The organism is Streptomyces tauricus, from assembly GCF_014650955.1.
Classification (GTDB): Bacteria; Actinomycetota; Actinomycetes; order Streptomycetales; family Streptomycetaceae; genus Streptomyces; species Streptomyces tauricus.
Window position 1 is genome coordinate 173015 of sequence record NZ_BMVY01000002.1, and the last position, 115343, is coordinate 288357.

General features: G+C 70.5%; 102 protein-coding genes (2 of these 102 running past the window's edge). 37 read left to right on the forward strand and 65 right to left on the reverse strand.

Annotated elements, in window-relative coordinates; translation table 11 throughout:
• Positions 1–190, forward strand: partial view of an ABC transporter permease gene (locus tag IE278_RS05415; protein WP_189769824.1) — the 3' end only. It extends 2111 nt beyond the left edge of the window; only the last 190 of its 2301 coding nucleotides appear in the window; the start codon falls outside the window, past its left edge; the stop codon is at positions 188–190.
• 197 nt (positions 191–387) lie between these two features.
• Here the strand turns inward: IE278_RS05415 and IE278_RS05420 are convergent, their stop codons facing one another.
• A complete protein-coding gene (locus tag IE278_RS05420; RefSeq protein WP_189769336.1) occupies positions 388–1323 on the reverse strand; it encodes a hydrogen peroxide-inducible genes activator in 936 nt (311 codons plus the stop codon).
• 168 nt (positions 1324–1491) lie between these two features.
• Between IE278_RS05420 and IE278_RS05425 the strand changes: the two genes are divergently transcribed.
• Together IE278_RS05425 and IE278_RS05430 are read left to right on the forward strand one after the other, a co-directional pair.
• Positions 1492–2046, forward strand: coding sequence for a peroxiredoxin (locus tag IE278_RS05425; protein WP_189769338.1), 555 nt, complete (start codon positions 1492–1494; stop codon positions 2044–2046).
• A gap of 3 nt (positions 2047–2049) precedes the next feature.
• Positions 2050–2583 carry an alkyl hydroperoxide reductase gene (locus tag IE278_RS05430; RefSeq protein WP_189769340.1) on the forward strand — a complete coding sequence of 178 codons (534 nt, stop codon included), beginning with the start codon at positions 2050–2052 and terminating at the stop codon, positions 2581–2583.
• 313 nt (positions 2584–2896) lie between these two features.
• Here IE278_RS05430 and IE278_RS05435 read toward each other — a convergent pair whose 3' ends face one another.
• The 4 genes from IE278_RS05435 to IE278_RS05450 all read right to left on the reverse strand — a co-directional run bounded on the left by IE278_RS05435 (position 2897) and on the right by IE278_RS05450 (position 7965).
• Positions 2897–4249, reverse strand: coding sequence for an AI-2E family transporter (locus IE278_RS05435; RefSeq protein ID WP_189769342.1), 1353 nt, complete (start codon positions 4247–4249; stop codon positions 2897–2899).
• A gap of 134 nt (positions 4250–4383) precedes the next feature.
• Entirely contained in the window at positions 4384–5091 is a 708-nt protein-coding gene (locus tag IE278_RS05440) for an aggregation-promoting factor C-terminal-like domain-containing protein (RefSeq protein ID WP_451873380.1), read from the reverse strand.
• 435 nt (positions 5092–5526) lie between these two features.
• On the reverse strand, positions 5527–6852 hold the full coding sequence (phoH2, locus tag IE278_RS05445) for an RNA 5'-3' helicase PhoH2 (protein ID WP_107020261.1): 1326 nt from the start codon (positions 6850–6852) through the stop codon (positions 5527–5529).
• 339 nt (positions 6853–7191) lie between these two features.
• Positions 7192–7965, reverse strand: coding sequence for an isoprenyl transferase (locus tag IE278_RS05450; RefSeq protein ID WP_189769346.1), 774 nt, complete (start codon positions 7963–7965; stop codon positions 7192–7194).
• 976 nt (positions 7966–8941) lie between these two features.
• On the opposite strand from IE278_RS05450, the gene IE278_RS05455 reads away from it, so the two are divergent.
• On the forward strand, positions 8942–10117 hold the full coding sequence (locus tag IE278_RS05455; protein WP_189769348.1) for a winged helix DNA-binding domain-containing protein: 1176 nt from the start codon (positions 8942–8944) through the stop codon (positions 10115–10117).
• A 166-nt stretch (positions 10118–10283) separates the two neighbouring features.
• On the opposite strand, the gene IE278_RS05460 is transcribed toward IE278_RS05455, so the two are convergent.
• Entirely contained in the window at positions 10284–12239 is a 1956-nt protein-coding gene (locus IE278_RS05460) for a heavy metal translocating P-type ATPase (protein ID WP_373311906.1), read from the reverse strand.
• A 56-nt stretch (positions 12240–12295) separates the two neighbouring features.
• On the opposite strand from IE278_RS05460, the gene IE278_RS05465 reads away from it, so the two are divergent.
• Positions 12296–12646: an ArsR/SmtB family transcription factor gene (locus tag IE278_RS05465; RefSeq protein ID WP_189769352.1), complete on the forward strand. Its 351-nt coding sequence runs from the start codon at positions 12296–12298 to the stop codon at positions 12644–12646.
• 72 nt (positions 12647–12718) lie between these two features.
• Here the strand turns inward: IE278_RS05465 and IE278_RS05470 are convergent, their stop codons facing one another.
• The 16 genes from IE278_RS05470 to IE278_RS05545 all read right to left on the reverse strand — a co-directional run bounded on the left by IE278_RS05470 (position 12719) and on the right by IE278_RS05545 (position 26572).
• Positions 12719–13522: a class I SAM-dependent methyltransferase gene (locus tag IE278_RS05470; RefSeq protein WP_189769355.1), complete on the reverse strand. Its 804-nt coding sequence runs from the start codon at positions 13520–13522 to the stop codon at positions 12719–12721.
• A gap of 52 nt (positions 13523–13574) precedes the next feature.
• Positions 13575–14084, reverse strand: coding sequence for a GNAT family N-acetyltransferase (locus IE278_RS05475; RefSeq protein ID WP_189769357.1), 510 nt, complete (start codon positions 14082–14084; stop codon positions 13575–13577).
• A gap of 59 nt (positions 14085–14143) precedes the next feature.
• Entirely contained in the window at positions 14144–15019 is an 876-nt protein-coding gene (locus IE278_RS05480) for an LLM class flavin-dependent oxidoreductase (RefSeq protein WP_189769359.1), read from the reverse strand.
• A gap of 64 nt (positions 15020–15083) precedes the next feature.
• Positions 15084–15707: an OmpA family protein gene (locus IE278_RS05485; RefSeq protein ID WP_189769361.1), complete on the reverse strand. Its 624-nt coding sequence runs from the start codon at positions 15705–15707 to the stop codon at positions 15084–15086.
• A 2-nt stretch (positions 15708–15709) separates the two neighbouring features.
• Positions 15710–16303 carry a hypothetical protein gene (locus tag IE278_RS05490; RefSeq protein WP_189769364.1) on the reverse strand — a complete coding sequence of 198 codons (594 nt, stop codon included), beginning with the start codon at positions 16301–16303 and terminating at the stop codon, positions 15710–15712.
• 15 nt (positions 16304–16318) lie between these two features.
• Positions 16319–16924, reverse strand: a complete 606-nt coding sequence (locus IE278_RS05495) for a pilus assembly protein TadG-related protein (RefSeq protein ID WP_189769826.1) — start codon at positions 16922–16924, stop codon at positions 16319–16321.
• Complete coding sequence (locus IE278_RS05500) at positions 16921–17154, reverse strand: hypothetical protein (protein WP_189769908.1); 234 nt, start codon at positions 17152–17154, stop codon at positions 16921–16923. The genes IE278_RS05495 and IE278_RS05500 overlap by 4 nt, the downstream gene beginning before the upstream one ends.
• 105 nt (positions 17155–17259) lie before the next feature.
• Positions 17260–18012 (reverse strand): response regulator, encoded by a 753-nt coding sequence (locus IE278_RS05505; RefSeq protein ID WP_189769366.1) that lies wholly within the window; start codon positions 18010–18012, stop codon positions 17260–17262.
• Positions 18005–19432, reverse strand: a complete 1428-nt coding sequence (locus IE278_RS05510) for a sensor histidine kinase (protein WP_189769368.1) — start codon at positions 19430–19432, stop codon at positions 18005–18007. Before IE278_RS05510 ends, IE278_RS05505 begins: the two co-directional genes overlap by 8 nt.
• Position 19433: 1 nt before the next feature.
• Positions 19434–20324 carry a DUF5936 domain-containing protein gene (locus IE278_RS05515; protein WP_189769370.1) on the reverse strand — a complete coding sequence of 297 codons (891 nt, stop codon included), beginning with the start codon at positions 20322–20324 and terminating at the stop codon, positions 19434–19436.
• 13 nt (positions 20325–20337) lie between these two features.
• Complete coding sequence (locus IE278_RS05520; protein WP_189769828.1) at positions 20338–21243, reverse strand: type II secretion system F family protein; 906 nt, start codon at positions 21241–21243, stop codon at positions 20338–20340.
• 118 nt (positions 21244–21361) lie between these two features.
• Complete coding sequence (locus IE278_RS05525; RefSeq protein WP_189769373.1) at positions 21362–22702, reverse strand: TadA family conjugal transfer-associated ATPase; 1341 nt, start codon at positions 22700–22702, stop codon at positions 21362–21364.
• A 114-nt stretch (positions 22703–22816) separates the two neighbouring features.
• Entirely contained in the window at positions 22817–23185 is a 369-nt protein-coding gene (locus IE278_RS05530) for a TadE/TadG family type IV pilus assembly protein (protein WP_246569970.1), read from the reverse strand.
• Positions 23185–24798, reverse strand: coding sequence for a CpaE/TadZ family protein (locus IE278_RS05535; RefSeq protein ID WP_189769374.1), 1614 nt, complete (start codon positions 24796–24798; stop codon positions 23185–23187). Before IE278_RS05535 ends, IE278_RS05530 begins: the two co-directional genes overlap by 1 nt.
• A gap of 68 nt (positions 24799–24866) precedes the next feature.
• A complete protein-coding gene (gene cpaB / locus IE278_RS05540) occupies positions 24867–25580 on the reverse strand; it encodes a Flp pilus assembly protein CpaB (RefSeq protein WP_189769376.1) in 714 nt (237 codons plus the stop codon).
• A gap of 110 nt (positions 25581–25690) precedes the next feature.
• Positions 25691–26572 (reverse strand): hypothetical protein, encoded by an 882-nt coding sequence (locus IE278_RS05545; RefSeq protein ID WP_246569972.1) that lies wholly within the window; start codon positions 26570–26572, stop codon positions 25691–25693.
• A 416-nt stretch (positions 26573–26988) separates the two neighbouring features.
• Between IE278_RS05545 and IE278_RS05550 the strand changes: the two genes are divergently transcribed.
• From IE278_RS05550 to IE278_RS05560, 3 genes are all read left to right on the forward strand, one after another.
• A complete protein-coding gene (locus tag IE278_RS05550; RefSeq protein WP_189769378.1) occupies positions 26989–28680 on the forward strand; it encodes a chitinase in 1692 nt (563 codons plus the stop codon).
• Positions 28681–28880: 200 nt separating this feature from the next.
• Complete coding sequence (locus IE278_RS05555; protein WP_189769380.1) at positions 28881–29408, forward strand: SigE family RNA polymerase sigma factor; 528 nt, start codon at positions 28881–28883, stop codon at positions 29406–29408.
• Positions 29409–29537: 129 nt separating this feature from the next.
• Positions 29538–30869 (forward strand): hypothetical protein, encoded by a 1332-nt coding sequence (locus tag IE278_RS05560; RefSeq protein WP_189769382.1) that lies wholly within the window; start codon positions 29538–29540, stop codon positions 30867–30869.
• Between the two features lie 3 nt (positions 30870–30872).
• Here the strand turns inward: IE278_RS05560 and IE278_RS05565 are convergent, their stop codons facing one another.
• Complete coding sequence (locus tag IE278_RS05565; protein WP_189769383.1) at positions 30873–32345, reverse strand: Nramp family divalent metal transporter; 1473 nt, start codon at positions 32343–32345, stop codon at positions 30873–30875.
• Between the two features lie 268 nt (positions 32346–32613).
• Between IE278_RS05565 and IE278_RS05570 the strand changes: the two genes are divergently transcribed.
• Positions 32614–33951 carry a M14 family metallopeptidase gene (locus IE278_RS05570; protein ID WP_189769385.1) on the forward strand — a complete coding sequence of 446 codons (1338 nt, stop codon included), beginning with the start codon at positions 32614–32616 and terminating at the stop codon, positions 33949–33951.
• Positions 33952–34083: 132 nt separating this feature from the next.
• Here the strand turns inward: IE278_RS05570 and IE278_RS05575 are convergent, their stop codons facing one another.
• The 5 genes from IE278_RS05575 to IE278_RS05595 all read right to left on the reverse strand — a co-directional run bounded on the left by IE278_RS05575 (position 34084) and on the right by IE278_RS05595 (position 38971).
• Entirely contained in the window at positions 34084–34665 is a 582-nt protein-coding gene (locus IE278_RS05575) for a prolipoprotein diacylglyceryl transferase (protein ID WP_189769387.1), read from the reverse strand.
• A 66-nt stretch (positions 34666–34731) separates the two neighbouring features.
• Complete coding sequence (locus tag IE278_RS05580; protein ID WP_189769389.1) at positions 34732–36291, reverse strand: GntP family permease; 1560 nt, start codon at positions 36289–36291, stop codon at positions 34732–34734.
• A 174-nt stretch (positions 36292–36465) separates the two neighbouring features.
• Positions 36466–36876, reverse strand: a complete 411-nt coding sequence (locus IE278_RS05585; protein WP_189769391.1) for a RidA family protein — start codon at positions 36874–36876, stop codon at positions 36466–36468.
• A complete protein-coding gene (locus IE278_RS05590) occupies positions 36873–37637 on the reverse strand; it encodes an IclR family transcriptional regulator (RefSeq protein ID WP_189769393.1) in 765 nt (254 codons plus the stop codon). The genes IE278_RS05585 and IE278_RS05590 overlap by 4 nt, the downstream gene beginning before the upstream one ends.
• Positions 37634–38971, reverse strand: coding sequence for a sugar kinase (locus IE278_RS05595; RefSeq protein WP_373311908.1), 1338 nt, complete (start codon positions 38969–38971; stop codon positions 37634–37636). Before IE278_RS05595 ends, IE278_RS05590 begins: the two co-directional genes overlap by 4 nt.
• Before the next feature lie 137 nt (positions 38972–39108).
• Between IE278_RS05595 and IE278_RS05600 the strand changes: the two genes are divergently transcribed.
• Both IE278_RS05600 and IE278_RS05605 read left to right on the forward strand, forming a co-directional pair.
• The gene (locus IE278_RS05600; RefSeq protein ID WP_189769395.1) at positions 39109–40407 is read left to right on the forward strand and encodes an amino acid deaminase; all 1299 of its coding nucleotides are present in this window, start codon (positions 39109–39111) and stop codon (positions 40405–40407) included.
• Between the two features lie 9 nt (positions 40408–40416).
• A complete protein-coding gene (locus tag IE278_RS05605) occupies positions 40417–42042 on the forward strand; it encodes an N-acyl-D-amino-acid deacylase family protein (protein WP_189769397.1) in 1626 nt (541 codons plus the stop codon).
• A 23-nt stretch (positions 42043–42065) separates the two neighbouring features.
• On the opposite strand, the gene IE278_RS05610 is transcribed toward IE278_RS05605, so the two are convergent.
• A complete protein-coding gene (locus IE278_RS05610) occupies positions 42066–42917 on the reverse strand; it encodes a S1 family peptidase (protein WP_189769398.1) in 852 nt (283 codons plus the stop codon).
• A gap of 745 nt (positions 42918–43662) precedes the next feature.
• Between IE278_RS05610 and IE278_RS05615 the strand changes: the two genes are divergently transcribed.
• From IE278_RS05615 to IE278_RS05640, 6 genes are all read left to right on the forward strand, one after another.
• Positions 43663–44874, forward strand: coding sequence for a pyridoxal phosphate-dependent aminotransferase (locus IE278_RS05615; RefSeq protein WP_189769399.1), 1212 nt, complete (start codon positions 43663–43665; stop codon positions 44872–44874).
• Between the two features lie 109 nt (positions 44875–44983).
• Positions 44984–45421 (forward strand): SCO4983 family protein, encoded by a 438-nt coding sequence (locus IE278_RS05620; protein WP_189769400.1) that lies wholly within the window; start codon positions 44984–44986, stop codon positions 45419–45421.
• 352 nt (positions 45422–45773) lie between these two features.
• On the forward strand, positions 45774–46862 hold the full coding sequence (locus tag IE278_RS05625) for a hypothetical protein (RefSeq protein WP_189769401.1): 1089 nt from the start codon (positions 45774–45776) through the stop codon (positions 46860–46862).
• A gap of 24 nt (positions 46863–46886) precedes the next feature.
• On the forward strand, positions 46887–48074 hold the full coding sequence (locus IE278_RS05630) for a toxic anion resistance protein (RefSeq protein WP_189769404.1): 1188 nt from the start codon (positions 46887–46889) through the stop codon (positions 48072–48074).
• A gap of 107 nt (positions 48075–48181) precedes the next feature.
• Positions 48182–49696, forward strand: coding sequence for a vWA domain-containing protein (locus IE278_RS05635; protein ID WP_189769836.1), 1515 nt, complete (start codon positions 48182–48184; stop codon positions 49694–49696).
• Complete coding sequence (locus tag IE278_RS05640) at positions 49683–50291, forward strand: hypothetical protein (protein WP_189769406.1); 609 nt, start codon at positions 49683–49685, stop codon at positions 50289–50291. The genes IE278_RS05635 and IE278_RS05640 overlap by 14 nt, the downstream gene beginning before the upstream one ends.
• 30 nt (positions 50292–50321) lie before the next feature.
• Here IE278_RS05640 and IE278_RS05645 read toward each other — a convergent pair whose 3' ends face one another.
• The 3 genes from IE278_RS05645 to trhA form a co-directional block, all read right to left on the reverse strand.
• Entirely contained in the window at positions 50322–51050 is a 729-nt protein-coding gene (locus IE278_RS05645) for a Mut7-C RNAse domain-containing protein (RefSeq protein ID WP_189769408.1), read from the reverse strand.
• A 35-nt stretch (positions 51051–51085) separates the two neighbouring features.
• Positions 51086–51715, reverse strand: coding sequence for a TetR/AcrR family transcriptional regulator (locus tag IE278_RS05650; protein ID WP_444546103.1), 630 nt, complete (start codon positions 51713–51715; stop codon positions 51086–51088).
• A gap of 159 nt (positions 51716–51874) precedes the next feature.
• Positions 51875–52588, reverse strand: a complete 714-nt coding sequence (gene trhA, locus IE278_RS05655) for a PAQR family membrane homeostasis protein TrhA (RefSeq protein ID WP_189769413.1) — start codon at positions 52586–52588, stop codon at positions 51875–51877.
• A 387-nt stretch (positions 52589–52975) separates the two neighbouring features.
• Here trhA and IE278_RS05660 point away from each other — a divergent pair, with 387 nt between their 5' ends.
• Positions 52976–54814: a phosphoenolpyruvate carboxykinase (GTP) gene (locus IE278_RS05660; RefSeq protein WP_189769415.1), complete on the forward strand. Its 1839-nt coding sequence runs from the start codon at positions 52976–52978 to the stop codon at positions 54812–54814.
• Positions 54815–54936: 122 nt separating this feature from the next.
• On the opposite strand, the gene IE278_RS05665 is transcribed toward IE278_RS05660, so the two are convergent.
• From IE278_RS05665 to IE278_RS05690, 6 genes are all read right to left on the reverse strand, one after another.
• Positions 54937–57393: a galactose oxidase early set domain-containing protein gene (locus tag IE278_RS05665; RefSeq protein WP_189769417.1), complete on the reverse strand. Its 2457-nt coding sequence runs from the start codon at positions 57391–57393 to the stop codon at positions 54937–54939.
• Positions 57393–58628 (reverse strand): glycosyltransferase, encoded by a 1236-nt coding sequence (locus tag IE278_RS05670; RefSeq protein ID WP_189769418.1) that lies wholly within the window; start codon positions 58626–58628, stop codon positions 57393–57395. The genes IE278_RS05665 and IE278_RS05670 overlap by 1 nt, the downstream gene beginning before the upstream one ends.
• Positions 58625–60340 (reverse strand): ArnT family glycosyltransferase, encoded by a 1716-nt coding sequence (locus tag IE278_RS05675; protein ID WP_189769419.1) that lies wholly within the window; start codon positions 60338–60340, stop codon positions 58625–58627. Before IE278_RS05675 ends, IE278_RS05670 begins: the two co-directional genes overlap by 4 nt.
• Positions 60337–61713, reverse strand: coding sequence for a glycosyltransferase (locus tag IE278_RS05680; protein WP_246569976.1), 1377 nt, complete (start codon positions 61711–61713; stop codon positions 60337–60339). Before IE278_RS05680 ends, IE278_RS05675 begins: the two co-directional genes overlap by 4 nt.
• A gap of 200 nt (positions 61714–61913) precedes the next feature.
• Complete coding sequence (locus IE278_RS05685) at positions 61914–63944, reverse strand: thioredoxin domain-containing protein (protein WP_189769421.1); 2031 nt, start codon at positions 63942–63944, stop codon at positions 61914–61916.
• A gap of 621 nt (positions 63945–64565) precedes the next feature.
• Positions 64566–65261, reverse strand: a complete 696-nt coding sequence (locus tag IE278_RS05690) for a recombinase family protein (RefSeq protein ID WP_189769422.1) — start codon at positions 65259–65261, stop codon at positions 64566–64568.
• Positions 65262–65417: 156 nt separating this feature from the next.
• Between IE278_RS05690 and IE278_RS05695 the strand changes: the two genes are divergently transcribed.
• On the forward strand, positions 65418–68639 hold the full coding sequence (locus IE278_RS05695; protein ID WP_189769423.1) for a tetratricopeptide repeat protein: 3222 nt from the start codon (positions 65418–65420) through the stop codon (positions 68637–68639).
• 162 nt (positions 68640–68801) lie between these two features.
• Here the strand turns inward: IE278_RS05695 and IE278_RS05700 are convergent, their stop codons facing one another.
• Both IE278_RS05700 and mca read right to left on the reverse strand, forming a co-directional pair.
• Positions 68802–69083 carry a peptidase associated/transthyretin-like domain-containing protein gene (locus IE278_RS05700; protein WP_373311909.1) on the reverse strand — a complete coding sequence of 94 codons (282 nt, stop codon included), beginning with the start codon at positions 69081–69083 and terminating at the stop codon, positions 68802–68804.
• A gap of 1 nt (position 69084) precedes the next feature.
• Positions 69085–69945, reverse strand: a complete 861-nt coding sequence (gene mca, locus IE278_RS05705; protein WP_189769838.1) for a mycothiol conjugate amidase Mca — start codon at positions 69943–69945, stop codon at positions 69085–69087.
• A gap of 196 nt (positions 69946–70141) precedes the next feature.
• Here mca and IE278_RS05710 point away from each other — a divergent pair, with 196 nt between their 5' ends.
• Complete coding sequence (locus IE278_RS05710) at positions 70142–70540, forward strand: DUF4307 domain-containing protein (RefSeq protein WP_189769426.1); 399 nt, start codon at positions 70142–70144, stop codon at positions 70538–70540.
• 269 nt (positions 70541–70809) lie between these two features.
• Positions 70810–71307 carry a transcription elongation factor GreA gene (greA, locus tag IE278_RS05715; RefSeq protein ID WP_189769428.1) on the forward strand — a complete coding sequence of 166 codons (498 nt, stop codon included), beginning with the start codon at positions 70810–70812 and terminating at the stop codon, positions 71305–71307.
• A 131-nt stretch (positions 71308–71438) separates the two neighbouring features.
• Here the strand turns inward: greA and IE278_RS05720 are convergent, their stop codons facing one another.
• The 3 genes from IE278_RS05720 to ilvA form a co-directional block, all read right to left on the reverse strand.
• Complete coding sequence (locus IE278_RS05720; protein WP_189769430.1) at positions 71439–72296, reverse strand: ABC transporter permease; 858 nt, start codon at positions 72294–72296, stop codon at positions 71439–71441.
• Entirely contained in the window at positions 72293–73330 is a 1038-nt protein-coding gene (locus IE278_RS05725; RefSeq protein ID WP_189769432.1) for an ATP-binding cassette domain-containing protein, read from the reverse strand. The genes IE278_RS05720 and IE278_RS05725 overlap by 4 nt, the downstream gene beginning before the upstream one ends.
• Before the next feature lie 202 nt (positions 73331–73532).
• Positions 73533–74762 (reverse strand): threonine ammonia-lyase, encoded by a 1230-nt coding sequence (gene ilvA / locus IE278_RS05730; protein ID WP_189769434.1) that lies wholly within the window; start codon positions 74760–74762, stop codon positions 73533–73535.
• A gap of 163 nt (positions 74763–74925) precedes the next feature.
• Here ilvA and IE278_RS05735 point away from each other — a divergent pair, with 163 nt between their 5' ends.
• The 3 genes from IE278_RS05735 (at position 74926) to IE278_RS42135 (ending at position 76392) form a co-directional block, all read left to right on the forward strand.
• Positions 74926–75423 (forward strand): MarR family winged helix-turn-helix transcriptional regulator, encoded by a 498-nt coding sequence (locus IE278_RS05735; protein WP_189769840.1) that lies wholly within the window; start codon positions 74926–74928, stop codon positions 75421–75423.
• A gap of 217 nt (positions 75424–75640) precedes the next feature.
• The gene (locus IE278_RS42130; protein WP_246569978.1) at positions 75641–76144 is read left to right on the forward strand and encodes a sigma factor-like helix-turn-helix DNA-binding protein; all 504 of its coding nucleotides are present in this window, start codon (positions 75641–75643) and stop codon (positions 76142–76144) included.
• Positions 76141–76392 carry a hypothetical protein gene (locus IE278_RS42135; RefSeq protein ID WP_246569981.1) on the forward strand — a complete coding sequence of 84 codons (252 nt, stop codon included), beginning with the start codon at positions 76141–76143 and terminating at the stop codon, positions 76390–76392. Before IE278_RS42130 ends, IE278_RS42135 begins: the two co-directional genes overlap by 4 nt.
• A gap of 10 nt (positions 76393–76402) precedes the next feature.
• Here IE278_RS42135 and IE278_RS05745 read toward each other — a convergent pair whose 3' ends face one another.
• Complete coding sequence (locus IE278_RS05745; protein ID WP_189769436.1) at positions 76403–77557, reverse strand: cystathionine gamma-synthase; 1155 nt, start codon at positions 77555–77557, stop codon at positions 76403–76405.
• 175 nt (positions 77558–77732) lie between these two features.
• On the opposite strand from IE278_RS05745, the gene IE278_RS05750 reads away from it, so the two are divergent.
• The 3 genes from IE278_RS05750 (at position 77733) to IE278_RS05760 (ending at position 80799) form a co-directional block, all read left to right on the forward strand.
• The gene (locus IE278_RS05750) at positions 77733–78854 is read left to right on the forward strand and encodes a hypothetical protein (RefSeq protein ID WP_189769438.1); all 1122 of its coding nucleotides are present in this window, start codon (positions 77733–77735) and stop codon (positions 78852–78854) included.
• 214 nt (positions 78855–79068) lie between these two features.
• Complete coding sequence (locus tag IE278_RS05755; protein WP_189769440.1) at positions 79069–79668, forward strand: DUF4291 domain-containing protein; 600 nt, start codon at positions 79069–79071, stop codon at positions 79666–79668.
• Between the two features lie 132 nt (positions 79669–79800).
• On the forward strand, positions 79801–80799 hold the full coding sequence (locus tag IE278_RS05760; RefSeq protein WP_246569985.1) for a hypothetical protein: 999 nt from the start codon (positions 79801–79803) through the stop codon (positions 80797–80799).
• Positions 80800–80827: 28 nt separating this feature from the next.
• Here IE278_RS05760 and msrA read toward each other — a convergent pair whose 3' ends face one another.
• The 3 genes from msrA to IE278_RS05775 form a co-directional block, all read right to left on the reverse strand.
• On the reverse strand, positions 80828–81340 hold the full coding sequence (gene msrA, locus IE278_RS05765; protein ID WP_189769442.1) for a peptide-methionine (S)-S-oxide reductase MsrA: 513 nt from the start codon (positions 81338–81340) through the stop codon (positions 80828–80830).
• A gap of 300 nt (positions 81341–81640) precedes the next feature.
• Positions 81641–82195: a DUF3455 domain-containing protein gene (locus IE278_RS05770; protein ID WP_189769444.1), complete on the reverse strand. Its 555-nt coding sequence runs from the start codon at positions 82193–82195 to the stop codon at positions 81641–81643.
• Positions 82196–82497: 302 nt separating this feature from the next.
• Positions 82498–83133, reverse strand: coding sequence for an NADPH-dependent F420 reductase (locus IE278_RS05775; protein WP_189769445.1), 636 nt, complete (start codon positions 83131–83133; stop codon positions 82498–82500).
• 108 nt (positions 83134–83241) lie between these two features.
• Here IE278_RS05775 and IE278_RS05780 point away from each other — a divergent pair, with 108 nt between their 5' ends.
• Positions 83242–83652 carry a winged helix-turn-helix transcriptional regulator gene (locus IE278_RS05780; protein WP_189769446.1) on the forward strand — a complete coding sequence of 137 codons (411 nt, stop codon included), beginning with the start codon at positions 83242–83244 and terminating at the stop codon, positions 83650–83652.
• Positions 83653–83659: 7 nt separating this feature from the next.
• Here the strand turns inward: IE278_RS05780 and IE278_RS05785 are convergent, their stop codons facing one another.
• The 3 genes from IE278_RS05785 to IE278_RS05795 form a co-directional block, all read right to left on the reverse strand.
• A complete protein-coding gene (locus IE278_RS05785) occupies positions 83660–85798 on the reverse strand; it encodes a restriction endonuclease (protein ID WP_189769447.1) in 2139 nt (712 codons plus the stop codon).
• Between the two features lie 67 nt (positions 85799–85865).
• A complete protein-coding gene (locus IE278_RS05790; RefSeq protein WP_189769448.1) occupies positions 85866–86255 on the reverse strand; it encodes a VOC family protein in 390 nt (129 codons plus the stop codon).
• Between the two features lie 143 nt (positions 86256–86398).
• Complete coding sequence (locus tag IE278_RS05795; RefSeq protein ID WP_189769449.1) at positions 86399–87439, reverse strand: NAD(P)-dependent alcohol dehydrogenase; 1041 nt, start codon at positions 87437–87439, stop codon at positions 86399–86401.
• Positions 87440–87622: 183 nt separating this feature from the next.
• Here IE278_RS05795 and IE278_RS05800 point away from each other — a divergent pair, with 183 nt between their 5' ends.
• A complete protein-coding gene (locus IE278_RS05800) occupies positions 87623–88552 on the forward strand; it encodes a helix-turn-helix transcriptional regulator (protein WP_189769451.1) in 930 nt (309 codons plus the stop codon).
• A 307-nt stretch (positions 88553–88859) separates the two neighbouring features.
• Here the strand turns inward: IE278_RS05800 and IE278_RS05805 are convergent, their stop codons facing one another.
• The 6 genes from IE278_RS05805 to IE278_RS05830 all read right to left on the reverse strand — a co-directional run bounded on the left by IE278_RS05805 (position 88860) and on the right by IE278_RS05830 (position 97547).
• A complete protein-coding gene (locus tag IE278_RS05805; RefSeq protein WP_189769453.1) occupies positions 88860–89678 on the reverse strand; it encodes a globin domain-containing protein in 819 nt (272 codons plus the stop codon).
• 97 nt (positions 89679–89775) lie between these two features.
• Positions 89776–93099, reverse strand: coding sequence for a S8 family peptidase (locus tag IE278_RS05810; protein ID WP_189769455.1), 3324 nt, complete (start codon positions 93097–93099; stop codon positions 89776–89778).
• Between the two features lie 150 nt (positions 93100–93249).
• Positions 93250–93933, reverse strand: a complete 684-nt coding sequence (locus IE278_RS05815; protein ID WP_189769457.1) for an ABC transporter ATP-binding protein — start codon at positions 93931–93933, stop codon at positions 93250–93252.
• A 121-nt stretch (positions 93934–94054) separates the two neighbouring features.
• Entirely contained in the window at positions 94055–95539 is a 1485-nt protein-coding gene (locus IE278_RS05820) for an ABC transporter permease (RefSeq protein ID WP_189769459.1), read from the reverse strand.
• A 184-nt stretch (positions 95540–95723) separates the two neighbouring features.
• Positions 95724–96995, reverse strand: a complete 1272-nt coding sequence (locus tag IE278_RS05825; protein ID WP_189769461.1) for a L,D-transpeptidase — start codon at positions 96993–96995, stop codon at positions 95724–95726.
• Between the two features lie 210 nt (positions 96996–97205).
• Positions 97206–97547 carry a hypothetical protein gene (locus IE278_RS05830; RefSeq protein ID WP_189769463.1) on the reverse strand — a complete coding sequence of 114 codons (342 nt, stop codon included), beginning with the start codon at positions 97545–97547 and terminating at the stop codon, positions 97206–97208.
• A 110-nt stretch (positions 97548–97657) separates the two neighbouring features.
• On the opposite strand from IE278_RS05830, the gene IE278_RS05835 reads away from it, so the two are divergent.
• Complete coding sequence (locus tag IE278_RS05835; RefSeq protein ID WP_246569988.1) at positions 97658–98002, forward strand: LAETG motif-containing sortase-dependent surface protein; 345 nt, start codon at positions 97658–97660, stop codon at positions 98000–98002.
• 107 nt (positions 98003–98109) lie between these two features.
• Here the strand turns inward: IE278_RS05835 and IE278_RS05840 are convergent, their stop codons facing one another.
• The 4 genes from IE278_RS05840 to IE278_RS05855 form a co-directional block, all read right to left on the reverse strand.
• Complete coding sequence (locus IE278_RS05840; protein WP_189769465.1) at positions 98110–99711, reverse strand: DEAD/DEAH box helicase; 1602 nt, start codon at positions 99709–99711, stop codon at positions 98110–98112.
• Positions 99712–99851: 140 nt separating this feature from the next.
• Positions 99852–100055: a cold-shock protein gene (locus tag IE278_RS05845; RefSeq protein WP_003969786.1), complete on the reverse strand. Its 204-nt coding sequence runs from the start codon at positions 100053–100055 to the stop codon at positions 99852–99854.
• A gap of 190 nt (positions 100056–100245) precedes the next feature.
• Positions 100246–101784 (reverse strand): histidine ammonia-lyase, encoded by a 1539-nt coding sequence (gene hutH / locus IE278_RS05850; protein ID WP_189769847.1) that lies wholly within the window; start codon positions 101782–101784, stop codon positions 100246–100248.
• A gap of 109 nt (positions 101785–101893) precedes the next feature.
• Positions 101894–103033 (reverse strand): GGDEF domain-containing protein, encoded by a 1140-nt coding sequence (locus IE278_RS05855; RefSeq protein ID WP_189769467.1) that lies wholly within the window; start codon positions 103031–103033, stop codon positions 101894–101896.
• Between the two features lie 124 nt (positions 103034–103157).
• On the opposite strand from IE278_RS05855, the gene IE278_RS05860 reads away from it, so the two are divergent.
• On the forward strand, positions 103158–104006 hold the full coding sequence (locus IE278_RS05860) for an enoyl-CoA hydratase/isomerase family protein (RefSeq protein ID WP_189769469.1): 849 nt from the start codon (positions 103158–103160) through the stop codon (positions 104004–104006).
• Positions 104007–104901: 895 nt separating this feature from the next.
• Here the strand turns inward: IE278_RS05860 and IE278_RS05865 are convergent.
• Complete coding sequence (locus IE278_RS05865) at positions 104902–106050, reverse strand: adenylate/guanylate cyclase domain-containing protein (RefSeq protein WP_373311926.1); 1149 nt, start codon at positions 106048–106050, stop codon at positions 104902–104904.
• A 443-nt stretch (positions 106051–106493) separates the two neighbouring features.
• Positions 106494–107411 (reverse strand): biotin--[acetyl-CoA-carboxylase] ligase, encoded by a 918-nt coding sequence (locus IE278_RS05870; protein ID WP_189769473.1) that lies wholly within the window; start codon positions 107409–107411, stop codon positions 106494–106496.
• A 153-nt stretch (positions 107412–107564) separates the two neighbouring features.
• On the opposite strand from IE278_RS05870, the gene IE278_RS05875 reads away from it, so the two are divergent.
• Both IE278_RS05875 and IE278_RS05880 read left to right on the forward strand, forming a co-directional pair.
• A complete protein-coding gene (locus IE278_RS05875; RefSeq protein ID WP_189769475.1) occupies positions 107565–109163 on the forward strand; it encodes an acyl-CoA carboxylase subunit beta in 1599 nt (532 codons plus the stop codon).
• Positions 109164–109189: 26 nt separating this feature from the next.
• Positions 109190–109399 (forward strand): acyl-CoA carboxylase epsilon subunit, encoded by a 210-nt coding sequence (locus IE278_RS05880; RefSeq protein WP_189769477.1) that lies wholly within the window; start codon positions 109190–109192, stop codon positions 109397–109399.
• Between the two features lie 77 nt (positions 109400–109476).
• Here the strand turns inward: IE278_RS05880 and IE278_RS05885 are convergent, their stop codons facing one another.
• The gene (locus IE278_RS05885) at positions 109477–110604 is read right to left on the reverse strand and encodes an SGNH/GDSL hydrolase family protein (RefSeq protein ID WP_189769479.1); all 1128 of its coding nucleotides are present in this window, start codon (positions 110602–110604) and stop codon (positions 109477–109479) included.
• Positions 110605–110770: 166 nt separating this feature from the next.
• On the opposite strand from IE278_RS05885, the gene mmpB reads away from it, so the two are divergent.
• On the forward strand, positions 110771–110899 hold the full coding sequence (gene mmpB / locus IE278_RS42890) for a morphogenic membrane protein MmpB (RefSeq protein ID WP_149511803.1): 129 nt from the start codon (positions 110771–110773) through the stop codon (positions 110897–110899).
• Positions 110900–110963: 64 nt separating this feature from the next.
• Positions 110964–111584: a nucleoside triphosphate pyrophosphatase gene (locus IE278_RS05890; protein WP_189769481.1), complete on the forward strand. Its 621-nt coding sequence runs from the start codon at positions 110964–110966 to the stop codon at positions 111582–111584.
• A 15-nt stretch (positions 111585–111599) separates the two neighbouring features.
• Here IE278_RS05890 and IE278_RS05895 read toward each other — a convergent pair whose 3' ends face one another.
• Positions 111600–112136 carry a hypothetical protein gene (locus IE278_RS05895; protein WP_246569990.1) on the reverse strand — a complete coding sequence of 179 codons (537 nt, stop codon included), beginning with the start codon at positions 112134–112136 and terminating at the stop codon, positions 111600–111602.
• A gap of 371 nt (positions 112137–112507) precedes the next feature.
• Here IE278_RS05895 and IE278_RS05900 point away from each other — a divergent pair, with 371 nt between their 5' ends.
• Complete coding sequence (locus tag IE278_RS05900) at positions 112508–114280, forward strand: acetyl/propionyl/methylcrotonyl-CoA carboxylase subunit alpha (protein ID WP_189769483.1); 1773 nt, start codon at positions 112508–112510, stop codon at positions 114278–114280.
• Between the two features lie 362 nt (positions 114281–114642).
• A complete protein-coding gene (locus IE278_RS05905; protein ID WP_246569992.1) occupies positions 114643–115209 on the forward strand; it encodes a TetR/AcrR family transcriptional regulator in 567 nt (188 codons plus the stop codon).
• 116 nt (positions 115210–115325) lie between these two features.
• On the opposite strand, the gene IE278_RS05910 is transcribed toward IE278_RS05905, so the two are convergent.
• Positions 115326–115343, reverse strand: partial view of a DeoR/GlpR family DNA-binding transcription regulator gene (locus IE278_RS05910; RefSeq protein WP_107020346.1) — the end only. The gene runs 945 nt beyond the window's last position; only the last 18 of its 963 coding nucleotides appear in the window; its start codon lies off the right edge, out of view; it ends in the stop codon at positions 115326–115328.

The window sequence follows — 115343 nt, forward strand, 5'->3', positions numbered from 1 at the left end:
CCTCGCCTCGGTGGTGGGCCTCACCCTGGGCGCGGTCCTCCTGAAGATGACGGACACGGCGGTGACGGTGGACTGGCTGAGCGTTCTGGCCATGACGGGGATCGGCGCGGGGGTGGTGCTGCTGGTGACGGCGCTCAGTGTCCCGCCGCTGCTGCGTCTGATGCGGCCGGACGGGCTCCGCACGGAGTAGTTCCCGGAGGGGGGCGGGGGGCCGGGGGGCCGGGGGCAGTGTGGCTGGTCGCCGCCTTCCCCGTGGCTCCCCAAGGCAAAAAGATTGCGCCGTTCCCCGCGCCCCTGAAAGCGAAAGGCCGAAGACTGCGCCGTTCCCCGCGCGCCCCTGAAAGCAACTCCGTGCCCCTGTGGGGGTTGCCGCTGTCGGTGGTGGTGTTACAGCACTCTTACCGGCAGCGGCTTCAGTGCGTCCCGCAGTGCCGTGGCCAGTTCCTCGTACTCGTCCCCGCGCGCGGCCCCCGCCCGCATGGCGAGCGCGATGCGCCGCGTCGGGGCCGGCTCCGCGAAACAGCCGGTGAGCAGTTGGCTGCTGCGCGCCGTCTCGACCTTCACGGCCGTACGCGGCAGCAGCGTCACCCCCAGACCGCCCGCGACCAGTTGCACCAGGGTGGAGAGTCCCGCCGCGGTCGTGGTGACCGGCGCGTCCGCCCGCCCGGCCTCCCGGCAGATGTCGAGCGCCTGGTCCCGCAGACAGTGCCCCTCGTCCAGCAGCAGCAGATTCAGTTCGCGCAGCGCCTCGCGCGGGATGCCCTCCATGCCGCCCAGCCAGTGGTCAAGCGGTGTGACCAGTACGAAGTCCTCGTCGAACAGCGGCAGTTCGACGACCCCGGGCACCCCGAGGGGCACCGCGAGCAGCAGCAGGTCGAGCCGGCCCGTGAGGAGCCCGTCCAGGAGGTTCGATGTGGGCTCCTCGTGGACCTGGAGGTCGAGCGCCGGATAGCGGTCGTGGACGAGTCTCAGGACGGTCGGCAGCAGATACGGCGCCACCGTCGGGATCACGCCGAGCCGCAGCACCCCGGTGAACGGCGCCCGTACCGCCTCGGCCTCCTCCATCAGCGCGCCCACCTCGGCGAGTACCGCCTTGGCCCGTACAGCCAGCCGCTCGCCCGCCGGTGACAGGAGCACCTTGCGGGTCGTGCGCTCCACCAGCGTCACGCCGAGGGTCTCCTCCAGCGCGGAGACCGCGCCGGACAGCGCGGGCTGGCTCATGCCGAGGGCGGCGGCCGCGTCCCTGAAGTGCAGATGCTCGGCGACCGCGGCGAAGGCGCGCAGTTGCGAGAGGCTGGGCTGCCTCTTCCTGACGGGGGGCACGGGCGGTCCTCTCGCTCGTCGTCACACACGGGCACTGATAGCCGGTTCCGATCAACACGACCGAGTGTAGCTATTTCCCTAATCAATGCACTCTGTGCCACGATCGTGGACGTCCAACCCATGAGGAAACCCCTGAAAAGGGGTTTTCTTCGTTTGCTAGGAGAGCGCGTGCTCACTGTCGGTGACAAGTTCCCCGAGTTCGATCTGACTGCCTGTGTCTCGCTGGAGAAGGGCGAGGAGTTCGAGCAGATCAACCACAAGACGTACGAGGGTCAGTGGAAGATCGTCTTCGCGTGGCCCAAGGACTTCACCTTCGTGTGCCCGACCGAGATCGCCGCGTTCGGCAAGCTGAACGACGAGTTCGCCGACCGTGACGCCCAGGTCCTCGGCTTCTCCGGCGACTCCGAGTTCGTGCACCACGCCTGGCGCAAGGACCACCCGGACCTCACCGACCTGCCCTTCCCGATGATGGCCGACTCGCGGCACGAGCTCATGCGTGACCTCGGCATCGAGGGCGAGGACGGCTTCGCCAAGCGCGCCGTCTTCATCGTGGACCAGAACAACGAGATCCAGTTCTCCATGGTGACCGCCGGCTCCGTCGGCCGTAACCCCAAGGAGGTCCTGCGGGTCCTGGACGCGCTGCAGACCGACGAGCTGTGCCCCTGCAACTGGACCAAGGGCGAGACCACGCTCGACCCGGTCAAGCTGCTGGCCGGTGAGTGACCCATGTCCCTCGACGCGCTGAAGTCCGCGATTCCGGACTACGCCAAGGACCTTCGGCTGAACCTCGGTTCGGTCATCGGCAACTCCGACCTTCCGCAGCAGCAGCTGTGGGGCACGGTGCTCGCCTGCGCGATCGCCTCGCGGTCGCCGCGGGTGCTGCGTGAGCTGGAGGAGGAGGCGAACGCGAAGCTCTCGCCCGAGGCCTACACGGCGGCGAAGTCCGCGGCGGCGGTCATGGCGATGAACAACGTCTTCTACCGCACGCGGCATCTGCTCTCCGACCCGGAGTACGGGACGCTGCGGGCCGGGCTCCGGATGAACGTCATCGGGAATCCCGGTGTGGAGAAGGTCGACTTCGAGCTGTGGTCGCTTGCCGTCTCGGCGATCAATGGGTGCGGGCAGTGTCTTGACTCGCACGAGCAGGTGCTTCGTAAGGCCGGGGTCGACCGGGAGACCATCCAGGAGGCGTTCAAGATCGCGGCGGTCGTGCAGGCCGTGGGAGTCACGCTGGAAGCGGAAGCGACCCTCACGCAGTAGCCTGCGGCCCGCTCCGCCGGTAAGCCCCGCTCACCTGACAGATGGGCGGGGCTTCGCGGTTCTCGCCCCCGCCGCCCCTACCCGTTCCCGTCCACGTCTCGGGGGCTCCGCCCCCGAACCCCCGGTCCTCAAACGCCGGACGGGCTGAGATGTCGCCGGACGGGCGTATGTCTTTCAGCCCGTCCGGCGTTTGAGGACAACGGGGGCCGAGGGGGCGCAGCCCCCATGCGGGGACAATGGGGGTCCCCCCGCTCGAGCGAAGCCGAGAGTGGGGGGAGGGTAGGGGCGGCGGGGGCGAGGAAAAGGCTGTTCGCTACGTCGGTGGTGTCGGTGGTACCGAGTCCTTCGGAACCGTCGCCGTCGCCGGCGGCAGCTCCGTCGCCGCCGTCGACCCGTGCGGCCCCGGCGACTGCCGCAACGCCGCCTCACGCGAGTGGGACCGCAAGTACCCCACCACCGTGTTGGTGACCGCGACGAGCGGCACGGCGACCACCGCGCCGCCGATCCCCGCGACCATCCCCCCCGCCGCCACGGACAGCACGACGGCCAGCGGATGCACCCGCACGGCCCGTCCGAGGATGAACGGCTGCAGGATGTGGCCCTCGATCTGCTGGACGGCCAGGACCACCGCGAGGGTCATGACGGCGGTGAAGACGCCCTGGGTGACGAGCGCGACGACCACCGCCAGCGCCCCGGAGATGACGGCACCGACCAGCGGGATGAACGCGCCGAGGAAGATGAAGACGGCGAGCGGCACGGCCATCGGGACGTCGAGGAAGAAGATGCCGAGTCCGATGAAGATGGCGTCGATCAGGGCGACTATCACCGTCCCGCGGACGTACGCGGTGAGGGTGCGCCAGGCCCGCGGCCCCGCTCCCGCCACTCCGGGACGCGCCGCGGCCGGGACCAGCTTGAGCGTCCACTCCCAGATGCGCTTGCCGTCGTAGAGCAGGAAGAGCGTGGAGAACATCGTGAGGAGGATGCCGGTGAGCGCCTCCACGATGACGGTGACGCCTTCGAGCCCCGCGGACGTGATCTCCTCGGTGTTCGCCCCGACCGCCTCGCGCAGGCTCTTGGCGATGTCCTTGATCTGGTCCTCGGTGACATGGAACGGGCTGTTCAGCAGCCAGCGCTGCAGCTCGTCGATGCCGTCCTGGATCTGGTCGGCGAGGTTGTTGATGTTCTCCATGACCTGCCAGACCACGAACCATCCGACCAGCCCCATGATGACGAAGCCGAGGATCGCGGTGAGCGCGGTGGCGAGGCCGCGCGGGAACCCGTGCCGGCGCAGGCGGGCGACCGTGGGCTGGAGCAGGGCGGTGATGAGCAGCGCGGAGACGAAGGCCAGGACGACCAGTTGTACGGCGCTGATGACCCGCATCAGTACCCAGACGGTGCCCGCGAGGACGAGCAGACGCCAGCCCGCCTCGGCGGCGACCCGCATCCCCCACGGGACCGCGGTGGCGGGATCCGGACGGACGTGGGCGACCGTGCCCGCGGGGGACGGCCCCGACAGCGACGAGGACGAGGAATCCGTACCGGCCCCTTCGCCCTTGTCGATCTCGTCGTCGTCCTTCTCGGCGGCCGCGCGGCGCGCGTCCAGCCGTTCTCCCACTTCGGTGAGTCCGGCACCGATCCGGCCGAACCAACCTGGCACTCGCGACATGACCCGTCCTCTTCCCCCGTTGCTCCCCACCACTCCTCCCTGGAGTCCCTGGAGTCGTCGGCATCGACCGTACATGGCAGAAGCCCCTCACCGTAGGACGGTGAAGGGCTCCGCGGGGTTGAGCCGCCGGCGGCTCAGTAGTAGTTGTTGGCCTGCCAGAAGTTCCAGGCCGCACACGGGCTGCCGTAGCGGCCGTCCATGTAGCTGAGGCCCCACTTGATCTGCGTCGCCGGGTTGGTCGCCCAGTCGGCACCGGCCGAGGACATCTTCGAACCCGGCAGGGCCTGCATGAGGCCGAACGCGTCGGAGGTGGGGTTGTCCGCCTGGTAGTTCCAGCTGGACTCGTGGTCGACGATCCGGCTGAAGCACGCGAACTGGTCCGCCGGGACGAGCTGGCGGGCCATCGCCTGGACCTCGGCGACGGTGTACGAGGACTGGACGGCGAAGCTGGAGGCGTCACGCGTGGCGGAGCGGCTGGCGACCTTCTCCTCTTCCTCGCGTTCCTTGGCCTCCTTGGCTGCCTTCTCCGCCTTCTCGGCGGCCTTCTGCTTGGCGACCGCGTCCTTGGCCGCCTGCTTGCGCGCGGCTGCCTCGGCGTCCTTCTTGGCTGTCGCGTCCGCCGCGATGGCCTGGGAGTCGGCCTGCTGAGTCAGAGAGGCGGTCTGCACCTGCGCTTGCGCGCCCGCGGGTATGTCCGCGAGGAGCGTGGCGCCGCTCGCCGTTGCCTCGGCGTCATCGCTCGCCGGTGCGGTGTTACCCGAGGCAACACCCGTAACAGCGCCGACAGCGGTGACTGCGGTGGCCGAGGCCACTGCGAGCCCACGGACCGAAATCCGGCTCACACGGTTTCCTTCCAGCATCGACCGCTACAGGTGACCCTCGCGGACGCAATCTTGCCCCTGGCACTGGCCTCCCAACTGCGGGGTCACGGGAGGCACGGGCCCGGTGGGCAACTCCCTTGCGGGGAGCGCCGCGTGGTGCGCGGGCGGCATACGACGGCCATATGGAGTTCTGGGGTTCGTGCTGTGCTGCGCCGCTGGGGGTACAGCTGTGTCGTATGCGGGGCCTGACAGGAGTGAGACTCTGCCGTACCCCGGCGCCGGGAGGCAATTCTGTGCTGGGTGTGAAAGCTCACACCTCGTTTGCCTCAGAAGTTTTTCGGAAACGAGCGCGCACGACGACGCCGCCCGGCTAGGCTCTTCGCCTTTGCCGGACGGCGCCAACTGCCGTGCAGCCACCACCCGTCGCACAGAGCGGGACGGGTGGGGCAGCCGGGATCAGATCTGTCCGTCCTCCAGCATTTCGGTCACAAGGGCGGCAATCTGGGACCGCTCGGACCTGGTGAGTGTGACGTGCGCAAAGAGCGGATGCCCCTTCAGTTTCTCGACGACGGCCACCACTCCGTCGTACCGCCCGACCCTGAGGTTGTCCCGCTGGGCCACGTCATGGGTCAGGATGACCCGTGAATTCGAGCCGATTCGGGACAGAACGGTCAACAGGACGTTCCGTTCCAGGGATTGCGCCTCGTCCACGATCACGAACGCGTCGTGGAGGGAACGGCCGCGGATGTGCGTGAGCGGCAGGACCTCCAGCATGCCGCGCGCGGTGATCTCCTCGATGACCTCGCGGCTGGTGACCGCGGACAGCGTGTCGAAGACCGCCTGCGCCCAGGGGCCCATCTTCTCGGACTCGGAACCGGGCAGATAGCCCAGTTCCTGCCCGCCGACCGCGTACAGCGGCCGGAAGACCATCACCTTCTGGTGCTGGCGCCGTTCGAGCACGGCCTCCAGGCCCGCGCACAGGGCGAGCGCCGACTTCCCGGTGCCGGCCCGGCCGCCCATGGACACGATCCCGATGTCCGGGTCCAGCAGCAGATCCAGCGCGATGCGCTGCTCCGCGCTGCGGCCCTTGATACCGAAGGCCTCCCTGTCCCCGCGTACGAGCCGGACGTTGCCCTCGGCCGTCACACGTCCCAGCGCCTTGCCGCGCTCGGACTGGATCATCAGACCCGTGTGGACGGGGAAGTCGGACGCCTCGGGGACGTACAGGCTCTCCTGGTCGAAGAGGAGGTCCACCTGCTCGCCGGAGAGCGTCAGTTCGGACATTCCGGTCCAGCCGGAGGAGCCCGTGATGGCGAGTTCCGCCCGGTACTCCTCCGCGAGGAGCCCGACCGAGGAGGCCTTGATCCGCAGCGGCAGGTCCTTCGACACGACCGTGACGTCGAAGCCCTCCGCCTGCAGATTGCGGGCGACCGCGAGGATGCGGGAGTCGTTGTCCCCCAGGCGGTAGCCGCTCGGCAGCACGCTGGGGTCCGAGTGATTGAGCTCGACACGGACCGTCCCGCCCAACTCCCCCGTGGGGATGGGAGCGTCGAGACGGCCGTACTTCACCCGGAACTCGTCCAGCAGACGCAGGGCCTGCCGGGCGAAGTAGCCGAGTTCGGGATGGTGCCGCTTGGCCTCCAATTCCGTGACCACGACGATCGGCAGCACTACTTCGTGCTCGTCGAAGCGGTTCATGGCGTGCGGGTCGGCCAGCAGGACGCTGGTGTCGAGAACATAGGTGCGCCGGTCTGGCATACGGCGCTTTGTGCTGGTCACCACGGAAGGACGTACCCCCTCGGATGAGGTCGGGGAGCGACGGAGGAGAGGTGGACCGGTTTCCGGCACCGATGCACGGGCCGTGAACCGGCCCTCCGCCTCGTCCGTACTGACCGCACGGTCGCGCTGGTGCAAAGGGCCTCCCGGGCGGACGGCCCCGTGCCGTCCGCTGAGATCCGACACCCGTGGTTCGGGTGTCGACCTGGAGGCTTTATGCCCTCGAACGAGCCATGCCATGCCAGCACACATGACGGCGCCCTGGTGAACTCCTCATTACTTCCACCCCAAAGGACCAATCCCCGGTCCCACGGCAGCCCCGCACGGCGGGGCCGCCTCAGTCCCTCATCCGCCGTAGCGCCGGTGGCGGGCCGCGTAGTCGCGCAGGGCACGCAGGAAGTCGACCTTGCGGAAGGCCGGCCAGAAGACCTCGCAGAAGTAGTACTCGGAGTGGGCCGTCTGCCAGAGCATGAATCCGGACAGCCGCTGCTCACCGCTCGTACGGATCACGAGGTCGGGGTCGGGCTGGTCGCTGGTGTAGAGGTGCTTGCCGATCATGTCGACGCTGACGTCCTCGGCGAGCTTCTCCAGCGAGGCGCCCTTGTCGGCGTGGTCGAGGATCATTGACCGCACGGCGTCGGCGATCTCCTGCCGGCCGCCGTAGCCGATGGCGACGTTGACGAGTATTCCGTCGACGTGCGCGGTGGACTCCTCGGCCTCCTTCAGGACGGTCTGCATCCGCGCGGGCAGGATGTCCGGCGTGCCCACGTGGTGCACGCGCCAGCGGCCGTCGGCGGCGAGGGAGCTCACGACGTTCTCGATGATGCCGAGCAGCGGTACGAGTTCTTCCTGGGGCCGGTCGAAGTTGTCCGTGGACAACAGCCAGAGGGTGACGACCTCGACGTCGGTCTCGGAGCACCAGCCGAGGAATTCCTCGATCTTGTCCGCTCCGGCCCGGTGCCCCTGGGCGGCCGTGCTGCCGGCGGCCTTCGCCCAGCGCCGGTTGCCGTCCATGATGACCCCGATGTGCTTGGGCACCTGGTCGTGGTCAAGGTGGCCTTCCACCCTGCGTGCATAGAACCTGACCAGCAAGCGGCGCAGGTTGTCGCGCAGGTTCACGTCTTCGTCAGCCCCTCCGTGCAGATGGCAGTCCCCGAGGGCGACACCCTACCCCCGCCGGAGCGCCCCTCCCCCTTGGGGTACAAGGGCTCACGGCCGATGGGCGCACCGGGTACGGGCCGGGTGCGGCACGAGTACGGGTCGGGTGCGAGCCGGTGCGGACCGCGAGCGGACCCGGAAGGCGGACCGGGTCGGCGGGCCGGGGAGCGAGGGCGTGCGGGGCGGCACGACGGCGGCTCCGGGGCGTACGCCCGGCGCGGAGGAGCGCACAAAAAACGGGCCGGTCCGTGGGGGGGAGACGGACCGGCCCGAGGGGGGGTTTCCACCATAACCCTTCGTAAGGGATGTCGCGCGCATCGGCGTGCCACAACTACTCTCCGGAGTCGTCCGACAACGCCTGAGTGGGAGTGGAAGCGTTCATTCAGTGGCAGATCATGGCCGATTCCCAGCGAATTCGAAGGAGATCGGGGAGAATTCGAAGAGAACCAGGGGGTTCGCACGCGGATATGAGGCGTTGAGCCATCCGCCTCGGACGTACGCCCCAAGAGTGACGCGGCCGGGTGACGACCGCCTCCGCCCCGGGAATCACCCGGGAATCAAGGGATGTGGCGGGCACCGCGCAGCCCCCTCCGCAGCGCGGTGCCGTCCCGCGCAGCTTTGCTGACGCGAATTGCCTTGGTCCGAACTTACGGGACCCCGGAGAGCGGAATGAGCCAATCGGCATAACGATGTGGAAACTCTGTGAGCGTTTCAGGGATTTTTGTAGCCGCCCTCACACGGGCCGGCAGGCAATAGGCAATCTTTGCAACCTCTTAAGTGTTTACAGCAGGTAATTTCCCTCATTGACACACATAGGTTGATTGCTCACCATTTGGCCGTACGTGGGGTCGGGGTCGCGCGGCCGACAGCGACCGGGGACTGGCACCTGACACACAGCGGCCAGGATCTGACCTACTTCCCCCCTAGCGTCGCCGTCATGACATCGAGGATGACGAGGGTCACGAAGGTCGCGAAGGTCACCTGGGGCGAGGCGAGCGCGCGGCGCTACGGACGTCAGCTGCTGCACCTGCCCGCGCGGTCCGGGACCTCCGTCGCCGCGGTCGCGTCCACGCTGCTCGCCGTGCACGCGCAGGTCCTGTCCGCGGCCGAGCTCTCCCTGGCCCTGCGGCTCGGCGGCGCGACCCGCCAGGACGTGCGGTCGGCGCTGTGGGACGACCGGAGCCTGGTGAAGACGTACGGGCCGCGCGGCACGATCCATCTCCTCGCCGCCGACGAGCTCCCCTTCTGGAGCGCGGCGCTGACCGCCGTGCCGGGCACCACCACCCTGCCCCCCGCGGTGCGCATGACCGCCGACCAGGAGGAGCAGGTCGTCGCGGCGGTCGGCGACGCCCTCGACGGCCGGCAGCTGACCATCGACGAGCTGTCCGAGGAGGTCGTGGCCGGCACCGGACCGTGGGCCGGGGATCTGGTGATGGAGGCGTTCCAGGGCAAGTGGCCGCGCTGGCGCCAGGTGATGCACCGCGCGGGCCAGTCCGGCGCCCTGTGCTTCGCCCCCAACCGGGGCCGCAAGGCGACGTACACCCGCCCCCCGCGCTTCGACCCGCTCCCCTCCGACGAGGCTCTCGCCACCCTCGTACGCCACTATCTGCACGCGTACGGTCCGGCGACGCCCCAGCACTTCGCCAAGTGGGCCGCCGCGCCCCGGGGTTGGGCCGCCGGTCTCTTCTCGTCGCTGGCCGCGTCCGGCGGGATCGAGGAGGTCGACTTCGAGGGGACGCCGGCCTGGGTGGTGGCGGGCGACAAGGACTTCCCGACCGAGGCCGTACGGGGTGTGCGACTCCTCCCCTATTTCGACGCGTACGCCGTCGCCGCCCAGCCGCGTGAGCGGATGTTTCCCGGCGCCGCCTACGAACGGGCCCTGGCCGGCGGGCAGGCGGGGAACTTTCCCGTGCTGCTCGTCGACGGAGTGGTCGCGGGTGTCTGGCACCAGCGGCGGCAGGGGAAGCGGACGACGGTGACGGTGGAACCGCTGGGACGGCTGACCGGCGCGCAGGAGAGGGAGCTGGGCGAACAGGTCGAGCGCGTCGGGGAGATCCTGGAGGCGGTACCGGAACTGGTGGTGGGGAAGGTGACGGCGGGGCCGCACGCCTGAGCCCCTGGCCTTCGGGGCCGGTGACCGGTCGCGGGTCACGGGTCGCGGGTCACGGTCCTGAGGTGGCGCCGGCCTCGGGTTGGCTCCAGGCCTGACGTGGCTCCATGCCTGACGTGGCTCCATGCCTGGGGGCGCGTCCGGGCCTGACCCGGTCGGCCGTCGGGGTCTAGTCGCGCCAGGCGCTCTCCCGGAGCAGGCGCAGGCCGTTGAGCCCGACCAGGATCGTGGAGCCCTCGTGGCCCGCGACGCCGAGAGGCAGCGGCAGGTGGCCGACCAGGTCCCAGACGACCAGGACGCCGATGAACGCCCCCGCCAGGCACAGGTTCTGCACGACCAGACGCCGGGCGCGGCGGGACAGGGCGACCGCCTTGGGGAGGGCCGTGAGGTCGTCGTGGACGAGTACGGCGTCCGCGGTCTCCAGGGCCAGGTCCGAGCCCGCCCGGCCCATCGCGACACCGGTATGGGCGGCGGCCAGGGCGGGCGCGTCGTTCACACCGTCGCCGACGAAGAGCACCCTGCCGCCCAGGTCCCGTACCGCCTCGGCCTTCTCGTGCGGGAGCAGGCCGGCGCGTACCCCCTCGGAGGCGAGGCCGGTCCGCCCGGCCATCGCGTGGGCGGCCCGGGGGTTGTCGCCGGTGAGGAGGGCGGGCGGGGCGGTGGTGAGTCGGTTCAGCGCGGAGACGGCCGCGGGGGCGCCGGGGCGGATCCGGTCGGCGAGGAGCAGCCAGCCCGCGCGTACGCCGTCCACGCGCACCACGACCGCCGTGCCGTCGGTGTCCGGGACCGCCGCTCCCTCGCCGAGACGCTCGGGCGAACCGACCGCCACCTCGCGTCCCGCCACGGTCGCGGTGACTCCGCACCCGGGCGCGGACCGGAAGTCGTACGCCTCCTGGAGCGGGTTCGCGAGGGGCTTTCCACAGGCGTCCTCGCGCGGGAGGTCCTGGGCGGCGGCCACGATCGCGCGGGCCAGCGGGTGCTCGCTGCGGTGCTCGGCGGAGGCCGCGAGGAGCAGCAGCTCGTTCTCCGAGAAGCCGGGTTCCGGGAGGATCTTGGTGAGGTGGGGGGTGCCCTCGGTGAGCGTGCCGGTCTTGTCGTAGGCGATCCGGTCGGTCTGCCCGAGGCGTTCCATGACGACGGCGGACTTGATGAGCACGCCGTGGCGGCCCGCGTTGGCGATGGCCGACAGGAGCGGCGGCATCGTCGCCAGGACCACCGCGCAGGGTGACGCGACGATCATGAAGGTCATGGCGCGCAGCAGCGCCCCGGTGAGGTCGGCGCCGAACGCGAGCGGGACCGCGAAGACGAGGACGGTCGCGGCCACCATGCCGAGCGCGTAGCGGTGTTCGATCCGCTCGACGAAGAGCTGGGTCGGGGCCTTCGTGCGGGACGCCTCCTCGACGAGGGCGACGACCCGCGCGATGACCGTGTCGGAGGGGTCGCGCTCGACGCGGACGCGCAGGGCGCCGGTCCCGTTCAGGGTCCCGGCGAAGACCTCGTCGCCCACGGCCTTCGGTACGGGCAGGGGTTCGCCGGTGATGGTCGCCTGGTCGATGTCGCTCGCGCCGTCCAGGACGCGGCCGTCGGCCCCGACGCGCTCACCGGGCCGGACGAGGATCACGTCCCCGATGGCGAGGGAGTCGGCCGCGACGGTTTCCTCCCGCTCCTCCGCACCCTGCGCGCCATCTGCGCCCTCCGCGCCGCTCACGGGGTGGAGTCGGGTGGCGGTGGGGGGTGCCAGACCGAGGAGGCCGCGGACGCTGTCCTCGGTGCGCGCGGTGGCCAGGGCCTCCATCGCGCCCGAGGTGGCGAAGATGACGATGAGCAGCGCGCCGTCCATGACCTGGCCGATCGAGGCGGCGCCGAGCGCCGCGACGATCATCAGCAGGTCGACGTCGAGGGTTTTCGCACGCAGTGCCCTGAGCCCTTCGAGCGCGGGCTCCCAGCCGCCGGCCAGATAGGCCGCGGCGTACAGCAGGCCCCACAGCCAGGCGGTCGCGCCGAGCAGTTGGAGCGGGAGCGCGAGCAGGAAGGCCGCCGTGGAGACGGCGGCCCAACGGGCTTCGGGCAGGGCGAGGAGACGGGTGTCGGCTGGCTGCACGAGCGCCACCATACAGGAACACATGAATAGGTCTTCATTCATTCCGGTAGCTGGCGCGGACGCCTCGCTACGATGACGGCATGGGTCATGGAGTCGATGCGAAGAGCAGCATCCGCGACCGTCTGGACGCCGTGGGCGCCGCGGACGTCGCGGCGACGCTCCAGGCCCTCGCCACGCCCTCCCGGCTGCGCATCCTGGCGCGCCTGCGGGAGGGACCGTGCGCGGTCGGCGAACTCGCCGAGGCGGCGGACCTCGAACAGTCGGCGTGCTCCCACCAGCTGCGGCTGCTGCGCAACCTGGGGCTCGTCACGGGAGAGCGGCGCGGACGGTCGATCGTGTACGCGCTGTACGACCACCATGTGGCGGAGCTGCTGGAGCAGGCGCTGCATCACGTGGAGCATCTGCGGCTGGGGCTGCGGGACGAGGCGTGACGTTCATGGCGTGCACGTTCATGGCATGACGGTCGGCGGCCATCGACAGCGGCTGGCGGCCGACGGCCGTGGTCAGGCTTCGGGCTTCACGTTTTGGGCTTCGGGCTTCACGTTTTGGGCTTCGGGCTTGCGGGCCTCGATGAGGTGGCGGGTGCTGTGGGCCACGAACGGGCCCTCGGCCACGATCCGTTCGTGCAGGCTCAGCAGCCGGGTGCGGTACCGGTCGACGGTGAAGTCGGGGACCATCCACACCACCTTCCGCAGGAAGTGCACGACGGCCCCGATGTCGTGGAACTCCATCCGCAGCCGCGCCGCCCGCAGGTCGACGATCCGCAGACCGGCCGCCTCGGCGCCGGCGCGCTCGCGGTCGGGGTGGCGGTCGTTGCGCCCTGCTTCCGGCTGCGGGCCGAGGAAGTACTCGACGATCTCGAAGACGCTGCCGGGGCCCACGTGCTGGGCGAAGTACGTACCGCCCGGCTTGAGGACGCGGGCGATCTCCGTCCAGCGCGGACGCACCGGGTGCCGGCTCACGACGAGGTCGAAGGCCTGGTCGCCGAACGGCAGCGGGGCGTCCTCCGGGGCGGCGACGACGACCGCGCCGAGCGGATGGAGCAGGGCGGTGGCCTTGGCGACGTTCGAGGGCCAGCCCTCGGTGGCGACGGTGAGCCTCGGCAACTTCCGGGCGGAGGCCAGTACTTCGCCGCCACCGGTCTGGATGTCGAGAGCGGCGTCCGCGTGGGCCAGCCGCTCCGCCATGGCCCGCGCGTACCCCCAGGAGGGGCGTTCCTCGGTGGCACGCCCCTCGAACCACGAGAAGTCCCATCCGTCGGTGGGGGCGGCCTCGGCTTCGGCGACGAGTTCGTGGAAGGGCTTCATCGGGCGATGGTGACAGGGGGTGCGTGCGGGGCGCGACAGGTTTCCTACCCGGCTACTCCTGTACCGGGGCGTCGTCGAGTACGAGGAGGGTGTGGATGTCGGCGCCATGCTGGACCGTGCCGGCGCGGCGGAAGCCGTGGCGTTCGAGGAGGCGCACCGAGGCGGTGTTCCCGGGGAACGGGTCGGCGTGGAGAGGGCGGACGCTCTCCACGCGGAGGAAGAGGGCGAGGGCCTCGGTGCCGATGCCTCTGCCCCAGTAGGGACGGCCGAGCCAGTACCCGATGAACCGCCGCCGCGTCCCCGCGCTTTCGTCCCCTCCCCCCTCCGCTTCCTCCCACCAGGCGACGATGTGGCCGGCCGGGGCGCCGTCCACGTCGACCGTCCGTACAAGGACGGTGTCGTCGCCGAGGATGCGGGTGGCCCAGTGGGTCATGAAGCGCCCGCGCGGCCGGGCGGTGAACCTCGACCGGCGGGTCGCCTCGGTGTCCTGCTCCTGCGCGAAGAACGCCTCAAGGTCGGCTTCTTCCACGGGCCTCAGCCGTACGTGCGCGTCGTGGGTCATACCGAGCGAGTCTGGCAGGGGCCACTGACAGTGGCAGGACCACTGCTGCCCGCTGCCGCTCAGGGCACGAGGGGGCGCACCTCTTCGGCGGCGAAGCGGATGAAGCCCTCGGGGTCCGGTTCGTCGGCGGTGGGCTGGAGGACGACCGTGTCGGCGCCCGCGTCCGTGAGGCGCTGCACGGCCTTGGCGACGGCGCCGGCGTCCCCGGCGACGCCCAGGTCCGGGACCGACGCCACGCCTTCGGCCTCCAGTTCGGCGTGGAGACGGGCGGCGGCGCCGGGGCCGGTGGCGGTGAGGAGGTAGACGACGACGCTGTGCGGGGCGTCGGTGCGGGAGGCCGACGCCCGCCCCTCGTCGATGAGCTGACGGGCCTTGCGTACGCCGTCGGGGGGCGTGTTCGCGGTGAGGATGGTGCCGTCCGCGGCCTCTCCGGTGAGCTTGAGGGAGCGGGGGCCGGTGGCTCCGGCGAGGATCGGCACGGGGGCGGGCGGGGGCCAGTCGAGGGCGACACCGTCGAGCTTCACGTACCGGCCGTCGGTGGTGACGCGCTCACCGGCGAGCAGGGCGCGCAGGGCGGCGAGGTACTCGCGCAGGAGCGTCACGGGCGACTCGGCCCGCGCGCCGACCTGCCCCATCCAGTCCTGCACGCCGTGGCCGACGCCCAGGACGGGCCGGCCCGGGAAGAGCCGGTGCAGGGTGGCGGCCTCCATGGCGGTGACGGCGACGTTGCGGAGCGGCACGGGGAGGAGGCCGACTCCGACGCGCAGCCGGTCGGTCCAGGCGAGGGCGGCCGCCGCGGCGGAGATGCCCCCTTCGAGGAAGCAGTCCTCCCACAGCCAGAGCTCTTCGAGCCCGGCGTCGTCCGCGGCACGGGCGACGGCCCGCAGACGTTCTGGTGGCAGCTGAGGCCGAAAGACAGCACCGAGTGAGGTCATGGCCTGTTCCTACCCGGGGGACGGGCGGGGCTCAAACTCTTCAATCACCTGTGCGCTCGGCCGTTCACGCCTCCTTCGGGAACGTGACCTCCACTCGGCGGTTCTTGCGGCGGCCCTGTTCCGAGGTGTTGTCGGCGATCGGGTAGTCCTCGCTGTAGCCGCGGACCACGAAGGTGACGCTCATGTCGCCGAGGTTCGAGGCCAGTTCCTCGTGCACGACCTCCGCGCGCCGCTTGGAGAGGGTGAGGCCGTGGGCGTACGAGCCGAGGTTGTCCGTGAAGCCGAAGACGCGGACGTTCGTGGCCTTCTGGGCCTTGATCTCCTCCGCGATCGTCGCGATGCGGGCGTTCGCCTCCGGGTTGAGCTTCGAGCTGTCCTTCGGGAAGAGGACCTCCGCCTGGAGCGCGAACGTCACGTTCTCGTTCGTGTCCTCGCGCCGCTCCTCCCCGCCGAGGTCCTCGACGACCGACTTGATGTCGAGGACCCGCGCGGCGGCGAGGGTCGCGCCGTCGGCGAGCTTCAGCCCCGGGCTGTTCGCGTCCACCTCCGGCGGCGGGGAGGTGGTGACGCTGCCCGGCGGGGCGCTCGGGTCCTCGTCGTCCGCATGGGCCGAGGTCAGGGGCGTCATGAAGACGAGGGTCGTGAGGGCGGTGAGGGTGATCGACACGGTGCGGGGGGTGAGGGGCATGGTCACTCGCCCTCGGAGATCTCTACGGAGGCCGGGGGCATGGACCCGACCTGGAAGGAGACCTTGGCGGTGTCTTCGGGTGGGGCGGGGAACTGGGCGAACCACTCCGTGGTCTCGCCCGACTGGACGCCCCCGGTGAACCGGGTGCAGAGGCAGCGCCCCTCGGTGTCACGCAGCACGAGGTACTTCTTCTTGCCGGTCTGGTCGACCAGGCTGGCCCCCGCGATGGACCCGCCGTTGCCGGCCAGCTCCCGCTCGTCGCCCCGCCAGTCCGCGGCCACCCACGACTTTCCGCTGTTGTTCGTCACCGTCCCCTCGACGGTGACGAAGCCGCCCTCGTCCCTGTTCGCCGAGGTGACGGCCAGCGTCAGGCCGCCGCTCTTCACTTCGGCCAGGATCTGCTGCGCGGAGGGCGACTCGGAGCTCTGCCTGTCGTCGCCCTCACCGTTCTTGGCCGGTGAGGAGGACGACGTCTTCTTGTCCGAACCCTCGTCGTCGCCACCCCCGCCGCAGCCGGCCACCGTGAGGACCAGCCCAGTCGTGATCGCCACGGCGGTCAGTACCGTGCGGCCCTTCGTGGTGCGCCGAATGTTCATCGGTACGGCTTCCTTTCACTCGGCCAGTTGCACAGAGAACAGCACGGACGCGTCGGGAAGGTCGTCCAAATCGAAATCTTCGGGGTCGATGTCCAAAAGTTCGCCGTCACAATCCAGTTCGACGACGTCTTTCGGATCCTCGGGTACGTCGAAGTCGCAGCGGGGCTTGATGACGGCCGCGGCATCGGCGTTCGCCCGCATGCCCTCCGTGCCCGGAATGATCGAGTCCCCGACCGTGTAGTTGGTCTGGATCTCCACCTGGTAGCCGGGGAACCCGGCCGCGGTGTAGGGCGCGAATCCCGTTACGCTCGCGTCGTTCTCGGCGGCCAGCTCCCCTGCCGCGGCCGCGGCTCCGGCGCCGTCGAACCCGTCGCCGTCGAGCCAGTCCAGCCAGTCGTCGTCCACGCCGATGGCGCCTTCCAGGCCCTCCATCAGCTCGTCCCTGGCGTCCTGAGCCGCGGCCAACGCAGCGGCGTCCGCCGCGGACTGTGCTCCGTTCCGGGCGGACGCCGCTTGGGCGAATGCGAAGAAGGCGAACGCGGCGAAGAGCAGGATCCCCGTCAGCCAGATGGAGATGGGGAGTGTCGACCCCCGGTCACCGCGCGGAACTGCGGCGGTCAGCCGCCGATGACCTGGTTGACCGCGTCCAGGATCGCGCCGGAGATCAGTCCGTCCAGTCCGAGGCCGTCGATCAGCGTGAAGATCCCGGCGATCAGGATCATCAGGCCCGCGTACTCCACGAAGCCCGCCCCCGCGTCCCGGTCCCGACCGCGCATCCGGGAGGCCACGGTCCGGACCCGTCCGCGAAGCGCTGTCCCCGTGGACGTCTCCGGCTCCAGGTTCTTGGTCACTGTGATCCCTTCCCTCCCACCCAAAACCACTACCGTCCCGCGCACCGTACGTGAGAATCCGCCTACTGCGGGTGGGTCCAGGGGCCCAACTTCTCCTTGGCGGAGTCATTCGTTCCACCCCCCGTGGGCCGTGCCCAGCCAGCAGGCGATCGCTTCGCTGCGGGAAGAGCTGTGCAGCTTCGCGAAGATGCGGTTGATGTGATTCTTCACCGTCTTCTCGCTGATGAAGCACGTGGCGGCGATCTGCTGGTTGCTCATGCCGGCCGCGATGAGATCCATGACCTCCACCTCCCGTGAACTCAGGTCGTGATCCAGGCGGTTGTGGCCGCGACGGTGGAGTCCCGTCGCGTAGGCGGGGCGAGCCTTCCACGACTGTGCCACAACCGATTGCAGCTGCGAAGAGTTTTGGTTCGGTTCGTACGAAACACCGAGCGAATCCGAGACATCCACGGCGGACGACGTGAAGGTGGCCGTACCGTCCCGCAGACTCCGTACCGCCGTGATCAGTTCGTCAGCCGTGAACTCCCCGTGCACGAGGTAGCCGACCGCGCCCCGGCGCAACGCCTCGGCCACCACCTCGGGTTCACGGCTGTACGTCAGCATCATCACCGGCGCGAGCCGCGCCAGCCGGGGAAGCGCGGTCAGGCCGTCGGTGTCGGGCATGCGCACGTCCAGGAGGATCACGTCGGGAGCGTGACAGGTCGCGGAGGCGATCGCCTCCGCGCCGTTCGACGCCTGGGCCGCGACATGGATGTCGGGGTGGGCCGTCAGGAGGGCCGCGAGGCCGGCCCGTACGACCGGGTTGTCGTCGGCCACCAGCACTCGTAGGGGCGGGCCGGGAAGTGCCTGGTCAGGCATGTGCGGCCTCCTCTTGAGGGGAGTGTGAGGGGTATTGAGGGGAGGGGGTGGGACAGGGGAGGGTCAGCTCGATCTCCGTGCCTCTGTCCGCGCGGCTGTGCAGGTGGAGGTCCGCGCCCACCGATGCCGCGCGTTCCAGCATGCCCAGCAGGCCGAAGTGGCCGGTATTCGCCAGGACCTGTACGTCGTCCAGGGAGACGGCCGTGCCTACGCCGTCGTCCCGGACGGTCAGGCGCAGGACGCCGTACGCGGCTTCGAGGGTCACCTCCACGTGGGTCGCGTTCGCGTGGCGGTGGGCGTTCTCCAGCGCCTCCGAGGCGATCGCCAGGAGTTGGCGGGGCGCCCCCGGGGGGAGGGCGAGGGCCTGGCACGGATCGGGGGTGGGGGTGGGGGTGGTGATGGTCGCCTTGATGTTCGTACGGGACTCGAAGTCCTGGACCCTGGCCGCCAGTTCCGTCGCCATGTCCATCGGCGGGTGGGACAGGGCCGTGTGGGCCCGTAGGTCCGTGAGCAGTTCTCTGGACTCCGTCGCCGCCCGGCGTGCCGCTCCCGCCACCGCGGTCGCCTGGGACTTGAGGGTGTGGGGGTCCGTGCGGTGGTCCGCGGCCAGCGCCAGGGCCTCCGCCGACAGGGCGAGACCGTGCAGGGTCTTCGCCACGGAGTCGTGCATCTCACGGGCCAGGCGGGCGCGCTCCGACTCGACCGCCTCAGCCACCGCCAGGCGGGAGTTCGCCTCCGCGAGCGCCTGGCTGGCCGTGCCGAAGCGGAACATCAGGTTTCGCAGGGTGACGCCGATGACGCCCGCCGCGACGCAGAAGCCCGCGATCAGGAGGGTGCTCGCGCCGGCGCCCGGGCGGTGGTCCCACGCCCTGAACACCGTGAGCAGGACAACCAGTTGCAGTCCCGTGAAGACCCCGGAGCCGCGCCAGCCATACAGCAGGCCCGAGAGGAGGGGCGTGCAGACCGCCGCGTACGCGAGGGGGGACGCGGGGGACGCCGTGAGCAGGAGTATCGCGCCGAAGACCAGGTCCACCGCCATGAGGGTGGGGTGGGCCAGCAGCTGGGGCGCGCATCTGTCCCAGTCTCTGAGCATGGCGTACGAGCCCATCACGCCCAGGACCGCGGCGGTGAGGACGGCGTGGCGGGGGAAGCCGTCGGCGGCGTTCGCCGTCGCGAAGGGGGCGCCTATCGCGATCAGGGTGAGGCGGATCGCGAAGGCCTGACGGCAGAGGGCCTGGAGGGCGTTGAGCTGGAGGCGGATGCCGGGCGGGGCAGCGGCGTCCTCCGCGAAGTAGCCGGTGCCTGTGGTGGGGAGCGGGGTTCGCCGTCTGCGGGTGCGCGGTCGTGGCGGCTGGGCGCGCAGGTCCCCGGGCCCCCGACCCGGTCGGGGCCACCGGTGCTTCCAGCCGCTGCCCGTCATCTCAGCGCCCCAGGATCGAGCCGAAGTTCGTACCGGAGCCCAGGAACATGCCCGTGGCGATGAGGATCATCGTGGCCGGGAGCATGAAGACCAGCGTGACCATGGTCGCCTTGGGGATCGTCTTCGCCGCCCGGCGGCGGGAGTTCTGGGCGTCGGTGCGGCGCATGTCCGTGGCGAGCTGGATGAGGGTGTCGGCGATCGGGGAACCCAGTTCCTCGCCCTGCTGGAGGGCCGAGACGAACTGGGCCACCTGCTCCGAGGAGTTGCGCCGACGCAGTTCGTCGAAGGCCTGGCGGCGGCTCACGCCCATGTCCATCTGGCGGAGCGTGATGCGCAGCTCGTCCGCCCACGGGCCCTCGTAGTGTTCGGCCACGCGCTCCAGGGCCTGGCGGAAGCCGAGGCCCGCCGACACCACGACCGCCAGGACGTCCAGGAAGTCGGGGAGGGTGCGGTCGATGACCTCCTTGCGCTCGCGGATCGCCTGCCAGATCAGGGCGTCGGCGGCCAGCAGGCCGAACGCCAGGGCCATCAGGGCGAAGAGGGTCCGGCCGTTGGAGAGGAAGATCAGGAAGAGCAGGACGCCGAAGACGCCGTACACCGCGCGGCGGGCCGCGTAACGGTTCAGGGTCAGGCCGCCGGGGTTGCCCGCCATGTCGATCCGGCGGCGTTTGGCGTCCACGCGCCGGGGGCCCATCAGGCGCAGCACGAGCGGGGCGAAGCGCATGCCGAGGCGGTCGACGGCCGAGTCCGCCTTGGAGACGCGGGTGCCGCCGACCTCCAGCGCGAGGGCCATGTCGCCGGGGAGCTTGGCCTCCGCGCGGTACATGCGGATGCCGAGGAGGAAGCCCGCGACGGCGAGGCCGGTCAGCGCGGCGAGCAGCAGAGCGAACACGGTGATCCCCTCCTCATACTTCGATCTTGCCGAGGCGGCGGATGACGAAGAAGCCGATCGTGTAGAGGCCCATGGCGATCAGTACCAGGGTCTGGCCCAGCGGGGAGCCGGTCACCTTGGCCAGGGCGCCCTCGTTCGAGGAGTTGATGAGGAGGAGGGAGCCGAGGCCGAGGAGGGGCACGGTGAAGGCCGTCGCGTTGACCTCGGAGAGCATCGTGCGGACCTCGCGGCGGGTCTCCTTGCGGTCCTCCAGGGTCTTGGTGAGATTCCGCAGGGAGTTGACGACCGTGCCGCCCGCCTTGTTGGACAGGACCAGGGTGGTGACGAGGACGACGAGTTCGCGGGACGGGAGGCGTTCGGCCAGTTCGCCCAGCGCGTCGTCGACCGAGCGGCCCAGGGTCAGCTGGTCCGCGACCCGGGCCAGCTCCTCCCCCGCCGGCGCCTCCAGTTCCTCCGCCGCCATCGCGAGCGCCGTGCGCAGGGCGAGGCCGGCCGCCGCCGCGTTGGCCAGCAGGCGGGCCACGTCCGGGAGCTGGTTGATGAAGGCCTCGATACGCTTCTGGCGCTGCCAGTTGAGGAAGATCGCGGCGCTCCAGACACCGACCAGGCCCGCGATGGGGCCGAAGAACGGGGCCAGGGCCGCCGCCGCGATCAGCCACAGCGCGACGACCACGGCGGCGACGTACGTGAAGAACTCGCCCGCCGTCAGGTCGAGTCCCGTGGCCGACAGGCGCAGCTGGATCGTGCGGCCCAGCCGGGTGCGGCGCAGCCGGCGGTCGACGGCGGCGAAGCGGCGGGCCCGGCCGGCGGCGGTGCGCAGGGGGCCGCCGCCGGAGAGCCGGTCGACGAGGGCCTGGCGCTGGGCGCGGCCGGACACGTACGTGTGCACGCCCGCGACGGCCAGCGTGCCGCACAGCATGGTGGCGCCGAGGGCGAGGGGGACCGCGTTGTTCACGGCTCGCTCCTCTCGACGATCGGGACCGCGATGCCTCCGGCGGCTCCGGTGGCTCGGGGGGCTGCCATCGTTGTGGTGTGTGTCATCCGATCGCCTGTCGGGTGTTGAGGACGTCTATCGCCTCCGCCACCCCGAAGGCGGGCGGCAGCGGCTCGTTGGCGACGTACAGCTTCTCCGCGACCGACCGTGGCAGCGGGAGGTGTTCGAAGTGGCCGTGGACGACCCGGTCGGGGCCGGTGGGGCGCGGGACGAAGCGGGTGACGGGCACGATCCGGAACTGCTCGCGGCCGTGCGAGACCAGCAGCGCGATCTCGGTGACCTTGCGGGAGCCGTCGGCGTGCCGGGTGAGCTGGACGACGACGTCGACCGCGGAGTTGATCTGGTCCTTGAGCGCCTCGAAGGGGATCTGCACCTCGGACATCGAGCCGAGGGTCTGGAGGCGCATCAGGGCGTCCTCCGCCGAATTCGAGTGGACGGTCGCCAGGGAGCCGTCGTGGCCCGTCGACATGGCCTGGAGCATGTCGAGGGTCTCGCCGCCGCGGACCTCACCGACGATGATGCGGTCGGGGCGCATACGCAGCGAGTTGCGGACCAGGTCGCGGATGGTGATCTGGCCCTTGCCCTCCACGTTCGGGGGGCGGGATTCGAGGCGGATCACGTGCTCCTGCTGGAGCTGGAGTTCCGCGGAGTCCTCGATGGTGATGATGCGCTCGTGGGACGGGACCAGGCCGGAGAGGGCGTTCAGGAGCGTGGTCTTGCCGGAGCCCGTACCGCCGCTGACGATGACGTTGAAGCGGGCGCGGACGAACGCGGCGAGCAGCATCAGCATCTGCTCGTCCAGCGAGCCCAGGCCGATGAGTTCGGGGAGCGTGTACGCGCGGGGGAAGCGGCGGATCGTGAGGGTGGGCCCGGTGAGGGCGAGCGGCGGGATGATGACGTTGACGCGCTCCCCGGTGGGGAGGCGGGCGTCGACCATCGGGTTCGACTCGTCCACGCGGCGGTTGACCGTGGAGACGATGCGCTCGATGGTCTGCATCAGCTGTTCGTTCGAGGCGAAGCGGAGCGGGAGCTGCTCCACGCGTCCGGCGCGCTCCACGAAGATGGAGTCCGGGCCGTTGACCATGATCTCGGTGATCGACGCGTCGGCGAGGAGGGGTTCCAGGACGCCGAGGCCCAGGGCCTCGTCGACGACCCTGCGGATCAGCTGGGAGCGCTCGGTGGTCGACAGGACCGGGCCCTCGCGGCTGATGATGTGCCCGAGGACGCGCTCCAGGCGTACGCGCCGTTCGGCGGCCGCGAGGCTCGACATCTCCGCGAGGTCGATCTCCTCCAGCAGCTTGGCACGGTAGACGGCGACGAGGTGCCCGTCCTCGCGACCGGCTCCGCCCTCTTCGGGGGCGGCGATACGCGCTCGCAGGCTCATGTCTTCAACTCCTCTCGGTCGTGAGGTGGTTCGGTCCGGCGGTCATGCGGTCGGTCGGTGTCACGGTTCTGCGGTCAGTCGGTGTCACGGTCGGTCGGTTGCGCGGGCATGCGGTCAGTCGTCGGTGGGCATCGTGGCGTGGCGTTCGACGGTCACGCTCGGCAGGAGGGGGATGACGGCGGGGACCTGGAGCGTGACCGTCGCGGTGGTGAGGTCGTCGCCCTCGGCCGCCGACACGCTCGGGTCGAGCCAGCCGCTCACCGCCGCGGTGCCCGCCGCTCCCCCGTCGTCGCCCTGCGAGGCGGCCCGCGCCGCGGCCCGCGCCGCCGAACCGGCCTGGTTGATGCCGTAGCCGATCAGGCCGAGCTGGATGGCCGCCATCCCGACGAGCAGGAGGATCGGCAGGAACCCGGCGAACTCCAGCATGGAGACACCCCGGTCGTCCCGCGCACGTTTCCGTAAGCGTGCCAAGGTTCGCTTCATCAGTCCTCCCCCTCCAGTGCGGCCCCCGCCTCGCCCTCGACCGTCCAGCCGGCGTCGAAGCCCGGGAAGAACAGGGGCACCTGAGCGGTGACCGTGGCCTTCATGACCGGTCCCTCGACGCCGCAGTCGATCCCGGCGCCGTCCCAGGCGCCGGGCAGGTGCTCCCCGCCCGCGGCGCTGCAGGCACCGCCGACGTCCCCGTCGACCGCGTACGCCGCGGTCGCGGCCCGCGCAGCCTCGTCCGCCGCGTTCCCGGCGAGGGAGTACGTGTAGCCGTACAGCGCGCACTGCCACAGGATCGTCATCACGACCAGCAGGATCGGGAACATGCCGGCGAATTCGAGGGTGACCGCGCCCCGGTCGCCCATCTTGCGGCGCAGGGAGAGGGAGCCCTTGTCCGAGGATGCCTTGCGGCGACGGCCGCCACCGCCGGCGGGCTGCTCGGCCATCAGTCCCAGCTCGCCCGCCAGCGCCCACAGTGCCTGTTTGACCGTCGAGCGGGCGTCCAGGTCCTGCATACGGCCCGCGTCCACGACGGACTGGAGTTCCTTGAAGGCGGCGGGGACCGTGGTGCGGACGACCTTGGTGCCGGTGACGCGTTCGACCAGGGACGGCTGGATCTCCGTACCGCGGGCGAAGCGGTTGACGACCGTGCGGGTCTCCTCGGCCTTGCGGATCTGGAGGCGGTCCCACATGCGGACCATGCGTTTGGCGGCGCGGACGGCGACGACGTCGGGGGTGACCAGGAGCAGGGCCTGGTCGGCGAGTTCGACGGCGGCGGCGTTCGCGGCGTTCAGCTGGGCGCCGCAGTCGACGACCACGAGGTCGTAGCGGGAGCGCAGGGCGCCCAGGACCTGCCGGGCGACCCGGTCGGTGATCTCCTCGCCGCGTTCGCCCTCGGCGGGGGCGAGGAGCAGGCCGAGCCCGGTGTCGTGGGTGTAGACGGCGTCCTGGAGGACGCGCGGGTTGATGTCGCTGATCGCGGCGAGGTCGGCGATGGAGCGGCGGAACTGCACGTCCAGGTAGGAGGCCACGTCGCCGGACTGGAGGTCCAGGTCGAGCAGGGCGACCGAGCGGCCCGAGGCCTGGGCGGCCAGGGCGAGCTGGACGGCCGTGACCGTCGCGCCGACGCCGCCCTTCGCGCCGGTCACCGTGACGATCGAGCCGCCCGGGCCCGCGTACAGCTCGGGGGTGGCGCTGCCCAGGTGGCGGCGCATGCCGGTGGACCAGGCGGCGGCGGCCTGGACGCGTTCGGCGAGGGCGTCGTAGCCGAGCGGCAGGCCGACGATGCCGCGCGCCCCGCAGTCCATCGCGGCGGTCAGTACGCCGGTGCTGGTGTCGGCGGTGATGAGGACGACGCCGACGGCCGGGAAGCGCATGACCAGGTCGCGGATGACGTCGAGCGCGGGGACCGGGCCGATCCGCTCGTGGACCAGGACGACTTCGGGCAGTTCGTCGAGGGACTCGGCGGCCAGCCGGGCCAGGGTGTCCAGCAGGGCCGTGGTGTCGGGGACCGGCGGGGCCGGTTCGGCGTCGGCGAGCTGGCTCAGGAGGGTGCTGAGGGCGCGGGCCGAGTCGATGTCGCCGACGGCGGGCAGGATGCGGATGGTCATCGGCCCGACCTCGCGCGGCGTGGCCTCGGGGGGACGGGGAGCACAGGCTCTGCGCGCATCGTGGCCTCCTACTTGTCCTCGTCGAGGGTGTACGAGCGGTCGCCGGGGGCGACGGTGGCGTCGGCGCCGCCCGCGATCAGGGCGAGGCGGACGTGTTCGGCGAACGACTCGGCGTACGCGACGCGCTGGGCGTCGGCGGTGTCGAGGGCGAACGTGATGGGGACGGCCTCGTTGGCGGTGCGGCGGCGGTCGTTGCTGGACTGGCCGGGGTCGAGGGCGGTCAGTTTGCCGACGTCGATGACGCGGGCGTTCTGCACGATGACCTTCGACTGGTCCTTGCCGTTGTCGCTCTCGTCCTTGAACGTGGCGTAGATGTTGACCCGCGAGCCCGGGTTGATCTTGCCCGCCACGCCGGTCGCCGCGTCGATCAGGATGGCGATCTCCTGCTGGCCCGCCTGGAGTGCGGGCCGGTCGACGATCATGTCCGTCTGGAGCAGCGAGCCCTTCTTGAGCTGCGTGACGGCGATCTTGCCGCGGACCTGGGAGAGGCTGGTGACCGCGGTGGCCGACAGCCACCGCTCGGGCATCGAGACCTTCTCGAACTGGTCGGCCGACAGCGCCTTGTAGGGCGCGATGTCGTCCTTCAGGCGGTATGCCGCGACCTCGGGGCCGACCTTCGAGTTCACGTCGCGGATCACCGAGAGGACTCCGGCGAAGGCGCCCACGGCGCACAGGACCGAGAGGACCAGCAGGATGATGCCGCGGCGCTGGCGCGAGTTCACTACATCTCACCTCGTGGGGGCGGTGCCGAGTTCAAGGGGTGTTCATCGGTAACAGGGGGTGCTGCAAGGTATTCACCGTTATTCAGGTGTACGTGCCTGACGTGCGGGGCTCACGTAGCCCCTCGGGGCAGGGCGCGTACCGAAGAGACTGCCCGCGCCGCGGCCTTCGGAAGCTCGTTCGACGAGGGTGGCGACAGCGGCGCCGCGCAGAAACCGCAGCGGTCACCGATGAGTTCGAGACCGCACCAGTGGCACTCCTCGCGCCGCACCGACGAGACCAGTTGGTACAGCACGGACACGTCGTAGAGGCCCGCGGCGAACTCGGCGACCTTGCCCGTGCTCCACCAGCGGGCCGACTCGGCGGGCAGCGGCACGGTCGTGACGCCCTGTACGTGCCAGGCGGGGGCGAGCGTCCCGGTGAGCCAGTCGACGGGCAGCTGCCCGGCCGCGACGAGCATCCGCGTCCCGAACTCGGGCCCGGTCAGCTCCTCCTGCCCGACGCGCACCAGCTGGGGCCGCGGAGTGGCCAGTACGGCGAACTGGGCGCCCGGCACCCAGGACTTGGCGTGCGAGGTGAGCGAGACCGGGATCCGGTCCAGTTTGGCGACCGAGTTCAAAAGGGCGCCCGAGTAGATGTAGTGGGCGAGCAGCCGGGCGGCGGAGGCCAGCACTCCGGGGCTGAAGTCGCAGACGGAGAGCTGGCGCAGCTGCTGGGCGAGCAGGGCGAGACCGAGCGGTGGCAGGTCGAGCGAGAGCAGCGCGACGCGGTCGCTCTCCAGGACGGAGCGCACCGCGTGCAGCCGCCGGATCACACCGGCGGGCGCGGAGGACGGGTAGAGCGCGATCACATAGCCGTGCTGCTCGATGAGCGCGTGCATGGCCGTGATGGAGGCTTCGAGGCTTTCGAGGGGCTGGACGGCGGCGGGCGGGGTCTGCCGGTCGTGCGGCGGGAGCACCAGATCGGAACTGGTGACGGCTATCGCGGTCGGCACGCTGCACACCACCCCGTTCACTGGGACGGGGTGGTCAACCGCGTCCCAGATCGCCCCTGTATCGCCTGAATGTTGTCGTGAAAGTCGCCATCAATCGCTCACGGACGGACACAACTTGCCACTGTGGCGTCCTTCCGCAACTGCACCTTATCCACGGCATGCGCCGCTCAACACCGGATCCTTTAGATCAACTCACACAAGGTGCGTACGTGATCCACACAGAGTGATCCGCATGCGCCTCAACTCCGCGGCCCGGCTGGTGCGTTGGCCTCGCCAAAGGTCTTGACAACCTGATTGGTCTGGACCAGTTTGGAGAGGCGACGGTGGCCACCGTGCCAGGACCTGTCCCACAGGCCCTGGACCCCTCCCTCACCCCCACTCCCCCACCGGAGGCCCCAGTGGACCGCGTATCAGGCATGCCCAGACGCAGACGGACATGGGCCGGCGCCCTCGCCGCCGTACTCGCCGCGTCCGCTCTCTCCCTCGCCGGTGCCGGCCAGGCCTCGGCCGCGGACGTCAACAACACGAAGAACGCCGGCTACGAGTCGGGGCTCTCCAACTGGACCTGTTCGGCGGGCAGCGGCGCCACCGTCTCCTCGCCCGTGCACGGGGGCGCGGCGGCCCTGAAGGCCACCCCGGCCGGGCAGGACAACGCCCGCTGCAGCCAGACCGTCGCGGTGAAGGCCAACTCCACGTACACGCTGAGCGCCTGGGTGCAGGGCGGGTACGCCTACCTCGGCGCGAGCGGCACGGGCACGACGGACGTGTCGACCTGGACCCCGGACTCCTCCTCCTGGAAGCAGCTGAAGACGTCCTTCACGACGGGCGCGAACACCACGTCCGTGACGGTCTACACCCACGGCTGGTACGGGCAGGCGGCCTACTTCGCCGACGACGTGTCCGTGTTCGGGCCCGACGGGGGCGGCGGCACGGGTGACCCCGACCCGGTGGTCCCCGCGACCCCCGCCGGCCTGAACGTGGCCTCCACGACCTCGTCCTCCGTCTCCCTCGCCTGGAACCCGGTGTCGGGCGCGAGCGGCTACAACATCTACCGCAGCGGTACGAAGGTCGCGGCCGTGACCGGCACCTCGGCCACCGTCACCGGACTCGCCGCCTCCACCTCGTACTCCTTCCAGGTCACCGCGACCAACACCGCCGGTGAGTCGGCGAGGTCGACCGCGGTCACCGGGACCACCAAGGCGTCCTCGGGCGGCGGGGGCAACCTGCCCAAGCACGCGGTGACCGGCTACTGGCAGAACTTCAACAACGGCGCGGCCGTCCAGAAGATCTCCGACGTGCCGTCCCAGTACGACATCATCGCGGTGTCCTTCGCGGACGCCACGGCGACGCCGGGCGCCGTCACCTTCACCCTCGACTCGGCCGGTCTGAACGGCTACACCGTCGACCAGTTCAAGGCCGACGTCCAGGCCAAGAAGGCCGCGGGCAAGAAGGTGATCATCTCGATCGGCGGCGAGCGCGGCACGGTCTCGGTGAACGACTCCGCCTCGGCGACGAACTTCGCGAACTCCGTGTACTCCCTCATGCAGACGTACGGCTTCGACGGCGTCGACATCGACCTGGAGAACGGCCTCAACTCCACGTACATGACGCAGGCACTGCGGTCGCTGTCCGCGAAGGCGGGCTCCTCGCTGATCATCACGATGGCACCGCAGACCATCGACATGCAGTCCACGTCGAACACGTACTTCCAGACGGCCCTGAACATCAAGGACATCCTCACGGTCGTCAACATGCAGTACTACAACAGCGGTTCGATGCTCGGCTGCGACGGCAAGGTGTACTCGCAGGGCTCGGTGGACTTCCTGACCGCCCTCGCCTGCATCCAGCTGGAGGGCGGCCTCGCCCCGTCCCAGGTCGGCCTCGGCGTCCCGGCGTCGACGCGCGGCGCGGGCAGCGGCTACGTCTCCCCGACCATCGTGAACAACGCCCTGGACTGCCTCGCCAAGGGCACGAACTGCGGCTCCTTCAAGCCCGCCAGGACCTACCCGGACCTGCGCGGCGCGATGACCTGGTCCACGAACTGGGACGCCACGGCGGGCAACGCGTGGTCGAACGCGGTGGGACCGCACGTGCACGCGCTGCCGTAGCGCGGGATCGCGCGCTGCCGTAGCGGCGGGCCCGCGGGTTCATAGGTGAGTGGCTCGGCGCCGCACCGGTGTGTACGCACCGGTGCGGCGCCGCGTCGCGTTCGGGGCCCGGTGCCGCCGGGGTGAAACATTTCCGGGGGCCCACCGCGTCAGTGAAGTGAGGGCGGCGGGGCGGGCACGGACGAGCACAGGGGGAGTGCATGAGACAGGTCGGCGCGGCGGAACACGCGGGCGAGTACCAGGAGTTCGCGTCGGCGCGCGTGGGACACCTCTACCGTTCCGCCTGTCTGCTCACCGGGGGCGACACCCATCTCGCCGAGGACCTGGTGCAGGAGACGCTCGGCCGGCTGTACGTCCACTGGGGCCGGGTCTCCCGGGTCGGCAACCCCGCCGGGTACGCGCAGACCGTCCTCACCCGCACCTTCCTCACCCACCAGCGGCGGCGCAGCAGCAAGGAGCGCGCCACCGACGTGTTCCCCGACGTCCTGGACACCCGGGCCGCCGACGCCGACACGCCTCTGCGGCTGACCCTGATCGAGGCGCTCGGCCGGCTCCCGGCCAAGGACCGGGCCGTGGTCGTCCTGCGCTACTGGGAGGACCGCAGCATCGAGGAGACCGCCGACGCCATGAACGCCAGCTCGGCCGCCGTACGCACCCGCTGTGTGCGCGCCCTCGCCAGACTGCGCGTCCTGCTCGGCGAGAGCCTGGGCGAGTACGTGGCGCCCTGAGCCCGTCCCCTCATCTGTCCTCTGAGAACCCTCACAGCCTCTGGTCACGCGGCGCGTGGCTCGCGGCCCTTCCGAAACGGCTGAACGGCTTGACGGCTGAACGGCCAAACGGCGAAACGGTGATGTGTCATGCCTGTTGAACACGACGAGATCCCCTTCGACGACCGGCTGGGCACGGCCCTGCGGCAGGCCGGCGACTCCTTCGAGACCGACGGGGCGGCCCTGGTCGCCGCCGGCCGGACCCGCGGCCGGCGGCTGAGGCTGCGGCGGCGAGCGGCCGTCGTGGGCGGCGTGACCGGGATCGCCCTCGCGGGGGTCGGCGGGGCGCTGCTCGTGCCCTGGGACGGCGGCCAGGGCACGGAGCGGTCCGTGGCCTCGGGCGGGACCCCCGGCCCGGGCGGCAGCGTCACGCCCGACCGCGCCGCCGTGACCGGCCCCGACCTGCTCCGGACCCTGGAATCGCTGCTCCCCGAGGGGACGTTCAGCGTGAAGGAGGCGCGCTCCACCGATCACCGCCAGGGCCCGTACGCCCGCCTCGTGTTCGACGACGGCCACGGGCAGGCGGCGGTCGAGGTCGGCCTCGGCCGCATCGACGCGGACAGCGAACAGGCCGAGGAGGCGACCACCTGCCCGGACAAGGCCTTCGCGCAGTACGACGCCTGCGAGCGCAGCGAACTCCCCGACGGCTCAGCCCTCATGATCGTCCAGGGTTACGAGTACCCGGACCGCCGTGTGGACACGAAGTACTGGTACGCGCAGCTCGTCACCCCGCAGGGCCAGCAGGTCAGCGTGATGGAGTGGAACGCGTCCGCCGAGAAGGACGCCCCCGTCACCAGGCCCGATCCGCCGCTCTCCCCCGCGCAGCTGAAGTCCGTCGTGACGGCGGCGGAGTGGCGCGCCGCCGTCGACTCCATCCCGCGGAAGCCGGCGGGCAAGGGGACGGGCGGCACGGAGTCCGCTCCCCCGGCGTCCGGGGACCCGGGGGCCGGGACATCGGAGGCCGGGACACCGGAGGCCGGGACATCCGGGGCCGACGGCCGGTCGGTCAGGCCCACGTTCCTGTCGCTGCTTCCCCAGGGGGTGGAGGTGGTCACGAAGGGGGACCAGGGCTCCGAGTTCACCTATGTGGTCGTCGACGACGGCAAGGGCAGGAGCCTCGTCCAGATCAACGTGCAGCCCGGTATGTCGGACACCGAGGACCAGCTCTTCGGCCCCGACGCCGAGACGCTGCCCGACGGCACGAAGGTCACCGCCCGGCAGGGCCCCGGCGAGAAGGGCGGCTCCGGAGTCGTCATGTGGACCGTCGACACCCTCAGGGCCGACGGACTGCGGGTGGTGGTCAGCGCCTTCAACAGCGGTGCGCAGAACACCCCCGCGACCCGTGACGAGCCCGCGCTGACCATGGAGCAGCTCAGGAAGATCGCCACCAGCGGGAAGTGGCGGGATTTCGCGGACCGGTAGGTCCTAGAAGAACTCCGCCCACGGCTGGTCCCAGATCTGCTTCACGCACAGGACGACGAAGAGCAGTCCCGCGATCGTCAGCATGGCGTTGCTCAGGAGGCCGTTGCGCCACTCGGGGGGCGTGCGTGAGGAGTTGAGGAGCCAGACCAGGGTGAGGGCCAGGAAGGGGAGGAAGGCCGCGCCCAGGACTCCGTACAGGATGATCAGGCGGAAGGGCTGGCCCTCGAAGAGCAGGATCATGGGCGGGAAGGTCAGCCAGAGGAGGTAGGCGCGGAACGGCCAGGACTTCTCGTGGGCGCCCGATGCCACCTCCTCGCCGGAGGCCGGGGTGGGGGCGGGGGCGGGGGTGCGTGCCGGGGTCGAGGCCGGAGTGGGGTCCGGGGTCGGGGTCGCGTGTGCGGTCTTTGAAGCCGACCTGTCCTTGCGGAAGCGTTCCACGAAGTCCGCGAACATCAGGCTCACGCCGTGCCAGACGCCGATGAGCGAGGTGAAGGACGTGGCGAAGAAGCCGATGAGGAAGAACTTGGCGGTCGCCGTGCCGTACTCGTCCTCCAGGATGTCCCCGAGCTGGATCAGGCCCTTGTCGCCGCTCGCGATGGCGACGTTCGAGGAGTGCAGGATCTCCGCGCCCACGAAGAGCATGGCGATGACGAAGATGCCGGTGGTGATGTAGGCGACCCGGTTGTCGAGCCGCATCACCTTCATCCAGCCGGTGTTCGTCCAGCCCTTCGCGTTGACCCAGTAGCCGTACGCGGCGAGCGTGATCGTGCCGCCGACGCCGCCGATCAGGCCGAGCGTGTTGAGGATCGAGTCCTTCTCGTCGGGCAGCACCGGCAGCAGGCCCGCGAACGCCTCGCCCAGGTTCGGCGTGACGCGGATCGCCAGATAGACCGTGACGACGAACATGACGCCCACCAGGACCGTCATGACCTTCTCGAACACCGCGTACTTGTTGAACCAGACGAAGACCAGACCCACCAGGCCGGTCAGGATCGCCCACCACTTGAGGTCCATCACGTCCGGGAACAGGGCTTGCAGGGGCAGGCCCGACGACGACATGGCCGCCGCCCCGTAGACGAAGCCCCAGATCACGACGTACGCCACGAAGAACCACGACGTCCAGCGGCCCAGGCTCGCCCAGCCGTCGAAGAGCGTCCGGCCCGTCGACAGGTGCCAGCGGCCCGCCGCCTCGGCGAGGGAGATCTTGACGAGGCAGCCGATCACGGCGGCCCACAGGAGGGTGTAGCCGAAGTTCGAGCCCGCGATCAGAGTGGCGACGAGGTCGCCCGCGCCCACGCCGGTCGCGGCGACCACGATGCCGGGGCCGATGTACTTCCAACTGGATTTACGCGGGGCGCCGGTGTTTTTTCCCGACGGCCCCGATGGCCCCGATGGACCTGATGCCGTTGTTCCTGCTGGGGGCCCCGCTGTGCTGCCCGAGCCCGTGGTGTCCGCGTGTCCCGAGGTGTCCGCCATGCCGATCAAGAAAGCGTAAAGAGATGCGGGGCACAAGAGGGCGTGCGCCGATCCCCACCTGATGTGCACAGCGTGAACTGCCTGTTCGAGCCGGGGGCGAAGGGCGGCGGCCGTGCGATTTCGGCCTGTTTCCGGTTCCGGCTCACGGGTCGGCCTTGACCCGAACATGCCATAGCTCCACGATGAGCGCCACACCGCACAGCCATCCCCCGCTCCAATCCCCACATTTCCGGTGACCCCGGATCTCATGGAGAAAACAGGAGGATCCATGCGTTTTCGTAGTAGACGTGGGCGGCGCAGCGCTGCTCTCGCCACACTCCTCGCGCTGGCTCTCGCGGCGCCCGTCGCCGCCATGACCGACGCGGGAGCCGCCCCCGGCAAGGCTCCCGCCGCCGACACGGACGAGATCCGCCAGTACGAGATCCATGTGCACGGCAGCACCTCCGCCGTCCGTACGGCGATCGCGCGGACCGGTGTGTCGATCGACGAGGCCGACGAGGAGACGGTCGTCGTCTCCGGTCGCGCCTCCCAGGCGAAGGAACTGCGGCGGCTGGGGTACGAGGTCACGTCCCTCGGCTCCGCCCCGGACCGGTCCAGCGCCGCCGACGTCGGCGTCCTCGACTTCCCCTCCGCCGACTCGCGGTACCACAACTACGCCGAGATGAACACGGAGATCAACCAGCGGCTCTCCGCCTACCCGGGCATCATGAGCAAGCGCGTGATCGGGAAGTCCTACCAGGGCCGGGACATCATCGCCATCAAGATCAGCGACAACGTCGCCACCGACGAGTCCGAGCCCGAGGTGCTGTTCACCCACCACCAGCACGCACGCGAGCACCTCACCGTGGAGATGGCGCTCTATCTGCTGCGGGAGCTGGGCGCGGGATACGGGTCGGATTCCCGCGTCACGAACATGGTGAACAACCGGGAGATCTGGATCGTGCCTGATCTCAATCCGGACGGCGGCGAGTACGACATCGCCACCGGGGCGTATCGGTCGTGGCGGAAGAACCGGCAGCCCAACAGCGGCAGTTCGGCCGTCGGGACCGATCTGAACCGGAACTGGAACTACCGGTGGGGGTGCTGTGGCGGGTCCTCCGGATCCACCTCGTCCGAGACCTACCGGGGTTCGGCGCCCGAGTCCGCGCCCGAGGTGAAGGTCGTCGCCGACTTCGTCCGCAGCCGGGTCGTCGGCGGCACCCAGCAGATCAAGGCGGGCGTGGACTTCCACACGTACAGCGAGCTGGTGCTGTGGCCCTTCGGGTACACCACCGCGGACACCACGACCGGGATGACGGCGGACGACCGCAACGCGTTCGCCGCGGTCGGGCAGAAGATGGCCGCCAGCAACGGGTACACGCCGGAGCAGTCGAGCGACCTGTACATCACCGACGGGTCGATCGACGACTATCTGTGGGGCAGCCAGAAGATCTTCGGCTACACCTTCGAGATGTATCCGTCGTCCAGCGGCGGGGGCGGGTTCTATCCGCCCGACGAGGTCATCGAGCGCGAGACCTCGCGGAACCGGGACGCGGTGCTGCAGTTGCTGGAGAACGCCGACTGCATGTATCGGTCCATCGGGAAGGAAGCTCAGTATTGCGCTTGAGCGTGTGACCTGATGTGTGAGGGGGGCTGCGGGCCGGTGTGGTTGGCTCGCAGTCCCCCTGCGTTTGTGGCTGTACTTTTTGCCTGCGCTTGCGCCTGCACTTGTGCCTGCGCCTGCGCCTGTACGTGTGGCTTACGGGGCGCTTGGCTCCTCAGCGTCCTCGAAGTAGGTGTCCAGGACCTCGTCGAGGCTGGTCTCCCACTCCTGGAAACTGGCTCGTGACTTCGCCTCTATCTCCAGGGGATACCAGCGGCGGTCCGGCGTGTGCACCGTGATGGTGAAACGCTTCCCGAAACGCGGCGACTCCGTCTCCACCGCGCCGATCTCGTCCCAGCGGAACTCGGCCTCCTGGTCGTCCAGGGTCAGCCGTACGCCGCGGTGGTCGGCGACGATCTTCGCGCGGCGGTCGGAGGCCTCGAAGACCGGGCCGTCGTCCGGGGCCGGGGTCTCCTCGGGGTCGCCCGGTGTGTCCGACGTGTCGGCCGACTTCTCGCCTGACTGCTCTTCGTTCGGCGTCTCTGCGTCGGAGGGTTCCTGGGCCTCCTTTGTCGCCTCGTCGTCGGACGCCGTCTCCTTCGAGACGGCGTCCTCGGGCTCCGCCGGCTTCGCGGCGCCGGGCTCGGCGGGGCGCGGGCCCGTGATGCCGGGCACGGCCGCCGGGTCGACCGCGGCACCTTGCAGGGGCTGGATGTTGGGTCCTATGCGCTGCTCCACAGCGGGCAGTATGGTCGACGATCCTGTGCCAGGAACAGTCGGGCACCGGTTCGTCCCGCTACATCGTTATATGAAGACGCTCAGTGCCGCCGCCATCACGAAGCCCGCCACCGACAGCACCGTCTCCAGGACCGTCCACGACTTGAGGGTGTCCCGCTCGGAGATGCCGAAGTACTTGGCGACGATCCAGAAGCCGCCGTCGTTGACGTGCGAGGCGAAGATCGAACCGGCCGAGATCGCCATGATGATCAGCGCCAGGTGTGCCTGGGAGAGGTCCTGGCCCTCGACCAGCGGGACCACGATGCCGGCCGTGGTCACGATGGCCACCGTCGCCGAGCCCTGGGCGACCCGCAGGACCACCGAGATCAAGTAGGCCAGCACGATGACCGGCAGGCCCACGTCGTTGAAGGTGTCCGCCAGCGCGTCCGCGATGCCCGAGCCCTTGAGTACGGCGCCGAACACTCCGCCCGCGCCCACCACCAGGAGGATGTTGCCCACCGGCTTGAGGGAGGACGTCGACACCGTCTCCAGGGACTTGCGGGACCAGCCCCGCCTGATGCCCAGCAGGTAGTACGCCATCAGCAGCGCGATCGTCAGCGCGACGAAGGGGTGCCCGAAGAACTCGATGACCGAGCGGAAGGTCGAGGGGTCCAGCGCGATGGAGGAGAACGTCGCGGCCAGGATCAGGAGCAGGGGGGTTCCGATGATCAGGAAGACCGTGGGGAGGGGGACCGGCTGTTCCGCGTAGTCCTCGGGCGTCGTTGCTGCGTCAACTGCGGCATTCTTGTGGGTGCCTGTGGTGTTGAGCGCTCCTGTTGAGCGCGTTGCCGCTCGGCGGGCCGCCCGCTCTTCGGCCACCGCCGCCTTCGCCTCGTCCGCCGCCTCCAGCATGTCCTGCGGTACGGGGACGAAGAGCCGCTTGCCGATCCAGGCCGCGTACGCCCAGGCCGCGAGTACCGCCGGGATGCCTACGACGATGCCCATCAGGATGACCCAGCCGAGGTCCACCTTGAACAGGCCCGCGGCCGCCACCGGGCCGGGGTGCGGCGGCAGGAACGCGTGCGTCATCGACAGGCCCGCGAGCAGCGGCATGCAGTAGAGAAGGATCGACTTGCCCGAGCGCTTGGCCGCGGCGTAGACGATCGGCGCCAGGACGAAGATGCCCACGTCGAAGAAGACCGGGATGCCGAAGATCAGGCCGGTGAGGCCCATCGCCAGCGGGGCGCGCTTCTCGCCGAAGAGGTTCAGCAGGCGGGTGGAGAGTGCCTCGGCTCCGCCCGACACCTCCAGGATCGCGCCCAGCATCGTGCCCAGGCCGATGATGATCGCGACGTGGCCGAGGATGCCGCCCATGCCCGACTCGATCATCGAGACCGAGGTCGATCTCTGGACCGTGCCGAAGAGTTCCGTCACGGACAGGCCCGCCGAGAGGCCCACGGCTATGGAGACCGCCAGCAGTGCGACGAACGGCTGGAGTCTGACCTTGATGATCAGGACCAGCAAAAAAACGATGCCCAGGGCCGCGACGGTCAGGAGTCCTGCCGTGCCGTCCAGGAGGAGGAGCAGGCCTCCTGTGTGAGGTGGGGTTTCTGCGGCTGCTGGGGCTGCTGCGAGGAGTGATGGCATGGGGAGGGCCTCTTCTTGGGGGCAGGGTGCGGAGCATGTTTTTGGGCAGGGGGTATCGCCGTGTGTGGTGCCGGGGTTTGTGGGGGGGTGCGGGGGTTTGTGGGGGGGGTGCGGGGGTCGTGCGGGGTGGGGGTGGGGTGGGGCTTGTTGCCGGGTGGCAGCAAGCCCCTTTGCTCAGCTCAGTACTGCCAGTGCGTCGATCTCCACGAGGAGGCCGGCGGGCAGGCCCACGTAGACCGTGGTGCGCGCGGCGGGCGGGGCCGTGAGGTTCTGCTCCTCGAAGTACGCGTTGTAGATCGCGTTCATCTCGGCGAAGTGGTCGACGTCGGTGAGGTAGACGCGGATCATCATCGCGTCGTCCCAGGAGGCGCCGCCCTCTTCGAGGATGGCCTTGACGTTGGCCAGCGTCTGGAGCGTCTGCTCGCGCAGGGTGGGGCCCGCGGGGGTCGGCGGCTGGCCCTCGACCGCCGGCAGGAAGCCGACCTGGCCCGCGACCTGGAGGATGTTCCCCTTCCTGACGCCGTGCGAGAACTTGGCGGGCGGGGTGGTGTGCGTCTTGGGGGTGAGGGCGGTCTTGTCGGTCATGAGCTGGTTTCCTTCGTCGGGGTCTTGCCTGAGTACTCGGCGCTGATGGCTTCCGCTGTGCGGCGGACCAGGGGGAGCAGGGTGAGGAGTTCGGTCTCTGTGACGACTACGTTCGGGGCCGAGACGGACATGGCCGCTACTACCCGTCCGTCCGTGCCTCGGATGGGTGCCGCCACGCAGTTGATGGACTCCTCATGGCCGCCGAGGTCGGTGGCCCAGCCCTGTTCTCTGACCTTGTCCAGTTCCCGCAGGAAGGCGGGGGCGCTGGGGGTCGAACGGGACGTGTACATGGGGTAGTCGAGCTTCTCCGCGAAGGTGCGGCGCTCGGGGTCCGGCAGGTCTGCCAGGAGCAGCTTGGCGACTGCGGCGACCGTGATGGCGACGGGCTTTCCGATGCGGGAGTACATGCGGACCGGGTAGCGGCTGTCGACCTTGTCGATGTACAGGACTTCGCCGTCCTCGTGCACGGCGAGGTGGACTGTGTGGCCGCAGTTCTCGTTGAGGCGTACGAGGTGGGGGTGGGCGATCTCGCGGACGTCGAGGTTCTCCACGGCTTCCTGGGCGAGCGCGAAGAGGCGGGCGCCGAGGCGGTAGCGCTGGTCGGACTGGCGGTAGACCAGGCCGTGTTCGTGGAGTGTGCGCAGGAGCCGCAGGGCGGTTGACTTGTGGACGTCCAGGCGGTCGGCGACCTGTCCTAGGTCGGCGGGGCCCTCGGCGAGCAGCGGCAGGATGCTCAGCGCTCGGTCGACTGTCTGACTCATGGGGTCGGTACCTCCTCCTGGGCCCGGTCTGCGGCGTTCGTCCAGCCGGGGCCGAGTCGAAGTCTCCCCCACGCGTGGTCGTCCAGGGCGGCGAGGCGGTCGGCGTGGGTGCGGGAGGGGGGTGTGCCGAGGTCTCCGGGGACGGTGAGGGCCGCGGCGGCCATGAGGTGGCCGTGGCGGAGGCGGTGTTTTGCGGGGAGGCCGCGGAGGGTTGCCGAGAGGAAGCCTGCCGCGAAGGCGTCGCCTGCGCCCACGGGGGCTACTACGTCCACGCTGAGGGCGGGGGCGGTTGTCACGGTGTCGCCCTCGCGTACGGGGTGGGGCGGGGGCGTACCGGGGGGTGTCCGTCCTCGGTCCGGTGCGGAACAGGGGGCTTTGGAGGGGAGGGCGGTTGACGCACCGGCGCCTGCGGGCGAACACCCCCCGGTACGCCCCCTCGCTTCCGTCGGCGGGTGCGGGTGCGGGGGCCTCGACGACTCGAAGACCGTGGCGCCCCGGCTGCCGCTCTTGATCACCAGGGTGTGGGGTTCCGGGAGGGCTTCGCGGATGGCCTCCGGGCCGCCTGTGATGCCCCATGCCTCCTCTGCCTCGTCCTCGCCCACGAAGACCAGGTCCGCGTTTCGGGCCAGCGCCAGGAGGGTGGTGCCCGCCGTGGTGGCGTCCGGCCAGAGCCCCTCCCGGTAATTGACGTCGAAGGACAGCAAGGGGCGTGTGGGGTGGGGGGCCTGGGTTGGGTGGGGTGCGTGGGTGGGGTGGGGGGCCTGGGTGGGGTGGGGGGCCTGGGTGGGGTGGGGGGGTTGGGTGGGGTGGGGGGGTTGAGGGGTTGTGAGGGTCTGTAGGAGGGATCTGCAGGTTTCGGAGAGGGCTGCTGTGATGCCCGAGAGGTGGAGGATCTGCGTCGCTTGGAGGGCGTTCAGGTCGACTGTCGTGGGGGACATCGCTGAGGCCGCGGAGCCTGTGCGGTAGTACGCCACCTCGTGGGCGTCGGTGGATCTGTCGCCGGCCGTGCGGAAGTAGATGCCTGTGGGGCGGGAGGGGTCGCGTTGTACGGCGGAGGTGTCCACGCCGTATGACGCGATCTTCTGCACGAGGTGGTCGCCGAAGCCGTCCGCGCCGACCCTGCTGACCCATCTCGTGGTGTGGCCGGCCGCTGCCAGGACGCACGCCACGTTGGACTCCGCGCCGCCGATCGCGCGCTCGAACGACGGTACGTCGGCGAGGCTGCCCGGGCAGGAGGGGAGGAACGTGACCATGGACTCGCCGAGGGTGACGACCTCCGCCGCGGCCGGAGGGCGCTGGGTGTCGTCGCGTTCGGGGGGTCCGGTGCGGGTCACGGTGGGTGGGGCTCCTGTCGCTGCCGTGGGTCTGGGCGGCTCCGTTGACCCGGCGTTGGCCGAGATGTTAGACAGCAGTAAGCGTGATACGCAATGGCCGTTGCGGAGGATGCAATGGCCTCTATGAGGGAGGCTTTATGGCCGCCGACTCCGCCTCTGCCAGCGGCAGGGAACGTCTTGCCGCGCTCGCCGACGAGCCCGTCGACCATCGGTTCAAGGGCCTGCCGCCCGATGCCGAGGGGCTGACCGTCGGCGAGCTGGCCGCCGAGCGCCGCAATCTGTTCAGCGGTGGGTTCACCACGCCGTTGCTCGCCCTCTCCGCCGAGCGGCTCGAACACAATCTGCGGCTCATGGAGACGTACGCCGAGCGCCATGGTCTGGTGTTCGCACCCCACGGCAAGACCTCCATGGCCCCTCAGCTCTTCTGGCGGCAGATCGAGCACGGGGCCTGGGGCATCACGCTCGCCGTGCCCCATCAGGTACGGGTGGCCCGCGCCTTCGGTGTCCAGCGGGTCTTCCTGGCCAATGAGCTGGTCGATCCCGCTGCCCTCGCCTGGGTCGCCGCGCAGCTCTCCGCCGACCCCGCGTTCCGGTTCGTGTGTTACGTCGACTCCGTGCGGGGTGTCGAGCTGATGGACGCCGCTCTGCGGGGGCTCTCCTCGCGTCCGGTGGACGTCGTCGTCGAGCTCGCGGCGGGTGAGGGTGCCCGGACCGGGGTGCGGACCGAGGCCGAGTGCGGGGCGGTCGCCGACGCCGTCGCCGGTGTGGACACCCTTCGGTTGGTGGGGGTCGCCGGGTACGAGGGCGAGGTGCCGGACGCCGATCCCGAGCGGGTGCGGGCCTGGTTGCGGCGGCTCACCGCCCTTGTCGTGGACTTCGACAAGGCGGGGCGTTTTGCCGGGGCGGAGTTGGAGGAGATCGTGGTGAGTGCGGGGGGCAGCGCCTGGTTCGACGCCGTTGCCGATGTCTTCGCCGAGCTGCCCGCGCTGTCTCTGCCCGCGCTGAAGTTGTTGCGCTCGGGCGCCTATGTCTCCCATGACGACGGGCACTACCGGGAAGTGACACCCTTCGTCCGGGTTCCGGAGGAGGGTGCTCTGCAGCCCGCCTTCCGGCTCTGGGCGCAGGTCGTCTCACGGCCCTCGGACGAGCAGGCCTTCGCCAACGCCGGCAAGCGCGATGCCGCGTACGACCTGGATCTGCCCGTGGTGCAGGTCGTACGGGGAGAGGGTGGTGAGCGGCCGGCGGACGGCATCAGCGTCACCTCCCTGTCCGACCAGCACGCCTGGATCCGTACGGCCGAGGGGACCGGACTGCGGGTCGGCGACTGGCTGGGCATGGGGCTCTCGCATCCCTGCACCTCGTTCGACAAGTGGCAGCTGATCCCCGTGGTGGAGCAGGACGGCACTGTCGTCGACTACGTCCGCACCTACTTCTAGGAGCTCGCCATGCTGGATCTCGTCATCCGTGACGTGGACGTCGTCGACGGCAGCGGAGGTCCCTCCTATCGGGCCGACGTGGGTGTCGCGGGCGGCCGGATCACCACCGTGGTGCAGGAGGCGGCCGCCGCGGGGTGTCTGCGGCCCGTGGCCCGGCGGGTGGTGGACGCCGAGGGGCTGGTGCTGGCTCCCGGGTTCATCGACATGCACGCCCACAGCGACCTCGCCCTGCTGCGCGACCCCGATCACAGCGCGAAGGTGGCGCAGGGGGTCACGCTGGAGGTCATCGGGCAGGACGGGCTGTCGTACGCCCCCGTGGACGACCGCACGCTCGCCGAGGTGCGCCGTGCGATCACCGGCTGGAACGGCAGCGGGGACGACATCGACTTCAGCTGGCGGTCCGTGGGTGAGTACCTGGACCGTCTGGACCATGGGTTCGGTGGTGAGGGGATCGCCGTCAACGCCGCCTATCTGATTCCGCAGGGCGCTGTGCGGATGCTCGCCGTCGGCTGGGACGACCGGGAGGCGACGCCCGAGGAGCTGGACCGGATGCGGCAGCTGGTCGCCGACGGGATGCGTGAGGGCGCGGTCGGCATGTCGTCGGGGCTCACGTACACGCCCGGCATGTACGCCAAGGACGCCGAGCTGACCGAACTGTGCCGGGTGGTGGCCGAGTACGACGGCTACTACTGCCCGCACCACCGGTCGTACGGCGCCGGCGCCCTGGAGGCGTACCGGGAGATGGTGGAACTGACGCGCGAGGCCGGGTGCTCCCTCCATCTCGCGCACGCCACCATGAACTTCGGCGTCAACAAGGGGAAGGGCCCTGACCTGCTGGCGCTGCTCGACGAGGCGCTGGCCGGTGGGGCGGACATCTCTCTCGACACGTATCCGTACACGCCCGGGTGTACGACCCTTGTGGCGATGCTGCCCAGTTGGGCGAGCGAGGGCGGGCCGGAGGCCACCCTGGCCCGGCTGCGGGACGAGGAGACCGCCGGGCGGATCCGCCACCACCTGGAGGTGGTGGGCTCGGACGGGTGCCATGGCGTGCCCATCGAATGGGACACCATCGAGATCTCCGGCGTCGCCGATCCGGCGCTCGCGTCCTATGTGGGGCGGACGGTCCAGGAGTCGGCGGACGCGCGTGGCGAGGCGCCGTGGGTGACCGCGCGCCGGCTGCTGCTCGACGACGGTCTCGGGTCGACGATCCTCCAGCACGTGGGGCACGAGGAGAACGTCCGGACGATCATGCGGCACCGGGTTCACACCGGTGGGTCGGACGGCATCCTGCGGGGCGACAAGCCGCATCCGCGGGCGTACGGCACGTTCCCGCAGTACCTCGGGCGGTACGTACGGGAGCTGGGGGTGCTGAGTCTGGAGGAGTGCGTCGCACATCTGACGTCGCGTCCGGCGGCGCGGCTGCGGCTGGCCGACCGCGGGCTGGTGCGGGAGGGGTACCGGGCGGACCTGGTCCTCTTCGACCCGGAGACGGTCGCGGCGGGGTCCACCTTCGACGCGCCGCGTACGCTGCCGACCGGTATCCCGCATGTCCTGATCGACGGGCGGTTCGTCGTCGAGGACGGGCGGCGGACGGATGTGCTGGCGGGGCGGGCGGTCCGCCGCACCACCGGCTGACCGCCCGCCGACCGGGTGGCTGGTTACGGCTTGGGCAGGGTGCAGCCGCTCGCGTTCAGGTCGAGCTTGCTGTCCAGGCCGAAGCAGGCGGGTATCTGGTAGGTCTCCTGGCCGTAGTTGATGCCCGCGCGGACGGTGACGGTGCCGTTCTGGTCCACCTCGCACGGGTTGTTGTCGGTGCAGCGTCCGCCGTCCTCGTTGCCGGTGTTGTTGACGGCGACGACGTTGCCGGTGGCGTTGTCGATCACGGGCGAGCCCGAGGTACCGCCGATGGTCTGGCAGGCGGAGGTGTAGCGGACCGAGTCCTTCCAGGTCCACGCGCCTTCCTTGAGGCGGTAGGCGAAGCCGTCGATGTTGCAGGCGTACGTGCGCTTCCAGTAGCCGGAGACGACCGTGATGGCGGTGCCGGCGACCGGGTGCGTGTCGTTGAGGGTGAGCGGGCTGATGTTGTACGAGCTCTTGATCTGCCCGTAGGTGGTGGTGAGCTGGTAGAGCGAGACGTCCGTGTCGGTCATCGTGGCGTACGTGATCTTGCTGGCGCGCAGGGTGGCCACGCGGGTGCCGGCGGAGTTCAGGAGGCCGAAGGTGCGGGTGGAGGCCCGGTCGACGATGACCTCGCCGGCGGCGGGGAAACCGGTCTCCAGGCAGTGGCCGTTCGACATCACCAGCGCCGGGTCGTCGTCCTCGGAGTCGGGGAAGCGCACGACGGAGCCGGAGCAGTTGCTGAGCGAGACGGTGCCGGCGAAGGTGACGGCCTGGACGGCCGCGGGGGCCTTCGTACCGGTCGAGGTCTCCGTGGCGGCGACCGCCGGGGCTGCCAGGCCCGTCCCCGTGATCATCAGGGCGCCGAGCGCGGCAAGGAGAGGCTTTTTCATGTGGGGGGTCCCCTCTTGTGACGTGAGCGGCCGAAGATCTTCCGACCACTTCCCGTTTTTGTCATGCGCATTCTGAAGTCCCACCCGGCAGCCGACAAGAACGCGTTTCCAGCCGGGCCTGGACCGGGGGGGCCGACCCGCACACGAACAGGTGCGGGCGGGTGGGGGTTGCCCGCGCAGTTCCCCGCGCCCCTTACGGGGCCCGGCCGCACACGAACAGCTGCGGCCCGGCGGGGGTCGGGTGCGCAGTTCCCCGCGCCCCTATCGGGGCCCGGCTGTGGGCCCCCGAGGACCTGCGCCCCCGAAGGGGCGCGGGGAACTGCGCGGCCAGCACCCACTGGGCCGCCGAGTCATAACGACAGACGGTCAAGGCGCGGCGGAGGCCCGGGGCCCACCCGAAAGCACGCCACGCCACAAGCCCCCCGAAGGGGCGCGGGGAACTGCGCAGCCAGCACCCACCGGGCCGCACAGTCATAACGACGGACAGCCAAGGCGCGGCGGAGGCCCGGGGCCCACCTCGAAACCACGCCACGCCACAAGCCCCCAAGGGGCGCGGGGAACTGCGCGGCCAGCACCCACCGGGTCGCACCCGCATCGCAACCGCCACCGGCAGCCCCGCAGGGGGCGCGGGGAACGGCGCAGGCCGCCCCCGTCGGCCCGCAGACACACACCCCCGCCCCAGACGGACGTCTCACGTGGCGGAAACACGGCGCGACAACCCCTACCCGCCCGTAAGCTCACGAACATGCAGGTGATCCAGTCGACGAAGCTCGCCAACGTCTGTTACGAGATCCGGGGTCCGGTCCTAGAGGAGGCGATGCGCCTGGAAGCCGCAGGCCACCGCATCCTCAAGCTGAACACCGGAAACCCCGCGGCGTTCGGCTTCGAGTGCCCACCGGAGATCCTGGAGGACATCCTCCGCAACGTGTCGTCGGCGCACGGCTACGGAGACGCGAAGGGCCTGCTCGCGGCCCGCCGCGCCGTGGTCATGCACAACCAGACCCTCGGCATAGAGACGGACGTCGAGCACGTCTTCATCGGCAACGGCGTGTCCGAGCTGATCGTGATGGCGATGCAGGGCCTGCTGGACGACGGCGACGAGGTCCTCGTACCCGCGCCGGACTACCCCCTGTGGACCGCCGCCGTCTCCCTCTCCGGCGGCACCGCCGTGCACTACCGCTGCGACGAGCAGTCCGACTGGATGCCCGATCTCGCCGACGTGGAGCGGAAGGTCACCGACCGCACCAAAGCGATCGTGATCATCAACCCGAACAACCCGACGGGCGCCGTCTACGACGAGGCGATGCTGCGCGGGCTCACGGACATCGCCCGCCGCCACAACCTGCTGGTCTGCTCGGACGAGATCTACGACAAGATCCTGTACGACGAGGCCGTGCACACCCCCACCGCCAAGGTCGCCCCCGACCTGCTCACCCTCACCTTCAACGGCATGTCGAAGGCGTACCGAGTCGCCGGGTACCGGGTGGGCTGGATGGCGATCTCCGGGCCGCGGGCGCACGCCGACTCGTACATCGAGGGGCTGACGATCCTCGCCAACATGCGACTGTGCGCGAACATGCCCGGTCAGCACGGTGTCGTCGCCGCCCTCAGCGGCCGGCAGACCATCAACGACCTCGTACTGCCGGGTGGGCGGCTGCGCGAACAGCGGGACGTGGCGCACAAGCTGCTGACCCAGATCCCGGGCGTGACCTGCGTGAAGCCGAAGGGCGCGCTCTATCTCTTCCCGCGCCTCGATCCGAAGGTCTACAAGATCAAGGACGACCGGCGGATGGTCCTGGACCTGCTGCGCTCCGAGAAGATCATGGTCGTGCAGGGAACGGGCTTCAACTGGCCGGAACCCGACCACTTCCGGGTCGTCACCCTGCCGACCGCGCGGGATCTGACGGACGCGGTGACCCGGATCGGCAACTTCCTGGACGGGTACGGACAGAACTGACGCCCGGTCACCCTGTGTGGCCGACCGGCTCCGCTTTCGGAGTCTGCTCAACTTTAGACGAAATCTAAGCTAGGATGGCTTCCTGTCAGAGCACAGGAGGCCATCTCCCATGTACGAACCGATCCGCACCAAGTCGGTCCACACGATGGCCGGCACCGCCGACTTTCCCCATCGGTCGCGCGAGGAGGAGCTGGACATCCAGCTCGCCGGTCACCTGGCGGCACTGCTCGCGGTCACGGACGAACTCCGCGCACTCGAACCGTCCGCCTCCGCCGAGCTGGACGTCGCCGCCGAACGGCTGGCCGAGCAGGTGACCCGCCTGCGCGGCGGGCGTCCGCCGGTCCGCGCGGCGGTCGCCTCCACCGCCGGTGGAGATCGCGTGCCGCTGAACGTCGGACTGCACCAGCGGGCGCACGCCCTTGCGGGGCGTGCCCTCGTTGTCGCCGCGTCGCGCGCGGACACGGCGGGAGCGATTCTCGCCGCCGAGCGCATGGATGTGCACGCGGCGGCCGTCGCCGTCGCGGAGCCGGCGCTCACCGCCCACTGAGGCGGGGCTCCCCCCGGAGCCTCGCCACTCCCCCGATCGGCCCCGGTCCGCGCGCACCCGCAGCGACGTGCGGACCGGGCGCCATGCAGGTACGGAAGGGCCGCACCCTTGTGGGATGTGGCCCTTTTTGCGGCCCTTTTGTCGTTGGGGGCGTCCGGTGTTCTCACCGTGCGGGCCGGTGGGGCTTGTCGCGCAGCTCCCCGCGCCCCTGTAGAGCCGCTGCCGAGCCCCTGCCGGGGCATTCTCCCCCTAATGGGATGCCGGCCCTCCGGTTGCGTACTGGGATGGGGTGGTCACCCCTTGTTCATCCGGACAAGCGTGGAACGTTGGATTCCGGGAGCACTCTCCGGGTGTGAGACGAATCATCGCCATCGTCCTGGCGGTATTCCTGATCGGCGGAGTGGCAGCAGCCGTCGTAGCGGGCCGCGAAGACCAGGACAGCAGCACGGCAACGAAGACCGTGCGGGGAGTGATCGGGTCGGAGAAGGCGGAGTTCTTCGCCGACCCGGACGTGGTGAAGGCCCTTGCTGCCAAGGGCTACACCGTGGAGACGGAGACCTCCGGGTCCTGGGCCATGGAGGGACTCGACCTCAAGGGGTACGACTTCGCGTTCCCCTCCAGCCAGGCGCCCGCCGGGGAACTGGCCTCGAAGTACCACGTACGGCAGCCCCTGCCGCGTCCCTTCTACTCGCCCCTCGTGGTCGTCGCGCACCGCAGCGCCGCCGAGGTGCTGGCGGGCAACGGCCTCGCGACCCTCGCGGGCAAGGGCGGCGACAAGGGCAACGGCACCCTCGACATGAAGGCCTACCTCAAGGCCGCCGAGGGCGACCGGACCTGGCAGCAGCTCAAGGGGGCGGACAAGCACGGCGAGTTGAGCGGCACGCTGTTCATCTCCAGCACCGATCCCACCAGTTCGAACTCCGGCGCCCTGTACCTCGCCGCCGCCTCCTACGTCGCCGACGGCGGCCGGGTCGCCGACGGTGCCGCCGCCGTCGACCGCACAGCGCCCCTGATGCGCAAGCTGATCAGCGTCCAGGGCTCCCAGCAGACCAGCACGGACGCGGCCTTCCGGGACTTCGTCAGCGGTGTCGGAAACCCGCTGGTCCTCGTGTACGAGTCCCAGGTCGCCGCCCTCCTCGCCGGCGGCCAGGGCGCCGACGACCTGGTCGTCCTCTACCCGGACACCACCGCCAACAGCGACCACACGGTCGTCCCCCTCACGGCGGAGGGCCGCGCCCTCGGTGAACTGCTGGGGACCGACAAGGAGTTGCGCGGGCTCGCGGTGCGGCACGGGTTCCGGCCCCAGGGCGCGGCGGCCGAGTTCACGGCGGCCACCGACGCCCACACCACCTACCTCAACCAGACGCTGACCGGTGTCCGGCAGGTGCCCGTGCCCGCCTCCAAGGTGCTGCACGAGATGGCACGCCGGGCCCGGGACTAGGGGGAACAGCCAGTGAGCAACCCGATGAGCAATCCAGTGGGCGACAGCGACAGCGGCTTCACCCTCACTCCTCCCGAGCCCGTCACGGCCGTGCCGAAGGAGAAGGCCGGCGGGCTCGTACCGGTCGACGAGTCCGTACGGACGGACATGGCGCGCAAGGCCGCCGAGTACGTCGACGGGCTCGCCGCGCTCGACGCCCGCTCCCCCGCGTTCGCCGGGAAGATCGGTGAGATCGTGGCCCTCGGCTCCGGTGAGATGCGCGGCGCCGCCGCCCAGTCGAACCGCATGCTGGAGCGCACGATCCGCGCCCTGCCCGCGAACGGCGAGGACGCCCAGTCCCGTGTCTCGTCCTCACTCGTCGAACTCCGGCGCACCGTCGAGGACCTGGACCCGCGCGACCTGCCCGGCGGCAAGGCCCGCAAGCTGCTGTCCCGGCTGCCGGGCGGCAACAAGCTCCGCGACCATGTGGCCAAGTACGCCTCCGCACAGGGCACGTTGAACAAGATCGTGGGCTCGTTGCGCGGCGGCCAGGACGAACTGCGGCGCGACAACGCCGCCCTGCAGACCGAACGCGTCCGCCTCTGGGACTCGATGGGCAAGCTCCAGGAGTACGTCGTCCTGACCGAGGCCCTGGACTCGGCGGTCGAGGAGCACATCAGTGGGGTGGAGGCGCTGGATCCCGCCCAGGCGGACACCCTGCGCGCCGACGTCCTCTTCCCCGTACGGCAGAAGCACCAGGACCTGCTCACCCAGCTCGCGGTGTGCGCCCAGGGCTATCTGGCGATGGACGTGGTCCGGCGCAACAACGAGGAGCTGATCAAGGGCGTCGACCGCGCGGCCACCACCACGGTCTCCGCGCTGCGCATCTCGGTCATGCTCGCCTCCGCCCTCGACAACCAGCGCAAGGTCGTCGAGCAGGTCAACGCGTTGCGCGGCACGACGGAGGACCTCATCCGCGGCAACGCGGAGATGCTCGCCACCCAGAGCGGCGAGATCCAGCGCATCGCCGCCGACCCCGCCGTCGGCGCGGAGACGCTGCGCTCGGCCTTCCAGCAGATCTACCAGACCCTCGACACCATCGACACGTACAAGGCCCAGGCCACAGAGACGATGGCGGCCACGGTGGACTCCCTGACCTCGGAACTCCAGCACGCCACGGCCTACTTGGAGCGCAGCCGCTCCCACAACGCCCTGGAAGGAGGCCTCACGTGAACCTGTCTGTGGGCAGGCGTTCCGCAGGGCGATGGGGGTCCCCCCGCGCGAGCGGAGCCGAGCGTGGGGGAGGGTGGGCACAGACCACCCACCGGGCCGCAGCCGCCATCGCTCTGGCAGCGTTGACGGCCGGATGCACCTCAGCCGTGGAGGGGCCGGACCCCGCCGAGAAGCCGGCCGCCGGAACCCTCCGCATACTCGCCTCCAGCGAGCTCGTCGACATGAAGCCCGTCCTGGACCAGGTCCACAAGGACACCGGCATCACGGTCCGCCCCACCTACATCGGCACGCTCGACGCCGTCGACCTCCTCGCGAAGGGCAGGGCGAAGGACGCGTACGACGCCGTCTGGCTCTCCTCCAACGACTACCTGCGCCTCGACCCCGCCGCCGCGAAGCAGGTCGTGTCCCAGACCCCGGTGATGTCCAGCCCGCTGGCCATCGGGGTGAAGGACGCCACCGTACGGAAGCTGGGGTGGAAGCCCGAGGACGTCACCTGGGCCGACATCGAGAAGGCGGTGCGCGACGGCGGTCTGACCTACGGCATGACCGACCCGTCCCGCTCCAACTCCGGTTTCTCCACCCTCGTATCCGTCGCTTCGGGTCTCTCCGACGCCCAGTCGGCGCTCACGGACGCGGATGTGAAGGAGGCGACGCCCCGGCTGACGGACTTCTTCAAGGGGCAGAAGCTGACGTCCGGGTCGTCGGGCTGGCTGGCCGAGGCGTACGACCGCCGGGGTGACGTCGACGCGCTGCTCAACTACGAGTCGGTGCTGAAGTCGAGGAAGGACCTGACCGTGATCCGGCCGCGGGACGGCGTGGTCACCGCCGACTACCCGCTCTCCTCGCTCGCGTCCACGAGTCAGCAGGTCCGTGAGGACGTCCGGCGGCTCACCGAGGCCCTGCGTGCCCCCGGAACCCAGCGGCTGATCACCGACCGGACGCTGCGCCGGCCCGTCGTACCCTCCGTGCCGCCCGCCGCGGGGCTCGACACCACCCGGCGGCGCGAACTGCCGTTCCCGGGCAGCCGTTCCGTCGCCGACGGGCTCCTGGACGCGTACGAGAACAAGCTGCGCCGCCCCTCCCGGACGGTGTACGTGCTCGACACCTCGGGCTCGATGGGCGAGGACGGGCGGCTCGGCCGGCTGAAGAAGGCGCTCACCGCTCTCACCGGCGACTTCCGCGAACGCGAGGAGGTGACGCTGATGCCGTTCGGCTCGGCCGTCAAGAGCGTACGCACGCATGTGGTGCGGCCCGAGGACCCGCGTTCGGGGCTCGACGCGATCCGCCGTGACACGCGGGCGCTCAGCGCGGAGGGCGACACCGCCATCTACACGTCGCTGCAGAAGGCGTACGAGCATCTGGGGGCCGACGACGACACGTTCACGTCGATCGTGCTGATGACGGACGGCGAGAACACCGAGGGTGCGAGCCCGGCGGAGTTCGACGGGTTCTACGGGCGGCTGTCCGCGGACGAGCGGCGGATCCCCGTCTTCCCCATCCTGTTCGGCGACTCCGACCGCGGCGAGCTGGAACACATCGCCGAGCTGACCGGCGGCCGTCTCTTCGACGCCCAGAAGGGCTCCCTGGACGGCGCCTTCAAGGAGATCCGTGGCTACCAATAGGACCAACAAGTTCCTCGGCTACCTGGAGTCCCGGAAGAACCTCACCGGCAGCGCCTGCGGGATCGCCGGCCTCGGGCTGACCTTCGCGGGCGTCGCGGGGGCGTACTGGCCGCTCGTCGTCGTGGGTCTGTACGGCGCGGGCGCGCTGATCGCCCCGCCGGAGCGGCCGTCACTGCCGGACTTCCCCGATCCGTCCGCGCAGTTGGACGAACTGCGCGGGGACTTCGGGAAGCTGCGGGCCTACCTCGCCGACGTCGAGCTGCCGCCCGCCGCCGCCGGGCGGCTCACCGAGCTGACCGAGCTGCTGGCGGCGCTGCTCGACCCCGGGTGGGTCGCGGAGGTCCTCGCGCAGGACCCGGAGGGCGTGCACACGCTGTCCCGGGCCGTGCGGACGGATGTCCCGGAGGCCGTCGACACGTTCGTACGGACGCGGTGGTGGGTGCGGCTGGCGCCCGGTACGGAGGCGCCCGAGCGGCATCTCGAACGGCAGCTGGGGTTGTTGCACCAGGAGGCGGAGGCGCTGGCCGCCGGGCTGCGCGAGACGGAGGCCCGGCGTCAGGAGTCCCACACCCGCTATCTGGAGGACCGGGCGTAACGGACCGGTCGCAGCCCCCGGGGGCGGTACTTACTTCGAGCCGAACTCCGCCACCGCCCGGCCCACGATCGCCTCCAGCTGCTGGTGGTGTGCGCCCCGCCAGTAAGCCCGCCCGCACTCCGCGCACCGCGCGAACACGTCGTACGACCGTCGCGTACCCCCTTCGAGCTGCTCGGCGACCTCGTCCTTCGAGGCCTCCTCCAGCAGGCCGTTGCACGCGGTGCACCGGCTCCAGGGCCGCAGCGCGGGGGCGAACCGGCCCAGTACATCCCGTAGTTGCTCGTCCGGGCGGGTGCTGTACACGAAGGCCCCGGCCCACAGTTCCCTGCGCCGCAGCAGGCCACGGTCCCGGCTGAGCATCACCCGCTGTTCGGCCGCCGACCTCGCCGCGAGCGCGGGATCGCCGATGTCCAGCGACTCGTAGGCGGCGTCCACACCGAGCAGTCTCATGCGGCGCGCCAGCGTGCCCAGGTGGACGTCGAGCAGGAAGCGCAGCGGGGCGCCCGGGACCGGCTGGGGGCGCTCGACCGCGCGTACCTCGACGGAGTCGGCCGCCGCCGGCAGGTGCGAGGTGGCCACCGTGCGGCCGTTCACCACGAGTGCGCCGACCTCGGTCAGCGGAACGCCGAGCGACTCGACGACGTGGCCCAGCGTGGAGGAGCCGTCGGTGGCGACGGGCGTGGGCCCCGACCGGCGTCCGTGCGGGACGAACACCCTTAGTCCGGGGGCGAATTCGACGTGGATCTCCGGTCCGTTCACCGGGTCAGGATGACATGCGGGGCGGGCCCGTGGCCTCAGGGTTTCCCCGGGGGGAGCCCGTGCCGCATGACGTCCAGGGCCCGTTCGACGAGGGCGCCGAGGTCGTCCACGTGCCGGTGCTCGGCCCAGTACAGGGTCACCTCCATCAGACAGCCCACGACGGACATCGCGAAGACGCGCACCTCGAAGCTGTCGGGGGCCCGACCGGTGCGTTCGCCGATGACCTGGCGGAGCAGATCACCGGTGACGGACATGCTCTCCATCATCCGGGAGCGCACGGAGGGCACCTCGACCATCAGCCGGGTCCGCAGCCGGGTCACCGCGGGTTCCTCCGAGGTGCCGAAGTCGACGGCCTTCCTGAACACGTGCCGGAGGGAGTCGAGCCACGGTTCGTCCGCCGGGCGGGCGCGCAGCTCCGCCGCCATGAACGGGGCGAACTCGTCCGTGAGGACGATGTCCTCCTTGGTCGGGAAGTAGCGGAAGACCGTGGACGGCGACACCTCGGCCAGCTCGGCGATCTGCTCGATCGTCGTCGCGTCGAACCCCTGCTCCTCGATCAGCCGGTACGTCGCGTCCCGGATGGCCGTACGCGTCTTGATCTTCTTACGCTCACGAAGTCCCAGCTGGGGACGGGTGGCGGGGAGCGGAGTACGTGCGGCCGTCATGGGGGTCATTGTCGGCCATCGGCCGGGGCGGGTGCCATGTCCGGGCCGGTCACGTCCGGGCCGGCGACGTCCGGGCGGGTCGTCGTCGGGGCATGCGAAAGGGCCCCGCCGCGGGATGCGGTGGGGCCCTTTCGTCAGGTCGAAGACGTACTGCCGTGGCTATCCGTACTGGTACGCCACCATCGAGATGCCGATGTAGTGCGCGATGAACGCCGCGAGGGTGAGCGAGTGGAAGACCTCGTGGAAGCCGAACCAGCGCGGTGACGGGTTCGGGCGCTTGAGTGCGTAGATCACTCCGCCGGCGCTGTAGAGGAGCCCGCCCACGATCACCAGGACCAGGACGGCGATACCGCCGGCCCGCATGAAGTCGGGGAGGAAGAAGACCGCGGCCCAGCCCATCGCGATGTAACAGGGGGTGTAGAGCCAGCGCGGGGCGCCGATCCAGAAGACCCGGAAGGCGATGCCCGCAAGCGCCGCGATCCAGATGCCCCACAGCAGCCACTTCCCCTTGCTCTCCGGGAGCAGCAGCATCGTCAGCGGTGTGTACGAGCCCGCGATGATCAGGAAGATGTTCGCGTGGTCGAGCCTGCGCAGTACGCCGTCCATGCGCGGACTCCACGTGCCGCGGTGGTAGATCGCGCTGACCCCGAACAGCAGGCAAGCCGTCAGGACGAAGATCGCGCAGGCCGCACGGGCGCGGGTCGATCCGGCGAGGGCCGTCAGGGCCAGGCCGGAGACGAGGACCGCCGGGAACATTCCGGCATGCAGCCAGCCGCGCAGTCTCGGTTTGACGGGGTGCGGCAGGGAGAGCGCTTCGGCGACACGGTCGACGATCGGCGATTCCGCTGAGGCGTCGGGGGTGGGCGCAGTCATGCGATCCATCGTACCTACGGAACCGTAAGTTACGTATCAGCCGACCGTCGGAAGTGCGCCAAGTGTCCAGCCTCTCATGCGGACACCGGGCCGAAGTGCCGGGTGGGCAGGGAAAGGGCTTCTTACGCCTATGGCAACGAGTGGTGATGCTCACGCTGCTCAGGTGTGAGGCCCTCTGGACATATGCGCGCACCCGTCGGATGATCAAATGAGTGCGGTCGGCACCGGATGAGCGCCAGGAAGATCGATATCCACCGAAAAGATCGATAAGGGTCGTTGAAGTTCTGTGACGATCGGTGACGATTGGTGAGTACCGATTACGTGAAGCATCCGGGTCGCAGCCCCCACGGGGCACAAAAAACAAAAACCCCTCATCTAGGAGCGATCGTGGCGCGCGACATCGCGGCTCCCTCTTCCGACACCGTCCCCACCAACCATCAGGAACTGATCTCGTGGGTCAACGAGATCGCCGAACTGACGCAGCCGGACAGTGTGGTCTGGTGTGACGGCTCAGAGGCCGAATACGAGCGACTGAGCGAGGAGCTCGTCCGCAAGGGCACCTTCAAGAAGCTCGACCCGATCAAGCGCCCGAACTCCTACTACGCCGCCTCCGACCCGACCGATGTCGCCCGGGTCGAGGACCGGACGTTCATCTGCTCCGAGGACGAGGCGGACGCCGGCCCGACCAACCACTGGAAGGACCCCGCCGAGATGCGGGAGGTCTTCCAGGGCAAGGAGGGCAACGGAGGGATCTTCCGCGGCTCGATGCGCGGCCGGACGATGTACGTCGTCCCGTTCTGCATGGGCCCGCTCGGCTCCGACCTGTCCGCCATCGGCGTCGAGATCACCGACTCCGCGTACGTCGCCGTGTCCATGCGCACCATGACCCGGATGGGTCAGCCGGTCCTGGACGAACTCGGCTCCGACGGTTTCTTCGTGCGTGCCGTGCACACGCTCGGGGCGCCGCTGCAGGAGGGCGAGGCGGATGTGCCGTGGCCGTGCAACTCCACGAAGTACATCTCCCACTTCCCCGAGACCCGTGAGATCTGGTCGTACGGCTCCGGGTACGGCGGCAACGCGCTGCTCGGCAAGAAGTGCTACGCGCTGCGCATCGCCTCCGTCATGGCCCGTGACGAGGGCTGGCTCGCCGAGCACATGCTCATCCTGAAACTCACGCCTCCGCAGGGAGAGTCGAAGTACGTGGCCGCCGCGTTCCCGAGCGCCTGCGGCAAGACGAACCTCGCGATGCTGGAGCCGACGGTCCGCGGCTGGACCGTCGAGACCATCGGCGACGACATCGCCTGGATGCGCTTCGGCGAGGACGGCCGGCTGTACGCCATCAACCCCGAGGCCGGTTTCTTCGGTGTCGCGCCCGGCACCGGTGAGCACACGAACGCCAACGCGATGAAGACGCTCTGGGGCAACTCCGTCTTCACCAATGTCGCCCTCACCGACGACAACGACGTGTGGTGGGAGGGCATGACCGAGGAGACGCCCGCCCATCTGACGGACTGGAAGGGCAACGACTGGACGCCCGAGTCGGGTGTCCCCGCCGCGCACCCGAACGCCCGCTTCACCACGCCCGCCGCGCAGTGCCCGATCATCGCGCCCGAGTGGGAGGACCCCAAGGGCGTGCCGATCTCGGCGATCCTCTTCGGTGGCCGCCGCGCCACGGCCGTGCCGCTGGTGACCGAGTCGTTCGACTGGAACCACGGGGTCTTCCTCGGGGCGAACGTCGCCTCCGAGAAGACCGCCGCCGCCGAGGGCAAGGTCGGCGAGCTGCGCCGCGACCCGTTCGCCATGCTGCCGTTCTGCGGCTACAACATGGGCGACTACATGGGTCACTGGGTCGATGTCGCCAAGGGCAAGGACCAGGCGAAGCTCCCGAAGATCTACTACGTCAACTGGTTCCGCAAGAACGACGAGGGCAAGTTCGTCTGGCCAGGCTTCGGCGAGAACAGCCGGGTCCTGAAGTGGATCGTGGACCGGCTCGACGGGCGGGCCGAGGGTGTGGAGACGCCGATCGGGGTGCTGCCGGCGAAGGGCGCGCTCGACACGGAGGGTCTCGACCTCTCCGAGGCCGACCTCGACTTCCTGCTCACCGTCGACAAGGAGGTCTGGCGGGAGGAGGCGGCGCTGGTGCCGGAGCACTTGAACACGTTCGGGGAGCACACGCCGGTTGAACTGTGGGACGAGTACCGGGCGCTGGTGAAGCGCCTGGGCTGACCAGCCTTGTTTGTCCTCAAGCGCCGGACGGGCTGAGAGATCAGCCCGTCCGCGCTTGAGGTATGTGGCCGGGTGCGGGTGCGCCGTGGCGGGGGTGCGCAGTTCCCCGCGCCCCCAAAAGATCAGGGCTTGGCGTCTCCCTTTCCGCAGGCCGTGCCGTCCCCGTTGCGGTCGAGGCGCAGGGGGTCGTCCCTGCCGTTGATCCGCAGAGGGCCGTAGTCGTTCGACTTCAGCCATGTGCAGCGGGACGCCGTCGTGTTCTTCACCTTGTCCGGGAAGACCGTCGGGACGCAGACGTTCGCGGTGCCGTAGTGGCGGTCGCAGCCCGCGACGGTCGGGCTGACCTTCGCCGAGGTCCGCTTCTTGCCGGGCGCGGCCACCTTCCCTTCGAGGGAGTCCGCGAAGGAGTGGACGTGGCCCGAGGCGGCCTCCCCGGAGGCGGCGGCCAGCGCGGTCGGGCCCTGGAGGTGCACCCACTTCGCCACCGACGGCACCCCGTTCGCGTCGACCGCGAAGAGCATGTACCAGCCGGGCGGCGCGAGGTTCGGGTTGCTCGTCACGTTCAGGTCGACGTTGTTTCCGTCGACGGAGAGCGGCAGGTCCACGAAGCGCTGGTTCGGGTCGGAGGAGTGGGTCACCGCGGCCGGGCGGATCAGTTCGGCCCGGGCGATGGGCCGGTCGACCGTGATGCGTTGCGTGTCGCCGTACGTCCACTCGTTGTCGATGAGTGAAGTGATCGCCGGGCGCGGGCCCTTGAGCAGGTACGGCGGGGTGTAGACCGACACGTTGTGGTTCCAGGTGCCGTTGCCGGGGTTGTCGCCGGTGGCCATCACCCGGCCGTCGGGCAGCAGGAACGCGGACGAGTGATAGCCACGCGCCTGCGGGTCGGCGGCCACCGGGTCGAAGGTGTTCGTCGCCGGGTCGTAGAGCGACGACTCGTACACCGGGTTCGCGCGGTTGTGCAGGGCGCCGCCGGTCTCCAGGACCTTCCCGTCGGGCAGCAGCACGGCGGAGACGTACATCTTGCCCTGGGCGCCGGTCTGCGGGATCTTGCCGTTGCCGAGGTCGACGGTGCCCTGCGGGAGCGGCGGCCCGGCCACGTACGCCGGGTCGGCCGCCTTGAGGTCGATGACGTCGGTCAGCCGGTTCGCGTCGGGGTTCGAGTCGATGTTGCCGCCGCCGATGGTGAGGACCTTCTGGTCCTGGGCCGGGGGCAGCAGCACGCTGGCCGACTGGTCGCGTTCGTCCTTGCGCTGCAGGCCGGGGACCTGGGTGGTGGTGTTGGCGTCGTAGTCGTAGATCGCCGAGCCCGTGCCGGGGATGTTGTTGCCGAAGGTGTGGCTGCCCGTGTAGAAGAGGCGGCCGTCCTGCATCAGGACCATGGTCGGGTACAGGCCCCAGTACGACCAGGTCTGGTTGACCTGCCACAGCGGCAGCCACTTGTTCTCGGCGTCCGACCAGCGCTCGGCCGTCACGGAACCGGTCGAGTCCTCCTTCAGCCCGCCGAAGGAGATCACGTCACCGTTGCCGAGGATCGTCGCCGACGGGTACCAGTGCCCGTCGTTCATGTCATTCGTCTTGCTGTACGTCTCGGTGACCGGGTCGAACGTGTACGAGTCCTTGTAGCCCTGGTAGCCGACCGTGCCGTCGGCGGACGGGTAGCCCTTGTTGCCGCTCATGATCAGGACGCGGCCGTCGTCGAGCTGCACATGGCCCGCGCAGAACATGTCCTTGGGCGTGGGGATCTGCTTGTACGTGCCGGTCACCGGGTTGTAGACCGCGCTGGTGAACGTGCCCGCCTCGAACATCTCCTCGCTGTTGCCCGAACCGGCGATCAGCAGCACCTTGCCGTTGTGGAGGACGACGGAGTGCATGGAGCGGACCGGGTTCCGCGTGGGCAGCACGTCCCAGCGGCCGTCGGCGCACTGCTCGGCCGTGCCGGTGCACACCGGGTCGGGTACCGGGTCGGCGACCTGGTCCATCGTGTAGTCGTCGGTGGTCGCGGAGCCGGTGCCGTAGACGGAGACACCCCAGCTGATGCGGTCGGTGCCCGCGGGGACCTCGGGGGTACGGACCGTCGCCTCGGACCAGTTCGCGCTGATCGGCAGGGTCTTGAGGTCGGTCCAGTACTGCCAGCCGGCGGTCGTGTCGTGCCGGAAGAGCGTGAGGGAGGTGTCCGGGGTCGTCGACTTGTACCAGAGCCCTAGGTCGTACTGCTTGCCGGCGCTCACGACCGGCGCGCACTCGGCGGACTCGGTGATCAGCGCCTTGCGGTCGCCCTCGGTACGCCGGGTCAGCTCGACCTTCATCGCCTTGGAACCGGTGTGTGCGCCGCCGACGGTGGAGAAGGTGAAGTCGTTGTCGCCCCAGCCGGACTTCTCCCAGCAGTACGGCATACCGTCGCCGCCCGTGCCCGCGGTCTCGAAGCCGGGGTTCTTCACGAGGTTGGCGGCGGAGGCGGACTGAGGCACGGAGAGGAGCAGCCCCGAGGTGAGGGCGCCCACGGCGAGCAGGGTGGTGGTACGGCGTCGGGGGCGGGCGGGGCGTCGTCGAGGTGTCGGACCGGGTCTGCGGAACATCAGCTGGATCTCCTCGCTGTGCGGCTCCTTGCACGGCGGCCCTGACCGGTCGCCGCTCCTCCTCCTGTGCGTCCTCCCTTGCGTGGCAGATAGACCAGCGCCTCCGTCCCCGCGAACCGCAGGACGAAGGTGGTCACCAGGGCGAGTGCCGTGGCGGTGAGCGCGCTCATGCCGAACCGGCCCACGAGCAGCGCGATCAGCGGGATGCGCAGCACCAGGTCGGCGTTGGCGAGCAGCGCGAACCGGCCCGCCCTGTCCCACCAGTGCCGGTGCTGCCGTCGGTCCCGGAAGCACAGGTGCTCGATGAGCAGGAAGTTCCAGGCGACCCCGAACTGGTTGGCGACGATCTCGGCGGGCAGGTAGTGCATCCCTGCCGCCGTCAGGGCCCACAGGCCGAAGAGGTTCGGCAGGAAGCCGGTCGCGCCGATCAGCCCGAAGACCACCATCCGGGCCACCGGCGAGGCCGTGCGCAGTCCGGCGAGGTGCCGCAGGAACCGGAAGCCCTCCTGCGCGCTCGACTTGGACTCCCCCGCGAACCGCTCCTGGAAGACGAACGGCACCTCGGTGACCTGCCGGGGCCGGGCCCGTACGGCCATTTCGAGCAGGATCTTGTAGCCGAGGGGCTTCAGGACGTCCGCGGTGACCGCGCTGCGGCGGATCGCGAAGAAGCCGCTCATCGGGTCGCTGATACCGCGCAGCCGGTGCGGGAACAGCGTCTTCGTCAGCCAGGTGGCCGCGCGCGAGACGGCGACACGGTAGCCGCCCGCGAGTCCCTCGCGGCTGCCGCCCTTGATGTAGCGGGAGGCGACGACGAGCCCGGCGGGAGCGCGTTCGCCCGCGGCCACCAACTCCGGGACCAGGGCGGGCGGATGTTGCAGGTCGCCGTCCATGACGACGATCCAGTCGGACGTCGCCGCCCGGATGCCCTCGACGACGGCCCCGCCGAGCCCGCCGACGGGTGCCTCGCGGTGCAGCACGGTCACCGGGTACGGGCAGCCGCGGGCCGCGTCGCGGATCACCTCGGGGGTGTCGTCCGTGGAGTCGTCCACGAACACCACCTCGCAGGGCAGCCGCGCGGGCACCGACGCGGTGATCTGCCGCAGCAACTCGCGGATGTTCGCGGACTCGTTGAAGGTCGGCACGACGATGGTGACCGCGCCCGGCTCGGGAAGCGGCGAGGCCCCGCGCAGGGCCGGGTCGCTCAACTCCCCCGGGACTGTGGACTCGTACGTCATCGGTCGCCGCCTTCCGTGGCCGTCGCGCCCTTGGTGCTCGCGCTGGTGGCGGTGCTCGCCCTGCTGGCCCCGCTCTCCGTGCCGCCGCCCTCGATCCGGCGGATCTCGATGCGGTCCGGGCCCTCGCCGAAGGTGGCGACCGGGGTCGAGTGCTTCATCGCCTGTTTGACGTTGGGCAGGTCGACGGCGTCGCGGCGCACGGTCGGGGAGGCGACGACGTAGTCGAGGTCGCGCCAGCCGCGCGGCATCGTCTTCGTCACCGCGGGGTCGAGGTCGGCCTTGTAGAACCAGATGACGCCGAGGCCGGGCCGGTAGCCGGCGTGCACCAGGTCGAGCCAGAGGGCGTCGTCGACCAGGACCCGGGTGTCCTCGGGGTGCTCGACCTCGGTCGCCAGCCACCGGGACGCGGCCCGGTAGGGGGCGTTGGCGTCGGTGGTGACGGCGGTGCGGGCTCCGTCGTACCAGCGCGGGACGACGTACACGGCCGAGACGGCGACGAGCAGCGCCGCGACGGCGTACCGGCCGCGGGTGACGTACGTGCTCTCGTCGGCGGTACGCCGTCTGCGCAGCACCCCGTGCGCGACGCTCGCCGTGCCTCCGGCGAGGACCAGCGCGAGGAACGGCAGGGCCTGGATGACGTACATCGCGGGCAGGTAGCCGTTCGGGCGCAGGGCGACCAGGGCGAGGACGGCGACGGTCAGGGCGGGGCCCGCGAGTGCCCGCGCGGTGACCGACCAGCGCCAGGTGACCAGGAGCAGCAGCGCTCCGGCCAGGCCGCCCAGCGGCAGGATGCGGTCGTAGTAGAGCCAGGACCGCAGGACCCCGTACGAGCCGGAGCCCTCGTCGAGGATGAAGCCCGAACCGGGCCTGGTCAGCTGGTATTCGAGGCCGTCCCACAGCGAGACGTGTCCGGCGCCGGGGAACAGTTCGCCCTTGAGGAGGGCGAAGAGCGGGTAGGACATGCCGACCAGGACGCAGGCCGTGACGGCCCCGGTGATGGCGAACTTGCGGGTGTCCCGGTGGCTGTGGCGCCACATCGTGATGAGCACGGCGGGCAGGACGAAGATCATCGTTTCTTTGGTGAGGACCGCGGCCGCCGCGGCGAGTCCCGCCCCGAAGTGGTGCCAGAGATGGCGGCTCGGGGAGGCGGCGAGGCAGAACGCGAGCAGCGTCCACATCACCGCGATGTTGTCGAGGAAGATCTCACGCTGGAGGACGACCGACAGCGGCGAGAGCCCGAAGAGCAGCAGCGCTAGCGCGGCGGCCCAGCGCGGCAGGGACAGACGGCGGGCCAGTACGTAGACGAGGACCGCGCTCACCGCGCTGACCAGGAGCATCACGATCCGCATCGAGCCGACCGTCATCGACTCGGGGCTGATCAGGGACGGGATCCAGGTCAGTACGGCTATCTGTATCCAGCCGAGGGGCGGGTGGTCGTACCAGTACGTGTAGTGGGCGAGGCCGTCGCCCTGCTGGACCGACCAGGCCTGGGCGAGGTAGGTGCCCTCGTCGTCGCTGAGGGTCGGGTAGTCGGCGATGTTCCAGCCCTGCACGGTCATGACGGCCGCGAGGAGTACGCCGCACAGGATCAGGTCGGCCTTCGGCGTACGGAGCCGGGACGGTGCCGTTCGAGGGGTCGAACCGGTTTCGGGGACAGGAGTGCGCTGCGCGGGGACCTTCGGAGTGGTCACCGCGGGGAGGGTGGAGGTCACGCAGGGACGTCCTCTCGGGACCCGCGGGCCACGGCCGCGGCTTCGGTGGCGGCATCGGCGTCGGCGCCGGATGCGGTTGCGGTGGCGGTTGCGGGGTCGATGTCGGCGCCCTTGCCGAGGTCGTTGCCGAGGTCGTCGCCGGTGAGATGCGCGCCGACGTGACTGGTCAGCTCCCAGTCGTTGCGGCCCCGCTGCTCGCGCCAGACGGCGCGGACGGCCGCTCCGGCTAGGAGCACCTGGTAGAAGGGGCCGCCCACGACGAGCTTGAGGTAGTGGACGAGGCGGACGCGGAGCCCGTACTGCTTGCCGAAGTCGTGCAGCCCGACCAGTTCGAAGACGAAGGTGACGAACGCGGTGACGGCCGGCAGGAAGGTGATGAAGGCGATGCCGACGGGGACGTCCAGGAAGAGCGCGACGGCCACGTTGAGCGGGATGATCACGCCGGAGATCGCCTGGAGGTACGGCGTCATCAGGGTGTAGCGGGCGAGCAGCCGCTGGCCGAAGCCGGGCAGCTGCTTCCAGTCCTTCTTCCGGTAGACCTGGAGGAAGCCCTGGTTCCACCGGGTGCGCTGCTTGAGCAGCGACATCAGGCTGCCGGGCGTCTCCTCCTTGGTGACCATGTCGGAGTCGTACGCGACGACGACCTTCTTGCCGACGCTGGAGAGCCGTACGCCCAGGTCGCAGTCCTCGGCGAGGCAGTCGGGGTCCCAGCCGTCGGCCTCCCGCAGGACGTCCGTGCGGACGAAGACGGTGTTGCCGCCCAGCGGGATGAAACCTTTCTGCGCATGGAGGTGGAGCCGCGAGCGGAACCAGAAGAAGTACTCCAGGCAGTTGCGCAGGCTGTACCAGCTGGAGTGGAAGTTGATGAGCTGCACGCCACCCTGCACGACGTCCGCGCCGGTGGTGCGGAACGCGTGGTCGACGTGTGCGAGCAGTTCGGGGTGGACCTGGTCCTCGGCGTCGAAGACTCCGACGACATCGCCGCGGCAGTGCGGCAGCGCCGTGTTCATGGCCTTCGGCTTGTTCTTCTTCTCGTGCGTGTCGACGACCACGCGGACGCGCGGGTCACGGGCCTCGGCGTGCCGGGCCACCGCGGTGGTGTCCGGGTCGTCGTGGCCGACGATCACGATGATCTCGAAGTCGGTGTGGCTGGATTCCAGCAGGCGCTGGATGGTGTGGTCGAGGACGGCCTGTTCGTGTCTCGCGGGCAGCAGCAGCGAGAAGGACACGTGCTCGCCCCCGTCCGGACTGCTGAACCGGGTGGAGGCGAGCACCTCGGGCGTGCGCCACGCGTGCATCTGCCACCACAGGGTGAAAGCAGCCATCCAGAAAAGGGCGAGCGAAACGACGGCGATGAAAACGGACGCCAGCAAAAGATCCCCCCAGGATCCCCAGAACCCCCTGTCACGACAGCGAGTCACTCCTGTCGTGTCCGGGACAGAGACTATGGGGATTCTGTGAAGTCCAGGAGGTGTTCTGATAAATAGCGTGTTTCGGAATGCTCGGTCGACTACTGGGACGTATCCGAACACCTGCGCACATCAAGCCTCGGCGTGCCGGGTGTTTCCCCTGCTCAGCGCCCCAGTGCCGCCCGGAGGCGGTCGACGTCGGTCGTCGGGGCGTCACAGGTGAAGTTACGGCAGACATACGCCGTCGGTTCATTGTCGACAAGAGATCGATGTGCGAGCAGAGGGAGTTCGTCACTGTCCGCAGTGCCCACGGCGACGACCGCGCCGGGTGCGGTGGCGAGCAGGGCGGCGCGGTGGAGTTCCCTGGTGGCCGGATTGTCACCCGGTCCGACGACGGCGACCTCGCGCGGCCCGTCCAACTGGGCCTCGGCGGTGGCCAGTCCCCAGCCGATGAACCGCGGGGCGCGCGGCCCGAGCGCCTTGACCACGCCCAACGCCCGCTCGGCGGCGGTCCGGTGGGGCTCCGAACCGGTCTGGGCCGCGTAGCTCAGCAGGGCTCCGGCCGCCGCGCTCCAGCCGGAGGGTGTGGCGTTGTCGGTCGGGTCCTGCGGGCGCCGGATGAGCTTCTCGGCGTCGGCCGCCGTGTCGTACAGGGCCCCCGACTCCTCGTCGGTGAACTGCACGAGGACGTGGTCGAGCAGGAAGCCGGCGAATTCCAGCCAGACGCCCTCGCCGGTGACCGAGGCCAGCGCGAGGAAGCCCTCCGCGACGTCCGCGTAGTCCTCCAGCACACCCGCGTGCGCGCCGACCCGGCCGTCCTTGCTGGTACGGGCGAGCCGAGCGTGCTCGTCCAGATGAAGCCGTACGAGGAGGTCGGCCGCCGCGAGTGCCGCGTCGACGAGGTCGGGCCGGTCGAAGTACGCGCCGGTCTCGGCGAGCGCGGCGATCGCGAGCCCGTTCCAGGCGGCGACGACCTTGTCGTCGCGGCCGGGGGCGGGACGGTTGTCGCGCGCCTCCTTCAGCCGGGCCCTGACGGACTCGACCCGCTCGGCGTCGAACACGCCCTCGTTCTGCGGCAGTTGCAGCACGGAAGCGCCTTCCTCGAAGGTGCCCTCCGCCGTCACGCCGAAGTGGTCGGCGGCGAGTTGGGCGTCCTCGTCGCCCAGCACCTCACGCAGTTGCTGCGGCGTCCACGCGTAGTACGCGCCCTCGACGTGCTTGCCCGTGCCGTCGTCGCTGTCGGCGTCCAGCGCCGAGGCGAACCCGCCCTCGTTCGTGCGCAGTTCGCGGACCATGAAGTCGGCGGTCTCCAGGGCGACCCGGCGGGCGAGGTCCGAGCCGGTGGTCCGCCACAGGTGCGCGTACACACGGCACAGCAGCGCGTTGTCGTACAGCATCTTCTCGAAGTGGGGCACGACCCACTCGCGGTCGACGGAGTACCGGGCGAAGCCGCCGCCGAGCTGGTCGTAGATACCGCCGCGGGCCATGTGCTCGCAGGTGTCGGCGGCCATCTGGAGCGCGCCCTCGGACCCGGTGCGGGCGTGGTGGCGCAGCAGGAACTCGACGGCCATGGACGGCGGGAACTTGGGCGCGCCGCCGAAGCCTCCGTGGGTGGCGTCGTAGTCGCGGGTGAGGCCGAGCAGCGCCTGCGCGAGTTCGCCCTCGCCGGGCACCTGCGCGTCGCCGAAGCCGATCTCGCGGCCGGAGAGGTCGCGCACGATCTTCTGCGCGACCTCGTCGACCTCGTCCCGCCGGTCGGTCCACGCGCTGCTGACGCCTTCGAGGACCTGCCGGAACGAGGGGCTGCCGTGCCGGGGCTCGGGCGGGAAGTACGTACCGAAGTAGAACGGCTCGGCGTCGGGCGTCAGGAAGACGGTCATGGGCCAGCCGCCCTGCCCGGTCGCCGCCTGCACGGCCTCCATGTACACGGCGTCGACGTCGGGCCGCTCCTCCCGGTCGACCTTGACGTTCACGAAGTGCGTGTTCATGTAGGCGGCGACCGCTTCGTCCTCGAAGCTTTCCCGAGACAGGACATGGCACCAATGGCAGCTCGAATAGCCCACGCTCAGGTGTACGGGTAGATTTCGCTGCCGTGCCTCTGCGAGGGCCCCTTCCGACCAGGGCCACCAGTCGACGGGGTTGTCGGCGTGCTGCAAGAGGTAGGGGGACGTCTCGTGGGCCAGTCGATTCGGCATGTAGCCATCCTGCCTGAGAGGTCCGCCGGACTGGGGGACGGAGTGGCTGTCAACGCCACACGGGCTCCACCCGCGAATAGTCCCAGGTGTGGTTCCCCTTCATGCCTGGCCGGACGACGCACCGCGTGATGACGGACGCGATGATCTTTCGCCTCTCATCGAGTGGCAACTCACCGGCACGCCAGCGCTGGTGCACGTTCTCCGATGGCCGCGCCTGCCCCGCAGCTTCGGAGAACACGAGCCTCTCGAGCACGTCGTCGGCCAACGGCCCGCTGATGCTGCACCGCCCGCAGTCACGGCAGGCATAGGTGTAGGGGCTCTTCCTGCTTTTTGCCTTCTGGCCGCACAACGGGCCGTGGCACACCGTGCCATCGTGGCGTTTGGCTCCGCACCGAAGGATGCCACCGGCAAGGTAGCGGGGAGCGGCTCTCTTCCCTTGGAGCCTCGGTGCCCCACTGCCTCTGTGCATATACAGGCTGCCTGCGGAAAACGTAGAACACACCGCCTGCCACCGGTCCGGCGTGACGATGGGTTCCCACTGACCGAGCACCGGCTTCCCTGTCTCCGGAACCAGCAGCAGTTCCCCCCTGTTGGCTCGGTAACCGCAGACCCTCGGCGCCGTCATGATCTGCGTGACTGTCGCAGCGTTCCGGTCACACCGAGGTCGCGCCATTCGTGTGCGATGGCACGGACGGCTTTCCCGCCCACCCGGTCACCGACGGCCTTCTCGATCAGTGTCGCCTCAACGGGATGCACGGTGATCCGGTCCTCCTGCCACCCGAACGGCCGCGGCCCGCTGTGCGGCACACCTTCCACAGCACGAGCCCAGTGCCAGTCCGACAGGCGTCGGCTCCTGACCCGCGTTTCCGCGACCGCCGCGTCCAGTGATCGCACCGCCTCCAGTAATCCCTCCTGCGAGTACGGATCTCGGACACCCCGCGGGTCGACGTAGATCTGCCCCGGCCGACTGGTCAACGCGGTGAAGAAGCGGGCGAGGTCCTCCGCGCGGCGGTACAACCGGTCGTCGGCGACACAGACGACCCCTGCGATCCGCTGTCCGTCATCCGTGCACCCGCGTGCGAGGTCCGCGAGCAGGCGGTCGAATTCAGGTCTTGCCGTTCCCGCCTTCGACGCGCTACGGCCGTTGTCGCCGTACACGGCAACCACCGCGCAGCCGTTCTCATGCGCAACCCGTTCATTGATCCGCAACTGGTAGCGCACACCGTGGCCATCACGCTGCCGAAAGTCCTCCGACGTACGTGCGTAGGACGCAACCGGGATCAATCCGGTCGGCTCATCCACCTCAAGGTTGCTCACGCTGCCTCCGTTCGACAATCCGCCCGACAGTCATAAAAACGATCGAGTGATTCAAAGGTCACCGAACCGATGCCGTTGATCGCCGCCCTCTCGCGCTCAGCCCCCTCACGAAGGACACTTGACAGCCAAGGAGTTGCTGCTGGAGGGGGACGCGATATGCGGGACAGCCATCGGGCGGAGGCCGAACGGCTGTTGGTCCGGGCCGTGGAGGAGGAGGTCCGGCGGTCGGGCGGCCGGGTCGACGGGAACGTACTGCTGTCGCGGGCGCGGGCCTCGCTGGACACCATGGCGCAGACGGCCGCGGAGGAGTACGAGGCCTACACGAACGCGACGGACGAGGCCGAGGCGGGCCGGCTGACCTTCGGGCAGCGCTACGCGCGCGAGGGCGCCGGAACTCCCCTGCTGGTGGCGGCCGTCGCCGCCCTCGCGGCCGTGGTGGCCGACCTGGCACTCGGCACCGGCGGGGGCACGGCCGTGGGCGCAGGCGTGATCGTCGGCGCCACGGGCGCCGCGGCCACCGTGGCGAAGGTGACGGCGTCCCATCTGCCGGCCGCGAGCCGCCGGGCGGGAGCCCTCGGCCAGCCCGGCGGGCCCGAACAGCTGCGCCTGACCTGGCTGACCGCCCTGGAGGTCCGCGGGATCCGCCCCTTCTTCGACCAGCAGCGCGTGTTCAACGCCGCCACCGGAGCGAAGAAGGGCGCACCCCAGCTGCGGCGTACGGACAAGAGCGCGGCAGCCCGCCGCCGCAGTGTCCTGGAGCAGTCGTTCGGGCAACTCCCCGAGCCGGTAGGGCCGTTCGCGGGCCGCCGCCAGGAGCTGCTGCGGATCGCGCAGTGGGTGCACGCGGCCCGCGCGAGCACCGAGACCAAACCGACGGTGGTCGTCCTGCACGGCGCGCCGGGCTCCGGCCGCAGCACCCTCGCCGTCCGCGCCGCGCACGAGCTGAAGGACCAGTTCCGCGGCGCGTGCGTGGTGGACCTGCGGGGCGACAGCGCGGAGGAACCGCCGCTCACCACCCGCGACGCGCTGCTGCACCTGCTGAACCGGCTGGGCGCGCCCCGCGAACAACTCCTGTTCCGTGAGCGTTCCTCGCAGGACCAGCAGGTCAGACGGCTCGCCGAGCTGTACCACCAGCATCTGACGGGCCTGCCCGTGACGATCGTGCTGGACGACGCGAGCGACCTGGAGCAGGTACGCACGCTGGTCCCGGAGCGCTCCGACAGCCTGGTCGTCGTCACCACCCGCAAACCCCTGGACCTGCCCGCCGACCTGCCCGCCTGGGTGCACCAGCTCGCGGTGGAACCGCTGGCCGCGCCGGGCGCCGAGGAGCTGCTGAAGGAGTCCGCCCAGGACGCCTCGGCCCCGTACGACGCCGAAGCCACGGATGAGATCAGGGAGTTGTGCGGCGGGCTGCCCCTGGCGCTGCGCGTCGCGGGTTCGTCCCTCGGTCCGCGCACGCCCCGCCGGCTCGCCACCGACCTGGCGGCGTACGGCCCGGTCGAGCCGGTCGAACGGGTGCTGTGGCTGCGCTACACGGACCAGCCGGACCCGGCGAGGCGGTTGCTGCGGCGGCTCGCCCTGGCGGGCCGCGCCTCGCTGGGCGCCGCCGCGGCGGCCGCGCTGCTGGCGACGGACGAGCCGGAGGCGACCCGCCATCTGGAGGCCCTGTCCCGCGCCGGTCTGATCGACCACGTCCGCGGCAGCCGCTACCGCCTGCACGATCTCGTACGGGCCTTCGCGCAGGCCCGCCTCCTCGACGAGGAGGACCCGGCGGAGCGCACGGCGGCGCAGGAACGTCTCATCGTGAACTACGGGGAGCTGGCCGACTCGGTGATCCGCCTGGTCGACGGCAAGACGTCCACCCGTGCGGATACCTCTTTCCAATCGAGCACGGTCGGGCCGCACGGGTTCACCTCGCTGGACGCGGCCCTGCGCTGGCTGGACGACGAGTCGAGCTTCATCACGGCGGCGCTGCGGCACGCGGAGGGCGTCGACCAGGCGGCGGTGCTCAACCTCCTGGGCGCCCTGTGCGACTACTGCCTGCTGCGCGGCGACCTCTACCGGCTGGGCGAGATCAGCGAGCTGACGCAGGCCGTCGACCAGGGCCTGCTGGTGCGCTCGGTCCAGTGGCGCACGGGCATCGCGGCCCGTCAGCTCGGTGAACTCGACAAGGCCCGTACGACGCTGACGTCGGTGGTCGACCTCTACTTCGAGGCCCATCACGACGCGGGCGCGGCACGGGCACTGTGCTCGCTCGGCATCACCCTGCACCACCAGGGCAACCTCACCGAGGCGGCGGTCAAGCTCCAGGAGGCCCTGGACCTCCAGGCCTCCCCCACCCTCGCGGCGGACCGCGCCTGGACGATGCACGCGCTGGCAGCCGTGGAACGGGACCGGGCGAGGCTGCGCGAGGCGCTCGACCTCCTGACCCGGGCCCTGGACCTGCACCGCGAGGGCGAGTCCGTGCACGGCGAGGCCTGGGCCCACTACCAGCTCGGCCAGTTGGGCCTGCGCATGGGCGACGTACCGCGCGCCGAGTCCGAACTCCGCGACGCCCTCGACCTGTACGGGCGCACCCGCGACGCCCGCGGCGAGGCCTGGGCGCTGACCCAGCTGGCCCGGGCCCGGCTGGTCGACGGCGACCCGTCCGCCGCCGTGGACGGTCTGCGCCAGGCGGCCTCCCGCCACCGCGAGAACGAGGACGCCCGGGGCGAGGCCTGGACGGTGTACTACCTGGGCCAGTCGCTGGAGGAGACGGGCAACCTCGACCAGGCGGTCCGCGAACTGGAACGCTCCCGCACGATGTTCTCCCGCATCCGCGACGTCTACGGCCTGGCCTGCGCCCGCCACCACTCGGCGCGGGTGACCCGCGACCAGCGCGCCGCGCAGACCGGCTCGCTGCGCAACTCCGGCTTCGCCCGGCAGCTCCTGGTCGACGCACGGGCCGACTTCCACCGCATCGGTGTCGCCCACGGGGAGGCGTGGACCTGCCTGGAACTGGCGGTGGTGGACGCGGGCAACGCCCGTACGCAGCCGGCGCTGGCCCTGTGCGACGAGGCGACCGCGCTCTTCGCCTCCTACGGCGACCGCCGCGGCGAGGACTGGGCCCGCTTCCTGCGCTGCACGCTCCTGCCGTACGCCTCCCCCGGCGGCGTCGAGGTGGGCACGGCCGTCGCCCAGGAGGAGCTGTCCCAGCTCTCCCGCACCGGCCACCCGTCCCGCGACGGAAAGCTGGACGACTACATCGAGGCGTACCAGCTCCTCCTGGAACGAGGAGCCGACCTGGAGGCCGGCTGGCAGGCCTGGCGCCTGGGAATGGTCCCGAACCGCCACGCACGGGAGGTCATGGGGGTGGCGGTCTCGACGGAGCGGGCGTGACGGCGTGAGCCGGCGGGTTACGACCCGATGGCCGACTACCCGACGGCCCACTACCCGGCGGGCCGTGGGACAGCGTCCGTGAGGTGGCGGTGGGTGTGGCTGATCCGGTGACGCCTCCTGGGCATCACCGGATCAGGGCACGGGTCCGGTCGTCTACGGGGCTCAGCCCTTCGCGGGCGAAGCCGTCCCCCCGGAACCGGAGCCGGCCGACCCCGCCGGGCCCGTCGCGCCGGATGTCGCCTTTCCGGCGGGATCGGCCTTCGGGTCGGCGTCCTCCTTGAAGTCCACCCTTGTCAGCTGCCGGTTCATGGACTTCATCAGGCCCCAGACCGCCAGGGCCATCACCGCGAAGACGATGAAGCCGAGGACACCGGGGGTGACCTTGTTCTCGTCGACCTCCTTGGCGAGGGGGACGAGGTGCGTCAGTGCCAGGCTTGCGCTCATATCAGGCATTGTCGCGGATGCCCGCGAAGAGGTCGTCCTCGGGGAGGGATGTGTCGACGAGGGACTTCGCCAGCTCGTACTCCTCCGTCGGCCAGACCTCCTTCTGGAGCTCCATCGGGACGCGGAACCAGCCGCCCTCGGGGTCGATCTGCGTGGCGTGCGCGATGAGGGCCTTGTCGCGGATCTCGTAGAAGTCCGCGCACGGCACGTGCGTCGTCAGCGTGCGCTCGGTGCGCTCGAACTCGTCCCACCGCTTGAGCCAGTCCCCGTACGGCGACTCCAGGCCCCGGTCCAGCATGGCGTGGTGCAGCGCCTCGGTGCGGGGACGGTTGAAGCCCTGGTTGTAGTAGAGCTTCTGCGACTGGAAGGCCGGGCCGAACTCCGACTCCGGGTACTTCTCGGTGTCCGCCGCGCCCTCGAACGCCACCATCGAGATCTTGTGGGTCATGATGTGGTCCGGGTGCGGATAGCCGCCGTTCTCGTCGTAGGTGGTGATCACCTGCGGACGGAACGAGCGGATCTTGCGGACCAGCTCGCCCGCGGCCTTGTCGACGTCCTCCAGGGCGAAACAGCCCTCGGGAAGCGGCGGCAGCGGGTCGCCCTCGGGCAGGCCCGAGTCCACGAAGCCCAGCCATTCCTGCTTGACGCCGAGGATCTCGCGGGCCTCGTCCATCTCCTTCTTGCGCACCTCGTGGATGTGCTCCTCGACGTACTTGTCGCCCTGCAGCTTGGGGTTGAGGATGGAGCCGCGCTCCCCGCCCGTGCAGGTCACGACCAGCACGTCCACCCCTTCGGACACGTACTTCGCCATGGTGGCCGCGCCCTTCGACGACTCGTCGTCGGGGTGGGCGTGGACGGCCATCAGTCGCAGCTGGTCAGTCAAGACTCAATCCTCAGTAAGTCGGCGCCCCCGTGTGAAGCGGCGCAATCCATAGGGGTCGTCCCGTAGGGACGTCGATGAGGGGCGGCGGTCGGGTGACAGGTGGGAGCTTCTATAGTGACCGAACCGGAGGGTGAAAAATTCCGGGCCCCGGCCCGGCGCACCCGCCTCGGAAAGGATGATCATGAGTACGGTGCAACTGCCCGAGGGCCGGTACGGCCGCTCCGCGGACGCGCGCGCCGACCGCAGACTCAAGGTCATCGGTTCCGTGCTCGGGGTCGCCCTGCTCGCGTTGATCGGCTATTTCGCCTTTCACTACGTGGCCGGCAACAAGATCAGTGCCGAGGTGATCAGTTTCGACGCCTCGGATTCCTCCGTGAAGGTGCATCTCGAGGTCCGCAAGGACTCGGGTGTGACGGGTTACTGCACGATCCGGTCCCAGGCTGAGGACGGCGCCGAGGTCGGCCGCGCGGACTTCCGGTTCGACCAGGACTCGACCCGCGTCGACAAGGTCCTGACCCTGCGCACGACGGCCCCCGGCACGACCGCGGAACTCCTCGGCTGTCACGCGGACTGAGCAGCGGACCGGCCCCCGGGACCCGTTCGCTCCGGGCTCTGCCCCACCGTGCGGACCGTGCGACTGCGTGGCCACACCGGACCACACGCGACACTGACGGATGTCACTCCGAACACCTCCGCGCTGACCTGCGTGGACGTAATTCTGATGGCTTATGTCCTCCCCCTTCGGCCCGTGAATTGTTAGGCTCGTGGTTTCGCCCACCCGAGAAGGAACATTCTTCTGGGTAGGGCGATGCTTTGTATTCCCAGTACCTACGAGGAGCACCTGTGACCCAGACCAGCGAGAACGTCACCTGGCTGACCCAGGAGGCGTACAACCAGCTCAGGGCCGAGCTGGAGCACCTGTCTGGTCCTGCGCGCACGGAGATCGCAGCCAAGATCGCGGCCGCGCGCGAGGAGGGCGATCTGCGTGAGAACGGCGGGTACCACGCGGCCAAGGAGGAGCAGGGCAAGATGGAGCTCCGGGTGCGCCAGCTGACCCAGCTCCTGGAGAACGCCAAGGTGGGCGAGGCTCCGTCGGCCGGTGGTGCGGTCGCGCCCGGCATGGTCGTCACCATCGCCTTCGACGGCGACGAGGACGACACGCTCACCTTCCTGCTCGCCTCGCGCGAATACGCGAGCTCCGACATCGAGACGTACTCGCCGCAGTCCCCGCTGGGCTCCGGTGTGAACGGCAAGAAGATCGGTGAGGACGCCCAGTACGAGCTGCCGAACGGCAAGCTCGCCTCGGTGAAGGTCCTCGAAGCCAAGCCGTACGCCGCCTAACCCCGTCCGCGGCGTCGCCCTGGTGAGCCCCCGGTGCCTGCGCGCCGGGGGCTTCTCCGTGCCCGGGCGCCGGGGGCTCCCCCGTGCCTGTTGAACTGTGCCCGCTCACCGGGCCCGCTCACCGTGCCCGCTCAGCCGTCCGCCTTGCGGTACTTGCGCACCGCCAGCGTCCGGAAGAGGACGATGATCAGTACGGACCAGATCACCGAGGCCCAGACGGGATGCTGCATGGGCCAGGCGCCTGACTCCACGACCCCCGGGTTGCCGAACAGCACCCGGCAGGCCTGCACCGTGGCACTGAACGGGTTCCACTCGGCGATGTGCCGCAGCCAGGGAGTCATCTGGCTGGAGTCCACGAAGGCGTTCGAGATGAAGGTGACCGGGAACAGCCAGATGATCCCGCCCGAGGTCGCCGCCTCGGGGGTGCGCACGGACAGGCCGATCAGCGCGCCGATCCAGGTGAAGGCGTATCCCAGCAGGAGCAGCAGGCCGAAGGCCGCGATGACCCGGGCGGCGTTGGTCGGCTCGGCGGAACCGGTGCGCCAGCCCACGAGCAGCGCGACGATCGCGAGGACGAGCAGGGTGATCGCCGTCTGGACGAGGTCGGCGACGGTCCGGCCGGTGAGTACCGCGCCGCGGGCCATCGGCAGGGAGCGGAAGCGGTCGACGAGCCCCTTCTGCATGTCGTCCGCGATACCGGCGGCCGATCCCGCCGTGGCGAACGTGACCGTCTGCGCGAAGATGCCCGCCATCAGGAAGTTCTTGTAGACGTCCGGGTCGGTGGTGCTCCCGATCTGCATCGAGCCGCCGAAGACGTACGTGAACATGACCACGAACATCACCGGCTGGATGATCCCGAAGAGGATCATCTCGGGGATCCGGGTCATGCGGATCAGATTGCGCTTGGCGACGACCAGGGAGTCCCGGACGGACTGCCCGAGGGAGCCTCCCGGGACCGCGGTCCGCACGGCATCGGTCACGGCGCTCACTTGGCGGCCTCCTTCTTGCGCTTGGATCCCCTGGACCCCTTTGATCCCTTGGGTCCTTCGGTGTCGGCGCTCTCGCCGTTCTCCGCGTCCTTCTGCTCGGCGAGGTGGCCGGTCAGGGACAGGAACACGTCGTCGAGCGTGGGGCGGCGCAGACCGATGTCGTCGATCTCGATGCCGCGGGCGTCCAGCTCACGGATGACCTCCGCGAGGAGCTTCGCGCCGCCGGAGACGGGCACGGTGAGCCGGCGGGTGTGGTCCTCGACGGTGGTCTCGCCCTTGCCGAAGCCCCGCAGGACCTCGGCCGCGGTCGCGATGTGCTCGCGGTCGTGCACCACGACCTCCACGCGCTCGCCGCCGGTACGGGCCTTGAGCTGGTCGGAGGTGCCGCGGGCGATGACCTTGCCGTGGTCGACGACGCAGATGTCGTGGGCGAGGTGGTCGGCCTCTTCGAGGTACTGGGTGGTCAGCAGCAGCGTCGTACCGCCGGAGACCAGCTGTTTGATGACCTCCCACAACTGCTGCCGGTTGCGCGGGTCGAGGCCGGTCGTCGGTTCGTCCATGAACATGACCGGCGGTGAGACGACGAGCGCCGCCGCGAGGTCGAGCCGGCGGCGCATACCACCGGAGTACGTCTTCGCCGTCCGGTCGGCGGCCTCGGTGAGGTTGAACTGCTCCAGCAGCTCGATCGCGCGGACCTTCGCCTGCTTGGCCCTCATCTGGTAGAGCTGGCCGACCATGTGGAGGTTCTCGCGGCCCGTCAGATACTCGTCGACCGCGGCGAACTGACCGGACAGACCGATCGAGCGCCGTACCTCGTTCGGGTGCTTGAGTACGTCGATGCCCGCGACGGTCGCCTTGCCGCTGTCGGGCCGGAGCAGGGTGGTGAGGCAGCGGACGGCGGTCGTCTTGCCCGCGCCGTTCGGCCCGAGGAGGCCGAGGACCGTGCCCTCCGGGACATCGAGATCGACGCCGTCCAGAGCCCTTACGTCGCCGAAGGTCTTCACCAGGCCTTCGGCGTAGATGGCGCCTGGCATGTGAGTCTCCCAATGGGTTGGGGATCCGAGTGAAAGGTGATGAGTGGGCGATTATTTTCACCCGCTTTGCGCCTCCGGGCGAGCGAATATCGCACCTCACCCCGGCGGCCTGTGACGAGAGACACACCATAACGCGATGTATCGCGTTTCCTCAAGTGGTTTTCCCCGCTCGGTTCTCCCTGCGCGCCTCCCCCGCCCGACCTCAGTCGATGACCGTGTAGCCCGCCCGTCGCAGCGCCGAGTTCACCTCGGCACAGTGCTCCGGCCCCTTCGTCTCCAGGTGCAGTTCGACCTCCACCTCCGTGAGTCCGAGCCGCGGATCGGTCCGTACGTGACTCACATCGAGGACGTTAGCGTCCACCACTGACAACACCCCGAGAAGCGTGGCCAGGGCCCCGGGCCGGTCCGTCAGCCGCAGCGTGACCGCGAGGTAGCGGCCGTTGGCGGCCATGCCGTGCCGCAGGATGCGCTGCATCAGCAGCGGATCGACGTTTCCGCCGGACAGCAGCGCGACGACCGGGCCCTCGAAGGCGTCCGGCTCGCTCATGATCGCCGCGACCGGGCTCGCGCCGGCCGGCTCGACGACCAGTTTGGCCCGCTCCAGGCAGAGCAGCAGCGCGCTGGACAGCGCGTCCTCGGACACCGTGCGGATCTCGTCCACCAGGTCGCCGATGATCCGGAACGGCACGTCCCCCGGCCGTCCGACCTTGATCCCGTCGGCCATCGTCGCCGGGTTCTCGAACGACACCGGACGCCCGGCCGCCAGCGAGGGCGGGTACGCGGCGGCGCCCGCCGCCTGCACCCCCACGATCCGCACGTCAGGGCGCAGCGCCTTGACCGCGACCGCGATACCCGCGGCGAGACCGCCGCCGCCGATCCCGACGACGATCGTGCGCACCTCGGGGCACTGCTCCAGGATCTCCAGGCCCACCGTGCCCTGTCCGGCGATGATGTCGGGGTGGTCGAAGGGGTGGATGAAGACGGCGCCCGTCTCGGCGGCGTACTCCTGCGCGGCGGCCAGCGTCTCGTCGACCACCGTGCCGTGCGTACGCACCTCGGCGCCGTAGTGCATGGTCGCCGCGACCTTCGGCAGCGGGGCACCCGACGGCATGAACACCGTGGAGCGCACACCGAGCAGCGAGGAGGCCAGGGCGACGCCCTGCGCGTGGTTGCCCGCGCTGGCCGCGACCACTCCGGCCGCCCGCTCCTCGGGGAGGAGCCCGGCGATCCGCACGTACGCGCCGCGCAGTTTGAACGAGCCGGTGCGCTGGAGGTTCTCGCACTTGAAGTGGACCGGTGCCCCCACCAGGCCGGACAGATGCCGGCTGCCCTCCATGGCGGTCATCCGCGCCACGCCGGAGAGCATCTTCTGGGCGCCGCGCACATCGTCGAGGGTCACCGGCGGCAAGGGGTGGGCCGTGCGATAGCTCATGACCCTCAGTCTCGCAGTTCACACCGCGCCGCAGCGGGCGTGACCAACGTCCGAGACCGGGTTTCCTCAGCGCCGGTACGGCCCGCCCCCCGTCCGCGTACTCTGTCCCCCAACCCAGCCCCACGCATGAATAGAGCCCCCGGCCATGCCCACAACACCTGAAATGTCGATGGACATGACGACCGTCGGTGACACCGGTCTTCTCGAAACACTGCAGCACGAGGTCGCGGTGTTCGCCCGCCGTGCCGAACAGACCCGGCTCGGCGGAGTCGGGCAGGTCCGCAACTCGATGGATCGCGCCGCGTACCTGCTGCTCAACCGCCTCGACAAGGAAGGCCCGATGGGCGTCAAGGCGCTCGCCGCGAGCATGGGCATCGACTCGTCGACGGTCACCCGGCAGGTGGCCCCGCTGGTCGACACCGGCCTCGTCAAGCGCACCTCCCACCCGGAGGACGGCCGGGCCGTGGTGCTTCAGCTGTCGCCGCGCGGACTCTCCCGCCTGGACGAAGTGCGTTCCTCCAGGCGCCAGTTGATGGCGGAACTGACCCAGGAGTGGTCGTCCGAGGAGCGCGAGGCCTTCTGCACGCTCCTCACCCGCTTCAATGTCGCGCTCTCCACCCGCATGGCCGCGTCGCCGTCAGAGACCCCGGCGACCTCCTGACCGCCCGCACGCCCCCGCCGCCCCACTCGGCGCGCCGGGCCGCGCCGCACCGGGCCGTGTCGAGCCACGACGCCGATCCGGGCGTGCTGTCTCGCACCGTCTCGTGCCGCCCTCTTGACCAGGGGGCCGCGCCTGGCCTCATATGAAGTCGGGTCCCGACGTACGCGGCCGTCCCCGGCGTACGGCTCCAGGGCCCGGTTTCCCACGGGGAGGCGCGGTGCGAGAGCGGCAGGCGTCCCGGAACGCCCGCCGTGCCCGGGAGTTCGAGGCGTTCGTCGCGGGTGCGGCAGGGCGGTTGATGCATGCCGCCACACTGCTCACCGCGGAGCCCCCGGACGACAACCCGCGCGCGCGGCGCCTGCTCACCGCGGCCCTCGCCCACACGTACGCCCTCTGGGACCGCCTGCACGGCGAGGACCCGTACGACCGGACCCGGCAGTATCTGGCGGTGCGCTTCGCGCGCGGGGCCTGGCACCAGTACGGCGGCCTCGGCCGGCCGCGTCCCCGGGGCCGCCCCGACAGCACCCTGCGCCACCTCACCCCTCAGGAGCGGCTGATCCTCGTGCTGCGGATGTACGAGGGCGTCGCCGAGGAGCAGGCCGCCGCGCTGCTGGGGCTGCCCACGGAACGCGTACGGGCGATCTGTGCCCGCGCCATGGCCACGTTGCTGCATCCGCCCCGGGAGGCCGCCCCGCCGATCGCGAAAGTGGTGCCTTCATGAGCCCGGTCAACCGCAGGGAGGCAGAGGTCCGGCGCATCCTGGAGGAACCACAGCCGTCCGTACCGCCGGATCTGTACGCGGAGGCCGTCCGCAGGGGCGGGCGCATGCTGCGCCGCCGGACGGTCGCGCGGCGGCTGATGTGGCTGGTGCTGCTCGCGGCGGTCGTGGCCTTCGTGGTGTGGCTGTCGGTGGCCCAGCCGTGGGTGGAGCCGCCGTCGGAGACGACTCCACCGCTGACCGGCTGGTGAGGCCAGGGGGTTATCCCAGGGCCTGCTTGAGGTCCTCAAGGAGGTCGTCGATGTTCTCGATGCCTACGGAGAGGCGTACGAGGTCGGCGGGGACCTCCAGGAGGGACCCGGCCACGGACGCGTGCGTCATCCGTCCCGGGTGCTCGATCAGGGACTCGACGCCGCCCAGGGACTCGCCCAGGGTGAAGACCTTGGCGCGGTTGCAGACCTCGACGGCCGCCTCCTCGCCGCCCTCGACCTGGAAGGAGACCATGCCGCCGAACGACTTCATCTGCTTGGCGGCGGTCTCGTGGCCGGGGTGCTCGGGGAGGCCGGGGTACAGAACGCGCGTCACGCGCGCGTGCCGGGTGAGCATCTCGGCGACCTTGGTGGCGTTCTCGCTGTGCCGGTCCATCCGGACGGCGAGCGTCTTGATGCCGCGCAGCACCAGCCAGGCGTCCATGGGGCCGGCCACCGCGCCCATCGCGTTCTGGTGGTAGGCCAGCTCCTCGCCGAGCGCCTGGTCGGCGACCACCAGCGCGCCGCCGACGACGTCGGAGTGGCCGCCCATGTACTTGGTCAGCGAGTGCACGACGACGTCCGCGCCGAGCGAGAGCGGCTGCTGGAGGTAGGGGCTGGCGAAGGTGTTGTCGACGACCAGCCTGGCGCCCGCCTCGCGCGCGACGTGGGAGAGCGCGGCGATGTCGGTGATGCCGAGGAGCGGGTTCGAGGGGGTCTCCACCCAGACGATCTTGGTCTTCGGGGTGATGGCGGCCCGTACGGCCGCGGGGTCGCTGGTGTCGGCGACCGACCACTCCACCCCCCACCGCGAGACGACCTTCGCGAAGAGACGGAACGTACCGCCGTACGCGTCATTGGGGATGACCACGTGGTCGCCGGGACTGAGCAGCGTACGCAGCAGGCAGTCCTCGGCCGCCAGTCCGGACGCGAACGCGAGCCCGCGGCGGCCGCCCTCCAGGGCCGCGAGGTTCTCCTCCAGGGCGGTCCTGGTCGGGTTGGCGCTGCGGCTGTACTCGTAGCCGCCGCGCAGTCCGCCGACGCCGTCCTGCTTGTAGGTCGAGACCTGGTAGATCGGCGGGACGACCGCGCCGGTGAGGGGATCGGCGGTGTTGCCCGCGTGGATCGCAACGGTTTCGAAGTGCTGACTGATGTGCCTGTCGCTCATGGGCACCGAGCGTAGTGCGCTCGCGGGCATCGTGACGGCGGACGTCCGCCTCCTGGCCGGAGGCCGTTGTCCGGGGCTGCCGTGGAACTGGTTCCTCCGGCCCTTCGCGGAGGTTTTCCACAGGAGTCGGCGACCTGGTTGGCCAATTGTCGGACCCGTCTGGTTCGCTTGTGGCATGGAAATTCTCTGGGTCCTGATGGCGCTGCTCATGATCGGGTTCGCCGTCGGGCCGATCATGATGCGTAGGCGTGCCGGTGGTATCCAGCAGGTCGCCCCCGGCGACCCGGACGCCGCCGACCCGGCGAACTACGGCTTCCTGCGGCAGGAGGAGCTGGACATCCGCATGCCCGGCCCCGACCAGGACCTGCTGGAGGTCCTCGACCTGGTGCAGCGCAGTCAGGACTACCGCGCCGCGTCACAGCTCCTCGCGGGTACGGAGGCGGAGGGCGAGCGGCGCTGGCAGCGCGTCCAGGCCTTCGCGGGGGCCGCGTCGCTGGAACTGCAGCAGCGCCCCGGCGGGGTGAGCGACACCCCGGGCGGGCAGTGGCTGCGGGTGTGGCGGACCGAGCAGCCCAAGGACGCGGGCGGCGCGGCCGTGCACGCGGAGTTCCTGGTGCAGCAGGCGTGGCGTACGTCGACGCCGGGGACGGACGAGTTCCGGATCATCATGGAGGAGGCGCGGGCGGCCTGCGGTGACGCGGCGCTGCTGGCTCCGGGCGACCCGATCCCGTACATCATCGAGCTGTCCGTGGCCCGCGGGCTCGCCTACTCGCAGCCGGAGTTCGAGAAGCTCTGGCTGAAGATCCTGGACCGGGCTCCCGCGCACATGGGGGCGCATCTGGCGGCGCTGCACTACTGGTGCGAGAAGTGGCACGGCTCGCGGGAGACGGCGTACTCGTTCGCGGAGGCGGCCGCGGCGCGCGCTCCCCGGGGTTCCCTGCTCGCCGCCATGCCGCTCTTCGCGGTCTTCGAGCACCTTCCCGAGGTGAACCTCGTCAGCGGCTTCTACCAGAGCGAGGTCGTGACCAAGGCGGTCCACGGCGCGCTCTTCGCGGTCCACGCGGCCCGCCCGGACGACCCGATGCTCGCCCACGTCCGCCACCTGCTGGTCTTCTTCCTGGTACGCGGCGAACGCTGGTCGGAGTCGATGAACCAGCTGGTACACGTCGACGGCCACGTGGGCGCCCTGCCGTGGACCCTGACCCCGGACCCGGCGGCGGACTACGCGGTGTACCGAGCACTGTCGGTGGCGGGCTACGAGGCGAACGGCGGAAGCCCGGCTTCGCTGCCGCACTGAGCGCGAAGCACGGCACGGGACGCGCGGCGCGGGACGCGGGAGGGTGCGGGGCCTGGCGGCCGGGGGGCCGGTCCTCCGGGACGCCCCGCCGATGCCTCGTGACGCGCGGGGGGGGCAGGCTGGGGTGACCCGCCGGGACGAACCGGGGGACGTCCCGGCCCGACGGGCGAAAATCAGTAGCAGTCCCGAGTCCGTCGAGCCCACTCTGTACGGCATGGAAGAACCGCACCGCCGGATCCGTGCGGTCCACACCGAGTCCACGATCACCGTCTACCAGGCGTACGCCCCCGGCATCGGCTTGCCCGCGGTCCGCGACGGCCGCTTTCCCGCTGCCTGGAAGCGCGACCGCATGACGTGGATCAAGCCGTCCTTCCTGTGGATGATGTACCGGTGCGGTTGGGGTACGAAGGCGGGGCAGGAGACCGTTCTCGCCGTCGAGGTCACCCGCGACGGGTTCGAGTGGGCGCTGCGCCACGCGTGTCTGTCGAGCTATGTACGCGGGGTGCACCCCGATCGCGTCACCTGGCAGCGTCAACTCAAGCGGGCGCCCGCGCGTATCCAGTGGGACCCCGAACGGGATCTACGGCTGAACCCCTTGCCGTACCGCTCCTTGCAGCTCGGTCTCTCCGGGGAGGCCGTACGCCGCTACGCCGACGAGTGGACGGTCGCCATCCGTGACGTGACTCCGCTCGCCCGGAAGATCCACGCGCTCGTCAGCGGCGGAGACCTCGACGCGGCGACCCGGCTGCTGCCCCAGGAGCGCCCCTACCCCTACTCCGCCGCACCGGAACTGCCGTCCGAACCGAGCCCGTAACCGGGCAGGACAGCCCAACGCGGCACCGGAGGCCACCAAGGTCATGCTCTTCAAGGGTGCTCGGGAACCCCGTGTGTTCGTTCGGCGTCTTGGGTGCCGTCGTCTTTGTCGCGTACGGAGGTCGGTCGGTTCATGGGGTACGACGGGGATCAGCAGGCCGGCGGTGGTATGGGGGACGCGTTCGGTGTCGGTGGCCGGCATCGACGGGCGCTGTACGGTTTCACCCTTCGCGTGTCCGCCGTGACGGCCTTGCTCGGTCTCGCGATCCTGGCCTGCGGGTTCGCGGCGGCCTGGGACACCTTCGAGGGTGTCCGGGACTACGCGGACGCCAACATCGCCAACGAGGACTCCTACTCGGCCTACGCCGAGAACGCCCGGCCCGAGCTGGTGAAGGTCGGCCTCATGATGCTGCCGCCGATCCTCGTCCTGGCGCTCCTCGTCGTGTCCGTGCTGCACGCCGCGTACGCCGTCGGCGACTCCCGTGCCGGGCGTGATGGCGGGGCGCTGACCGTCGGCGACCTGTGGCGGCACATCCGCCCGCGCCTGCGCGCCGCCGTCGCGGTCAACGCGCTGACCGGGCTGGCCGTCGGCGCCGTGGGGATGGCCGGGCTGGTGCTGTGGGCCCTCGTCGAAGGCGGCGAAGTACCCGGTGTCGAGCCCACACCCCTGCACGGGACCGCGAGCCCGCAGTACACGCTCGTGGGCTGGGTGCTCCCGATCGCCGTGGGATGCCTGGGCCTCCTGCTGTACTTCCGCCTCGCCACGGCCACCGCCGAGACGGTGCTGGAGCGCCGGTCCCCGTTCGCGGCGCTGTCCCGCTCCTGGGTACTGACCCGCCGCGCGCGCCTGCGCACCCTCGGTCTGGGCACGCTGGTCACGGCCGCCGCCGTACTCGTCTTCCGGCTGGCCCTGTACGCGGCGGCGCCCCTCGTCCACTTCGCCGGACTCGGCATGCTGTGGCTCAGCGACGACAACGTGTGGATCACCGGCGTGCTGGTGATGGTCCTGCCCTCGGTCGTCGCCCTTCTCCTGCTGCCCCCCGCGGTCATGCCGCTGGTGTGCGCGGTGTTCGCCCGTCTCCACGGGGACCTGCGCGGTCGCGAGGAGGCCCGTCGGCCACAGGTGGTGTGACCGGCGGGCCGCCGACCGCGACTGAGGGTCAGCTCTCCGCGCGGGCGGGCAGCCGCCATCCCGGGCGCGGGAAGTGGCAGGTGTAGCCGTCCGGGTAACGCAGCAGGTAGTCCTGGTGCTCGGGCTCGGCCTCCCAGAACGGGCCGACCGGCTCCACCTCGGTGACGACCTCGCCCGGCCACAGCCCGGAGGCGTTCACGTCCGCGATCGTGTCCTCGGCGATCCGCTTCTGCTCGTCGTCCACGTAGTAGATCGCCGAGCGGTAGCTGAGGCCGAGGTCGTTGCCCTGGCGGTTCTTGGTGCTCGGGTCGTGGATCTGGAAGAAGAACTCCAGGATCGTACGGAAATCGGTCGCTGCGGGGTCGAAGAGGATCTCGATGGCCTCCGCGTGCGTGCCGTGGTTGCGGTACGTCGCGTTCGGCACGTCGCCCCCGGTGTATCCGACCCGGGTCGCCGTCACGCCGGGGAGTCGGCGGATCAGGTCCTCCATCCCCCAGAAGCATCCGCCCGCCAGCACGGCCCTCTGTGTCTGCGCAGCCATTGCGGCCCCTCCAAATTTCAGTCAGCTCGGTCACTCGGGCCGCTCGGCTCGCTCACCACCGGCATCCATGCCCACACCCCCTCAACGCACGAGGGTTCCGGGCGATTCCGTGCCCGTCGGTTCCGCGCGCGTCGGTCCGACCGGCCCCGCGGCCGACGAGCGCCCTCAGCCCTCCTGTGCGGGAGGTCAACGCGGGGCAGGGGCCCCTCGATGCCGTCCGAGAGACCCCTGCCCTTGTTCTGCCGCGGTGCTCTGCTGCTCTGCTGCTCTGCAGGTGTCAGCGCGTCACACGACGGGCTTTCACGCGGTGGGCTTGTAGAAGGTGTAGACGGCGGAGTAGGGGACGCTTACCTGGTCGGTGCCGGTGCAGGCGGTGGTGGGGGCCACTCCGCCTTCGGTGGCGAGGCGCTGGATGTAGGAGACGTCGGCGAAGACGCCGGCGCCCCGGGTGGCGGTGGACTTGAGCAGCAGCTCGGGGATCGTGCCGGTCCTGGGCGAGGTGGCGACGGCGGCGGCGTTCACGGCGCTGCCGTCCACCGTGGACACCCAGACGGGTCCGCGGGAGTGGAGGGCGACCGGGCGGTGGTGGCGGTCGCCCTTCACGGAGAGGGTGGCGGCGGGCTCCAGCAGCTTCCAGGCACCGTCGGTGCAGGTGTACGTCTGGACGCCTGTGGCGGCGAAGACACCGGTGAGCCGGTTGCCGTCCGGGACCTTCAGCGCGTCGGGAACGTCGACGCCGCCCCGTACGGGCTGCGAGACGGCGGCGGCCTGGTCGGCCGACGCGCCGGAGAGCGTGCCGGCGGTCACGGCGGCGAGTGCCGCGGCGGTAAGGGCAAGACGCTTGGCGAACTTCATGGGATGGGTCTCCAGAACGATTCCGAGCGAGGTAACGGGGGGGGGAGGTCACAGGACGAGGTCACGGGCACGGACGCGGACACCGTTCCGCCGTGCGGGAACCATCGCCGGGACGAGGAGTATCACCGGCCGGTTCCGCCTGGCGAGGGCCCGGGGGGCATACGGCCGGTCACGCGAGGACAGTCCCGGGGACACCCCGCATGCCCCGCCACCTCCGCAAGAGACCGCCCTCACCTCCGCAAGCGACCGCCCTCGACTCCGCAAGAGGCCGCCGTCCCCCCTCAAGAGACCGCCGTCGCCCCTCAAGAGACCCTGGGAATCGCCGAGTTGGGGTCGACGCCCGCGAACGCGAGACCGATGACGAAGCCCGCGATCTCCTCCAGCTGGCGGACCCGGTCCAGGGACCCCAGCGTCGCCGGCGCTCCGCCGACGTCACGCACCAGTTCGCCGACGATCCGCAGGGCCGCGGGATCGTCACCGCACATCACCACGGTCGCCCGGGGCCGGCCGTCGTCGGCGGGACCCGTCCACAGCCCGGCGGGGAAGAGGTGGAACGCCTTCACCACGTGCGCGCCCGGTGCGAGCCCGGCGATCCGCAGCGCCATCGACTCGCCGCGCTCGGTGAGCAGATCGCCGACACCGTGCGCGACGGCGTTCGTGGGGTCGATCAGCGGCGTGCCCGCGAGGGCACCGTCGGCCGCGCCCGCCAGTCCCAGCATCTCCCCGACGCCGTCCCACGACACGGCGAGCAGCACCGCGTCGCGGCCCGCGACCGCCTCCCGTGGCGGGACGGCGTACGCGCCCCGCCCCAGCCGCTCGGCGAGCTTCGCCGCCCTGTCCCGCGACCGTCCGCCGATCCGGACCTCGTGGCCCGCGCGGATCCAGCCCTCACCCAGGGCCGCCGCCAGTGTTCCCGTTCCCAGAATCCCGATACGCATCGTCGCCGCCTCTCGAAACCGCAATCAGCCGTGGTCGGTCGAGCAACCACGCTAAGGAACGCGTCACGCACCGATCGGTGCGTGATGACGCGCGATGATGGCGGTGAGATGACTGACGACGACGCGCACTGCTACGAGCTGGTCGCCGACTGCCGGCTGCGGGCCGCCGCCGAGCTGTTCGCCCACACCTGGGATCCCGTCGTACTGGCGGCTCTTCGCGCGGGACCGCGCCGGCGGCGCGATCTGCGGGCCGCGATCGGCGGCATCAGCGACAAGGTGCTGACCGACGCGGTGCGCCGCCTGCTCGCCAACGGCCTGGTGGACCGCGAGGCCCGGGCCGAGGCGCCGCCGCGCGTCGAGTACGCCCTGACCCCGCTCGGGCGCAGCCTGGTCGAGGGCCCCATGGCGGCGCTCGGCCGCTGGGTGACCGAGCACGGCGACGAACTCCTCGAAGCGCAGGAGGCCCAGGAGGCCCGGGCGGTCCAGCAGAGCCACCAGGTCCGGGCCCGGGCGCGGTAACGGGGGGCTACTCCACCTCTATGCCGTGGTCCTGGACGAGTTCCATCAGGCCGCCGGTGTAGCCCTTGCCGCCGAGGACGAAGTCCCAGTCGCCGCCCGCCCGTCGGCGGAAGGAGCCGAGCACCAGCGCGGTCTCGCGCGCCCGCCCGTCGGAGACCTCCAGCTGCCCCAGTTCGGACATCTCCGGGTCGAGCAGCCGGATCCGGGCGTCGGTGAACCCGGACAGGTCGGCGTCCGGGTTGACCTCCGGGTCGATCGCGGCCACGAGGACGAACCGGTCCGCCCCCTCCGGCAGCCCGTCGAAGGACACGCAGAGCGCGGCCTTGTCGGGCCCGCTGGCGGGCAGGGTGCGCACCGAACCGTCGGGGGTGCGCGGGTTGTTGTAGAAGACGAAGTGATCGTCGCTGAGGACGCGGTTGCCGGCGCAGACGAGCGCGCACACGTCGAGGGCGACGTTTCCGGTCCACGACATGCCCAGCACGTTGTAGTCGTCGGGCAGCCGGCTGCCGCTCTCCGGCGCCACCGACCCCGCGGGCCCCCCTGCCCGTGCGGACCCCGCAGCCCCCGCGGTCCTCGCACCCCTTGCGGACCGCGCGCCACCGTCCGCCCGGTCTCCCTCCCCCTCACCCTCACCCAACCGCCCCCGCAGCCCGTGCCGGTGCAGCAGATCGACGAGCTGGGGGCCCGAGACGAGTTCCAGCGGTTTGCCGTTGGCGAAGGTGTGCGAGCCGGGCCCGAAGCGCGAAGTCGTCACCAGGACGCCCTTGTTGGCCCCGGCGTCCTGCACGGTCCCGTACAGGTCGCGTACGGCGGTGGGCGGAACGGTGTTGCGGTACCGCTTGACCTGTACGACGATCTTGCCGCCCCGGATCGGTGCCGGGTCGAGCGCGTCCACGTCGACGCCGCCGTCGCCGGAGCGCTGGGTCGTCACCGCCTGCATCCCCATGGCCCGGAAGAGTTCGGCGACGAGGTTCTCGAAGGCGATCGGATCCATGGTGTACAGGTCGGGTTCCTCGTCGCCGCCGTGGGCGACGACCCGGTTCCCGACGTCCTGCGGGCGCCGGCCGGTCCGTACCGGTACGAGCTGGTCCGGCCGGGCCGAGAGCTGCCCTCGCAGCGCGTCGGACAGGCAACTGCCCGCCTCCACCTGTGCCAGGTGCAGATCGCGGAACGACGAGCGGGAGGCCATGACGGTCGCGAGGAAGATCTGGCCCGGCCGGCCCGTCGTCGGGTCGTGTCCGTCCACGAACCCGTTCAGCGTCACCGATTCGAGGGCGCCCAGCTCGTCCGCGGCGAAGAGTTCGTGCAGGACGAGCAGCATGCACTGCGCGAGGACGTCCCGGTACAGCGCCCGCCGCTGGCTCACGGGCCGTGCGGTCTCCTTGTCCTGGTCGGTCCCGGCCACGTACCGGACGGACTTGACCTCGGGGACGATGCCGAAGCCGGGCAGCTCCCAGTCCAGCACGAGTTCACGGGCCGCCGGGTCGTACGCTGCCGCGACTTGGCGGGGCAGGTCCTGCGGCCACGCCTGCGAGGCGTAGAGAGCGGCGGAGAAGTACTCGATCACCGCGTCGGGGTCCAGGCGCCGCACGCCCTCGGTCACCTCGGCGACGCCCGCGTTGTGGCGGCGCACCTCGGCCAGCTGGGCGTCGGCCCACTGCTGGTACTGCCGCTGGTAGGCGGCCAGTTGCTGCTGCCGGTGCGCCTCCGCGGCCTGGGCGGCGTGCCAGTCGTGCTCGAAGCGCGCCCGGGCCTCGGTCTGCGCCTGGGCCCGGCGGTTCGCGGTCCAGCCGCTCTGCACCTGGTACTGGGCGGCGTCCGGCATGCGCACCGGCTGGGCCAACGGCCCCGGGGCGAAGGGCTGGACCTCCTCGGGCCGCAGGAGCGAGGACGCCCTGAAGGCGGGGGTTCGGCAGCCCGCGGCGAGGAGGCCCTGCAAGGACGCGACCTGTGCGTCCAGTTCGTCCGTACGGCGTTGGGCCTCGGCCTGTCGGTACTGGCGGTGGCTCTGGGCCGCCCGCCGCTGGTAGGCGAGGGTCTGCTGCTCCGCTCGCCTCCGCTGCCTGGCTTCGGCTTCCAGCTGGCGCTGCTGCTGCCGTTGCACTTCGGCCCACACGCCGACCAAACCAGTAGAGCGACGAGACATGCGCTGCAGGCCCTCCCCAGGACAATGGCAGCCGAAAAGCACATAGTAGGCGTGCCGACGGCCTCGCCTACCCGCGCGTCCCGCTTCCGTAGGGCCGGGTGAGGATCTCCAGACTGTGGCCGTTCGGGTCCTCGAAGTACGTGCCGCGACCGCCGTCGTTGGTGTTGATCTCGCTGACGCGGCGGTGGTACGGGTCCGCCCAGTAGGTGAGGCCGGCGTCCTGGACGCGGGCGAAGATCGTGTCGAAGTCGTCCTCCGAGACCAGGAACGCGTAGTGCTGGGGCGGGATGGACCCGATGGCGTCCATGTAGTCGAGGGTCACCCCGTTCGGGATCTGCACCGGGATGAAGGGGCCGTACGCGGGGCCCACCTCCAGGCCCAGGATGTCGGCGAGGAAGCGGGCCGACGTCTTCTTGTCATGGGCGGCGACGATCGTGTGGTTCAGCTCGACGGTCATCGTGCGGACCTCCTCGGCTCGTCAGCGGCACCTTCCCTGTCCCTGCACACGCTAGGCGCCCACCCGCCGACGCGGCACCCCCCGCAACCGGCACACCGATGCCCCCACCGGATATCCGGTGGGGGCTCGCTGAGGCCTCTCGGCTAGATCGTCGCGGCGTCGATCACGAAGCGGTACCGCACATCACTGGCCAGCACCCGCTCGTACGCCTCGTTGATCTCAGCGGCGCTGATCAGTTCGATCTCCGCCCCGAACCCGTGCTCGGCACAGAAGTCCAGCATCTCCTGGGTCTCCTGGATGCCACCGATACCCGAGCCGGCGAGGGTCTTGCGCCCGCCGATCACGGAGAACAGGTTCAGGGAAACGGGCTCCTCGGGCGCGCCCACGTTCACGAACGCGCCGTCCGACCGCAGCAGGGACAGGAACTTGTCCAGGTCCAGCGGAGCGGAAACGGTCGAGAGGATCAGGTCGAACGAGCCGCGCAGTTCCTCGAAGGTCTTCGGGTCACTGGTCGCGTAGTAGTGGTCGGCGCCCAGCTTCAGCCCGTCGTCCTTCTTGCGGAGCGACTGCGAGAGCACGGTCACCTCCGCACCGAGCGCGTGCGCGATCTTGACACCCATGTGTCCGAGACCGCCCATGCCGAGGATCGCGACCTTCTTGCCGGGACCGGCGTTCCAGTGCTTGAGCGGGGAGTACGTGGTGATGCCGGCGCACAGCAGCGGCGCGGCCTCGTCGAGGGCCAGGCCCTCGGGGATACCGACGGTGAAGGCCTCGTCGACCACGATGTGGGTCGAGTAGCCGCCGTAGGTGACCTCGCCGCTCTTGTCGACGGCGTTGTACGTGCCGATGTTGCCCTGGGTGCAGTACTGCTCGAGGCCCGCCTTGCAGTTCTCGCACTCGCGGCAGGAGTCGACCATGCAGCCGACGCCCACGCGGTCGCCGACGGCGAACTTGGTGACACCGGAGCCGACCTCGGTGACGATGCCGGCGATCTCGTGGCCGGGGACCATCGGGAAGATGGCCTCGCCCCAGCCCTCACGGGCCTGGTGGATGTCGGAGTGACAGATACCGGCGAACTTGATCTCGATCAGGACGTCCTGCTCGCCGACCGGGCGACGCTCAATGGTGGTGCGCTCCAGCGGAGCCTTGGCGGCGGGTGCGGCGTATGCGGCGACAGTGGTCATGCGGAGGGTTCTCCTAAGGAGGGGATCTGCGCCCGGCCTGCCTTCCGGCCGGGTACGGCGTCCAGCCTGCTCCGTATGCCGACCTTCACCCAGACCACGGTGTTTCGTACGTCCACCGGTCCTACTACTGGCGGGGGTATGTTCATATGCGTACGACCGTGTAGCGCCGTGAATACTGGACGTATGGACGAACAGCCCTCTCAGGAGCCCACCGGCCGGAGCGGACAGGAACCGGGACGGCGGCTGGACCGGCGTGCCGAACTCAGCGAGTTCCTGCGCACCCGCCGGGCCCGGCTGAAGCCGGAGGACGTGGGGCTGCCGGACTTCGGGCGGCACCGCCGGGTACCGGGGCTGCGCCGCGAGGAGCTGGCGCAGCTGGCCGGGGTGTCCGTGGCGTACTACACCCGCCTTGAGCAGGGCAACGGACGGAACGTGTCGGCGGAGGTGCTCGACGCGATCGCCCGCGCGCTGCGGCTGAGCGGCGCGGAGCACGCGCATCTGACGCATCTGGCGAAGCCCAAGCAGCACAAGAAGAAGGTGTCGGCCCGGCCGCAGCAGGTGCGGGTGGCGATGCGGCAGCTGATCGACACGTTCGACAGCGTGCCCGCGTACGTCGTGGGGCGGCGCTCGGACATCCTCGTGTGGAACCGGATGTCCGCGGCGGTCTTCGGGGACTGGTCCCGGATGCCGGCGCAGGAGCGGAACTGGGCGCGGATGGTGTTTCTGCGGCCCGAGTACCGCGAGCTGTTCGTGGAGTGGGAGCAGAAGGCGTCCGACATGGTGAGTTTCCTGCGGATGGACGCGGGCTGCCATCCGGACGATCCGCGGCTGTCGGCGCTGGTGGGGGAGCTGTCCGTGAAGAGCGAGGAGTTCCGGCGGTTGTGGGCGACGCATGACGTCAAGGAGAAGAGTCACGGGGTGAAGCGGCTGCATCACCCGCTGGTGGGTGAGCTGACGCTGTCGTTCGAGACGTTCAAGCTCGTGGACGACGAGGAACTCTCGATGATCACGTACCACGCGGAGCCGGGCTCCCCCTCGGCGGAGGCCCTGCGCCTGCTGGCCAGCTGGGGCACGGACGCGATCCAGGCGGGTACCTCAGCCCCGAGACCCTAGTTTCGCCCCCGCCGCCCCTACCCGTTCCCGTCACATCACTCAGGGACTCCGCCCCCGAACCCCCACTCCTCAAACGCCGGAGGGGCTGAGATACCCGACGGCGAGGCTGCAAGATCCGGCGGCGGCCGGCCCGAAAACTGGGGCGAAGCCCCGTTTTCAGGGGCGCGGGGAACTGCGCACCCACCGCCCGACCGGACGCGCCCCCGCAACCGAACCCCCGGACAAAGCCGGGGCGCAGCCCCGCTTTTCAGGGGCGCGGGGAACTACGCGGCCAGCACCCACCGCCCGCAGCCGAAAGCGACTCCCCCTAAGCCCGTCCGGCGTCTGAGGACGAGGACGAGGACGAGGACGAGGACGGCACCTGGTACGGCGGAGCCGAGCCCCACGTCCAGCGCGGGACCGCCTGCTCCGCAGGAGCCACCGCGTCCGGCCCGGAGAAGTACACGGCAAGCCGCGTCCCCCACTCCGCGTACGCCACGAACGCAGACCGGAACTCCGCATCCGTAGGCAGCCCCGCCTCGTCCGCCGCATCCTGCACCAGATTGACCCACCGCCGCCGCTGCGTCTCGGTGATGCCCTTCCCGAGGTGCTTGGCGACCATGTGCCCGTGCCCGCCCTGTGTCTCGGAGCACACGGGCGGCCCCCCGAAGACCTCGCCGAACCAGGACGCCACATGCTCAGCGTGCTCGGCGGCGAGCCCCTCGAACACGGGGGCCAGGACGTCGTCCTTGAGGACCTTGTCGTAGAAGACCTCGGTGAGGCGGGTGAAGGCCTCGGCGCCCCCGGCCCAGGCGTACAGCGTGGGTACGGCCGCCCCCGTGCCCCGTACGGTCGTCGGCTTGTAGTGGCGGGTCTCCTCGACGAAGGGCGTGAAGGAGCCGATCTCGGCGACGAAGTCGGTGAACAGCTCGGACTCGCGGAAGCCCTCGACGGCGTCCTCGGTGGACGTCCAGGTGATCCGGAGCACGTAGTGCTGGAAGTCCTCCTCGCTGCGGGCCAGCTCGTAGTCGACGCACTGCGGAGCCGCCGCGAGGTGGGCTGCGGCGCGGGAGTAGGCGGCGAGGAACAGCGCCGACTGCTCCTCGGGGATGAGGTACCGGATGTATTCAACGGTGTGCGCGGTCATACCCCCCGCATACCCGAACGGCCCGCCGGCAGCTCTCTCCGACGGACCGTTCGTGTATTTCGGCGTTCAGCGAACCCTACGGCTCACGTGCGACCGCTCACTTCCCGTAGTACGCGTTGTAGATCGAGATCGTCGACTTGTTGCCCTTCTTGTCGGCGATCTTGGCGTGGAACGAGATCCCCTTGCCCTTGGCCGGGTTCGTGATCGCGATCTTGCCGCTCTTGACGGTGACCTTCTTCCAGGTCTGGCCGTAGTCGTACGACACGTAGACCGACAGGGACTTCAGGTTCGAGCCCGCCGCCGAGCCCTGGACGGTCACCGGGACGGAGACCTTCTTGCCCGCCGGAGCCCTGCTGTCCAGGCCGACGGCCGCGTCGAAGCGGATCGAGGACGCGGGCAGCTTGGCCAGGTCGGCCTTCTTGGAGCGGAAGGTCCAGCTGGCGTCGACGCGGGTGGAGGCCGCGGCGACCTTGACGGTGCGCTTGACCGAGGTCGTCAGCTTGTACGCGGCGTCACCGGCCGGGACCTTGAAGATGCCGTCCCCGACCAGCGGGTCGCTGTTCGAGCCGACCTTGGCGCCGTTGCGGTAGAGGGTCGTGGTGACCGACGAGTACAGCGAGGAGCCGGCGTGGGTCTTGCCGTCGGCGAACAGCGGCAGGTAGCCGTAGATGCCGTTGCCCTCGCGGTAGAGACCGAAGGAGGAGGTCAGGCGCGGGCCGAAGACCGCCGTGTTGAAGGTCTTCTCGTAGCTCTTGCCCGCCTTCAGGGTCTGCGGGGTGCCGAGCGTGTAGAAGGCCTCGACGAGCGGGAAGCCCCACTCGTCGACTCCGCCGTGCTGCTCGAAGTCGAGGTTCCACTTGACCCCGCCCGCCGTGGACAGGTGCACCGTCCGCGTGCCGGGCAGCGTCTGCTGGATACCGATCGCGGAGGAGCCGGAGCTGCCGGGCAGCGAACCCCAGGCGTTGATCGCGCCCTTCTTGCCGCTCGCCGAGGCGCCCAGACCGGTCTTCACCGTGGCCAGCTCGCTCGCCTTGTAGTGCTTGGTGTAGCCGGTGGCGAGCTGCTTGACCTTGCCGCCCGCGGTGGTGTCGTACTCCTCGGCGGGCTTGGCCCAGTGGCCGTCCCACTGCTGGTACAGCGTGCCGTCCGTGATCTGCGGACCGGCGTGCGCGGCACGGAAGTTGGTGTACGAGTCCAGCCACCAGCCGAACGAGTAGCTGCTGTTGCCGGCGTCCACCGTGTAGTCCGCGGAGGCGAACTTGGACTCCGCCGCCGCGTCGGGCACGGTGATGTCCACGGGCTTGGCGGTCCGCGCGTCCACCGTGATCGTCGCGTTCTTGGTGACGCTCAGCTTGGGCTGGGCCACCCAGTCGGCGCCCTTGGCGAAGTCCTCGGGGTCGACGAAGAGCGCCGAGTCGAGGATGTAACCGCCCTTGGGCACCCGCACCTTGACGGTGCCGGACGCGTCGTACGGCGAGTACCACTTCTCCTTGGCGAGGCCGGAGACCCCGGAGAGGTTGGTGTTGTAGTACTTCGCCGGGTTGCCGTCACGGTCGACGAACTTGAACGTGAGGTCGTACGACTCCACCTCGCGCTGCACCGCCGCAGCCGTGCGTACGCTCTGGCCGCCGCCGGTCGCCGTCACGTACGCGGAGTACGCGCCGTCGACCGTGCCGCCCAGCTTCGAGTTGGCCGTGAGGTCGGCGGAGGCCGTGCCGCCCGCCGGGACGGTCAGCGTCTTGGCGCCGAGCGTGAAGAAGCCGGCCGGAGCGGCCTGCCCCTTCGGGTCGGTGGCCGCCACCGTGAGGTTCAGCGTGACGTCGGTCTTCCCGAGGTTGCGGTACGTGACCTTCTTGGTGACCGGGGTGTCGTCGGTGTGCGGCCACTGCTGCACGCCGAAGCTCACCGACGACGGGTCGGCGACGACGGTCTGCTTGATGGCCTTGTCGACCTGGATCCGGCCCGAACCCTGCTGGAACGGCGTGTACTTGCCGCCCTTGGCGGAGCCGGTCAGCGCGCCCTTGAGCTCGGTGTACGTCCAGTCGGGGTGCTGCTGCTTGAGGATCGCCGCGGCGCCCGCGACATGCGGGGTGGCCATCGACGTACCCGAGATGGACACGTAGCCGGCCGGCTTCTCGCCGACCTCCTTGGCGATGACGCTGCCGGCCGCCGAGGCGGCCGTGATGTCCACGCCGGGCGCGGTCACGTCGGGCTTGATCTGCCCGTCGAGGCCGGGGCCCCGGCTGGAGAACGAGGCCAGTTTGTCCGCGTCGTCGACGGCGCCCACGGTGAGCGCGGCCTCCGCGCTGCCCGGGGAGCCGATCGTCTGCTCGCCGAAGTCGCCGTCGTTGCCCGCGGCGATGGCGAAGAGGATGCCCTTCTCCTTGGACAGCTTGTTGACCTGCGCCTCCAGCGGGTCGATGTCGGGGGTGTCCCCGCCGCCCAGGCTGAGGTTCACGACGTCGGCGCCCTGCTCGGCCGCCCAGTCCATGCCGGCGAGGATGCCGGAGTCGTCGCCGTAGCCGTTGTCGTCGAGCACCTTGCCGTTGAGCAGCTTGGCACCGGGCGCGACGCCCTTGTACTTGCCGGCCGACTTGGCGCCCGTACCGGCCACGATGGACGCGACGTGCGTGCCGTGGCCGTACTTGTCGGTCGCGTCGGGGGCGGCGGAGAAGTTCTTCGCGGCGACGACCTGGTTCTTCAGGTCGTCGTGGGCCGCGTCGACACCGGTGTCGAGGACGGCGACCTTGATGCCCTTGCCGTCGTACCCGGCGGCCCACGCCTTGTCGGCGCCGATCTGCTTGACGGACTTGTCGAGGCTGGCCTTGCGGACCCCGTCGAGCCACACGTGGGCTATGCCGGAGGCGGTGCTCGCGCCGCCGGACCGCGTGTCGGTGACCGCGGCCCACAGGTCGGGCGCGTCGCCCTTGGGCGTCAGCACCGCGTCCGCGTTCAGCGACGTGAGGGTCCTGCGGACCTTGGTGTCACCGGCCTCGCGGACGTCCGCCTTGGCCGCCGCCGCCGCGCCGCGGTAGCCGACGATCAGCTTGAGGCCCTGCTTCTGGGCCTTGCGGTTGGCCGCGGTGCTCAGCTCGGTGACGTCGAAGAGCCGCTGGTCGAGCTTGCCGCCGGCTATCAGCCGTGCCGCGTCGGCCGGCACGACGAGGGTGTGCCCGTCGGCCTTGCGTATCTGGACGGGTATCCCCTCGCGGCCCTTGGCCCGCTCCAGGCCGAGGACACGGCCCTTGGCGTCGACGACCACACGGTCGCCGGTGATCAGGGTGACGCGGTGCTTGGGCGTGGTCTGTACGGCCTGGTCGGCGGCCGTACGCTCGGCCTCCGCCGACGCCGGGCTGGTCATGCCCGCCGCCAGGGCCACGGCTGCCGCCGTGGCGATCGTGGCCGCGCACGCTCTCTTCACTTGTCTGCGCAAGTCTCCCCCTGGAGATCAGGTCCGGGATGAACCCCCGTTCATCCGGCCGGGGGACATCCCGTACGCATGCTCGCGCGTAACCCCCCGGAATACTCAGTATGCCGGGGGGTGAACTGGTGCTCAATAGCGTGGCCGCGGTCAGGAGTTGGCGTTTTCCCTGACGGTGATCCTCCCCTTCCGGATCGTGGCGACCCTGGGAGCCTTTTTCGCGAGCGCGGAATCGTGCGTGACCATGATGAAAGTGAGCCCGTGCTCCTTCCACATGGTGTCGAGTACGTCCATGATCTCGTCGCGCATCGACTCGTCGAGGTTGCCGGTCGGTTCGTCGGCGAGCAGCACCTTCGGCTGCTTGACCAGGGCGCGGGCGATCGCGACACGCTGCTGCTGGCCCCCGGACAGCTCGGCGGGCAGATGCCCGGCCCGCTCGGCGAGCCCTACGGACTCCAGCGCGGCGGCGGCCCTTTCCCGGCGTTCCCTCACCTTCACCTTGAGCGGTACGAGAGCGGTCTCCACGTTCTCCTGGGCGGTGAGGGTGGGAATGAGATTGAAGCTCTGGAAAACGAATCCGATGTTCTCGCTGCGCACGTTCGTCAGTTTGGTCTCGGACAATCTGGCGAGATCTGTTCCGTCCAGCTCGATGCTTCCGGAGGTGGGGCGGTCGAGGCCGCCGAGCATCTGGAGGAGGGTGGATTTGCCGCCGCCGGTGGGGCCCTGGATGACCAGGCGGTCGCCGTCCGCGATGGTCAGGTCGACGCCTGCGAGGGCGTGGACGGTGTCCTTGCCCCGCTTGTACTGCTTGGTGATGCCTCTTAGTTCGTACACGTGTGGCTCCTGGGCCGTTGCGCTCCGCTGGGGGCGCGGTGTCGGAGGGTGCGGGTCGGTCGTGGCTGGTCGCGCAGTTCCCCGCACCCCTGAGGGGCGCGGGGTGCCACACAGGTGTGGGTTACTCGACCCGGCGCAGCGCGTCCGCCGGGCGTAGGCGGGATGCGCGCCAGCCGCCGAACGCGCCGGCGATGAGGCCGCCCGCCACCGCGAGACCCACCGCGATCGCGATCGTGTTGAGCGCCACCGGGGCCGTGAGGGTCACATCGAGGGCCTTGGAGGCCGCCTGGCGGGCCGGGCCGCCCATACCGCCGCCACCGGGGCCCCCACCGCCGCCGGGGCCGCCCATGCCCCCGCCAGTGGAGCCGAGTTCGGCCTGGAGCGTCGGGCTGATCGCGGTGACGGCGTACGCGCCGCCGAGGCCGAGGGCTATCCCGAGGACACCGCCGACGAGCCCGTTGACGACGGCCTCCCCGACGACCTGGCGGGTGACACGGCCGGACTTCCAGCCGAGCGCCTTCAGCGTGCCGAACTCCCGTACGCGACGGGACACGGCCGACGAGGTGAGCAGTCCCGCGACCAGGAACGCGGCCACGAGCACCGCGATCGACAGCCACTTGCCCACGTTCGAGGCGAGGTCGGACGCGGTGGACAGGGACCCGGAGACGGTGTCCGCGAGGTCGGCGGAGGTCGTCACCGTCGTACCGTCGATGTTCTTCTGGATCGTCGACTTGACGGCGTCGATCTGCTGCGAGTCGGACGCCTGGACGTAGATCGTGGTGACCTTGTCCTTGGAGTCGCTGAGCGTCTGCGCCTGCTTGAGCGGGATGTAGAGGTTGGCCGCCGCGTCCCCGCTGTCGGGGGTCGCGATGCCTATGACCTTGTACTTGACGCTCTTGACGGTGACGGTGTCACCGAGGGCGAGTTTCTTCTCCTTGGCGTAGGACGTGTCGGCGACGACGACCTTCGCGTCGGTCTCGGAGGTCTTGAACGTACGGCCGCTGGTGATCTTCGAGGAGGTCAGCGGGCCCAGGTCGGGCTTGGTGACGTCCGTGCCGTACACCGAGTAGTTGTTGACGTCGAAGTCGGCGCCGCCGCCCTCGACACGGCCCTGCGGGGACTGCTGGGCGCCGGGGCCGCCGCCCTGCTGGTTGCCACCGCCACCGCCCTGCTGCTGGTCCTGACGGAACTCGCCGCGCTGGAACTGGCCGCTGACCTTGATGACCTGGAGGCTGAGCCCGCCGACCGCGTCCGAGACGCCCTTCTGCGTACCGACCTCGGAGACCGTGCTGGACGCGAGGGTCTGGAAGCCCTGCACCATCACGCGGTCGCTGCTCTGCTCCTCGTCGGAGTCACCGTCCTGGGCGTCGAACCGGAAGCGCGGGCGCTCGCCCGTGCTCGACTGGGCCTGGGCCGCCTTGGTGACCGTCATGTCCGTACCCAGCCCGTACAGCGACTGGAGGACCTTGCCCTGCGCCTTCTCCATGCCGGACGACACGGAGCTGACCACGATGACCAGGGCGATGCCCAGGGCGAGTCCGGAGGCGACGACGAGCGCCGCCTTTCTGCGGCGGCGCAGTTCGCGCCTCAGATAGGTGAAGAACATGGCCGCAAGCTAGGGACGCCGCGTGATGGAGGGATAAGCCCCGCATAAGAGAAGGATGAGAAGGCTGTGCAGAACCCCAGAACGGCCCCCCGATGCGCTGTGCGGGCCTGCGGAACGCTGTGAAAACGCCGAGGGCGGCTGCTCGTGAACGAGCAACCGCCCTCGGGACGAGGTGGGTTCGGGGTCAGACGGCCGAACCGGCCTTCCAGGCCGCCCAGTCCAGGTTCCAGCCGTTGAGGCCGTTGTCCGGGGCGATGGTCTTGTCACCGGTGTTCCGCACGTCCACGACGTCACCGACGATCGAGTTGCTGTAGAACCAGCCGCCCGGGGACTTCGTGTCGTTGGCGCCCTTGGTGTCCGACAGGCCCACGCAGCCGTGGCTGGTGTTGACGCTGCCGAAGATGGACTTGGCGCCCCAGTAGTTGCCGTGGATGAACGTGCCGGAGTTCGACAGACGCATCGCGTGCGGGACGTCCTTGATGTCGTACTCGCCCTTGCCGTCGTCGTCCGTGAAGCCGACGGTCGCGCCGTTCATCCGGGTCTCCTTGAACTTCTCGGAGATCACCATCTGGCCCTCGTACGTCTTGTTCTCGGGCGAGCCGGCCGAGATCGGGATGGTCCGGATCGTCTTGCCGTCCTGCGTGACCTTCATCGTCTTCGTCTTGGCGTCGACGATCGAGACCTGGTTGCGGCCGATCTTGAAGGTGACCGTCTTCTGCTGCACTCCATAGACACCGGAGGCACCTTCGACACCGTCGAGGTTGAGCTTCAGGGTGACGGTGGAGTTGCCCTTCCAGTACTCCTCGGGGCGGAAGTCCAGGCGGTTGGCGTTGAACCAGTGCCCGACGACCTCCTGGCCGCTGGTCGAGGAGACGGTGATGCCCTTCTGGACGTCCGCCTTGTTCGTGATCGCCTTGTCGAAGTTGATCGAGACCGGCATGCCGACGCCGACGGTGGAACCGTCCTCGGGCGTGAAGTTGCCGATGAAGCTGTTGGCCGGGGAGACCGTCGTGAACGACGCGTTCTCGTGGGCGGCGCGGCCGTTGGAGTCCTTGGCCGTCGCGGCGATCTTGTAGGCGGTGGCGCGCTCCAGCTGACCGCTGGGCTTCCAGCTCTTCTTGTCCGCGGATATCTCGCCTTCGACGGCGGCACCGGCCGCCGTCTTCATGGTCACTTCACTCAGTGTGCCCTTGGTCACAGTGACCGCGGCGGCGCTGTTGATGGAGGCGTTGTCGGACCCGTCCTTGGGCGTGATCTTGATCTGGGCCTCGGACGTCTTCTTCGCCGCCGCCTCGTCGACCTTCGACTGCGAGGAGCCGTCACCTTCGTCGTCGCCCTTGGGGTTGTCGCTGCCCCCTCCGCTGCACGCAGAGAGCATCAGCACCCCGCCGAGCAGTGCGGACGCGACCGTGAGGCCCTTGCGCCGCTTACTGACCGTCATCACACGCTTCTCCATCGTTGCCGAATCCCCTGAACCACGAGAGTCCCCGTAACACCAATTAACGCTACGACCGGTTCGTCCCGTTCCACATCCATCACGGGTGTGGGGCATGCCACGTCGTTCCACAGGGATACGCCTGGTGCGGGTGTCGGTCACTGCGTCCCGTGAGACGACGAAACCCCGGGTGGCGGTTGCCGCCCGGGGCCATCAATCTCCCACGCGGTGTCAGCCGGTCGCTTCTTCCTCGTCCGAGGCGTCATCATCCTCGTCCAGGTCCCAATCCGGCGAATCGGGGTCGTAGTCGATGTGCTCGCTGCTCCACGAGGCCTGGGCGAGTTCGACCCCGGGCACGTCCGCGACCAGGTCGAACGGGTCGACGAGGTACGCGAGGGCCTCGGCCGTGTTGTGCGTCACGGTGCTCTCGGCGTGGGCCCGCTCGTCGGACGGGATCTCGGCGTCCTCGGCCATGCGGCTCAGTGCCGCCTTGGTCAGCGCGTTCTCGTCGTCGACCTCGACGACCAATTCGACGTGCAACCGCACAAAACGTGATGTCTCAGGTGTGCTCATACACCGGAGCGTACGGCTCTTGGGCACCGTGACTTTCCCGTGACCCGCACCTTTCACTAACATCGCCCCACACGGCCAATTCGCCAGCGTCACAAGGGGATCGATATTCCGTGTCCGCACGTCGATCGTTGCTGACCGCCACCGCCGCGGGGACCCTCCTGGGTGCCCTGTGGTTCGTTCCGTCCGCCAACGCGACGGACGACAGGCCGGCGGAGCACAGAACGCAGACAACGACCACGACGGTGGTCCGCACCGCGGCACACACCTCCACGGACACGTCCGCGGAGACCGCCACGGAGGAAACCGGCACGACCACAGAGGAGACCCAGACCCGCCTGGCCGACACGGGAAGCTTCGACACGACCCCGTACGTGGCAGGCGGCACCCTGTTCCTGGCCCTCGGGGCCGGGTTCGTCGTCTACTCGGTGCGCAGGGAGCGCCTGACCGGGTACTGAGCCAGGAGAGGCCGCGCCCCGCGAGGGGATCCTCGCGACCGGCCACGCCGAACCCGCGGCCGGCCGCCGCCGCTCGGCGGATCCCCCACCCCGTCAGACGTCAGGCGTCAGGCGGACCGACGCCCGCCACCCTGCTGCCCACCGCGCGTACGCGCCGCGGCGGTTCCGCGCCCACGGGACGCGCCCCCGCCGCCGGACCGCGTACCGGCGGACCGCGTACCGGCCGCGGCCGCCCCGCGGCCACCACCGCCACCGCCGCCACCGCGTCGCGCCCGGGGCTTCCCCTGCGAAGGCTGGGGGGCCGCGGACTCCGGTACGGGGATGACGACCGGGACGCCGGACGGCTCGCGCGCGCCCGTGATCCGTACCAGCTCGTCGTCGCTGGACTTGATGCGGGCCGTGTGCGGGCTGATGCCCGCGTTGGCCATCAGCTGGGTCATGTCGCGCTTCTGCTCGGGCAGGACCAGCGTGACCACGCTGCCGGACTCCCCCGCGCGAGCGGTACGGCCGCCGCGGTGCAGGTAGTCCTTGTGGTCGGTCGGCGGGTCGACGTTCACGACGAGATCGAGGTCGTCGACGTGGATGCCGCGCGCCGCCACGTTGGTGGCGACCAGAGCGGTCACCAGGCCGGTCTTGAACTGGTCGAGCGTGCGGTTGCGCTGCGGCTGGGAGCGTCCGCCGTGCAGGGCGGAGGCCCGTACGCCGCTGGCGAGCAGCCGCTTGGTGAAGCGGTCCGCCGAGCGCTTGGTGTCGACGAAGAGGATGACGCGCCCGTCACGGGCGGCGATCCGCATCGCGACGGCCTTCTTGTCCGTCTCGTCGGCGACGTGCAGCACGTGGTGCTCCATCGTCGTCACCGCGCCGGCCGAGGGGTCGACCGAGTGCACGACGGGGTCCGTGAGGAACATCCGGACGAGCTTGTCGATGTTCTTGTCCAGGGTCGCCGAGAACAGCATGCGCTGCCCGCCCGGCTCGACCTGGTTGAGGAGCGCCGTGACCTGGGGCATGAAGCCCATGTCGGCCATCTGGTCGGCCTCGTCGAGGACGGTGATGCTGACCCGCGCGAGGGTGCAGTCACCCCGGTCTATCAGGTCCTTCAGGCGTCCCGGCGTGGCGACGAGCACCTCGGCACCGCGCCGCAGCAGGGCGGACTGCTTGCCGATGGAGAGCCCGCCGACGACGGTCGCGAGCCGCAGGTTCACGGCCGTGGCGTACGGCGTGAGCGCGTCGGTGACCTGCTGCGCGAGTTCACGCGTGGGCACCAGGACGAGCGCGAGCGGCGCCTTGGACTCGGCGCGGCGGCCTGCCGTACGGGCGAGCAGCGCGAGGCCGAAGGCGAGGGTCTTGCCCGAGCCGGTGCGGCCCCGGCCGAGGATGTCGCGCCCGGCGAGGGAGTTGGGCAGGGTGGCGCCCTGGATCGGGAAGGGGTCGGTCACACCCTGGGCGCTGAGGGTCTTGCCGAGCGCGGCCGGCATGTCCAGCGCGTCGAAGGACTCGACGGAGGGCAGTGCGGGCGTGATCGTCTGCGGCAGGGTGAACTCGCGCGGCGGCGCGGCCTGCGCGAGGGGCTTCTTGCGTACGTTTCTGCCGCCGCCGTTCGCGGAAGCCGCGGGGGCTCCGCCACGTGTGCCACGAGAGCCGCGGGAACCCCGGGAATTCGCAGGCCGCCCGCCGCCGGTGGGTCGTTCAGGACGTTCGGATCGAGTCATGCTGGATCTGGAATTCCTTCCTGGGCCGCACGGTTTCCCGTGCCTTCACGGTTTCCCGTGCTCTGGGGCACACGGACAGCACAAGCCGGGGCCCGCACCCGAAGGTGCGGACCCCGGCTCGCGTGATGCGCGTCCCGGAATTAGGCGGGAACGATGTTCTCCGCCTGCGGGCCCTTCTGGCCCTGCGTGACGTCGAAGGAGACCTTCTGGCCCTCCTGCAGCTCACGGAAGCCAGAGGTGGCGATGTTGGAGTAGTGGGCGAAGACGTCGGCGCCGCCGCCGTCCTGCTCGATGAAGCCGAAGCCCTTTTCGCTGTTGAACCACTTCACGGTGCCAGTAGCCATGTCATTTCTCCTTGGATAGGTGTGGCTCCCATCCGGAAATGACCGGAAAAACAAAACGCGCCTGAGAGAGAATCCTTTCAGGCGCACAAGTTAATGGGTACCAAAAACGTTTCGCTATGAACCCTAGCACACGAAACGGCGGGGCCGCCGTGACCGACACGACAGCCCCGCCCGACGAACGGGATCCCCGTCAGGACAGCGGGCCCGTCACCGTTTCGACGGCCGCGACCAGGTGGCCGCCGCGCACGAAGGCGTCCGCTGCGGCCAGGTCGGGGGCGAGGAAACGATCCGGCCCGGGGCCCGCCACCCCGGCGGCCCGGACGGCCGCGAGGGCGGCCCGCGTGGCAGGTGCCGGGGTGAGTCCGGCGCGCAGCTCGACGGCGCGCGTGGCGGCGTACAGCTCGATCGCGACGATCCGGGTCAGGTTGTCGACGGCCGTACGGAGCTTGCGGGCGGCCGACCAGCCCATCGAGACGTGGTCCTCCTGCATCGCGGAGGACGGGATGGAGTCCGCGGAGGCCGGTACGGCGAGCCGCTTCATCTCGCTGACCAGGGCGGCCTGTGTGTACTGGGCGATCATCAGGCCGGAGTCGACGCCGGCGTCGTCCGCGAGGAAGGGCGGCAGGCCGTGCGAGCGGTTCTTGTCGAGGAGCCGGTCCGTACGGCGTTCGGCGATGGAGCCGAGGTCGGCCGCGACGATGGCGAGGAAGTCCAGCACGTACGCGACCGGGGCGCCGTGGAAGTTGCCGTTCGACTCGACGCGCCCGTCGGGCAGGACGACCGGGTTGTCGACGGCCGCGGCCAGTTCACGGTCGGCGACCAGCCGGGCATGGCTCATGGTGTCGCGCCCGGCACCGGCCACCTGCGGGGCGCAGCGCACGGAGTACGCGTCCTGCACCCGCGGCGCGTCGTCCTGGTGATGCCCCGTCAGCTCCGAACCCTTCAGCACGGCCAGCATGTTGGCGGCGCTGACGCTCTGGCCGGGGTGCGGCCGGATGGCGTGCAGTTCGGGCGCGAGGACCTTGTCGGTCCCGAGCAGCGCCTCCAGGCTGAGGGCGGCCGTGATGTCGGCGGACTTGTAGAGGTTGTCCAGGTCGGCGAGGGCCATGATCAGCATGCCGAGCATGCCGTCGGTGCCGTTGAGGAGGGCCAGGCCCTCCTTCTCGCGCAGCTCGACGGGCTCGATGCCGTGCTCGGCGAGCAGTTCACCGGCCGGGCGGACGACGCCGTCCGGCCCCTCGGCGTCCCCCTCCCCCATCAGCGTCAGGGCGCAGTGGGAGAGCGGCGCGAGGTCGCCGGAGCAGCCGAGCGAGCCGAACTCGTGGACGACCGGGGTGATTCCGGCGTTGAGGACGTCGGCCATGGTCTGCGCGACGGACGGCCGTACGCCGGTACGGCCGGAGCAGACGGTCTTCAGCCGCAGGAACATCAGGGCCCGTACGACCTCGCGTTCGACGCGCGGCCCCATCCCGGCGGCGTGCGAGCGCACGATGTTGCGCTGCAGCTGCGCCCTCAGCTCCGGGCTGATGTGCCGGGTCGCGAGGGCTCCGAAGCCGGTGGAGACCCCGTACACGGGCTCGGGTTTGGCGGCCAGCGCCTCGACGATCTCGCGGGCCGCGGCGAGCGCCGCCACCGCCTCGCCGGAGAGCTCGACCCGGGCGCCGCCGCGCGCCACGGCCAGCACGTCGGACGCGGTGACCCCGCTCGTCCCCACCACCACAGAGTGCATATCCATATTCAGGAGCGTACGCAGTGAATGCGATGATGTCACTAGTGGATACGGGTTGGGGCCCTTACATCTCGGTCACACCAAGACCCCGTGGCTGACCGCGACCGGCCTACCGTCGCCCTCGGAACCGGCGCCGTTCGGCCGCCGGGGGCGGGGGCGCGTCGGCGAGGCGTACGACGGGGTCGTCGGGGCCCTCACGGCCGGCGACGACGGGCTTCGTGGCACGTACGGCCTTGGCGCGGTACTGGGCCGCGTCGGCGAGGCGGAAGAGCCGGCGGGCGGAGTGGACGGGCCCCAGCGGATTGCCGGTCGAGGCGACCCCGCACGCGACCCCCTCGCCCAGCTCCAGCTCACCGGCCCGGCGGCACAGTTCCTCGGCGACGCGGACCACCTCGTCGGCGGTGGGGCCCACCGCCACCAGGCAGAACTCGTCACCGCCGAGGCGGGCGGCGAGCGTGCCGGGGAGCATCGCGCCGCACAGGGACAGCACCGACCCGAAGCGTTCGAGGAGCCGGTCGCCGACGGCGTGCCCGCGGGTGTCGTTGACGCGCTTGAGCCCGTTCAGGTCGCACACCACAAGGCTCACGACGACGCCCTGCGCGCGATGGCACTCGATGGCCTCCTCCAGGCGCATGTCCACGGCCCGGCGGTTGGCGAGACCGGTGAGCGCGTCGGTGAAGGCGAGCCGCCGGGCCTCCTCCAGGCGTTCGGTCTGCGCGATCCCGGCCGCGACCACGGAGGCGAGGACGGTCGCGAAGTCGGCGTCGGCGCCGTCGAAGACGGGCGCCCCGGCGGACCGGGCGACATACAGCTCGCCCCAGGCGCGTCCGTGCAGCACGACCGGCGCGACGACACAGCAGCCGCGCCCGCGCCGCCTCAGCGCGGCGACCCTCTGATGGCAGTATTCGGCGCCCCCCGCGGCCGGACCGTCCGCCGTCTCGACCCAGGCGTTGGGCTCGCCGCCCGCCCAGCGCTCATGCAGGAACTCGGTGATCTCGGGGAACTGATGCACGGGGTACGTCTCCCGCTCCGGGAACTCCTCCTCGCCCGGGGCCCGCTCCCCCGTGTTCACCAGGACCCGCAGCCGCCCCAGCTGCCGCTCCCACACGGACAGCGCGGCGAAGTCCCCGCCCAGCGCCCGGCGGGCCCCGTCCGCCGCCGCACGCCACGACTCGCGCGGGGCGTGCGCGGCGGCCATGCCCTGCGCCAGCGCCACCACGGCCCTCAGTCGCACATCGTCACCACCCATTACCCTAGGTTAGGTAGGTTTGTACGACTATGAGAGGTCGAAGCGGCGAACAGGGGTTTCCCCGCGGACGGCCCGCTGAGATGATCGACCCCGCAAGTTAACTGACGTTAACCGGGAGGGCGACATGCCGGAGCAGGCCGACGACCAGCGCCACCACGACCAGCAAGGCGACCAGGAGTCGACGCGGCGGTTCGGGGAGTACGTGGCAGTGCGGCGCCACGCCACCTACGTCGCGGAACTCTCCCTGGACCGCCCCAAGGCCATGAACGCCGTGTCGTCCGGGATGGCCCGCTCGATCGCCGCGGCGTGCGAAGCGCTGGCCGCCGACCGGGACGTACGCGTGGTGGTGCTGACCTCGACCCACGAGCGGGCGTTCTGCGTCGGCGCCGACCTCAAGGAGCGCAACTCCCTCACGGACGCCGAACTGGTCCGCCAGCGGCCGGTCGCACGGGCCGCCTACACGGGCGTGCTGGAGCTCCCGATGCCCACCGTGGCCGCCGTGCACGGCTACGCGCTCGGCGGCGGCTTCGAACTGGCCCTGGCCTGCGACCTGATCGTGGCGGACGGCACGGCCGTGGTGGGCCTGCCCGAGGTGTCGGTCGGCGTCATCCCCGGCGGCGGCGGTACGCAGCTGCTGCCGCGCCGGGTGGGGGCGGCGCGGGCCGCCGAGCTGATCTTCTCGGCGCGGCGGGTGGAGGCCGGGGAGGCGCGGGAGCTGGGGCTGGTGGACGTCCTGGTCGACGAGGGGTCGGACCGGACGGAGGCGTTGGCGCTGGCCGCGCGTATCGCCGGCAACTCGCCGGTGGGGTTGCGGGCCGCCAAGCGGGCGTTGCGGCTGGGGCACGGGCTCGATCTCCGGGCCGGCCTGGAGATCGAGGACGCGGCGTGGCGGTCGGTGGCGTTCTCCGGGGACCGGGCGGAGGGGGTGGCGGCGTTCAACGAGAAACGCCACCCGCAGTGGCCTGGAGAGTGACCTCTTCTCGCCCCCGCCGCCCCTACCCGTTCCCGTCACGTACTCGGGGGCGCTGCCCCCGAACCCCCGCTCCTCAAACGCCGGAGGGGCTGAGGTGTCGCCGGACGGGCGTATGTCTTTCAGCCCGTCCGGCGTTTGAGGACAAGGGGGCGAGGGGGCGCAGCCCTCATGCGTGGACGGGAACGGGTAGGGGCGGCGGGGGCGAACCCCTCATTCGGGTGACCCGCCCCCACACGCCCCCGAACCCCCCACCCCGTGCATAACCTGCGCACCCGGGGGAGGGACCCACATGACGAAGACGGACACGCCGGCGACGGCGACGGACACGGCGCCATCCACCCGCGGCCGCCACCGCAAACCCCGCCCCCACCGCACCCTCCTCACACTGGCCGGCCTGGCCCTGGCAGCAGGCGCCCTGAGCATGCTGCGCCTGGCGACCCCCACCCCCTCCTCGGCCGACGGCGAACGCGTGGAAGCCACAGACCTGGACCCCACCGCATCGGCCACCCCGGAGACCCCGGAGGCCCCAGCACGGCAGAACACGCCGCCGGAACCGCCGACGACCACGCCACCCTCCAGCGCGCCCCGCACACCCCCACCGATCCCGACAGCACGGGCGCAGGCACAGCAACAGTCAGCAGACCCCGCAGCCACCTATACCCCCCGCACCCCCACCCGCCGGGTCACCACCCCCACACCCACACCACCCGAGCCGCCCCAGCACCCCGCAGCCCGACAACCGGCCCCGCAACCCCCCACCAAGCCCCCCACATCGCCGGCCTCGCCAAACCCGCCGGCCGGCATCTGCGTACCGTTCGTGGGCCTGTGCGTCGACCCCGGCAGCCCGCAGAGGTAGAGGTGCAGAGGTAGAGGTAGAGGTAAAGGCAGGAAGCCCTCAGTTGCGGCGGCTCATCAGCCACGGCTCGACCACGCCGAGCCCACGCACCGCCCGCTGCCACATCGGCTGGAGCCCGAAGCGGTACGCCGGCGGCTCCTCGCCCTCCTTCTCCGCGGCGACGGCCTCCTCGACGGCCACGGCCTCGGAGGCGGGCGCGTCACCCGTGCGGATCAGCTCCTCCGCGAACGCCCCGTCGACCAGGACCGCGTCCTTGGGAGCTATCGACGTGAGCCGCGACGCGAGGTTCACGGTCGTGCCGAACACGTCGCCCATGCGCGTCGTGACCGTGCCGAACGCGATGCCCACCCGCAGCTCCGGCATGGTCTCGTCGTTGGCCATCGTCTCGATGAGGCGCAGCGCGATCTCGGCGGCCACCCCCGCGTCGTCGGCCGCGTACAGCACCTCGTCGCCCAGGGTCTTGATGAGCCGGCCGCCGTGGGCGGCGACCAGGTCGGCGGCGGTGGTCTCGAAGGCCTCGACGAGTTCGCCGAGTTCCTCCTCCTCCATGCGCCGGGTCAGCCGGGTGAAGCCGACGAGGTCGGCGAACCCGACGGCCAGGCGCCGGTCGACCATCTCCTCGTCGTCCGCGGCCTGCACGACCCGCCCGGTCGCGGCGGCGAGCTGGCGCCGCCAGACGTAGATCAGGAACTCCTCCAGTTCGGGCAGCAGCAGCTCGATGAGGGGATACGTGACCTCGGTACGCGTCATGCCCGGCTCGGGCGGTTCGGTGAGGCCCTCCAGGAAGGAGTCGATCTGCCACTCGGCCAGCCGGGCCGTCGTCTGGCCGGTGGAACGGGCCACCTGGACCGCCATCGCCTCGCTGAGCAGCCCGGCCTCGACGAGACCGGCCAGCCGCCGCAGGGCCAGGACGTCCGCCTCGGTCAGCGCCTTGGCCTGGCCGATGTCGGCGAAGCCCATGGCCCGCCAGAACCGGGAGGCCAGCTCCATGGAGACACCGGCGCTGCGGGCCGCCTGGAAGGGGGTGTAGCGGCGCTCGGCGCCGAGGATGAGCTGTTCGAGCCGGAGAGCCAGCGGGTCGCCGTCGGACTCGGCGCCGGACTGGTCGGTCCGCCCGTCCGGCCCACCCGCCCGGCCGTCCTGCCCGACGGTGCGCCCGTCCGGTCCGCCCGTCCGGCTGTGCTGCACGTCGGTGCGGCCGTTCTGCACGTCGGTCCGGCCGTCCTGCGCGTCCACTGGGTCCTGTTCCTCTTCCTCCACGCGCGCGTGGAGCTCGGCGCGGTCGACCCGCGCGGCCGCCGTGTCGGCGACAGACCCGGCGGCACGCCCGGGCTCCCCGTCGGAGGCGGGGTCACCCGTGCCCGAACCGCTGTCGTCGACCGTCACGCCTGCTGCCCTTCCGATCTGCCGCGGTCAGGTATCGACCGGCCTCAACTCTACGGCAGGTGTGCTGTGGCTCACTCCCGACTTCCGAGGCCGGACGGCCCCTGACCCACTCCGTCCCCGTACGTCCGGCGGCCCGCTCCAGGGCCGCTCCCTGTCGTACGGCCCGGGTGCGCCCCTCGCTCACCACCAGCACGAACGGGCGCGGATCACGCGGAACGCCCCGTGTACCCCGCTGGGCGCGTCCGTCACTCGTTCCCCGGGGATCCCGCCGGGCGCAGGTGCACGATGTCCCCGGCGCCGACGGGCTGCTGCACCCCTTCCGCGGTGGCCAGCACCAGCCGTCCGTCGCCGTCGAGGGCGACCGCCTCCCCGGTGATCGACTTGTTGCCGGGCAGTTCGGCCCGTACCTCCCGGCCGAGGGTCGCGCAGCCGGCGGCGTAGGTGTCCTGGAGGCCGGACGCGGCCGGGTCGCCGCCGACACTCCGCCACTTCTCGAACCACTGTTCGAGCGAGCGGAGGACGGTCCGCAGGATGGTGTCCCGGTCGGTGGTCGCCGCGCCCGCGAGGGCGAGCGATCCGGCGCCCGGCACGGGCAGTTCGTCGGCGCGGAGCGTGACGTTGATGCCGATGCCGACGACGACCGCGTCGGCACCGGCGCGTTCGGCGAGGATGCCGCCGACCTTGCGTTCCTCGCCCTCGACCGTCACCAGCAGGTCGTTGGGCCACTTCAGTGCCGTGTCGACGCCGGCCGACCGCGAGAGCCCCGTCGCCATCGCGACCCCGGCGAGCAGCGGCAGCCAGCCCCACCGCTCGACGGGTACGCCGGTGGGCTTCAGCAGGACGGAGAAGAAGAGGCCCGAGCGGGCGGGCGCCGTCCACCGCCGGTCGAGGCGCCCCCGTCCCGCGTCCTGCTCCTCGGCGACCAGGACCGTGCCCTCCTCCGCCTTGCCGTCCACGGCGAGGGCGACGAGGTCGGAGTTGGTGGAGCCGGTACGGGCCACCACCTGGACGTCGGACCAGAGCCCTCCGCGCCCCCCGTCACGCCCTCCGTCGCGTACGAGCGCGCGGCGCAGCGCCACGGCGTTGAGCGGCGGACGCTCCAGGTCGGACCACCGATTGCTGTGCGCGTTGCTGTTCGCGTCTGAGTCATCTCGCGGCGTCATGCAACCCACCCTAGGTGTGGTAAACGCCGCACTGCCGAACGGTAGGCACGCCACTACGCTACGGATGAGTAGCCAATCCCCCATCTGAGCCCAACCCCCTTCTGAGCACCTCACCCTCACGTCCCCACTGAGCAGGCAGGGAGCCGCATCCCGATGTCCGAGCCGGAACAGCAGCATGAGATCGACATCCACACCACCGCGGGCAAGCTCGCGGATCTGCGGCGCCGCATCGACGAGGCGACGCACGCCGGCTCGGCGCGTGCCGTCGAAAAGCAGCACGCCAAAGGCAAGTTGACGGCCCGTGAGCGGCTCGACCTGCTGCTGGACGAGACCTCCTTCGTCGAGTTCGACGAGTTCGCGCAGCACCGCTCGACGGACTTCGGCCTGGAGAACAACCGGCCGTACGGGGACGGGGTCGTGACCGGTTACGGCACGGTGGACGGCCGTCCGGTCGCCGTGTTCTCCCAGGACTTCACGGTCTTCGGCGGCGCGCTCGGCGAGGTCTTCGGCCAGAAGATCATGAAGGTGATGGACTTCGCGCTGAAGACAGGCTGTCCGGTCATCGGCATCAACGACTCGGGCGGCGCCCGTATCCAGGAGGGCGTCGCGGCGCTCGGCATGTACGGCGAGATCTTCCGCCGCAACACGCACGCCTCGGGTGTGATCCCGCAGATCAGCCTGGTCGTCGGCCCGTGCGCGGGCGGCGCGGTCTACTCCCCCGCGATCACCGACTTCACGGTGATGGTCGACCAGACCTCGCACATGTTCATCACCGGCCCCGACGTCATCAAGACGGTCACCGGCGAGGACGTCGGCTTCGAGGAGCTGGGCGGCGCGCGCACCCACAACGCGGTCTCCGGCGTGGCCCACCACATGGCGGGCGACGAGAAGGACGCGATCGAGTACGTCAAGTCGCTGCTGTCCTACCTCCCGTCGAACAACCTCAGCGAGCCGCCCGCCTTCCCCGAGGAGGCGGACCTGGCGACGACGGACGAGGACCGCGAGCTCGACACGCTGATCCCGGACAGCGCGAACCAGCCGTACGACATGCACACGGTGATCGAACACGTCCTGGACGACGCCGAGTTCTTCGAGACGCAGCCGCTGTTCGCACCGAACATCCTCACCGGCTTCGGCCGCGTGGAGGGCCGCCCGGTGGGCATCGTCGCCAACCAGCCCATGCAGTTCGCGGGCTGCCTGGACATCGACGCGAGCGAGAAGGCCGCCCGCTTCGTGCGCACCTGCGACGCCTTCAACGTGCCCGTCCTCACCTTCGTGGACGTCCCCGGCTTCCTCCCCGGCGTCGACCAGGAGCACACCGGCATCATCCGCCGCGGCGCCAAGCTGATCTACGCGTACGCGGAGGCCACCGTCCCCCTCATCACGGTCATCACCCGCAAGGCCTTCGGCGGCGCGTACGACGTGATGGGTTCCAAGCACCTGGGCGCGGACCTCAACCTCGCCTGGCCGACCGCCCAGATCGCCGTGATGGGCGCCCAGGGCGCGGTGAACATCCTGCACCGGCGCGCCATCGCCGCCACCCCCGCCGACGAGCAGGAAGCCACCCGGGCCCGGCTGATCCAGGAGTACGAGGACACCCTCCTCAACCCCTACACGGCGGCCGAGCGCGGTTACATCGACGGCGTCATCCTGCCCTCCGACACCCGCGCCCACGTCGTACGCGGCCTGCGGTCCCTGCGGACCAAGCGGGAGTCCCTGCCCCCGAAGAAGCACGGCAACATCCCCCTCTAGCACGCCGGTCGAGAACGGGAGCGGTCATGAACATCAAGGTCGTACGGGGCAACCCGACCCCCGAGGAGCTGGCCGCCGCCCTGGCGGTGGTCCGCGCCCGCGCCGCGGCGGCGGCCACGGCACCGCCCGGCGCGGCGGAGGAGAGGGACGCGTGGTCGGACCCGTCCCGCCTGGCCCAGACCCGTCTGCCGGCCCCGGGCCCGCAGGCATGGGCCCACACCTTCTGGCCCCGGTGAGGGGCTTTTAGGGGCCGCGGGGCGGCGACAAACAGCGGCTCCGCCGCGGGGCGCGACCAGCCGCCGCCGGCCCGCGGTCAAAGAACGTCCGCCACGACTTCGGCCATCACCTGATACCCCGCGTCATTCGGGTGCAGGTGATCGCCGAAGTCGTACGCGCCCCGCAGCGCGTCGGGCGCGCCGGGATCCCCGAGCGCCCGGTGCAGGTCGGCCACCGCGTCGTACTCGCCCGAGCGGCGAACCCACTCGTTGAACTCGTGGCTCACCTTCGCCGCCCGCTCCCCCCAGTGGTCGGACCCCGCGAAGGGCAGCAGCGTCGCCCCGACGACCCGTACGCCCCGGCCCCGCGCCTGCCGTATCAACTCCCGGTGCCCGGCGGTCAGCTCACCCACCTCGACACGCGGCGCGGGCCGGTACGTGGGCTCCGCCGCCCCCTCGCTGAAGCCGATGTCGTTGAGCCCGAGCAGCACGACGAGGGTGTCGACGCCCGCCATGCCGAGCACGTCCCGTGCCAGCCGGTGTACGCCCTTCTCCCCGTACCACGCCGAGTCGTTGAGCAGCAGGTTCCCGCCGATGCCGGCGTTGAGCACGGGCCGCTCGGTGCGTGCGGCGAGGGCGTCGGACCATCTGCGGTTCGCGCCGGGCGTGGAGCCGAACCCGTCGGTGATCGAGTCGCCGAAGAGCGCCACACCGTCCGTGCGCCCGGCGGAGACATCAACTCCGGACAGGAAGTACCAGGACTCGGTGGTCTCGTCGAAGCCCTCGCCCGCGGTGTCCGCGAGGAGGTCGCCCGCGCCCCGGTAACTGGTCGCGAAGGCCTGCGCGTGGAAGGTGGCGGGCCCGCTGACGGCGTCGAGGTGGAGGGTGACGGTCACCGACTCCCCGGCCGCCACGGCGAGTTCGGCCGCGTCGCCGACGGTCTCGCCGCGCGCCGGGATCTCCACGGCGGCGGCCCCGCCGAAAGTGAGCCGCACCGGCTCGGACCGCAGGGCGGCGCCGAGGTCGGCGCGGGCGAGGGTCGCGCCCGCGATCCGCAGCGGTGAGGTCCCGTACGCGTTGGAGAGGCGGATACGGACGCGGTCGCCGCCCGCGGAGAGGCGGACGACCTGCCGCAGGGACTGGCGCCAGAAGCCCTCCTGGGACCAGTTCGGGGTGAAGCCGGTGCTGGGCGACTGCGGAGAAGCGGTCCAGGCGGTGGTGAACACGGCGGTTCCCTCCAGTTCCTCAGCCCCTAAACGGGACTGCAATCCCTTTAGTGATGCCGGGAACGGTAGCAGGGATCGACCGACTAACGGAACAACAGACCCTTTAGGTCAAGATGAGTACGCGTACTCAGGCGCCCGGCGCCGTGCCGGAGTCACGATCGGAGACATGCTGTGGTCCGACCCGGAGAACGAGCCGCCGAAGGAGCTGCGCGACATGCAGGACATGTTGCGCCGACTCGGTGTGCTCATCGCGCTGGCCGTCGTGTTCGCGATGATCGTCCTCGGTCTGATGTGAGCCCGGCCTGATGTGAGCCCGCCTGCCGGAAACCCGGCCGGGAGGGGGTCGATACGCTGGCCGCATGACTGATCAGCCACGCCGCAGGCTCGTTCTCGCCTCCCAGTCCCCCGCCCGGCTCGGACTGCTGCGGCAGGCCGGACTCGACCCCGAGGTCGTCGTCAGCGGGTTCGACGAGGACGCCGTGACCGCCCCGACCCCCGCCGAACTCGCGCTCGCCCTCGCCGAGGCGAAGGCGTCCCTGGTCGCGGCACGGCCCGAGGTCTCCGGAGCACTGGTGATCGGCTGCGACTCGGTGCTCGAACTGGACGGCGTGGCGTACGGCAAGCCCGTCGACGCCGAGGAGGCGACCGCGCGCTGGAAGTCGATGCGCGGCCGGGTGGGCATCCTGCAGACCGGCCACTGCGTGTGGGACACGGCGGCCGGCCGTCATACGTCGGGCGTGGCGTCCACCGTCGTCCGTTTCGGCGAGCCGACCGACACCGAGATCGCCGCGTACGTCGCCTCGGGCGAGCCGCTGCACGTCGCCGGGGCGTTCACGCTGGACGGCCGATCGGCCCCGTTCGTCGACGGCATCGACGGCGACCACGGCAACGTCATCGGGCTCTCGCTGCCCCTGCTGCGCCGGCTGCTGGCCAAACTGGGCGTGAGCATCACGGACTTGTGGACCCCGCGCGAGAAGTGAGCCCCGCCGGGCGGGTCAGGAGACGGAAGGGGCCGGAGGCGGAGGCAGGACACCGCCCCCGGAACCCTCGGCACTCCCGGAATCCCCGGCGCTTCCGGGGCCCCCGGCGTCCCCGGGCCCCGCGGGGCCCGGGTCCGGCTTGGCGTCGGGCCTCGTGGCCTCCAGCCGGTCGTACGTCATGAAGAGGAGCACGATCAGCCCCAGCACGACCATCATGAAGGCGAACGCGCCCCAGCCCACCAGGCCGACCGCGAACGCGCCGAGCAGGGCGTGCACCACCGCCGCGCTGATCAGCAGGATGCGGCCGAGGCCCGCGGGCGCCCGGTCGCGCAGGCCGACGCGCAGCGCGGTGAAGCCGCAGAGCGCGAAGTAGAGGCCGAAGACCAGCCCGGCGACCTTCGACGACGTGGACATCACGTCCGGGTCGAGCCCCGCCAGGGACATGTCCTGCCGTTCGACGACGATCCCCATGAACCAGTTGACCCACGCGATGCCCACCGCCTCCACGAAGAGCACGATCGCGGTCACCCATGCCACCGGTCTGCGGACCACCGGCCCCCACCCACTTTCGACTTGCGCCCGAGCAGGGCCCTGTTACCTCAAGTAGTACGAGACAGCCAGAACGCTACTAACGAGTAAACCCAGGGACAAGGGATCCGCGAGAGGCAAAGAATCGTTGGGCCATTCGTAGGGTCTCCACAAAGAAACCGAGTGGCGCGCAGCACGGACTCACAGAGACCTTGGCCACACCGGAGAGTTAGGGTTCAAGGCAAGCCCCCTGCGTACCGAGGTACGGCAAGGGATTTCACGGGCGAGCAGGCCTTGCATCACGCTCCGTGTGGGCAAGCTCACCATCGGGGACGGGTCGAAACGACGTGTCGGCAGTCCCTAAACTCGGCTTGTTTCAAGGAGAGGGAGCCAACGTGCGCAAGGTGTTGATCGCCAACCGTGGCGAAATCGCTGTTCGTGTCGCCCGGGCGTGCCGAGACGCCGGCATCGCGAGCGTGGCGGTGTACGCCGAGCCGGACCGGGACGCACTGCATGTGCGGGCCGCGGACGAGGCGTTCGCGCTGGGCGGTGACACCCCCGCGAGCAGTTACCTCGACATCGCCAAGGTGCTCCAGGCGGCCAAGGACTCCGGGGCGGACGCGATCCATCCCGGATACGGCTTCCTCTCGGAGAACGCCGACTTCGCCCAGGCCGTCCTGGACGCGGGCCTGACCTGGATCGGCCCGCCGCCGCAAGCCATCCGCGACCTCGGTGACAAGGTCGCGGCCCGGCACATCGCGCAGCGCGCCGGCGCCCCGCTGGTCGCCGGTACGCCGGACCCGGTGCCCGGCGCGGACGAGGTCGTCGCCTTCGCCCGGGAGCACGGTCTGCCCATCGCGATCAAGGCTGCCTTCGGTGGTGGCGGCCGCGGTCTGAAGGTGGCCCGCACCCTTGAGGAGATCCCCGAGCTGTTCGACTCCGCGGTGCGCGAGGCGGTGGCCGCGTTCGGCCGCGGCGAGTGCTTCGTGGAGCGCTACCTCGACAAGCCCCGGCACGTCGAGACCCAGTGCCTGGCCGACTCCCACGGCAACGTGGTGGTCGTCTCCACCCGTGACTGCTCCCTGCAGCGCCGCCACCAGAAGCTCGTCGAGGAGGCGCCCGCGCCGTTCCTCTCCGACGCCCAGGTCGCCGAGCTGTACGCGTCCTCCAAGGCGATCCTCAAGGAGGCCGGGTACGTCGGCGCCGGCACCGTCGAGTTCCTGGTCGGCGCGGACGGCACGATCTCCTTCCTGGAGGTCAACACCCGTCTGCAGGTCGAGCACCCGGTCACCGAGGAGGTCTCCGGCATCGACCTGGTCCGTGAGATGTTCCGGATCGCCGACGGCGAGGAACTGGGCTACGACGACCCGCCGCTGCGCGGCCACTCCTTCGAGTTCCGCATCAACGGCGAGGACCCGGGCCGCGGCTTCCTGCCCGCCCCCGGCACGGTGACCACCTTCGCCCCGCCGTCGGGTCCGGGCGTGCGCCTGGACGCGGGCGTGGAGTCCGGCAGTGTCATCGGCCCCGCCTGGGACTCGCTGCTCGCCAAGCTGATCGTCACCGGCGCCACCCGCGAGCAGGCCCTGCAGCGGGCCGCGCGTGCGCTGGCGGAGTTCACCGTGGAAGGCATGGCCACGGCCATCCCCTTCCACCGTGCGGTGGTCGCCGACCCTGCCTTCGCCCCCGAGCTGACCGGCTCCGCGGACCCCTTCACGGTCCACACCCGCTGGATCGAGACCGAGTTCGTCAACGAGATCCCGGCCTTCACCGCTCCCGCGGGCACCGACGCGGAGGACGAGCCGGGCCGTGAGACGGTCGTCGTCGAGGTCGGCGGCAAGCGCCTGGAGGTCTCCCTGCCGATCTCGCTGGGCATGTCCCTGGCCCGTACGGGACTCGCGGCGGGCGCCAAGCCCAAGCGGCGCGCGGCCAAGAAGTCCGGCCCGGCCGCCTCCGGCGACACCCTCGCCTCACCCATGCAGGGCACCATCGTGAAGGTGGCCGTCGAGGAGGGCCAGGAGGTCAAGGAGGGCGACCTGATCGTGGTCCTGGAGGCCATGAAGATGGAACAGCCCCTCAACGCCCACCGCTCGGGCACCGTCAAGGCCCTCGCGGCGGAGGTCGGCGCCTCGCTCACCTCGGGCGCGGTCATCTGCGAGATCAAGGACTGACCCCGATCGTCACCCTGACGGGGCGCACCTCCCGAGGCGCGCCCCGTCAGTGCCTTTCGGAGGACCACGGTCCCGGAGCGCGGTTCCGAACGCGCGGTTCCAACGGCGCGCTTCCAGGGGCCCGGTTCCAAAGGCACGGCCCCAGGGCCACATCCTCAGGGGCGCGGGTAACTGCGCACCCCGCCCCATCGGAACCGCACCCGCAAACAACGACCACCAGGCACCCGCCAGGGGCGCGTCTTCAGGGGCGCGGGGAACTGCGCGACCGGCCCGCACTACCGCCGCCCGGACAGCCGTCGCAGGGCGGGCGAGACGGCCCCACCCCCGCCGGAGGCACCCCGCAAGAGAGGTCAGGCAACCCCATGACCAACCCCCCGGCAGGGATGCGCGCGGACGCCCGCCGCAACCACACCCGCCTGATCGCGGAGGCACGGGCCACGTTCGCCCAGAACGGCGCCGACGCCTCCCTGGAGGACGTGGCGAAACGCGCGGGCGTGGGCATCGGCACCCTCTACCGCCACTTCCCCAACCGCCACGCCCTGCTGAACGCGGTCTTCGCGGACGCGGTCAGCGACCTGCTGTCCCGTTCACGCGAACTCCTCGACGCGCCGAACCCGTGCACGGCGCTCGTGGAATGGCTGCGCGCCGTCATCACTCATGCGAGTGAGTACCGCGGACTCGCCCGCGCGCTCATGTCGGCCTCGCACGACGACGCCTCGGCGCTCGCGCAGTGCAGCGGCCCGATGCGCGAGGCGGGCAGCGCCCTTCTCACGCGCGCGCAGCAAGCAGGCTCCGTACGCACCGGTGTCGCCATCGGTGATCTGCTTCAGCTGACCAACGCGATCGCGCTGGCCGCCGAAGAGACCCCGGGCGACCCGGAGTTGGCCGACCGCATGCTGGCGCTGACGCTGCGGGGCCTCAAGGCCTGACGCGCCGACGCGCTGACGCGCTGACGTACGAACTGGACCGCCGTCCGTCAGCCACACCTCTGCACCTCTGCCGCGCAGCGACTCGCTCGCGTCAGTACTCCGCGGTGTCAGCCGTGTCAGCGTCTGCGCATGTC

What these genes read in the sequence shown, in the direction of transcription:
- IE278_RS05430 (WP_189769340.1), top strand. Translation starts at nt 2,050, where the DNA reads ATGTCCCTCGACGCGCTGAAGTCCGCGATTCCGGACTACGCCAAGGAC.
- IE278_RS05435 (WP_189769342.1), bottom strand. Translation starts at nt 4,249, where the DNA reads ATGTCGCGAGTGCCAGGTTGGTTCGGCCGGATCGGTGCCGGACTCACC.
- IE278_RS05455 (WP_189769348.1), top strand. Translation starts at nt 8,942, where the DNA reads ATGACATCGAGGATGACGAGGGTCACGAAGGTCGCGAAGGTCACCTGG.
- IE278_RS05460 (WP_373311906.1), bottom strand. Translation starts at nt 12,239, where the DNA reads ATGTGTTCCTGTATGGTGGCGCTCGTGCAGCCAGCCGACACCCGTCTC.
- IE278_RS05465 (WP_189769352.1), top strand. Translation starts at nt 12,296, where the DNA reads ATGGGTCATGGAGTCGATGCGAAGAGCAGCATCCGCGACCGTCTGGAC.
- IE278_RS05470 (WP_189769355.1), bottom strand. Translation starts at nt 13,522, where the DNA reads ATGAAGCCCTTCCACGAACTCGTCGCCGAAGCCGAGGCCGCCCCCACC.
- IE278_RS05475 (WP_189769357.1), bottom strand. Translation starts at nt 14,084, where the DNA reads ATGACCCACGACGCGCACGTACGGCTGAGGCCCGTGGAAGAAGCCGAC.
- IE278_RS05480 (WP_189769359.1), bottom strand. Translation starts at nt 15,019, where the DNA reads ATGACCTCACTCGGTGCTGTCTTTCGGCCTCAGCTGCCACCAGAACGT.
- IE278_RS05485 (WP_189769361.1), bottom strand. Translation starts at nt 15,707, where the DNA reads ATGCCCCTCACCCCCCGCACCGTGTCGATCACCCTCACCGCCCTCACG.
- IE278_RS05490 (WP_189769364.1), bottom strand. Translation starts at nt 16,303, where the DNA reads ATGAACATTCGGCGCACCACGAAGGGCCGCACGGTACTGACCGCCGTG.
- IE278_RS05505 (WP_189769366.1), bottom strand. Translation starts at nt 18,012, where the DNA reads ATGCCTGACCAGGCACTTCCCGGCCCGCCCCTACGAGTGCTGGTGGCC.
- IE278_RS05510 (WP_189769368.1), bottom strand. Translation starts at nt 19,432, where the DNA reads ATGACGGGCAGCGGCTGGAAGCACCGGTGGCCCCGACCGGGTCGGGGG.
- IE278_RS05520 (WP_189769828.1), bottom strand. Translation starts at nt 21,243, where the DNA reads ATGCTGTGCGGCACGCTGGCCGTCGCGGGCGTGCACACGTACGTGTCC.
- IE278_RS05525 (WP_189769373.1), bottom strand. Translation starts at nt 22,702, where the DNA reads ATGAGCCTGCGAGCGCGTATCGCCGCCCCCGAAGAGGGCGGAGCCGGT.
- IE278_RS05530 (WP_246569970.1), bottom strand. Translation starts at nt 23,185, where the DNA reads ATGAAGCGAACCTTGGCACGCTTACGGAAACGTGCGCGGGACGACCGG.
- IE278_RS05535 (WP_189769374.1), bottom strand. Translation starts at nt 24,798, where the DNA reads ATGACCATCCGCATCCTGCCCGCCGTCGGCGACATCGACTCGGCCCGC.
- IE278_RS05550 (WP_189769378.1), top strand. Translation starts at nt 26,989, where the DNA reads ATGCCCAGACGCAGACGGACATGGGCCGGCGCCCTCGCCGCCGTACTC.
- IE278_RS05555 (WP_189769380.1), top strand. Translation starts at nt 28,881, where the DNA reads ATGAGACAGGTCGGCGCGGCGGAACACGCGGGCGAGTACCAGGAGTTC.
- IE278_RS05560 (WP_189769382.1), top strand. Translation starts at nt 29,538, where the DNA reads ATGCCTGTTGAACACGACGAGATCCCCTTCGACGACCGGCTGGGCACG.
- IE278_RS05565 (WP_189769383.1), bottom strand. Translation starts at nt 32,345, where the DNA reads ATGGCGGACACCTCGGGACACGCGGACACCACGGGCTCGGGCAGCACA.
- IE278_RS05570 (WP_189769385.1), top strand. Translation starts at nt 32,614, where the DNA reads ATGCGTTTTCGTAGTAGACGTGGGCGGCGCAGCGCTGCTCTCGCCACA.
- IE278_RS05580 (WP_189769389.1), bottom strand. Translation starts at nt 36,291, where the DNA reads ATGCCATCACTCCTCGCAGCAGCCCCAGCAGCCGCAGAAACCCCACCT.
- IE278_RS05585 (WP_189769391.1), bottom strand. Translation starts at nt 36,876, where the DNA reads ATGACCGACAAGACCGCCCTCACCCCCAAGACGCACACCACCCCGCCC.
- IE278_RS05590 (WP_189769393.1), bottom strand. Translation starts at nt 37,637, where the DNA reads ATGAGTCAGACAGTCGACCGAGCGCTGAGCATCCTGCCGCTGCTCGCC.
- IE278_RS05600 (WP_189769395.1), top strand. Translation starts at nt 39,109, where the DNA reads ATGGCCGCCGACTCCGCCTCTGCCAGCGGCAGGGAACGTCTTGCCGCG.
- IE278_RS05605 (WP_189769397.1), top strand. Translation starts at nt 40,417, where the DNA reads ATGCTGGATCTCGTCATCCGTGACGTGGACGTCGTCGACGGCAGCGGA.
- IE278_RS05610 (WP_189769398.1), bottom strand. Translation starts at nt 42,917, where the DNA reads ATGAAAAAGCCTCTCCTTGCCGCGCTCGGCGCCCTGATGATCACGGGG.
- IE278_RS05615 (WP_189769399.1), top strand. Translation starts at nt 43,663, where the DNA reads ATGCAGGTGATCCAGTCGACGAAGCTCGCCAACGTCTGTTACGAGATC.
- IE278_RS05620 (WP_189769400.1), top strand. Translation starts at nt 44,984, where the DNA reads ATGTACGAACCGATCCGCACCAAGTCGGTCCACACGATGGCCGGCACC.
- IE278_RS05630 (WP_189769404.1), top strand. Translation starts at nt 46,887, where the DNA reads ATGAGCAATCCAGTGGGCGACAGCGACAGCGGCTTCACCCTCACTCCT.
- IE278_RS05650 (WP_444546103.1), bottom strand. Translation starts at nt 51,715, where the DNA reads ATGACGGCCGCACGTACTCCGCTCCCCGCCACCCGTCCCCAGCTGGGA.
- trhA (WP_189769413.1), bottom strand. Translation starts at nt 52,588, where the DNA reads ATGACTGCGCCCACCCCCGACGCCTCAGCGGAATCGCCGATCGTCGAC.
- IE278_RS05665 (WP_189769417.1), bottom strand. Translation starts at nt 57,393, where the DNA reads ATGTTCCGCAGACCCGGTCCGACACCTCGACGACGCCCCGCCCGCCCC.
- IE278_RS05670 (WP_189769418.1), bottom strand. Translation starts at nt 58,628, where the DNA reads ATGACGTACGAGTCCACAGTCCCGGGGGAGTTGAGCGACCCGGCCCTG.
- IE278_RS05685 (WP_189769421.1), bottom strand. Translation starts at nt 63,944, where the DNA reads ATGCCGAATCGACTGGCCCACGAGACGTCCCCCTACCTCTTGCAGCAC.
- IE278_RS05695 (WP_189769423.1), top strand. Translation starts at nt 65,418, where the DNA reads ATGCGGGACAGCCATCGGGCGGAGGCCGAACGGCTGTTGGTCCGGGCC.
- IE278_RS05700 (WP_373311909.1), bottom strand. Translation starts at nt 69,083, where the DNA reads ATGAGCGCAAGCCTGGCACTGACGCACCTCGTCCCCCTCGCCAAGGAG.
- mca (WP_189769838.1), bottom strand. Translation starts at nt 69,945, where the DNA reads ATGGCCGTCCACGCCCACCCCGACGACGAGTCGTCGAAGGGCGCGGCC.
- IE278_RS05710 (WP_189769426.1), top strand. Translation starts at nt 70,142, where the DNA reads ATGATCATGAGTACGGTGCAACTGCCCGAGGGCCGGTACGGCCGCTCC.
- IE278_RS05725 (WP_189769432.1), bottom strand. Translation starts at nt 73,330, where the DNA reads ATGCCAGGCGCCATCTACGCCGAAGGCCTGGTGAAGACCTTCGGCGAC.
- ilvA (WP_189769434.1), bottom strand. Translation starts at nt 74,762, where the DNA reads ATGAGCTATCGCACGGCCCACCCCTTGCCGCCGGTGACCCTCGACGAT.
- IE278_RS05735 (WP_189769840.1), top strand. Translation starts at nt 74,926, where the DNA reads ATGTCGATGGACATGACGACCGTCGGTGACACCGGTCTTCTCGAAACA.
- IE278_RS42135 (WP_246569981.1), top strand. Translation starts at nt 76,141, where the DNA reads ATGAGCCCGGTCAACCGCAGGGAGGCAGAGGTCCGGCGCATCCTGGAG.
- IE278_RS05745 (WP_189769436.1), bottom strand. Translation starts at nt 77,557, where the DNA reads ATGAGCGACAGGCACATCAGTCAGCACTTCGAAACCGTTGCGATCCAC.
- IE278_RS05750 (WP_189769438.1), top strand. Translation starts at nt 77,733, where the DNA reads ATGGAAATTCTCTGGGTCCTGATGGCGCTGCTCATGATCGGGTTCGCC.
- IE278_RS05755 (WP_189769440.1), top strand. Translation starts at nt 79,069, where the DNA reads ATGGAAGAACCGCACCGCCGGATCCGTGCGGTCCACACCGAGTCCACG.
- IE278_RS05760 (WP_246569985.1), top strand. Translation starts at nt 79,801, where the DNA reads ATGGGGTACGACGGGGATCAGCAGGCCGGCGGTGGTATGGGGGACGCG.
- msrA (WP_189769442.1), bottom strand. Translation starts at nt 81,340, where the DNA reads ATGGCTGCGCAGACACAGAGGGCCGTGCTGGCGGGCGGATGCTTCTGG.
- IE278_RS05770 (WP_189769444.1), bottom strand. Translation starts at nt 82,195, where the DNA reads ATGAAGTTCGCCAAGCGTCTTGCCCTTACCGCCGCGGCACTCGCCGCC.
- IE278_RS05775 (WP_189769445.1), bottom strand. Translation starts at nt 83,133, where the DNA reads ATGCGTATCGGGATTCTGGGAACGGGAACACTGGCGGCGGCCCTGGGT.
- IE278_RS05780 (WP_189769446.1), top strand. Translation starts at nt 83,242, where the DNA reads ATGACTGACGACGACGCGCACTGCTACGAGCTGGTCGCCGACTGCCGG.
- IE278_RS05785 (WP_189769447.1), bottom strand. Translation starts at nt 85,798, where the DNA reads ATGTCTCGTCGCTCTACTGGTTTGGTCGGCGTGTGGGCCGAAGTGCAA.
- IE278_RS05790 (WP_189769448.1), bottom strand. Translation starts at nt 86,255, where the DNA reads ATGACCGTCGAGCTGAACCACACGATCGTCGCCGCCCATGACAAGAAG.
- IE278_RS05795 (WP_189769449.1), bottom strand. Translation starts at nt 87,439, where the DNA reads ATGACCACTGTCGCCGCATACGCCGCACCCGCCGCCAAGGCTCCGCTG.
- IE278_RS05800 (WP_189769451.1), top strand. Translation starts at nt 87,623, where the DNA reads ATGGACGAACAGCCCTCTCAGGAGCCCACCGGCCGGAGCGGACAGGAA.
- IE278_RS05805 (WP_189769453.1), bottom strand. Translation starts at nt 89,678, where the DNA reads ATGACCGCGCACACCGTTGAATACATCCGGTACCTCATCCCCGAGGAG.
- IE278_RS05820 (WP_189769459.1), bottom strand. Translation starts at nt 95,539, where the DNA reads ATGTTCTTCACCTATCTGAGGCGCGAACTGCGCCGCCGCAGAAAGGCG.
- IE278_RS05825 (WP_189769461.1), bottom strand. Translation starts at nt 96,995, where the DNA reads ATGGAGAAGCGTGTGATGACGGTCAGTAAGCGGCGCAAGGGCCTCACG.
- IE278_RS05830 (WP_189769463.1), bottom strand. Translation starts at nt 97,547, where the DNA reads ATGAGCACACCTGAGACATCACGTTTTGTGCGGTTGCACGTCGAATTG.
- IE278_RS05840 (WP_189769465.1), bottom strand. Translation starts at nt 99,711, where the DNA reads ATGACTCGATCCGAACGTCCTGAACGACCCACCGGCGGCGGGCGGCCT.
- IE278_RS05845 (WP_003969786.1), bottom strand. Translation starts at nt 100,055, where the DNA reads ATGGCTACTGGCACCGTGAAGTGGTTCAACAGCGAAAAGGGCTTCGGC.
- hutH (WP_189769847.1), bottom strand. Translation starts at nt 101,784, where the DNA reads ATGCACTCTGTGGTGGTGGGGACGAGCGGGGTCACCGCGTCCGACGTG.
- IE278_RS05855 (WP_189769467.1), bottom strand. Translation starts at nt 103,033, where the DNA reads ATGGGTGGTGACGATGTGCGACTGAGGGCCGTGGTGGCGCTGGCGCAG.
- IE278_RS05860 (WP_189769469.1), top strand. Translation starts at nt 103,158, where the DNA reads ATGCCGGAGCAGGCCGACGACCAGCGCCACCACGACCAGCAAGGCGAC.
- IE278_RS05870 (WP_189769473.1), bottom strand. Translation starts at nt 107,411, where the DNA reads ATGACGCCGCGAGATGACTCAGACGCGAACAGCAACGCGCACAGCAAT.
- IE278_RS05875 (WP_189769475.1), top strand. Translation starts at nt 107,565, where the DNA reads ATGTCCGAGCCGGAACAGCAGCATGAGATCGACATCCACACCACCGCG.
- IE278_RS05880 (WP_189769477.1), top strand. Translation starts at nt 109,190, where the DNA reads ATGAACATCAAGGTCGTACGGGGCAACCCGACCCCCGAGGAGCTGGCC.
- mmpB (WP_149511803.1), top strand. Translation starts at nt 110,771, where the DNA reads ATGCTGTGGTCCGACCCGGAGAACGAGCCGCCGAAGGAGCTGCGCGAC.
- IE278_RS05890 (WP_189769481.1), top strand. Translation starts at nt 110,964, where the DNA reads ATGACTGATCAGCCACGCCGCAGGCTCGTTCTCGCCTCCCAGTCCCCC.
- IE278_RS05905 (WP_246569992.1), top strand. Translation starts at nt 114,643, where the DNA reads ATGACCAACCCCCCGGCAGGGATGCGCGCGGACGCCCGCCGCAACCAC.